This is a genomic window from Bradyrhizobium sp. SZCCHNS3016 (assembly GCF_032484535.1).
Lineage (GTDB): Bacteria > Pseudomonadota > Alphaproteobacteria > Rhizobiales > Xanthobacteraceae > Bradyrhizobium.
Window position 1 is genome coordinate 338,529 of record NZ_JAUETE010000003.1, and the last position, 113,891, is coordinate 452,419.

General features: G+C 65.8%; 103 protein-coding genes and 1 pseudogene (2 of these 104 cut by a window edge). 54 read left to right on the top strand and 50 right to left on the bottom strand.

Annotated elements, in window-relative coordinates; translation table 11 throughout:
• The 10 genes from glpD to QW881_RS09105 form a co-directional block, all read left to right on the top strand.
• Positions 1–1,120, top strand: the 3' portion of a protein-coding gene (glpD, locus tag QW881_RS09060) for a glycerol-3-phosphate dehydrogenase (RefSeq protein WP_315756981.1). Its footprint begins 434 nt before the window's first position; only the last 1,120 of its 1,554 coding nucleotides appear in the window; its start codon lies beyond the left edge, outside the window; it ends in the stop codon at positions 1,118–1,120.
• Entirely contained in the window at positions 1,117–2,199 is a 1,083-nt protein-coding gene (locus tag QW881_RS09065) for an ABC transporter ATP-binding protein (RefSeq protein ID WP_315756982.1), read from the top strand. Before glpD ends, QW881_RS09065 begins: the two co-directional genes overlap by 4 nt.
• A gap of 12 nt (positions 2,200–2,211) precedes the next feature.
• Positions 2,212–3,294, top strand: a complete 1,083-nt coding sequence (locus tag QW881_RS09070) for an ABC transporter ATP-binding protein (RefSeq protein ID WP_315756983.1) — start codon at positions 2,212–2,214, stop codon at positions 3,292–3,294.
• Positions 3,295–3,297: 3 nt separating this feature from the next.
• Positions 3,298–4,200 carry a sugar ABC transporter permease gene (locus tag QW881_RS09075; RefSeq protein ID WP_315756984.1) on the top strand — a complete coding sequence of 301 codons (903 nt, stop codon included), beginning with the start codon at positions 3,298–3,300 and terminating at the stop codon, positions 4,198–4,200.
• Entirely contained in the window at positions 4,200–5,006 is an 807-nt protein-coding gene (locus QW881_RS09080) for a carbohydrate ABC transporter permease (protein ID WP_315756985.1), read from the top strand. Before QW881_RS09075 ends, QW881_RS09080 begins: the two co-directional genes overlap by 1 nt.
• A 187-nt stretch (positions 5,007–5,193) precedes the next feature.
• A complete protein-coding gene (locus QW881_RS09085; protein ID WP_315756986.1) occupies positions 5,194–5,523 on the top strand; it encodes a DUF2160 domain-containing protein in 330 nt (109 codons plus the stop codon).
• Between the two features lie 123 nt (positions 5,524–5,646).
• Complete coding sequence (locus tag QW881_RS09090; protein ID WP_315757104.1) at positions 5,647–7,389, top strand: ABC transporter substrate-binding protein; 1,743 nt, start codon at positions 5,647–5,649, stop codon at positions 7,387–7,389.
• A 462-nt stretch (positions 7,390–7,851) separates the two neighbouring features.
• Positions 7,852–8,628, top strand: a complete 777-nt coding sequence (gene exbB, locus QW881_RS09095; RefSeq protein ID WP_315756987.1) for a tonB-system energizer ExbB — start codon at positions 7,852–7,854, stop codon at positions 8,626–8,628.
• Positions 8,629–8,631: 3 nt separating this feature from the next.
• On the top strand, positions 8,632–9,057 hold the full coding sequence (gene exbD, locus QW881_RS09100) for a TonB system transport protein ExbD (RefSeq protein ID WP_315756988.1): 426 nt from the start codon (positions 8,632–8,634) through the stop codon (positions 9,055–9,057).
• Positions 9,054–9,992, top strand: coding sequence for a TonB family protein (locus tag QW881_RS09105; RefSeq protein WP_315756989.1), 939 nt, complete (start codon positions 9,054–9,056; stop codon positions 9,990–9,992). Before exbD ends, QW881_RS09105 begins: the two co-directional genes overlap by 4 nt.
• A gap of 76 nt (positions 9,993–10,068) precedes the next feature.
• Here QW881_RS09105 and QW881_RS09110 read toward each other — a convergent pair whose 3' ends face one another.
• The 3 genes from QW881_RS09110 to QW881_RS09120 all read right to left on the bottom strand — a co-directional run bounded on the left by QW881_RS09110 (position 10,069) and on the right by QW881_RS09120 (position 11,644).
• Positions 10,069–10,410, bottom strand: coding sequence for a hypothetical protein (locus QW881_RS09110; RefSeq protein ID WP_315756990.1), 342 nt, complete (start codon positions 10,408–10,410; stop codon positions 10,069–10,071).
• 53 nt (positions 10,411–10,463) lie between these two features.
• The gene (locus QW881_RS09115; protein ID WP_315757105.1) at positions 10,464–11,306 is read right to left on the bottom strand and encodes a hypothetical protein; all 843 of its coding nucleotides are present in this window, start codon (positions 11,304–11,306) and stop codon (positions 10,464–10,466) included.
• Between the two features lie 143 nt (positions 11,307–11,449).
• Complete coding sequence (locus tag QW881_RS09120) at positions 11,450–11,644, bottom strand: hypothetical protein (RefSeq protein ID WP_315756991.1); 195 nt, start codon at positions 11,642–11,644, stop codon at positions 11,450–11,452.
• Positions 11,645–12,414: 770 nt separating this feature from the next.
• Between QW881_RS09120 and QW881_RS09125 the strand changes: the two genes are divergently transcribed.
• On the top strand, positions 12,415–12,771 hold the full coding sequence (locus QW881_RS09125) for an EF-hand domain-containing protein (protein ID WP_315757106.1): 357 nt from the start codon (positions 12,415–12,417) through the stop codon (positions 12,769–12,771).
• Between the two features lie 127 nt (positions 12,772–12,898).
• Here QW881_RS09125 and QW881_RS09130 read toward each other — a convergent pair whose 3' ends face one another.
• The gene (locus QW881_RS09130) at positions 12,899–13,534 is read right to left on the bottom strand and encodes a response regulator transcription factor (protein WP_315756992.1); all 636 of its coding nucleotides are present in this window, start codon (positions 13,532–13,534) and stop codon (positions 12,899–12,901) included.
• Positions 13,535–13,846: 312 nt separating this feature from the next.
• On the opposite strand from QW881_RS09130, the gene QW881_RS09135 reads away from it, so the two are divergent.
• The 3 genes from QW881_RS09135 to QW881_RS09145 all read left to right on the top strand — a co-directional run bounded on the left by QW881_RS09135 (position 13,847) and on the right by QW881_RS09145 (position 20,635).
• Positions 13,847–16,240: a TonB-dependent receptor gene (locus tag QW881_RS09135; protein WP_315756993.1), complete on the top strand. Its 2,394-nt coding sequence runs from the start codon at positions 13,847–13,849 to the stop codon at positions 16,238–16,240.
• 446 nt (positions 16,241–16,686) lie between these two features.
• Positions 16,687–19,719: an autotransporter domain-containing protein gene (locus QW881_RS09140; protein WP_315756994.1), complete on the top strand. Its 3,033-nt coding sequence runs from the start codon at positions 16,687–16,689 to the stop codon at positions 19,717–19,719.
• A 499-nt stretch (positions 19,720–20,218) separates the two neighbouring features.
• Complete coding sequence (locus tag QW881_RS09145) at positions 20,219–20,635, top strand: hypothetical protein (RefSeq protein ID WP_315757107.1); 417 nt, start codon at positions 20,219–20,221, stop codon at positions 20,633–20,635.
• A 174-nt stretch (positions 20,636–20,809) separates the two neighbouring features.
• On the opposite strand, the gene QW881_RS09150 is transcribed toward QW881_RS09145, so the two are convergent.
• The 4 genes from QW881_RS09150 to pgm all read right to left on the bottom strand — a co-directional run bounded on the left by QW881_RS09150 (position 20,810) and on the right by pgm (position 26,094).
• Entirely contained in the window at positions 20,810–21,907 is a 1,098-nt protein-coding gene (locus tag QW881_RS09150; protein WP_316158254.1) for an alkene reductase, read from the bottom strand.
• 159 nt (positions 21,908–22,066) lie between these two features.
• The gene (locus QW881_RS09155; protein WP_316158256.1) at positions 22,067–22,570 is read right to left on the bottom strand and encodes a DUF1993 domain-containing protein; all 504 of its coding nucleotides are present in this window, start codon (positions 22,568–22,570) and stop codon (positions 22,067–22,069) included.
• Between the two features lie 437 nt (positions 22,571–23,007).
• Entirely contained in the window at positions 23,008–24,243 is a 1,236-nt protein-coding gene (locus QW881_RS09160) for a lytic murein transglycosylase (RefSeq protein WP_315757108.1), read from the bottom strand.
• 192 nt (positions 24,244–24,435) lie between these two features.
• The gene (gene pgm, locus QW881_RS09165; RefSeq protein WP_315756996.1) at positions 24,436–26,094 is read right to left on the bottom strand and encodes a phosphoglucomutase (alpha-D-glucose-1,6-bisphosphate-dependent); all 1,659 of its coding nucleotides are present in this window, start codon (positions 26,092–26,094) and stop codon (positions 24,436–24,438) included.
• 368 nt (positions 26,095–26,462) lie between these two features.
• On the opposite strand from pgm, the gene QW881_RS09170 reads away from it, so the two are divergent.
• Positions 26,463–27,293, top strand: coding sequence for a hypothetical protein (locus QW881_RS09170; RefSeq protein ID WP_315756997.1), 831 nt, complete (start codon positions 26,463–26,465; stop codon positions 27,291–27,293).
• A gap of 26 nt (positions 27,294–27,319) precedes the next feature.
• Here the strand turns inward: QW881_RS09170 and QW881_RS09175 are convergent, their stop codons facing one another.
• The 3 genes from QW881_RS09175 to QW881_RS09185 form a co-directional block, all read right to left on the bottom strand.
• A complete protein-coding gene (locus QW881_RS09175) occupies positions 27,320–27,859 on the bottom strand; it encodes a hypothetical protein (RefSeq protein WP_315756998.1) in 540 nt (179 codons plus the stop codon).
• A gap of 13 nt (positions 27,860–27,872) precedes the next feature.
• Entirely contained in the window at positions 27,873–29,048 is a 1,176-nt protein-coding gene (locus QW881_RS09180; RefSeq protein WP_315756999.1) for a zinc-dependent alcohol dehydrogenase, read from the bottom strand.
• A 107-nt stretch (positions 29,049–29,155) separates the two neighbouring features.
• A complete protein-coding gene (locus QW881_RS09185) occupies positions 29,156–29,551 on the bottom strand; it encodes a hypothetical protein (RefSeq protein ID WP_315757000.1) in 396 nt (131 codons plus the stop codon).
• Positions 29,552–29,897: 346 nt separating this feature from the next.
• Here QW881_RS09185 and QW881_RS09190 point away from each other — a divergent pair, with 346 nt between their 5' ends.
• Positions 29,898–31,196, top strand: a complete 1,299-nt coding sequence (locus QW881_RS09190) for a TadE/TadG family type IV pilus assembly protein (RefSeq protein ID WP_315757001.1) — start codon at positions 29,898–29,900, stop codon at positions 31,194–31,196.
• Positions 31,197–31,214: 18 nt separating this feature from the next.
• Here QW881_RS09190 and mdoH read toward each other — a convergent pair whose 3' ends face one another.
• The 3 genes from mdoH to QW881_RS09205 all read right to left on the bottom strand — a co-directional run bounded on the left by mdoH (position 31,215) and on the right by QW881_RS09205 (position 35,650).
• Entirely contained in the window at positions 31,215–33,344 is a 2,130-nt protein-coding gene (gene mdoH, locus QW881_RS09195) for a glucans biosynthesis glucosyltransferase MdoH (RefSeq protein ID WP_316158259.1), read from the bottom strand.
• The gene (locus QW881_RS09200; RefSeq protein WP_316158261.1) at positions 33,332–34,828 is read right to left on the bottom strand and encodes a glucan biosynthesis protein G; all 1,497 of its coding nucleotides are present in this window, start codon (positions 34,826–34,828) and stop codon (positions 33,332–33,334) included. Before QW881_RS09200 ends, mdoH begins: the two co-directional genes overlap by 13 nt.
• A gap of 195 nt (positions 34,829–35,023) precedes the next feature.
• The gene (locus QW881_RS09205; RefSeq protein ID WP_316158263.1) at positions 35,024–35,650 is read right to left on the bottom strand and encodes a LysR family transcriptional regulator; all 627 of its coding nucleotides are present in this window, start codon (positions 35,648–35,650) and stop codon (positions 35,024–35,026) included.
• Positions 35,651–35,799: 149 nt separating this feature from the next.
• Between QW881_RS09205 and QW881_RS09210 the strand changes: the two genes are divergently transcribed.
• A complete protein-coding gene (locus tag QW881_RS09210) occupies positions 35,800–36,486 on the top strand; it encodes an L-2-amino-thiazoline-4-carboxylic acid hydrolase (RefSeq protein WP_315757005.1) in 687 nt (228 codons plus the stop codon).
• A 626-nt stretch (positions 36,487–37,112) separates the two neighbouring features.
• A complete protein-coding gene (locus QW881_RS09215) occupies positions 37,113–38,489 on the top strand; it encodes an IS30 family transposase (RefSeq protein WP_315715219.1) in 1,377 nt (458 codons plus the stop codon).
• 425 nt (positions 38,490–38,914) lie between these two features.
• Here QW881_RS09215 and QW881_RS09220 read toward each other — a convergent pair whose 3' ends face one another.
• Positions 38,915–40,363 (bottom strand): short-chain fatty acyl-CoA regulator family protein, encoded by a 1,449-nt coding sequence (locus QW881_RS09220; protein ID WP_315757006.1) that lies wholly within the window; start codon positions 40,361–40,363, stop codon positions 38,915–38,917.
• A gap of 194 nt (positions 40,364–40,557) precedes the next feature.
• Between QW881_RS09220 and QW881_RS09225 the strand changes: the two genes are divergently transcribed.
• Both QW881_RS09225 and QW881_RS09230 read left to right on the top strand, forming a co-directional pair.
• Positions 40,558–40,764, top strand: a complete 207-nt coding sequence (locus tag QW881_RS09225; RefSeq protein WP_315717315.1) for a hypothetical protein — start codon at positions 40,558–40,560, stop codon at positions 40,762–40,764.
• Positions 40,765–41,000: 236 nt separating this feature from the next.
• The gene (locus QW881_RS09230) at positions 41,001–41,549 is read left to right on the top strand and encodes a hypothetical protein (RefSeq protein ID WP_315757007.1); all 549 of its coding nucleotides are present in this window, start codon (positions 41,001–41,003) and stop codon (positions 41,547–41,549) included.
• A gap of 15 nt (positions 41,550–41,564) precedes the next feature.
• Here the strand turns inward: QW881_RS09230 and QW881_RS09235 are convergent, their stop codons facing one another.
• Positions 41,565–42,449: a metallophosphoesterase gene (locus QW881_RS09235; protein ID WP_315757008.1), complete on the bottom strand. Its 885-nt coding sequence runs from the start codon at positions 42,447–42,449 to the stop codon at positions 41,565–41,567.
• A gap of 127 nt (positions 42,450–42,576) precedes the next feature.
• Here QW881_RS09235 and QW881_RS09240 point away from each other — a divergent pair, with 127 nt between their 5' ends.
• From QW881_RS09240 to QW881_RS09250, 3 genes are all read left to right on the top strand, one after another.
• Entirely contained in the window at positions 42,577–43,098 is a 522-nt protein-coding gene (locus QW881_RS09240) for an NUDIX domain-containing protein (RefSeq protein ID WP_315717312.1), read from the top strand.
• Positions 43,099–43,147: 49 nt separating this feature from the next.
• Positions 43,148–44,080 (top strand): glycosyltransferase family 2 protein, encoded by a 933-nt coding sequence (locus QW881_RS09245; protein WP_315757009.1) that lies wholly within the window; start codon positions 43,148–43,150, stop codon positions 44,078–44,080.
• Between the two features lie 78 nt (positions 44,081–44,158).
• On the top strand, positions 44,159–45,331 hold the full coding sequence (locus QW881_RS09250) for a M20 aminoacylase family protein (protein WP_315757010.1): 1,173 nt from the start codon (positions 44,159–44,161) through the stop codon (positions 45,329–45,331).
• A gap of 16 nt (positions 45,332–45,347) precedes the next feature.
• Here the strand turns inward: QW881_RS09250 and QW881_RS09255 are convergent, their stop codons facing one another.
• The 4 genes from QW881_RS09255 to QW881_RS09270 form a co-directional block, all read right to left on the bottom strand.
• Positions 45,348–46,409, bottom strand: a complete 1,062-nt coding sequence (locus QW881_RS09255) for an AraC family transcriptional regulator (protein ID WP_315757011.1) — start codon at positions 46,407–46,409, stop codon at positions 45,348–45,350.
• Between the two features lie 149 nt (positions 46,410–46,558).
• Positions 46,559–47,965: an ethanolamine permease gene (eat, locus tag QW881_RS09260; protein ID WP_315757012.1), complete on the bottom strand. Its 1,407-nt coding sequence runs from the start codon at positions 47,963–47,965 to the stop codon at positions 46,559–46,561.
• Positions 47,958–48,719 carry an ethanolamine ammonia-lyase subunit EutC gene (gene eutC, locus QW881_RS09265; protein WP_315757109.1) on the bottom strand — a complete coding sequence of 254 codons (762 nt, stop codon included), beginning with the start codon at positions 48,717–48,719 and terminating at the stop codon, positions 47,958–47,960. Before eutC ends, eat begins: the two co-directional genes overlap by 8 nt.
• A 17-nt stretch (positions 48,720–48,736) precedes the next feature.
• Entirely contained in the window at positions 48,737–50,137 is a 1,401-nt protein-coding gene (locus QW881_RS09270) for an ethanolamine ammonia-lyase subunit EutB (protein ID WP_315757013.1), read from the bottom strand.
• Positions 50,138–50,385: 248 nt separating this feature from the next.
• Here QW881_RS09270 and QW881_RS09275 point away from each other — a divergent pair, with 248 nt between their 5' ends.
• The gene (locus QW881_RS09275) at positions 50,386–50,898 is read left to right on the top strand and encodes an N-acetyltransferase (RefSeq protein WP_315757014.1); all 513 of its coding nucleotides are present in this window, start codon (positions 50,386–50,388) and stop codon (positions 50,896–50,898) included.
• Between the two features lie 134 nt (positions 50,899–51,032).
• On the opposite strand, the gene QW881_RS09280 is transcribed toward QW881_RS09275, so the two are convergent.
• The 6 genes from QW881_RS09280 to QW881_RS09305 all read right to left on the bottom strand — a co-directional run bounded on the left by QW881_RS09280 (position 51,033) and on the right by QW881_RS09305 (position 61,067).
• On the bottom strand, positions 51,033–53,354 hold the full coding sequence (locus QW881_RS09280) for a TonB-dependent receptor (RefSeq protein WP_315757015.1): 2,322 nt from the start codon (positions 53,352–53,354) through the stop codon (positions 51,033–51,035).
• A 162-nt stretch (positions 53,355–53,516) separates the two neighbouring features.
• Positions 53,517–53,888, bottom strand: coding sequence for a DUF2946 family protein (locus tag QW881_RS09285; protein ID WP_315757016.1), 372 nt, complete (start codon positions 53,886–53,888; stop codon positions 53,517–53,519).
• A 199-nt stretch (positions 53,889–54,087) separates the two neighbouring features.
• Positions 54,088–56,151: a hypothetical protein gene (locus QW881_RS09290; protein WP_315738360.1), complete on the bottom strand. Its 2,064-nt coding sequence runs from the start codon at positions 56,149–56,151 to the stop codon at positions 54,088–54,090.
• Positions 56,152–56,293: 142 nt separating this feature from the next.
• Positions 56,294–59,116 carry a DUF4159 domain-containing protein gene (locus QW881_RS09295; RefSeq protein ID WP_315757017.1) on the bottom strand — a complete coding sequence of 941 codons (2,823 nt, stop codon included), beginning with the start codon at positions 59,114–59,116 and terminating at the stop codon, positions 56,294–56,296.
• Positions 59,113–60,069, bottom strand: a complete 957-nt coding sequence (locus tag QW881_RS09300; protein WP_315757018.1) for a DUF58 domain-containing protein — start codon at positions 60,067–60,069, stop codon at positions 59,113–59,115. The genes QW881_RS09295 and QW881_RS09300 overlap by 4 nt, the downstream gene beginning before the upstream one ends.
• Positions 60,069–61,067 carry a MoxR family ATPase gene (locus QW881_RS09305; protein ID WP_315738357.1) on the bottom strand — a complete coding sequence of 333 codons (999 nt, stop codon included), beginning with the start codon at positions 61,065–61,067 and terminating at the stop codon, positions 60,069–60,071. Before QW881_RS09305 ends, QW881_RS09300 begins: the two co-directional genes overlap by 1 nt.
• Before the next feature lie 263 nt (positions 61,068–61,330).
• On the opposite strand from QW881_RS09305, the gene QW881_RS09310 reads away from it, so the two are divergent.
• From QW881_RS09310 to QW881_RS09330, 5 genes are read left to right on the top strand one after another with little or no spacing between them, the layout of a single operon-like run.
• On the top strand, positions 61,331–61,933 hold the full coding sequence (locus tag QW881_RS09310) for a DUF1285 domain-containing protein (RefSeq protein WP_315757019.1): 603 nt from the start codon (positions 61,331–61,333) through the stop codon (positions 61,931–61,933).
• Between the two features lie 8 nt (positions 61,934–61,941).
• Complete coding sequence (locus QW881_RS09315; RefSeq protein ID WP_409998999.1) at positions 61,942–62,601, top strand: CoA pyrophosphatase; 660 nt, start codon at positions 61,942–61,944, stop codon at positions 62,599–62,601.
• Positions 62,598–62,861 (top strand): DUF6111 family protein, encoded by a 264-nt coding sequence (locus tag QW881_RS09320; protein WP_315757021.1) that lies wholly within the window; start codon positions 62,598–62,600, stop codon positions 62,859–62,861. Before QW881_RS09315 ends, QW881_RS09320 begins: the two co-directional genes overlap by 4 nt.
• Positions 62,858–64,108: a CCA tRNA nucleotidyltransferase gene (locus tag QW881_RS09325; RefSeq protein WP_315757022.1), complete on the top strand. Its 1,251-nt coding sequence runs from the start codon at positions 62,858–62,860 to the stop codon at positions 64,106–64,108. The genes QW881_RS09320 and QW881_RS09325 overlap by 4 nt, the downstream gene beginning before the upstream one ends.
• The gene (locus tag QW881_RS09330; RefSeq protein WP_315757023.1) at positions 64,105–64,881 is read left to right on the top strand and encodes a TSUP family transporter; all 777 of its coding nucleotides are present in this window, start codon (positions 64,105–64,107) and stop codon (positions 64,879–64,881) included. The genes QW881_RS09325 and QW881_RS09330 overlap by 4 nt, the downstream gene beginning before the upstream one ends.
• Before the next feature lie 38 nt (positions 64,882–64,919).
• Here QW881_RS09330 and QW881_RS09335 read toward each other — a convergent pair whose 3' ends face one another.
• Positions 64,920–65,819: a LysR family transcriptional regulator gene (locus tag QW881_RS09335; RefSeq protein ID WP_315738715.1), complete on the bottom strand. Its 900-nt coding sequence runs from the start codon at positions 65,817–65,819 to the stop codon at positions 64,920–64,922.
• A 103-nt stretch (positions 65,820–65,922) separates the two neighbouring features.
• On the opposite strand from QW881_RS09335, the gene QW881_RS09340 reads away from it, so the two are divergent.
• Genes QW881_RS09340 through QW881_RS09355 form a run of 4 tightly spaced genes read left to right on the top strand, consistent with a single transcriptional unit; the run spans position 65,923 to position 69,655 of the window.
• Positions 65,923–67,002: a 4-oxalomesaconate tautomerase gene (locus QW881_RS09340; RefSeq protein WP_315757024.1), complete on the top strand. Its 1,080-nt coding sequence runs from the start codon at positions 65,923–65,925 to the stop codon at positions 67,000–67,002.
• Between the two features lie 52 nt (positions 67,003–67,054).
• Complete coding sequence (locus QW881_RS09345) at positions 67,055–68,053, top strand: ABC transporter substrate-binding protein (RefSeq protein ID WP_316158269.1); 999 nt, start codon at positions 67,055–67,057, stop codon at positions 68,051–68,053.
• 14 nt (positions 68,054–68,067) lie between these two features.
• Positions 68,068–68,898 carry an ABC transporter ATP-binding protein gene (locus tag QW881_RS09350; RefSeq protein WP_315776145.1) on the top strand — a complete coding sequence of 277 codons (831 nt, stop codon included), beginning with the start codon at positions 68,068–68,070 and terminating at the stop codon, positions 68,896–68,898.
• Positions 68,882–69,655 carry an ABC transporter permease gene (locus tag QW881_RS09355; RefSeq protein WP_316158272.1) on the top strand — a complete coding sequence of 258 codons (774 nt, stop codon included), beginning with the start codon at positions 68,882–68,884 and terminating at the stop codon, positions 69,653–69,655. The genes QW881_RS09350 and QW881_RS09355 overlap by 17 nt, the downstream gene beginning before the upstream one ends.
• A gap of 60 nt (positions 69,656–69,715) precedes the next feature.
• Here the strand turns inward: QW881_RS09355 and QW881_RS09360 are convergent, their stop codons facing one another.
• The 5 genes from QW881_RS09360 to QW881_RS09380 all read right to left on the bottom strand — a co-directional run bounded on the left by QW881_RS09360 (position 69,716) and on the right by QW881_RS09380 (position 72,955).
• Entirely contained in the window at positions 69,716–70,441 is a 726-nt protein-coding gene (locus QW881_RS09360) for an HAD family hydrolase (RefSeq protein WP_315796842.1), read from the bottom strand.
• 32 nt (positions 70,442–70,473) lie between these two features.
• Positions 70,474–71,361 (bottom strand): oxygen-dependent coproporphyrinogen oxidase, encoded by an 888-nt coding sequence (gene hemF / locus QW881_RS09365; RefSeq protein WP_316158274.1) that lies wholly within the window; start codon positions 71,359–71,361, stop codon positions 70,474–70,476.
• Positions 71,362–71,454: 93 nt separating this feature from the next.
• Positions 71,455–71,823 (bottom strand): 6-carboxytetrahydropterin synthase, encoded by a 369-nt coding sequence (locus QW881_RS09370; protein WP_315738713.1) that lies wholly within the window; start codon positions 71,821–71,823, stop codon positions 71,455–71,457.
• Between the two features lie 17 nt (positions 71,824–71,840).
• Positions 71,841–72,473, bottom strand: a complete 633-nt coding sequence (queE, locus tag QW881_RS09375) for a 7-carboxy-7-deazaguanine synthase (protein ID WP_315757029.1) — start codon at positions 72,471–72,473, stop codon at positions 71,841–71,843.
• Entirely contained in the window at positions 72,470–72,955 is a 486-nt protein-coding gene (locus QW881_RS09380; RefSeq protein WP_315757030.1) for a tRNA (cytidine(34)-2'-O)-methyltransferase, read from the bottom strand. Before QW881_RS09380 ends, queE begins: the two co-directional genes overlap by 4 nt.
• 279 nt (positions 72,956–73,234) lie before the next feature.
• Between QW881_RS09380 and petA the strand changes: the two genes are divergently transcribed.
• The 5 genes from petA (at position 73,235) to QW881_RS09405 (ending at position 78,914) form a co-directional block, all read left to right on the top strand.
• Positions 73,235–73,765, top strand: a complete 531-nt coding sequence (petA, locus tag QW881_RS09385; RefSeq protein WP_315738712.1) for a ubiquinol-cytochrome c reductase iron-sulfur subunit — start codon at positions 73,235–73,237, stop codon at positions 73,763–73,765.
• Between the two features lie 60 nt (positions 73,766–73,825).
• A complete protein-coding gene (locus QW881_RS09390) occupies positions 73,826–75,895 on the top strand; it encodes a cytochrome c1 (RefSeq protein ID WP_315757031.1) in 2,070 nt (689 codons plus the stop codon).
• Positions 75,896–76,023: 128 nt separating this feature from the next.
• Positions 76,024–76,356 (top strand): YnfA family protein, encoded by a 333-nt coding sequence (locus QW881_RS09395; protein ID WP_315757032.1) that lies wholly within the window; start codon positions 76,024–76,026, stop codon positions 76,354–76,356.
• 194 nt (positions 76,357–76,550) lie between these two features.
• Positions 76,551–77,225 (top strand): dienelactone hydrolase family protein, encoded by a 675-nt coding sequence (locus QW881_RS09400; protein WP_315757033.1) that lies wholly within the window; start codon positions 76,551–76,553, stop codon positions 77,223–77,225.
• A 636-nt stretch (positions 77,226–77,861) separates the two neighbouring features.
• The gene (locus tag QW881_RS09405) at positions 77,862–78,914 is read left to right on the top strand and encodes a hypothetical protein (RefSeq protein WP_315757034.1); all 1,053 of its coding nucleotides are present in this window, start codon (positions 77,862–77,864) and stop codon (positions 78,912–78,914) included.
• Between the two features lie 60 nt (positions 78,915–78,974).
• Here QW881_RS09405 and QW881_RS09410 read toward each other — a convergent pair whose 3' ends face one another.
• The gene (locus tag QW881_RS09410; RefSeq protein ID WP_315757035.1) at positions 78,975–79,391 is read right to left on the bottom strand and encodes a 4-oxalocrotonate tautomerase; all 417 of its coding nucleotides are present in this window, start codon (positions 79,389–79,391) and stop codon (positions 78,975–78,977) included.
• A gap of 133 nt (positions 79,392–79,524) precedes the next feature.
• Between QW881_RS09410 and QW881_RS09415 the strand changes: the two genes are divergently transcribed.
• From QW881_RS09415 to QW881_RS09430, 4 genes are all read left to right on the top strand, one after another.
• A complete protein-coding gene (locus QW881_RS09415) occupies positions 79,525–80,097 on the top strand; it encodes a TetR/AcrR family transcriptional regulator (protein WP_316158279.1) in 573 nt (190 codons plus the stop codon).
• A gap of 176 nt (positions 80,098–80,273) precedes the next feature.
• On the top strand, positions 80,274–80,504 hold the full coding sequence (locus tag QW881_RS09420) for a hypothetical protein (RefSeq protein WP_315757037.1): 231 nt from the start codon (positions 80,274–80,276) through the stop codon (positions 80,502–80,504).
• Between the two features lie 695 nt (positions 80,505–81,199).
• Positions 81,200–83,362, top strand: a complete 2,163-nt coding sequence (locus tag QW881_RS09425) for an anthranilate synthase component I (RefSeq protein ID WP_315757038.1) — start codon at positions 81,200–81,202, stop codon at positions 83,360–83,362.
• Between the two features lie 156 nt (positions 83,363–83,518).
• Positions 83,519–84,058, top strand: a complete 540-nt coding sequence (locus QW881_RS09430) for an adenine phosphoribosyltransferase (RefSeq protein WP_315738337.1) — start codon at positions 83,519–83,521, stop codon at positions 84,056–84,058.
• A 16-nt stretch (positions 84,059–84,074) separates the two neighbouring features.
• On the opposite strand, the gene QW881_RS09435 is transcribed toward QW881_RS09430, so the two are convergent.
• From QW881_RS09435 to QW881_RS09475, 9 genes are all read right to left on the bottom strand, one after another.
• Positions 84,075–84,743, bottom strand: coding sequence for a hypothetical protein (locus QW881_RS09435; RefSeq protein ID WP_315738336.1), 669 nt, complete (start codon positions 84,741–84,743; stop codon positions 84,075–84,077).
• Between the two features lie 56 nt (positions 84,744–84,799).
• Complete coding sequence (locus tag QW881_RS09440; protein ID WP_009025709.1) at positions 84,800–85,561, bottom strand: hypothetical protein; 762 nt, start codon at positions 85,559–85,561, stop codon at positions 84,800–84,802.
• 263 nt (positions 85,562–85,824) lie between these two features.
• Positions 85,825–87,021 carry a M48 family metallopeptidase gene (locus QW881_RS09445; protein WP_315757039.1) on the bottom strand — a complete coding sequence of 399 codons (1,197 nt, stop codon included), beginning with the start codon at positions 87,019–87,021 and terminating at the stop codon, positions 85,825–85,827.
• 33 nt (positions 87,022–87,054) lie between these two features.
• Positions 87,055–87,612 carry a LemA family protein gene (locus QW881_RS09450; protein ID WP_315717271.1) on the bottom strand — a complete coding sequence of 186 codons (558 nt, stop codon included), beginning with the start codon at positions 87,610–87,612 and terminating at the stop codon, positions 87,055–87,057.
• Positions 87,613–87,801: 189 nt separating this feature from the next.
• The gene (locus tag QW881_RS09455; RefSeq protein ID WP_315717270.1) at positions 87,802–88,230 is read right to left on the bottom strand and encodes a hypothetical protein; all 429 of its coding nucleotides are present in this window, start codon (positions 88,228–88,230) and stop codon (positions 87,802–87,804) included.
• A 119-nt stretch (positions 88,231–88,349) separates the two neighbouring features.
• Positions 88,350–89,363, bottom strand: a complete 1,014-nt coding sequence (locus tag QW881_RS09460) for a small ribosomal subunit Rsm22 family protein (RefSeq protein ID WP_315757040.1) — start codon at positions 89,361–89,363, stop codon at positions 88,350–88,352.
• Positions 89,364–89,426: 63 nt separating this feature from the next.
• A complete protein-coding gene (locus tag QW881_RS09465; protein ID WP_315757041.1) occupies positions 89,427–92,891 on the bottom strand; it encodes a chromosome segregation SMC family protein in 3,465 nt (1,154 codons plus the stop codon).
• A 243-nt stretch (positions 92,892–93,134) separates the two neighbouring features.
• The gene (locus QW881_RS09470) at positions 93,135–93,791 is read right to left on the bottom strand and encodes a DsbA family protein (RefSeq protein ID WP_315757042.1); all 657 of its coding nucleotides are present in this window, start codon (positions 93,789–93,791) and stop codon (positions 93,135–93,137) included.
• A 118-nt stretch (positions 93,792–93,909) separates the two neighbouring features.
• On the bottom strand, positions 93,910–94,389 hold the full coding sequence (locus QW881_RS09475) for a DUF721 domain-containing protein (protein WP_315757043.1): 480 nt from the start codon (positions 94,387–94,389) through the stop codon (positions 93,910–93,912).
• Between the two features lie 125 nt (positions 94,390–94,514).
• Here QW881_RS09475 and mutY point away from each other — a divergent pair, with 125 nt between their 5' ends.
• On the top strand, positions 94,515–95,618 hold the full coding sequence (gene mutY / locus QW881_RS09480) for an A/G-specific adenine glycosylase (protein WP_315757044.1): 1,104 nt from the start codon (positions 94,515–94,517) through the stop codon (positions 95,616–95,618).
• Between the two features lie 427 nt (positions 95,619–96,045).
• Here mutY and QW881_RS09485 read toward each other — a convergent pair whose 3' ends face one another.
• Together QW881_RS09485 and QW881_RS09490 are read right to left on the bottom strand one after the other, a co-directional pair.
• Positions 96,046–96,315, bottom strand: coding sequence for a DUF2798 domain-containing protein (locus tag QW881_RS09485; protein ID WP_315757111.1), 270 nt, complete (start codon positions 96,313–96,315; stop codon positions 96,046–96,048).
• A 427-nt stretch (positions 96,316–96,742) separates the two neighbouring features.
• Positions 96,743–97,675 (bottom strand): LysR family transcriptional regulator, encoded by a 933-nt coding sequence (locus QW881_RS09490; protein WP_315757045.1) that lies wholly within the window; start codon positions 97,673–97,675, stop codon positions 96,743–96,745.
• A 96-nt stretch (positions 97,676–97,771) separates the two neighbouring features.
• On the opposite strand from QW881_RS09490, the gene QW881_RS09495 reads away from it, so the two are divergent.
• Together QW881_RS09495 and QW881_RS09500 are read left to right on the top strand one after the other, a co-directional pair.
• Positions 97,772–98,197, top strand: a complete 426-nt coding sequence (locus QW881_RS09495) for a nuclear transport factor 2 family protein (RefSeq protein WP_315757046.1) — start codon at positions 97,772–97,774, stop codon at positions 98,195–98,197.
• 34 nt (positions 98,198–98,231) lie between these two features.
• Entirely contained in the window at positions 98,232–98,657 is a 426-nt protein-coding gene (locus QW881_RS09500; RefSeq protein WP_315757047.1) for a nuclear transport factor 2 family protein, read from the top strand.
• A 137-nt stretch (positions 98,658–98,794) separates the two neighbouring features.
• Here QW881_RS09500 and QW881_RS09505 read toward each other — a convergent pair whose 3' ends face one another.
• Complete coding sequence (locus QW881_RS09505; protein ID WP_315757048.1) at positions 98,795–99,598, bottom strand: AraC family transcriptional regulator; 804 nt, start codon at positions 99,596–99,598, stop codon at positions 98,795–98,797.
• 676 nt (positions 99,599–100,274) lie between these two features.
• Here QW881_RS09505 and QW881_RS09510 point away from each other — a divergent pair.
• The 6 genes and pseudogenes from QW881_RS09510 to QW881_RS09535 all read left to right on the top strand — a co-directional run bounded on the left by QW881_RS09510 (position 100,275) and on the right by QW881_RS09535 (position 105,932).
• The gene (locus QW881_RS09510) at positions 100,275–100,712 is read left to right on the top strand and encodes an HIT family protein (RefSeq protein ID WP_315738323.1); all 438 of its coding nucleotides are present in this window, start codon (positions 100,275–100,277) and stop codon (positions 100,710–100,712) included.
• A 327-nt stretch (positions 100,713–101,039) separates the two neighbouring features.
• Positions 101,040–101,852, top strand: coding sequence for an SDR family oxidoreductase (locus QW881_RS09515; protein WP_316158287.1), 813 nt, complete (start codon positions 101,040–101,042; stop codon positions 101,850–101,852).
• Between the two features lie 345 nt (positions 101,853–102,197).
• On the top strand, positions 102,198–102,356 hold the full coding sequence (locus tag QW881_RS09520; protein WP_316158288.1) for a hypothetical protein: 159 nt from the start codon (positions 102,198–102,200) through the stop codon (positions 102,354–102,356).
• 650 nt (positions 102,357–103,006) lie between these two features.
• Positions 103,007–103,627, top strand: a complete 621-nt coding sequence (locus QW881_RS09525; RefSeq protein ID WP_315757112.1) for a glutathione S-transferase family protein — start codon at positions 103,007–103,009, stop codon at positions 103,625–103,627.
• Positions 103,628–103,732: 105 nt separating this feature from the next.
• Positions 103,733–104,485: pseudogene (locus tag QW881_RS09530) on the top strand (hybrid sensor histidine kinase/response regulator); the annotation flags it as partial.
• Between the two features lie 433 nt (positions 104,486–104,918).
• Positions 104,919–105,932 carry a hypothetical protein gene (locus QW881_RS09535; protein WP_315757050.1) on the top strand — a complete coding sequence of 338 codons (1,014 nt, stop codon included), beginning with the start codon at positions 104,919–104,921 and terminating at the stop codon, positions 105,930–105,932.
• A 3-nt stretch (positions 105,933–105,935) separates the two neighbouring features.
• On the opposite strand, the gene QW881_RS09540 is transcribed toward QW881_RS09535, so the two are convergent.
• On the bottom strand, positions 105,936–107,069 hold the full coding sequence (locus tag QW881_RS09540) for a site-specific DNA-methyltransferase (RefSeq protein WP_315717257.1): 1,134 nt from the start codon (positions 107,067–107,069) through the stop codon (positions 105,936–105,938).
• Between the two features lie 384 nt (positions 107,070–107,453).
• On the opposite strand from QW881_RS09540, the gene QW881_RS09545 reads away from it, so the two are divergent.
• Positions 107,454–108,374, top strand: coding sequence for a neutral zinc metallopeptidase (locus QW881_RS09545; RefSeq protein WP_315739946.1), 921 nt, complete (start codon positions 107,454–107,456; stop codon positions 108,372–108,374).
• 12 nt (positions 108,375–108,386) lie between these two features.
• Entirely contained in the window at positions 108,387–108,947 is a 561-nt protein-coding gene (gene moaB / locus QW881_RS09550) for a molybdenum cofactor biosynthesis protein B (RefSeq protein WP_315757051.1), read from the top strand.
• 40 nt (positions 108,948–108,987) lie between these two features.
• On the opposite strand, the gene QW881_RS09555 is transcribed toward moaB, so the two are convergent.
• From QW881_RS09555 to QW881_RS09570, 4 genes are all read right to left on the bottom strand, one after another.
• Entirely contained in the window at positions 108,988–109,401 is a 414-nt protein-coding gene (locus tag QW881_RS09555; protein ID WP_315757052.1) for a hypothetical protein, read from the bottom strand.
• A 136-nt stretch (positions 109,402–109,537) separates the two neighbouring features.
• Positions 109,538–110,467, bottom strand: coding sequence for a bifunctional helix-turn-helix transcriptional regulator/GNAT family N-acetyltransferase (locus QW881_RS09560; protein ID WP_315757053.1), 930 nt, complete (start codon positions 110,465–110,467; stop codon positions 109,538–109,540).
• A gap of 64 nt (positions 110,468–110,531) precedes the next feature.
• Complete coding sequence (locus QW881_RS09565; protein ID WP_315757054.1) at positions 110,532–111,104, bottom strand: glycosyl transferase; 573 nt, start codon at positions 111,102–111,104, stop codon at positions 110,532–110,534.
• A 176-nt stretch (positions 111,105–111,280) separates the two neighbouring features.
• Positions 111,281–113,698 carry a phosphoketolase family protein gene (locus tag QW881_RS09570; RefSeq protein ID WP_315757055.1) on the bottom strand — a complete coding sequence of 806 codons (2,418 nt, stop codon included), beginning with the start codon at positions 113,696–113,698 and terminating at the stop codon, positions 111,281–111,283.
• Between the two features lie 190 nt (positions 113,699–113,888).
• Here QW881_RS09570 and QW881_RS09575 point away from each other — a divergent pair, with 190 nt between their 5' ends.
• Positions 113,889–113,891, top strand: partial view of a PA0069 family radical SAM protein gene (locus tag QW881_RS09575; protein WP_315757056.1) — the 5' portion only. 1,176 nt of this gene lie beyond the right edge of the window; the window shows 3 of its 1,179 coding nt (coding positions 1–3); the start codon lies at positions 113,889–113,891; its stop codon lies off the right edge, out of view.

Here is a 113,891-nt window from a genome sequence, read left to right on the forward strand (position 1 = left end):
GGGCTTCGAGTATTCCGACTGCTTCGTCGACGATGCGCGTCTGGTCGTGCTGACCGCGCGCGATGCCGTCGACCGCGGCGCCGTCATCCGCACCCGCACGCGCGCGATCGAAATCCGGCAGGATGGCAGCCATTGGCTGGTCACCACCGAGAACACGCAGACCGGCGAGCGCGAGACCATCAAGGCGCGCGCGCTGGTCAATGCCGCCGGTCCCTGGGTCGAGCAGGTGCTGGCGATCGGCGCCGGCGTCAATGCGAAAGCGAAAGTGCGGCTGGTGCAGGGGTCGCACATCGTGGTGCGCAAGCTCTATGACCACGACCGCGCCTACATCTTCCAGAACGCCGACGGCCGCATCATCTTCGCCATTCCCTATCAGCAGGATTTCACGCTGATCGGCACCACCGATCGCGACTATCAGGGCGATCCGGCCAAGGTGAAGGCGACCGACGAGGAGATCGCCTATCTCTGCGCCGCGCTCGGCGAATATCTCGCCAAGCCGGTGACGCCGGCCGACGTGGTCTGGAGCTATTCCGGCGTGCGTCCGCTCTATGACGATGGCGCCAGCGAGGCCAAGGCGGCGACCCGCGACTACGTGTTCGAGCTCGATACGCCCGGCGGCTTGCCGCTGCTGTCGATCTATGGCGGCAAGATCACCACCTACCGGCGCCTGTCGGAAGAGGCGCTGGAGCGTCTCGCGCCCTATGTGAAAGGTGGCAAGGCGGAGGAGGGGTGGACCGGCAAGGCGCCGCTGCCCGGCGGCGACATGAAGGTTTCGGCCGTTGCGCCGTTGATTGCGGATCTCCGCAAGACCTATCCGTTCCTGTCGGATGCACATGCGAAGCGGATCGCCCATGCCTATGGCACGCGGGCTGCGGCCATGCTCGCCGGTGCGACATCTTTGGCCGATCTCGGCCAGGATTTCGGTGGCACCTTGACGGAGCGTGAAGTCAGGTACCTGATGACGAACGAGTGGGCGTTGACGGCCGAGGACATCGTGTGGCGTCGATCGAAGCTGGGGTTGCGGATGTCGGCGGCTGAGATCGCCGCGCTCGATGCGTGGATCACAGCCAATCGCGAACGCTCCGCCGTGCCGGCGCGTGAGGCGGGAGGGCGCGCATGAGCGTCACGCTCGATCACGTCTCCCGAATCGTCGACGGCGTGACCACCATTCGCGACGTCTCGCTGACGTTGCAGCGCGGCACGCTGAGCGTGCTGCTCGGGCCAACGCTGTCCGGCAAGACCTCGATCATGCGACTGCTCGCCGGCCTCGACCGGCCGACCACGGGGCGGGTGCTGGTCGACGGCAAGGACGTCACCGGCGCCGACGTGCGGCAGCGCTCGGTCGCAATGGTCTATCAGCAGTTCATCAACTATCCCTCGCTCTCGGTCTATGAGAACATCGCTTCGCCGCTGCGCGTGCAAGGCAAGTCGCGCCAGGAGATCGAGAAGCGCGTGGCGGAAGCCGCCCGGCTGCTGCGGCTCGAGCCCTATCTGAAGCGCACGCCGCTGCAGCTCTCCGGCGGCCAGCAGCAGCGCACGGCGATTGCGCGCGCACTGGTGAAGGGGGCGGACCTCGTGCTGCTGGACGAGCCGCTCGCCAATCTCGACTACAAGCTGCGCGAGGAGCTGCGGACCGAGCTGCCGCGCATCTTCGAGGCATCCGGCGCAATCTTCGTCTATGCTACCACCGAGCCCTCGGAGGCGCTGCTGCTCGGCGGCCGCACCATCTGCATGTGGGAAGGGCAGGCGCTGCAGGCCGGCGACACCGCGGCCGTGTATCGCCGACCCGACACCTTGCGTGTCGGCCAGGTATTCTCGGATCCGCCGATGAACACGGTCGAGATCCAGAAGCGCGGCGAGAGCGTGGAGTATGCCGGCGGGGTCAAGGCGCCGGCGGTCGGCCTCTATGCCGCTCTGCCGGACGGCGCCTATCGCGTCGGCTTTCGCCCGCATCAGCTCGGGCTTGGCAAAGGCGACGGCAGCCACGGCCGCCATGCCTTTCCCGCGACCGTCTCGGTCACCGAGATCACGGGATCGGAGAGCTTCGTGCATCTGACGCGCGGCGATATGAACTGGGTCGCGGTGCTGCACGGCGTCCATGAATACGAGCCCGGCGAGGTCCTCGACGCCGTGCTCGATCCTGCCAATGTGTTCGTGTTCGACGCCGGCGACCGTCTGGTCGCGGCGCCGGCGATCTGAGGGAGATGCCGCATGGCCCGCATTGACCTCGTCGATCTCGCCCACGCCTATAACGGTAACAGCGGCGATATCGAAAGCTACGCGCTGAAACCGGTGACGATGACCTGGCGCCAGGGCGGCGCCTATGCGCTGCTCGGCCCGTCCGGCTGCGGAAAGACCACACTGCTCAACCTGATCTCCGGCATCCTGACGCCCTCGCACGGCAAGATCCTGTTCGACGGCAAGGACATCACCAAAGCCTCGACCCGCGAACGCAACATCGCGCAGGTGTTCCAGTTTCCGGTCATCTACGACACGATGACGGTGGGCGAAAATCTTGCGTTTCCTCTGAAGAACCGCGGCGTGCCAAGGGCCGAGATCGACAAGCGCGTTGCAGAGATCGCGCGTCTGCTCGATCTCACACCGGACCTCAACCGCAAGGCCACGCGCTTGACCGCCGACGCCAAGCAGAAGATCTCGCTCGGCCGCGGTCTGGTTCGCTCCGACGTCGCCGCCGTCTTGTTCGACGAGCCGCTGACCGTGATCGATCCCGAGCTGAAATGGCAGCTGCGCTCCAAGCTGAAGGCGCTGCATCGCGAACTCGACCTGACGATGATCTACGTCACCCACGACCAGACGGAGGCGCTGACCTTCGCCGACACCGTCGTCGTGATGCATGACGGCCGCGTCGTGCAGAGCGGCACGCCGGCCGAGCTGTTCGACAAGCCCGCGCATACGTTCGTGGGCTATTTCATCGGCTCGCCCGGCATGAACATCCTCTCGGCCGAGGTGAAGGGACGTGAAGCCCGCATCGACGGTCACACCCTGACGCTGGCGCGCAGCTACGACGCGCTGCCGGCCGGAGCCAAGATCGAGATCGGCGTCCGTCCGGAATTCGTCGATGTCGCTCAGCCCGGACCCGGCCTGCTCGATGCCAATATCGAGCGCGTCGACGATCTCGGCCGCATCCGCTTCGCGCGCGTCCGTGTCGGCGACGTCAAGTTCGCCGCGCGACTGCCGGCCGGCTTCTCGCCGCAGGGCTCGGCGATCGGGCTGAAGTTCAATCCCGCCTATGTCCACGTCTATGCCGACAGCCGTCTCGTCGAGGGAGCCTGAGTGATGGACAAGACCATCAACAACAAGGCCTGGTTCCTGGTGCTGCCGGTGTTCCTGCTGGTCGCGTTCTCCGCCGTGCTGCCGCTGATGACGGTGGTGAACTATTCGATGCAGGACACGTTCGGCAACAACCAGTTCTTCTGGAACGGTGTCGGCTGGTTCAAGGAGCTGCTCGATCCCTCGACCGATCTCGGCGGCCGCTTCCTCGCCTCGCTCGGGCGCAACCTGATCTTCTCGCTCGCAATCCTGGCCATCGAGGTGCCGCTCGGCATCGTCGTGGCGCTGTCGATGCCGCGGGGCGGATGGACCGTGGCCTTCTGCCTCGTCGTGCTGGCGCTGCCGCTCTTGATTCCGTGGAACGTGGTCGGCACCATCTGGCAGATTTTCGGCCGGCCCGACATCGGCCTGCTTGGCTATGCGTTGACGAGCGTAGGCATCGACTACAATTACGTGTCCAACGATCTCGATGCCTGGGCCACCGTCATCGTGATGGACGTGTGGCACTGGACCAGCCTGGTGGCGCTGCTGTGCTATGCCGGCCTGAAGTCGATCCCCGACGCCTATTATCAGGCTGCGCAGATCGACGGCGCCTCGCGCTGGGCGGTGTTTACCGCAATCCAGCTGCCAAAGATGCATCGCGTGCTGCTGATCGCCGTGCTGCTGCGCTTCATGGACAGCTTCATGATCTACACCGAGCCGTTCGTCGTCACCGGCGGCGGACCGGGCAATTCGACGACCTTCATCTCGATCGAGCTCGTCAAGATCGCGCTCGGCCAGTTCGACCTCGGCAAGGCGGCGGCGCTATCGCTGGTCTACAATCTGATCATCCTCATCGTGTGCTGGGTGTTCTACACCATCATGACCAATGCCGGCGCCGATCGCCGGCCGGTGAAGGGGGGCGCGTGATGAACACCATTCCGGGCCGTCGCATCATCATCTCGCTGTTCCTGGTCTTCCTGCTGTTGCCGATCTACTGGCTCGTCAACATGAGCTTCAAGACCAACAACGAGATCGTCACAACGATGACGCTCTGGCCGCATCAGCCGACGCTGGCCAACTACATGCGCATCTTCACCGACGAGAGCTGGTATTCCGGCTACATCAACTCACTGAAATACGTGATCATCAACACGGTGATCTCGATCCTCGTGGCGCTGCCGGCGGCCTATGCGTTCTCGCGCTACCGCTTCCTCGGCGACAAGCACCTGTTCTTCTGGCTGCTGTCGAACCGCATGGCGCCGGCCGCGGTCTACGCGCTGCCGTTCTTCAATCTGTACTCGGCGATCGGCCTGTTCGATACGCCGTGGGCGGTCGCGCTGGCGCATTGCATCTTCAACATCCCGCTCGCGGTCTGGATCCTCGAAGGCTTCGTCTCGTCGGTGCCGCGCGAGATCGACGAGACGGCGTTCCTCGACGGTTACTCGTTTCCGCGCTTCTTCGTGAAGATCCTGGTGCCGCTGATCGCGAGCGGCATCGGCGTCGCCGCCTTCTTCTGCTTCATGTTCTCCTGGGTCGAACTGCTGCTCGCGCGCACGCTGACCTCCGTCGACGCCAAGCCGATCTCGGCGGTGATGACGCGCACGGTCTCGGCGTCCGGCATGGATTGGGGCCTGCTCGCTGCTGCCGGCGTGCTGACCATCATCCCCGGCGCGCTCGTCATTTGGTTCGTCCGCAACTACATCGCGCGCGGCTTCGCGCTGGGACGGGTGTGATGACGCACGCTTGTTGCCACGGCCTCCGTTCCGCCTCCCCCGCTTGCGGGGGAGGCCGTATCGCATCGTCAGATGCGATACGGGTGGGGGCATCTCTCCTCTCGGGCGCTCCGACGCGCGGCGCCCCCACCCCATCCCTCCCCCGCAAGCGGGGGAGGGGGCCAATTACCGTCTGGAGCTGATAGCCATGAATAGCATCGCATGGATGGCATGGACCTTGCCGACCGCGATCTTCTTCGCTGCGCTCGCCTGCACGCTCGCCGTCATGATCCTGCTCGCCGCGCGCTACCCGGAGGCCGAGCGGGTCGGAGTGCTGCGCATTCCGACCACGCGCGGCGACCGGCTGTTCATCTCGCTGATCTCGGCTGCCGTCATTCATCTTGCATGGATCGGTCTGATCGGCACTGACACGATTGCGACCTTGCCGATCGGCGAGGAAGGGTTTGAGGTTTCGAGCCTGTGGCTCGCGACCGCAATTTCGCTTGCATCAGCCGTTGCGATCTTCCGCACCGTCTGACGCAGGTGAAAAGGGGCAGATCCGGGGGCAACCCGGACCTGGATACGTCTGTCGCTCAAGGAGGAAAGCATGCGACACTTGAAACCTAGGAAGCATCACCTGACCAAGGCGAGCTATCTCGCGATGACCAGCGCTGCTGCGCTGTTCGCCGCCACTATGACGCTGTCCGTGCCGGCACGTGCGGACGACGCCACGATCCAGAAGTGGATCGACAGCGAATTCCAGCCTTCGACCCTGTCGAAGGAAGAGCAGAAGAAGGAGCTCGAGTGGTTCGCCAAGGCCGCCGAGCCCTTCAAGGGCATGGAGATCAACGTCGTCTCCGAGACCATCACCACCCACGAGTACGAGGCCAAGACTCTGGCCAAGGCCTTCAGCGAGATCACCGGCATCAAGCTGAAGCACGACCTGATCCAGGAAGGCGACGTCGTCGAGAAGCTGCAGACCCAGATGCAGTCCGGCAAGAACGTCTATGACGGCTGGATCAACGACTCCGACCTGATCGGCACCCACTTCCGCTACGGCCAGACGATCGCGCTGTCGGACTACATGAAGGGCGAGGGCAAGGACGTCACCGATCCGATGCTCGACGTCAACGACTTCATCGGCAAGTCGTTCACGACCGCGCCGGACGGCAAGCTCTATCAGCTGCCCGACCAGCAGTTCGCCAACCTGTATTGGTTCCGCTACGACTGGTTCACCAACCCGGACTACAAGGCCAAGTTCAAGGCCAAATATGGCTATGAGCTCGGCGTGCCCGTGAACTGGTCGGCCTACGAGGACATCGCCGAGTTCTTCACCAACGACATCAAGGAGATCAACGGCGTCAAGGTCTATGGTCACATGGACTATGGCAAGAAGGATCCCTCGCTCGGCTGGCGCTTCACCGACGCCTGGCTGTCGATGGCCGGCAACGGCGACAAGGGCATCCCGAACGGCCTGCCGGTCGACGAATGGGGCATCCGCATGGAAGGCTGCCGTCCGGTCGGCTCGTCGATCGAGCGCGGCGGCGACACCAACGGCCCGGCGGCCGTCTACTCGATCGCGAAGTATCTCGACTGGATGAAGAAGTATGCGCCGCCGCAGGCGCAGGGCATGACCTTCTCGGAGGCAGGTCCGGTGCCGGCACAGGGCAACATCGCCCAGCAGATCTTCTGGTACACCGCCTTCACGGCCGACATGGTGAAGCCCGGCCTGCCGGTCGTGAACGCGGACGGCACGCCGAAGTGGCGCATGGCGCCGTCGCCGCACGGCTCGTACTGGAAGGAGGGCATGAAGCTCGGCTACCAGGACGCCGGTTCTGCGACGCTCTTGAAGTCGACGCCGCCGGATCGCCGCAAGGCCGCCTGGCTGTATCTGCAGTTCATCGTCTCCAAGTCGGTCAGTCTGAAGAAGAGCCATGTCGGTCTCACCTTCATCCGTGAATCCGACATCTGGGACAAGTCGTTCACCGAGCGCGCGCCGAAGCTCGGCGGCCTGATCGAGTTCTACCGCTCGCCCGCCCGCGTGCAGTGGACCCCGACCGGCAACAACGTGCCCGACTATCCGAAGCTCGCGCAGCTGTGGTGGCAGAACATCGGCGATGCGTCGTCCGGTGCGAAGACCCCGCAGCAGGCGATGGACGCGCTCGCGGCCGCTCAGGACTCCGTCCTCGAGCGTCTGGAGAAGTCCAAGGTCCAGGGCGAGTGCGGTCCGAAGCTGAACAAGAAGGAATCGGCCGAGTTCTGGTTCAACAAGTCGGCCAAGGACGGCAACATCGCTCCGCAGCGCAAGCTCGCGAACGAGAAGCCGAAGGGCGAGACGATCGACTACGACACCCTGATCAAGTCGTGGCCGGCCACCCCGCCGAAGCGCGCCGAGGCGAAGTGATCGCCTGACCACGGTCATCGCCCGGCTTGACCGGGCGATCCAGTCCCCGCGGCGTTCCGGCTCTGGCATGGCCCGCCGGCGTGTCCTGGAGGCCTCGCCTGCGCGGGGCATAACGGTGGAGCACGGGACGAAATGAGACAAAGGCCGGGAGCGATCCCGGCCTTTCTGCTTTGCGTGGAAGTGGTCTCCGTTCCATCCGGGAATTATTCCCGAGTCGCCCAGGACATATTCCACAAGCCAAGTGACTTGAAGCCGACGACGGCAGGCGGCACTCTTTCTTGATCGGCATGGTTGCCATCTTCGCCGTGACTTTGCCCCAACGACACGAAACAACAAGGCCTCGACACGATCCGACACCCTCGAAGCTGGCCACCCGCGTTCGTCCCGAACGTGAGGTGCGCGACACGAGACGGTGTCGGGATCGCGGTCACCAAACGTTCGGGCCACCGAGGGAGTACGGCCATGGATCAGGCGCACATCGCCAATATCGCGAGCACGCTGCCGGAAGCGTTGTCGCCCTGGACCATGTTCATGCAGGCCGACATCGTCGTGAAGGCGGTCATGATCGGTCTGGCGCTAGCCTCAGTCGCAACCTGGACCGTGCTGGTGGTGAAGACGTTCCAGCTCCGCGCGGCGCTGCGCACGTCCCGCAGCGCGCTCGGTATCGCGATGGCCTCGCGCGCGCTGTCGGATGCGACGGGGCGCATTTCCGCCGACGACGGTGTGGTCGGCCGGCTGCTGGCCGTCGCCGATGACGAAATCGACAAGTCGCGTGGCCTCCCCGCCGATGGCATCAAGGAGCGCGTCTCCTGGCAGTTCGAGCGGATCGAGGCGGCGGCGGTGGCGCGCATCGGCCGCGGCATCGGCATTCTCGCCACGGTCGGCGCGGTCGGGCCGTTCGTCGGCCTGTTCGGCACCGTCTGGGGCATCATGAACAGCTTCATCGGCATCTCGCATGCCCATACGACCAATCTCGCAGTGGTCGCACCGGGCATTGCCGAGGCGCTGCTCGCGACCGCCTTCGGCCTTGCCGCCGCGATTCCCGCGGTCGTGATCTACAACCTGTTCGCGCGCGCCACCGGCGGCTATCGCGCCGTCATCGCCGATGCGTCGGTGGCGGTCATGCGCCTGCTCAGCCGCGATCTCGATCGTCAGCACGTGGGGCCCGCCGAGGCCCGGCGCAGCGCCATCCGCGCTGTCGAGGCGCCGATGCTGTCGATCGCCAATCCGGCGGAGTGAGCCATGGCCGTCAAGCTCGCCCGACGCCCCGACGAATTCGAGGAAACGCACGACATCAACGTGACGCCGTTCATCGACGTCATGCTGGTGCTCTTGATCATCTTCATGGTCGCCGCGCCCCTCGCCACCGTCGACATTCCCGTCAACCTGCCGGCCATTTCCGCCGAGCCGCAGCCGCGCGCAGAGACGCCGGTCTTCGTGACGTTCAAGGCCGATCGCTCGCTTGCCGTCGGCGATCAAGGCGTGGCGCAGGCTGATATCGCAGCCTCCCTCGACGCCGCCACCAACTCCGACCATGGCCAGCGCGTGCTGCTGCGCGCCGATCAGACGCTGCCCTATGGCGAGGTGATGGCGCTGATGAACACGCTGCGCCGTGCCGGCTACACTAAGGTGGCGCTCGTCGCCCTGGAAGACCGGGGCGCGCAGTGAGCGTCCTCACGCTCGATCCGTTCGAACACGAGGACCGCCGCGAGCGGATGCTGTGGACCGTTGCTGCGCTGGTCGTCGCCGGGCTGCATGTCGGGCTCGCGGTGGGTTATTTGTTGTTGCGTCCCGCGCCGCAGGGGCGCGCCGAGGCGTCGGCGTTCGACGTCGTGTTTACGCCGGCTGTGGTGAACGAGCCGGCGCCGACGGTCGAGGAAGCGCCGCAGGTCGCGCCGGCGCCCCCGGTCGAGCCGCCGAAGGAAGAGCTGGCCAAGGACGAGCCCGTCGCGCGCCAGGCTGTCGCTGAGCCGCTGCCGCAATCGTCATCCGAGCCTGAGCCGCAGGTCATGGCACAGCCGGAGCCGGTGCCTGAGGTCATTCCCTCGCCGGAGCCCGCTCCGCAGGTCGCGCTCGCGCCCGAGCCGCCGCGTGCCGACGACGTCGTGCTGCCGCCGCCCCCGCCGCCGAAGCCGATCGAGGCGAAGCCGCCAGAGTCGGTCCCGGCACCCGAGCGCGTCGAGCGCAAGCCGGTCGAGAAGGAAACCAAGGCGAAGGTTGAGAAGAAGCCAGCGCCGCCGAAGCCGGTTGCGGCGCTGCCAAGCCGACCGGCCCGTTCGGCCGCTGCCCCGAACGCCGGCGCCGATGGCGAAGGTGCACGGCAAGGCAGGGCCAGCTGGAATAGCCAGTTCATCGCTCATTTCCGGCGCTACAACACCACTGCAAGCGGCGGCCGGGAGGGCGGAATGGTCAGCGTCAGCGCCGTCATCGCGCGCAATGGGCGACTCGTCTCGCGGCGGATCGCCTCGAGCTCCGGCTCTGCGACCGTGGACCGGGCCGCGCTCGAGCTGGTTGATCGCGCCCAGCCCTTCCCGCCGTTTCCGGCCGAGATGACCCAAGCTCAAACGTCGCTGGTCATCCCAATCCGCATTCGGCCGCAATGAGCAAGGAGCTCGCCTCCCTGGCGGGATGGCGAGCCGGCGGCGACGTCTTGCTTGCGAGGTCGAACCGGGCCGTGTGCTATTTGGTGCACTCTGTCAGGTCCGTGTCGCGCACCACGAATTGTGCGCCTTCCTTCAACTCGATGTTCTTGGCGACGCAGGTGCGACCGGCTTTGTCGGCGAGCTTGATGTCGTAGCGGCCGGACTTGACGCCGACCAGCGTCATGCGCTCGTTGTGATCGACCTCGCCCTCGTCGTCGTTCTTGCATTGGTCCGCGCCCCAGGCCTTGGTGCCGGCGGCAGCGAGATACATCTTCACGACGGTCTGGCCGGTGCGGTTGAGGAAGCGCGGGCCGTCCTCGGCTGATGCGGCAGAGCCGACCAGAATGAGAAGCGTGCAGGCGGTGACGAGACGGCGCATGTCGAATGTCCTTTTGCTATGACCGAGGCTGAGAAGGAGACGGCGCGGGCGGATCAGAAATCCTTGCCGATGCTGGTCTTGATCGCGAGGCCGCGCGAGGCGTTGGTCAGTCCGTAGCCGACCCCGAAGCTGAACTCGAAACCCTTGAAGCGAGTGTCGGCGACGGCATAGAGCGTCTGCATCTGCTGATGCCAGGGCAGGATGTAGCCGAATGGACCGAGATTGGAGAAATGCTCGATGCCGACGGTCCACCGGTCGCTGAGTCGTTTGACGAAGCGGATCGAAGGCTCGAAGGCCGAGCCCGCGCCGTCGATGCCGAAGGTCATGTTGGCGTTGAAGATCAGCTGATAGTCGTTGGGCAGGTTGACGCCGATGATCGGCGTGAACATTTGCGCCACCCGCGGCGTCGCCTCCTGCACGAAGCGCGGCGCGCCGGGCTGGCCGGCGCCGGCCTTGTTGGCGACCCACAGGTCCGGCGTCAGGCCGCCCTGCGGCGCCAGGATGGTGCGTGACACGAGGCCGAGGAAGACGGTGCGCTCGAGTCGGTCGCCCTGGATGAAGGTCTGGCGAATGGTGACGCCGCCGGACTGAAATGAATAGCCGGGCACGCCATTGTCCATCACATTGCCCAGCGCCATCGGCACATTGGTGCGGGCAAAGGCGTAAGGCGAGGTCAACGCGATCTCGTACCATTCGGTCGGCGAGTAGCCGATCTCGGTCTCGCCGGTGACCGCACGCTGCGGCACGCGGCGTCCGCCGTTCTGCTGCGGATTGAAGGTCGTCAGATAGCCGAAGCGCTGCTCAATCTGGAAATGTCCGGGCGAGGCGGGGTCATTGCCCTGGATCTCCTCGGCGGCCGCACCGATCGGTGCGAGCAGGATGGCAGCGGCGGCTATGCACGATCGCAATCGTGCTCGTTGTCGTCTTGCGATGCCGTTCGGCTGCATGTCCCCGCGCTCCCTGATCGAGTGAGCTAACGAGTCGGCGCGGCGAAAACATGCGGGCGGCTCGGCTGAAACGTGACGCGATCGGGAAACGATCAGTTGCTGATCGCCGCATTTCTCGACTCACTGCTTTCGCCGGCGGCAATAGGGATGTTTTGGCAAGCCGAACGGGACATTTTGACCGAGACAATATGGCGGCCGATTCGCGAATGAATCTCAGGGCGGCGATGAATGTGGCGTGCTGCAAACACATTGAGGTCATAGAGCGAGGAAAACATGCGTTGCAGCATGTATTGCTGATCGCCGGATCAGCCAGAGAATGGACACGCCCGTGCTTCACACTCCCGGTCATCGTCGCCGCTTGTCCACTCAGCCGATGAAGTTCGGGCTGATGGTCACACTCCTCCTGTCCACGGTGTTGCTGCTGGACGGACGCGCCTTCGCGGAGGAGACGCTGCGGGACCAGCTGGAAGCGTGGTGGAATCAAACCCAGGCCGGCAGGAGCGCGGCCAGGACGACCTGCGTCAGATCCGAGACCGGCTGCACAAGGCACAAAATCGTTCGGTCTCGGAGGGACCGCGAAGCAGCGACCGCCGCGCTCGAAGGCCAGGTGGGGCGAGTCCGACGTGCGTCATCGGGGAGCGATGCCCTGCCCGAAAGGGATGTGGGGCTCAGTTCGGAGATGTCGGTCTCCCAGGCGGCGAAGCCGCGTCACGTCGCCAAGCGCGGACGTCGCGTCGTCAATGCCCGGGCCGAGGCAGGGGGAGGTGTCTCCGATCGGGACATCGGGCCGCGTCGCGACCGTCCGGGGAGATATTTCCTGCATGGACCGAGGTTCTAGTCTCGACGACCTTGCATAGAATTCCCGGACGTCTCGTTCTTGCACTTGCGAAATGGCAGGGCCTCCCATAGGTCAGAACGATGTGCGACGCGTTGCCGGTGAAACCGGCGACGCTCGCATACGTTGTTTTCGTCCCCTTCATCGCCGCCCCTCGGACGGCGGAGACAAAGGATCAATTCGATGAACTGGAAACTGATAATGACGGCCGCCGCCGTCGGCATGGCCGCCATCGTCGGCACGTCGACGATGGCTGTCAGTGCACCGGCTCCCTCTAAGCTGCTGACCTCGATCGACCCCGACAAGGACGGCACCGCCGACATGAGCGAGGTCCGCACGGCCGCTGGGGCGCTGTTCGATCGTCTCGATCGCGACCATGACGGCACGCTCGACGCCAAGGAGCTGCGCGGCCGCGTTTCGGCCAAGGATCTCAAGGCCGCTGATCCCGACAATGACGGCACGCTGACCAAGGACGAGTATCTGGCGCTGGTGGAGGGCCGCTTCAAGGCAGCCGATCCGGACCATGACGGCACGCTCGATTCCAAAGAGCTGAAGTCGGTGGCCAAGCTGCTGAAGTGAGACGTCGATCCGCACTGGACCGACGCGACACGGACATGAGCTCGAGGGCCTGCGACGGGAGACCGTCGCAGGCCCTCGTCTTTCAGGCGGATGCTTGTGGCGGGCCGGCAGGGAAGGCGATTGGCCCTCACATGCTTGGGCGGGACATTTCCACTGCGAGACGAACCAGGTCGGGCAGGCTGCGCGCCCCGAGCTTCTGTCGCAGCCGGTAGGTCAGGTTGATGACGGTCTTGTAGCTGATGCCGAGATGGTCGGCGATCGCCTGATAGGATTTCGCCTGAGCCAGCAGCGCAAGTGCCTGGCGCTCGCGCGGGGTCAATGCCGCGGCCGCCATGCCGTCCGGATCGGCGCGGAGCAGGGCGATGCGGGTGGCGAGCTGCGGGTCGAGATAGGTGCCGCCGGTTCGAACCTGTTCCAATGCCTTTGGCAGCTCGTGCGGCGGGGCGTCCTTCAGCAAATAGCCGCTGGCGCCGGCGTCGATCGCGGAGCGGACGATACGCGGATCGGCGTGCATGCTGAAGACCAGGATTCGGGCGCGGGGATCGTGCGACCGCATCCGCTCGATCAGACTGATGCCGCCGAGTTCCCGTCCCTGTAGACGCAGATCGACGATCGCGACGTCCGGCCGGTCGCGGACATAGGCTTCGTACCCGCTCTCGGCATCGTGTGCCTCGGACAGCGAGCGGATCCCGGCTTCGTTCAGCAGCCAGCGACAAGCCGTGATCACGACCGGGTGGTCGTCGACGAGCAGAACGCGATACATCCGACGAAGGTCTTGCCCCTATGGGCGCTGGTGGCGCCGATGCTTCCTCTATCATGTAGGTTCCCTTGCAAACCAGAACCGGGTGCAGCAGTACGGCCGAGTCTGGGAGATACGTCGGCGAATTGATCGCCACTTTCCGGATCCGGGAAGATTGTCCCTAGAGGCCGAAGAATATTGCCCGTTGCGACGAACTGGCGGGCTGTTTACGAATGTTAACGTTCGTAAACGGGTAAATCGGCCAGTTCTGGTGCGGGTGGGGCTCAGGGGCATGAGCAGACGCCAGAGCCGGTCGACAAGAAACTGGGGGACGTCTTGACCAGACTCTCGGCGCTGAAGAGCGCGCTTCTCGCGACGTGTGCGTTGCTACCTACGGCTATATATGCGCAGGATGCGCTGCCAACCTTCGATGTCGTCAATGTCTCGCCTGTGCAGGGCAGCGAGATCGCGAAGGACAAGATTCCGTCCAACGTGCAGACGATCACCGCGAGGGACCTCGATCACAGTCGGTCGCCGACGCTGCTCGACAGCATCCTGCAATCGGTGCCCGGTGTCTCGCTCAGCGACCAGACCGGCAATCCGTTCCAACGTGACCTGGACTATCGTGGTCAGACCGCCTCACCCGTGCTCGGGACGCCGCAGGGCATCGCCGTCTACCAGAACGGCACCCGCATCAACGAGGCCTTCGGCGACGTCGTCAACTGGGACCTGATCCCGGAAATGGCGATCGCGCGCATGACCCTGATGCCGAACAACCCGCTGTTCGGCCTCAACGCCACCGGCGGCGCGATGTCGATCGAGATGAAGAACGGCTTCACCTATCAAGGCGGCGAAGCCCAGCTGTTCGGCGGCTCGTTCGGCCGGATCCAGTCGGGTGCGCAATACGGCTGGAACAACGGCACCTACTCGGCCTACATCGCGGCGGAGGGCGCCTATGACCGCGGCTGGCGCGACTATTCGTCGGCGTCGCAGGTCCGGCGCATGTATGCCGATTTCGGCGCCCGCGGCGACACGACCGAGTTCCACCTGTCCTTCACCGGCGCCGACAACAAGCTCGGCTCGGTGGCGGCAACGCCGATCGAGATGTTGAACCAGCGCTGGTCCAGCGTCTACACTTGGCCGCAGTCGCTGCGTCTGCAGATGCAGATGGTGCAGGCGAGCCTCAAATGGGCGCCGACCGATACGCTCTCGGTCCAGGCCAACGGCTACTATCGCAATTACAAGTCGTCGCGCGTCGACGGCAACGGCACCGAGGTTGCCGCCTGCGATCCGGCGGGCGCGTTTCCCGGAGAGTTCTGCCTCAGCGATGCCGCCGGCACCGAGTTCCAGATGAACCGCAACGGTCCGACCGCCAACACGCTGGCAGGCGATGCGGCGCTGGGCCAGATCGACCGCAACACGGTCAAGACCGACAGCTATGGTGGCTCGCTGCAGGCGGCCTCGACCACGCAGCTATTCGGTCATGACAACCATTTCGTCGTCGGCGCCAGCGTCGATCACGGCAACACCAACTTTGCGGCGACATCGGAGCTTGGCACCGTCGACAACAACCTGTTCGTCACCGGCCTCGGCGTCTTCGTCGATCAGCCCAATGCCGGTCTCGCGCCGGTCAACCTGAACGCCAAGAACACCTATCTCGGCTTCTATGCGACCAACACGTTCGACATCACCTCCCAATTGTCACTCACGGCGGGCGGGCGCTTCAACTGGGCCCAGATCGACCTGCGCGACCAGACCGGGTTCGCGCCGCTCCTGAACAGCAACAACAACTTCCAGCGCTTCAATCCGGTGGTCGGCCTGACCTACAAGATCACGCCCAACATGACCGCCTATGCCGGCTATTCCGAAGCCAACCGCGCGCCGACCCCGCTCGAGCTCGGCTGCTCCGATCCGGCCAATCCCTGCCTGATCGACAACTTCCTGATCGCCGATCCGCCGCTGAAGCAGGTGGTGTCGCGCACCATCGAAGGTGGTCTGCGTGGCGAGATCTCCGGTGGCCGCTCGGCCTACGCCGCCGATCTGCCGGCCTATCGCAAGGCGCCGGTCAAGGCGGTCGCCGTCGACGACGGCTGGCGGCTCCGCTGGGGCCTCAGCCTGTTCCGCACTGAGAACTCCGACGACATCATCAACGTCGTCGATCCGGCGAATCCCGTGCGCGGCTATTTCAAGAACGCCGGCACGACTCTGCGCCAGGGCGTCGAGGCCAAGCTCGACCTGACCTGGAACCGGTGGACCGCCTACGCCAACTACACCTTCATCGACGCCACCTTCCGCAGCGCCTTCGACGTCAACGATCCATTCCTGGGGGCCGCTGTGGGCGTCGTGTCCGGCAACCACATTCCCGGCATTCCGGCGCATCGCCTGAAGCTCGGCGCCGAATATGCCGTGACCGACGCCTGGAAGGTGGGCGCTAGCGTCAACTATGTCGGCAGCCAGTACCTGCTTCACGACGAGACCAACGTCTATCCGAAGGTCCCGGCCTATTGGGTCGTGAACGTCAACACGTCCTATCAGGTGACCAAGAACGTCGAGGTGTTCGGCCTGATCCAGAACCTGTTCAATCAGCGCTATTATTCGGCAGGAACCGTGTTCGATCCGGCCGGCTTCAACACCGCCGGCGGCGGAACGGCGTTCGCGTTGAACGATCCGCGCAGTATGGTTCCGGGAATGCCGCTCGCGGCCTATGCCGGCATCCGGGCGAAGTTCTGAGCCTCAGGAGCGGACGACCAGCCGCCATAGGCGCATCCGCGCCGCGCCACGGCAGCCCCCCCACCGTGGCAAGAAGGCCGGGAGAAATCCCGGCCTTTTCATTTGTTGATCGGAGCCAGCAGGTGTCGGAACCGGGAGCGCGAGTTCATCTCTGCGCTGTCCTCCACGGTGGAGCGGTCCGCCGTCCTTGTCGTCAAAATTTCAGATCTGGCGGAGGAGTGGTGTTTCAAATGAAGCGGATGATGATGATTAGTCCGGGCGTTGCGGGACTAATTCGGTTGTTAGTTTGATAATGTCCCGTTCGTTCATAGAAAATTTCGCCTTGCTGGTTCCTGCCAACGTTTCGATACAATCGGTCATCAACAAGAAGCCGTGTATTGCGTAACGTGGGGCGTCAGGTGAAGTCAAAGAATAGAAGGCGCAGCGAGGCAGCTGCCGCAAGTTTCGTGTTGTTGTCGACATGGATGGTCGCCGGCGAGGCAAGGGCCGAATGTACGACGCCAGGCGTCACCGTCACCTGCAGCGGGACCATCAGCACGGCAATCACCGTGTACGACGCCGCTGCGGCGACGGCGACGCCCTCGAGCGGCAGCAATTCCTATACGCCGGCAAACCCGGCCTTTCCGGTGACCGGCTACAATCCCAATCCGCCGACGACGATTGTCACGCTGGATTCGATGGCCGTTCGCAATCTCACCACGAACACCCAGGCTGGCCTGGCCGATCGCGGGATGATCGCGGCCAATTTCTCCAATGCCGAGGATCCGGCCGTCAACAACGTCGTCATCAACAACGCCGGCTGGCTCAGTCTCACCACCAGCCAGCTCAGCGCCGGCCGGCTTCACGTCATCGTCGCCGACAGCCAGGTCAACAAGTTCACCGTCAACAACACCGGGACGCTCGCCGCGACCCAGAATTTCTACGGCGCGTTCGATCCCGCCAAGCTGAGCGTTTCCGTCGGTGCGACCGCGACGGGCCGCTACAACGGCACCAACCTCGCCATCATCTCGGCGCTGTATTCCGACGACAACACCAACAGCTTCGTGGTGAACAACCGCGCCGGCGGCACGATCTCGGCGACCGGCAACTATGCCGCCGCCTATTACGGCCGGGCCGACACCACGATCACCAACTCCGGCACCATCGCCAACACCAGCTGGACGGCGGCGAGCCGCTTCTATGATGGGCACTGGGCCATCGGCGCCTTCGCCGGCGCCGAGTTCGATACGATCCCCGGCAGCAATCCGGATTCGCCGCTCTACAAGTTCGACGCCGGCGGCAATGTGACGGTGACCGAAACCAAGGCGCTGACGCTGACCAACACTGCCGGCGGCGTGATCAAAGGCGATATCCTGGCGCTCGACACCAATCCGCTGACCACGGCCGCGGGGCTTGCGGCGGGATCGACCTTCCCGCTGACCGGCAGCGGCTCGAACTCGGGCCCGCGCGACAGCGTCATCAGCAATGCCGGCCTGATCCAGGGCAACCTCTATCTGGGCTCGGGCGAGCACGACATCGCCAACAGCGGCACGATCTTGGGATCGATCTCGGTCGACCAGAGCGCCTCGCGCGGCTCGTTTGCGAAGGCGACCGCAGGCACCGTCGCGGGCACCTATAGCAGCTCCGGCTCGGGCACGGACGTCAACGGCAATGCCTGTCCGACGGCGGGCGCGAACACGACCGATCCGCTCTGCGCCGCCAGCACCACCCAGGCGGCGACGTTTTTCGGCGCGCGCACCTTCAATCTGGTCAACACCGGCGCGCTCGGCGGCGACATCATTATCAACGACCAGGATGGCGCGACCAATACCATCCTGCTGAAGGGCACCGGCTTCAGCGGCAACGTCGTCGCGCAGAACGGCCTCGGCAGCAATTCGCTGACGCTCGACGGCGTGACCAGCCTCGCCAGCATCGTCAATTTCGGCATGCTCGACCTGATGAAGTCGCAGGTCACCATGAGCGGCGGGGCCGGCGTGCAGCTCGTCGATGGCGCGGTGTTGCGCACGACGATCTTCGGGCCGGGCGGCACCGCGGCAGCGCCGTCGACGAAGATCGGCAACATCACCGGCGCGGTGACCTTCGCCGGTGCGGGGACGGTTGCGCCGACGCTTCAGGGCATCGTGCGCAATGGCGACTTCTATCGTGTCGCGACGGCGGTGTCGGCGACGCCGCTCGACGTCGATTTCTCCAGCGCGCTGGTCGGCTTCACTGCCGATACCTCGACGGGGGCTCTGCTGCTGAACGCGTCCGTGCGGTCGCCCGCGACCATTGCCGGCATCTCGCCCAGCAGCCTTGCCGCGCTCAACGGCCTGCTTGGCTACAACGGCAGCAATGCGCAGCTGCAGGCACTCGGCGGCGCGGTGCAGAGCCTCAGCACCGACCGGGAGGTGCGCGGCGCCGGCGATCAGTTGCGTCCGCTCGTCAACGGCGCCCAGGTCCAGGTGCCGCTCAGCACCGCATCGCTGTTCCAGAACCAGATCGACAACCGGCTGACGGCGGCGGCCGCGTCGCCCAATTCGCGTGTCGCCTCGGCGTTCGCCGACGACGCCGATCCGCTCGCCTCGATGCTGATGGCCTTCCATCCGACCAAGGCTCGTCCGACGGTGAAGGCGCCGCTGGCGTCGGCCATCGCGCCCGAGCCGGAGCGCACCGTCTGGGGCAGCCTGATCGGCACCAATGCGTCGCAGCGTGACGTGGCGGGTGTTGCCGGCTACAGCGGCAACACCGGGGGCCTCGTCGCCGGCATCGATCAGCGGATCGACAATGCGTTCCGCGTCGGTGCTGCGTTTGGCTACGCCACCAGCAGCATCGACGATCGGACCGCCGCCGGCGATGCGGTCGGCATGCAGCACTATCAGGGCACGGTGTACGCCGCCTATGTTCAGCCGTCCTGGTACGTCAACGGCTCCGCAGGCATCGCGCTGGTCGACTACACCACCACGCGCCGCGTCAACTTCGCGGGCTTTACCGACACCGTCTCGGGCAGCCACATGGGCTGGCTTACGCTGGTGCGTGGCGAGTTCGGTGTCCCGGTGAAGCTCGGCGAGGCCGTGCTGACGCCGTTCGCCGGCGTGACCTACGGCCGTCTCGATCAGCAGGCCTATACCGAGACCAGCACCGCAGGTGCTGCGCTCGCGATCGCCAGGCAGACCACCAACTCGGTGCGTTCGAACCTCGGCTTCCGTTCGACCGTTCCGCTGCTGGTGACATCGACCTACGGCTTCGGCCTGGAGACGCTGGCGGCGTGGCGGCACGAGTTCGGCAATACCGCGCAGAACGTCACGGCGGCCTTCGCCGGTGGTGGCGCGACCTTCCTCGCCGCCGGCCCGTCGCCCGAGCGCAACCTCGCCGAGCTCGGCGCAGCACTCAAGCTGGTGGCGTTCGGTGAGCGTCAGTCGATCTCGCTGGGCTACAACGCCGTGGTCGGCAGCCAGTATCTCGAGCAGTCGGCGCTGCTGAAGGTGCGCGCGGAGTTCTGAAGCGGCTGCCTCGGGCAGGACCTGCGAAGCACGACGTAGAAGGCCGGGAGCAATCCCGGCCTTGTTGTTGCTTGACCAAAAGCGTGACGTGTCTCCGCTGCCGTGGGGTGGGCAAAGGCGCGCGTGCGACACTGTATGCCACGAGCTCAACTCCACCGCGCGCCGTGCCCACCATTCCTTCCGCTTGCGCGGATGCACGGTGGGCGCGCGACCGCCCTGCGGGCGGCTGCTTTGCCCACCCTACGCAGCTACGAAGCCGGTATGAATCGTCGATGAGTCTGCTCACGATGGATTTTGGGCAATTATCCCGCTGACCTCGTGAACGAGACCACTGCGCGCTTCTGGAATTTGCGAAGCATCGCGATTAGTTGCTGCCGGCCTCCGCCAACTGCGAACTTCCGCCACAGAACCCGACCAGCTATTGTGCATCGTATCGAGCAGCGAGGTGGTGCACGTGAGCCGTAGATCTTCAAGCCTTGTATCGATCATCACCTCATCGATGGATGCCGTTCACCGGCCCCACGTGCCTCCTTGGGTACGAGCGACAATCTCTGTCGTGCTTCTCGCCGGCAGTCTGGGGGCGCATTCTCTGCTGCTTGGCGATGCGGCGGCGCGCGATCTCGATGGGCGTTACGCCAATTCTCCGCTCAAGGGCTGGTTCGAGAGTTTGCGTTCGGGCAAGGGGCCGTGCTGCTCGGATGCGGATGGCACCGCGCTCTCGGACACGGATTGGGACACGAAGGATGGCCGCTACCGTGTTCGCATTGAAGGCCAATGGTGGGTCGTTCCGGAAGAGGCCGTGGTGACCGAGCCCAATCGCGCCGGCCGGACGATGGTATGGCCCGTGTATTATCGCGAGCTGAATACGGGCCTGCGCATCGATGTGCGGTGCTTCCTGCCGGGCAGCATGATATAGGTGGGGATGTGCCGGATCGCAGAAGCGCAGGGTGGGCAAAGGCGCGAAGCGAGATGTCGCGACAGGCGCGGCCTCTCGTGAGCCGTGCCCACCACTCCCTCCGCTCTCGCGGAGGCATGGTGGGCACGCGGCCGCCTTGCGGGCGGCTGCTTTGCCCACCCTACGTGATGGCGATTACTCCGCCGCCTGCGTCGTCTTCAGAGTCGGATAGTCGGTGTAGCCCTTCTCGCCGCCACCATAGAGCGTGGCGCGGTCGAGCTCGTTGAGCGGGGCGTTGGCCTTGAGGCGCTCGACCAGATCCGGGTTGGCGATGAAGGGCCGGCCGAAGGCGATCAGGTCGGCGGCGCCGGCGTCGAGCTGCTTGTTGGCGAGCGCGAGGTCGTAGCCGTTGTTGGCGATATAGGTGCCCTTGAAGCGCTTGCGCAGCGACGCGTAGTCGAACGGCGCGACGTCGCGCGGACCGCCGGTCGCACCCTCGATGACGTGGATGTAGACGAGCTTCAGCGCAGCGAGCCGGTCGACGATGTAGTCGAACAGCGCCTGCGGATTGGAATCGGAGATGTCGTTCGCGGGCGTCACCGGCGACAGCCGGATGCCGGTCTTGTCGGCGCCGATCGCCTCCGAGACGGCCTTGGCGACCTCGAGCATCAGCCGGGCGCGGTTCTCGATCGATCCGCCATAGGCGTCCGTGCGCTTGTTGGCGCCGTCCTTGGCAAACTGGTCGAGCAGATAGCCGTTGGCGCCGTGGATCTCGACGCCGTCGAAGCCGGCCTCGATCGCATTGAGCGCGGCCTGCTTGAACGCCGCGACGATGCCGGGAATCTCACTGAGCTCGAGCGCGCGCGGCGTCGAGACGTCGGTGAAGGTGCCGCCGACGAAGGTCTTGGTCTTGGCAGGAATCGCCGAGGGCGCGACCGGGGCGCCGCCGTTCGGTTGCAGCGAGACATGGGAGATGCGGCCGACGTGCCAGAGCTGGACGAAGATGCGGCCGCCCTTGGCGTGCACCGCGTCGGTCACCTTGCGCCAGCCGGCGATCTGCTCCTTGGAATAGATGCCGGGCGTGTCCTGGTAGCCTTGGCCCTGCTGCGAGACCTGGCTGGCCTCGGAGATCAGCAGGCCGGCGGAGGCGCGCTGGCTGTAATATTCGGCCGTCAGCGGGCCCGGCGCGAGGCCGTCCACGGCGCGGTTGCGGGTCAGCGGCGCCATCACGACGCGATTATCCAGGGTGATCGGACCGAGCTTATGCGGCTCGAACAGTTTGGATGCACTCATCGGGTCTTTCCAGGAGAGAGGAGGGGGTTGTGGTCAATTGTGCATTGCCGCGAACAGCGCAATGCCAGGAGGTATCCGTCCGACGCAAACGAGCTGCGCGATCGGGGCCGCCGCAACAAGCCGTTCGTTGGGTAGCCTGCTGCAGAAAACAAAAGGGGGTCAGGCAACCCCGAGGAAGTCCCGCTTGCCGATTTCGACGCCGTTGTGGCGGAGGATGCCGTGCGCGATCGCGGCGTGGAAATAGAAGTTCGGAAACGAGACGCGGTTAACGAAGTCCTGCCCCTTCAGGGTCAGCGTGGTGTTGGGCCCGCTTGGAAAGGTCACGTCGCGGCTATCGGCCCCTTCGAACTGCGCCGGCTGGAACGTCTTCAGGTAATCGATGGTTCTGGCAAGCCGCTGGCGAAGCTCGGCGAACGTCGTCTCGGTGTCGGGTGTGCTCGGGACCTCGCTGTGGGAAAGCCGGGCGCAGCCTTTGGCGGCGAAGTCGCAGGCGAGCTGGATCTGTTTGGAGAGCGGCAGCATGTCCGGATACAGGCGAGCGCCGAGCAGGACCTCGGGGGCGATCTTTTTGGCTTCGCAATGGGCCTCGGCCTTGCCCAGCAGGCCGGATAGGCTGCCGAGGATCTGGAGGTAGGCCGGCACGGTCGAATCGTAAAAGGACATGATGCTCTCTTTTGGCAGGAGACGTCGCGACGAAAGCGCGCGCCCTCGGAGATGGGGCGGCGTCCAAGAGAATGCAACTGCATCTTTCTGGTTTTGCGGTCGCCGTGCATTCCAGTCGTTCACGCTGAGGTCACGGCGATTGTGGACGCGTCCCCTAGAGGATTTCGCCAAGCCGTGGACGAAATGCCGGATCGAGGTCGTGGAGAACGACGAGCCTGGGTGGCCGAACATCCTCAGGATGAAGATCGGCGCTACAAGCCAAATTGGGCTTCAATTGTCCGTCTGCTCGCGCTTTTGTCCTGAGCGATCGTCTGGCGGTCCAATTCCAAGGTCATAAATTGGAATAGCCAAGAGCGGACGACACGGTCGCATGAAGTCGGACAATAGGTCATCAGCAATTGAGAGACGAGGAGCGTCGCGCGATGATGTCGGCTCACCTACCGTGTCGCTGTCGCTGAAGCCGGCGCCGCCTGCGCCCGCGGTGTGCCGCGCATGCCTACGAGCAGCTCCGCCGTTGGCCAGGAATCGGCCGGCAGTCCCAGCCTCAGCTGCATGGTCTTGACCGCGATACGGCTCTGCTGGCCGAGCACGCCGTCGACCTTGCCGACGTCGAAACCGGCCTTCACCAGGAGCTGCTGCAGCTCCTTGATCTCGTTGAACGGCAGTTGCGCGACCGGGCCGCTGGCTTTGCGCATCGGCGCCGCGCCGGCGATGCGGGTGGCGAGATAGGCCGCGGTGGTCGAATAGATCAGCGAGTTGTTCCATTCGGTGTAGGCCGCGAAATTGGCATAGGCCAGGAATGCCGGGCCGTTGCGGCCCATCGGCAGCAGCACCGAGGCGTCGAGCGCATCGTTCGGCAGCGGCCGGCCGTCGGCATAGGTCACGCCGAGGCCGGCCCATTTGCTGCGCGGCGCCTTGACGGTGAGATCGGCCTGCTCCCAGGGGAAGGTCTGGGGCACGCGGATCTCCTCCAGCCAGGGTTCGCCGCGGCGCCATTTCAGCCCGGTCGCAATGTAGTTGGCGGTCGAGCCGATCACGTCAGGCGCGCTGCGCAGCAGGTCGCGGCGGCCGTCGCCATCGTAATCGACCGCATAGGTGACGTAGTGGGTCGGCAGGAACTGAGTCTGGCCGAGTTCGCCGGCCCAGGAGCCGATCATCTCGGACGGCGTGAGATCGCCGCGGTCGATGACCTTCAACGCGGCGACGGTCTCGTTCTGGAAGCGCTCGCTGCGGCGGCAGTCGTAGGCCAGCGACACCAGCGAGGGCAGCACCGGCAGGTTGCCCATGTTGGCGCCGAAATCGCTCTCCAGGCCCCAGAACGCGGCGATGACCGCCGGCGGCACGCCATACTCCTTCTCGGCGCGCGCGAACGCCGCCGCATGCATTCGGATGTGCTGCTGGCCGTTCTGCATCCGGTAGCTTGCGGCCATGCGGCCGGCGAACTCGGTGAACAGCTGGCCGAACACCCGCTGGCCGCGGTCGCGGTTGACGATGCCCTGGTTGTAGGTGAGGTATGGCGAGGCGGCCGCGATCGCGCTCTGCGACACGCCGTCGGCAATGGCACGCTGCTTCAGCTCGGCGAGAAACCGGTCGAAGCTCTGGCCGCTATGGCAGGCTGCGGCGCGCAAGGAAGGCGCCGACCTCGGACGCGGCGCGGCCGCTTCCGGCGCCATTTGCGCCGCGGCGCTGACAACCAGCATGAACGAGGTTGCGAGCGCGCTAAGGATGACGCGCAAGGCAGTCGAAGAGCTTCGCATCCGGTCTCACCGATGGCTGTCAGGTCGTTGTCCAGCCATCGATATCCGATGCGGGGGGCGGGAGGGAAGGGGGCAGGGGCGAATAGCGAATGGCGAACGGCAAGAACCCTATTCGCTACTCGCCCTTTCACCCACCTTCGCCAGCGCCGCCTGGGCCTCGCTTTGGATCCGCTTGAGATGCTCGGCGTCGCGAAAACTCTCGGCATAGAGCTTGTTGACGTCCTCGGTGCCGGAGGGGCGCGCCGCGAACCAGCCGTAGTCGGTCTCGACCTTGATGCCGCCGAACGACTGGCCGTTGCCCGGAGCCTTCGTATGCACCATGCGGACGGGATCGCCGGCGAGCTCCTTCAGGTTCAGCATTTCCGGCGTCAGCGTCTTCAGCGCCGCCTTTGCCGACGGGCTCGCCGGTACGTCGATGCGCTCATAGACCGGCGCGCCGAGCTCTGCCGTCAGCTCCTTGTAGAGCTCGCTCGGGTCGCGGCCGCGCTTGGCCATGATCTCGGCCGCGAGCAGCCCGAGGATCAGGCCGTCCTTGTCGGTGGTCCACACCGTGCCGTCGCGCTTCAGGAACGACGCGCCCGCGCTCTCCTCGCCGGCGAAGCCGAAGCTGCCGGAGCCGAGGCCCTCGACGAACCATTTGAAGCCGACGGGGGTTTCGACGAGCTTGCGGCCGAGCTTGCGCGCGACGCGGTCGATCATCGAGCTCGATACGATGGTCTTGCCGATCGCGGCGTCGCTTCGCCAATCGGGCCGGTGCGCGAACAGATAGGAGATGGCCGTCGCCAGATAGTGGTTCGGATTCATCAGCCCGCCCGAACGCGTGACGATGCCATGGCGGTCGGCGTCGGTGTCGTTGGCAAACGCGACATCGAAGCGCTCGCGCATGCCGATCAGGCTCGCCATCGCGTAGGGCGAAGAGCAGTCCATGCGGATCTTGCCGTCCCAGTCCGCGGTCATGAAGCGGAAGGTGGGATCGACGAGCTCGTTCACGATGGTGGCATTGAGGCCGTAGCGCTCGATGATCGGCGCCCAATAGGCGATCGCCGCGCCGCCGAGCGGATCGATGCCGATCTTGATTCCGGCCGCCTTGACGGCGTCGAGATCGACGGTGTTGGCGAGATCGGCGACGTAGGGCGTGATGTAGTCGTAAGCGTGCACCGAGTCGCGCTGCTTGGCATGGCTGTAGCTGATGCGCGACACGCCATCGAGGTCGTTGGCGAGATAGACATTGGCCTGCCGCTCGATCTCGGCGGTCGCGTCGGTGTCGGCGGGACCGCCATGCGGCGGATTGTATTTGTAGCCGCCATCCTCCGGCGGATTGTGCGACGGCGTGATGACGACGCCGTCGGCGAGATGCGCCGTGCGGCCCTTGTTGTAGGAGATGATGGCGTGCGAGATCACCGGTGTCGGCGTGTAGCCGCCGTCCTTGTCGACCATCACCTCGACGCCATTGGCGCCGAACACTTCGAGCGCGCTGGCGAGCGCCGGCTCGGCCAGCGCGTGGGTGTCGATGCCGACGAAGAGGGGGCCGTCGAGGCCCTGCTGGCGCCGGTAGTCGCAGAGCGCCTGGCTGGTGGCGAGAATGTGGTTCTCGTTGAAGCCGGTCTTCAACGACGAGCCGCGATGGCCCGACGTGCCGAACGCGACGCGCTGGGTCGGCTGGTGCGGGTCGGGCTTCAGCGCATAATAGGCCGTGATCAGCCGCGGAATGTTGGCGAGCGCGGCATTGGCGATCGGCTTGCCGGCTGCGGGGTCTGTCTTGGCCATGGAGCATCCTTCGCAAGTTCGAGAAACATCTGCGGCGGCGCTTCGTTCCGCCGCGGCGGGCGCAGGGAACGCGGGGCGTCGCGACGAACCTGCCGCAACATGGCGGCGCGCGGTGATCCGATCAACGGAATTCGTGCACGCCCCCCGCGGCGGCGTGAAGCCTATTTGAATATCCGCTGAGGGAATGCCGGGTCCTCGCGGTTGAGGCCGGCCAATGCCGCCGCCTTGTGCGCGCGACATTAACCACGCCTCACTGAGTCCGCGTGCCGGGACCGGCGCTTAAGCCTGAGTTTAACGGATGGCCCCTGAAATAGCAGGCCAAAGCAGAGGCGCGTCCCGTGCGCAGGAGAGTCGTCAGGAGCGGAAAAGTGAGAGCGCTTTGTCTCGGCGCGTTGGCCGTCGTTTCAACCTTGGCCCTGGCCGGCTGCAGCCACCAGGTGACGCCGCAGGTGGCCTCGCCTTGCGTCGATCTGAGCGGAAGGCCCTGCGTGGACGGTCCCGTCGCCGACGAGCCGCCGCAATCATTGGAGCCTGCCAAGACGATCCGTAAGCCTGCAGCCGCGGTCGCGCGCCGCGCGGCCCTGCAGCGCAAGCACGCCCACGCCGCAAAGCGCCGGGTCAAGCCGCAAATCGTCACCGCCAAGACGACTGAAAAGCCGATTGAAAAGGCGATTGATAAACCGATCGAAAAGCCGCTCGCGGCGCCGGCGCGCACGCCGCGGCCCGATCCGATCGCGCCGGCTGACGGTACGTCCGCGCCGGTGATCAAGACCCCCTCCGCCACGACGGACACGCCGAATCCGGCCAAGGTCCAAAACGACGTCATGGTGGCTGCGGTGACGGTGGCCGCCGAGCTGGCCGAGCGAATGACCGCGCTGCGTGTCCCCGAGGGGCCCGGCGACAGTCCTCTTGTCGCTGTGCTGCTGACGCGTCCCACCGTGCGCGGAGTGGCCGATCTCAGCGGCAAGGTGATCGCGATCGACGAGCGCTATGCCAAGTCCAACGCGAAGATCACTGCGGCCATGAATGCGGCCGGTGCGACCGAGGTGCTGCTGCTGGAAGGACAGGCCACCGCGATCACCCGGCTGAACAATGGCGAGGTGAGCGCAGCCGTGGTGGCCCTGGTCTCGCCGGAGGCCGCGGAGGCGTTTCCGAAGATCGCGGGCTTTCGCCGGTTCTCTGTCGTCCTGAAGCCGTAGCTTCAGGACGTTGTTCCACAGACAGGCTAGGTCGCGGCGGTGCTGCGCGCCGGCCGCGGCAACGCCGCGCCCTTTGCGGCGGCGATGCCCTTGGGGAAGCCGCTGCGGTCGCTGTAGAGGCGCTTGCGGCCGCGTCGCGGATCGTGCTGGCTCTTGACGTCCTGGGCGCACATGTAGTCCAGCGCCGTGATGCCTCCGACCATGACCAGTGCCGCCAGCACGCTGCCCACGCGCGGATTGCTCGGCCTGAGCTCACCGGCCAGCGTCATCATGTCGAGCCCATCGCCGGCGACGCGGCTCAGCAGGCCGGCCCGCTTCTCCACCGACAGCGTGAGCACGCCGGCGAACAGCTCGCGCACGCCATAGGCGCGCACCAATCCCTCGCGGCCCTCCATGCCGAGCGCATGGGTGACGCGGTGCGGCGCCAGCAGCTCCAGCGTGCCGAGCGCAATGCTGAACCAGCCGAGCCCGCGGGCCAGTCGATCGGCCGGCGTCAGCGAGCTCGGGCCGGTCGAGATGATCTTGGGGTCGCCCTTCGACCTCACGAGATTCGAGACATGAAACATGCGATGTGATCCCCTATGGCTTCAGCACGACCTTGACGCAGCTGTCCTGCTTGTCGCGGAAGGCGCGATACATCTCGGGCCCCTGTGCGAGCGGAACGGTGTGGGTGATGACGAAGGATGGGTCGATCTGGCCATCCTCGATGCGCTGCAGGAGGTCGTCGGTCCAGCGGTTGACGTGGGTCTGGCCGGTGCGGATCGTCAGGCCCTTGTTCATCAGCGCCCCCATCGGCACCATGTCGGACAGTCCGCTGTAGACGCCGGGGATCGAGACGATGCCGCCGGGACGGCAGACATAGATGATCTCGCGCAGCACGTGCGGCCGGTCGTTCTCGAGCATGAACATCTGCTTGGTGCGATCGATCACGCTGTCGGGCTGCGCCAGGGTGACATGGCTCTCGAAGCCGACGCAATCGATGCACTTCTCCGGGCCGTTGTTGTCGGTCAGCTCGTTCAGTCGCCCGACCACGCTCTCCTTGTCGAAATTGATGGGGATGGCCCCGCCGGCCTCGGCCATCGCCAGCCGCTCCGGAATGCGGTCGATCGCAATCACCTTGGCGGCGCCTAGCAGGATGGCGCTGCGGATCGCCATCTGTCCCACTGGGCCGCAACCCCACACAGCGACCGTATCGCCCGGCTCTATGTCGCATTGCGCGGCCGCTTGCCATCCGGTCGGGAAGATGTCGCTGAGAAACAGCGCCTGCTCGTCCGTCATGCTGTCCGGAACCTTGATATGCGTGGCGTCGGCGAACGGCACGCGCAGATACTCGGCCTGGCCGCCCGGATAGCCGCCGGTGAGATGCGTGTAGCCGAACAGGCCTGCGGTGGTGTGTCCGAACACCTTCTCGGCAAGATGCTTGTTGCGGTTGGTGGTCTCACAGACCGAGAAATTGCCGCGCCGGCACTGCTCGCATTCGCCGCAGATGATGGTGAAGGGCACGACGATGCGGTCGCCCTTCTTGAGCTTGCCGTTGACGCCGGAACCGACCTCGACGACCTCGCCCATGGTCTCGTGGCCCATGATGTCGCCGGGCATCATCGCCGGGATGTAGTTGTGGAACAGATGCAGGTCGGAGCCGCAGATCGCGCAGCTCGTCGCCTTGATGATGGCATCCCTGTCATGCTCGATCTCGGGATCGCTCACCGTGTCGCAGCGAATGTCCTCTTTGCCATGCCAAACCAGCGCCTTCATACAGTCCTCCGGGCAGAACGTTGCGGAGGCAAGTCGAAGGGCGCGGCGATGGTTGCTATCGAAGGCGCAATTTTCGGAGGTGGCGAGGCGTCCGCTCGGAGCCTGGCTCAGGCCGACTTGGCGGCCTTCTTCGCCGTGGCCCTCGCAGGAGCCTTCCTGGCCGCCTTGCCAGCTTGCGGCTTGGCTGCCGCGGCGTCGGCCTTTTTCTCCGGAGGCTTGGACTCCCCCTTCCTGGGCAGCTCCGCGGCGGCGGCCTGGCGCATCGCGCGGGCGTAGCTGTCGGCGACGTTGTCGGCGGAGATCAGGAGCCGTCGGGCGGCGGCATTGGCCTGCTCGACCGCCTCGCGAGCGAGCAGCTTGAAGCGCTCCTTGGCGTCCTTGTCCTTGGCCTTGACGGCCATGCCGTTGAAGCGGTCCTTGCGCTTCTTCGCCGCCGCCAGAATGGCCTTGTTCTGCTGCTTGGCCAGTTGCCGGATCACGGCATCAAGATCGGCATCCGCCATCGTCGTCCCCAACTCCCCCAGAGAATCAGCGCGCCCCGGCGCTGCAAACCGCGCGGACTATGCAATCGGCGCAGCCGCTTTGCAATCGGGGTACCAGAGGAGGGGGGCCGCGCAGACCAGGGGACGGCGGGCGGATGAGACCCGTCCGGCATTCGGTGTTGGGCCCGCCAAAAACACTGTCCGCATGGCAGTCATGTCGCTCTGAGTGGTGCATCGACACCGCCGAAAGCCGCTTACGACAATCGGAAACGCAACGTAACCAATTCTCGGCAATTCCATCAATTCCAATGCAACGGTTGATCCGCAACATTCCCGGCAACATCACCGTATTCGTTGGAGTGTGGCCGTGCTGGCCGGAAATAGATACCTCAGGCTACTGTCGCGGTTCCGTCGCGACCAGAGCGGCAACATCGCGATCATCTTCGCGCTTGCCCTGCTCCCGATCCTCGCCTTCGTCGGCTCGGCGATCGACTATTCGATGGCCGTGCGCGCCAAGGCGAAGCTGTCGGCTTCGATGGACGCCGCGATGCTGGCTGCGACCGGCTACACCGCTATGCGCGGCGCCGCGTCGGACGCCAAGACGGCGGCGACCAACATGTTCAACGGCCAGATGGCGGCGCACAATCTGGCAGCGAACTCGCTGAGCATCGATATCAGCGATAGCGTCACCGCGCGGACCGTGACCGGCAGCGCCACCGTGGTGGTCAAGACGGCCTTCATGCACATGTTCGGCTACCCGACCATGACGGTCTCGGCCTCGTCGTCTGCTTCGGCCTCGTTCCCGACCTACATGGACTTTTACGTTCTGCTCGACAACTCGCCGTCGCAGGGCCTCGGCGCAACCACGGCCGACATGACGACGCTGCAGAATGCGACGTCCGACAAGTGCGCCTTCGCCTGCCACGACACCTATACGTCGAGCTCGAAGAAGACGCTGCAGACCAACAGCTATTATTCCATCGCCAAGAAGAAGGGCGTGACGATGCGCATCGACGTCGTCCGGAGCGCGACGCAGTCGCTCACGGACACGGCGACCGCCAGCCAGGTCGTCAGCAACCAGTACCGCATGGCGGTCTACAGCCTGGGCAGCGACTGCGGCTCGCTCGGCCTGACGACCATCGCCAGCCTGTCCTCGAGCATGTCCTCGGTGAAATCGTCGGTCGGTTCGCTCGACCTGATGACGATCCCCTACAGCGGCTACAACAACGACATGTGCAGCGATTTCGACGGTGCGATGTCCGCGATGAACGGCGTCATCCCGACCCAGGGCGACGGCTCGTCGACGAGCCCGCAGAAGTGGCTGTTCTTCGTCTCCGACGGCGTCGCCGACTATTCCTATCCCACGACCTGCAGCAAGACCGTGCTCTCCGGCGGGCGCTGTCAGGAGCCGCTGAACACCACCACCTGCACCGCCCTGAAGGCGCGCGGCATCAAGATCGCCGTGCTCTACACCACCTATCTCGCGATCACCAACAACAGCTGGTACACGACCTATATCGCGCCATGGCGGGATTCGATCAGCGGCATCATGAAATCGTGCGCCAGCCCGGGCTACTACTACGAGGTCGATTCGAGCGGCAGCATCGGCGCAGCGCTTACCGCGCTGTTCCAGCAGGCGATCGCATCGGCGCATCTGACCAAATAGGGCAAGTCGTCCAGGCGCTCATGCGGGAAGTGCGACGAGCTGCTCCAGCGTCGCGCCATCCCTGAGGACGGCCAGGATCTCACGGCGCGACAGGAAGCGGATCGCCTGCGTGAACGAGCCGGCCCCCGCGATCCGCGCCTTGGCGGTGGCGAGGTCGACGTCGATGTCGCCCGGCTCGCGCCGCTGTGGTGCGGGCAGGGCATCGACATGCTGTCGCCGCAGCTCGGCATTCCGCTGCAGCGCGACCAGCGCGGCCTCGCGGCGGGGCTCGGGTTCATCGGCAAGCTCCCGCGCCCGGATCAGCACGCGCGGCGGCGTCCGGTCCTCGGGCGTCACGAACAGGCCGGCGCCGGCGCTGCGGCCGCCCGTCAGAAGTCCGATCGGAATCGACAGCACGAGGCCGGCGATGACCGGCGACATCCAGGCGAGCAGAGGCAGCGACACCGCATAGGCGCTGGCAGCCATTGCGAGGCCGAAGATGGTGGGCAGCGCGAACTTTCGATAGATCTCCTGCCGGCTCACGCCGCCGTCGCTGCGGCGCTGCACCTGCCAGCCGGCATCACGCCCCATCAGGATCTCGATCACGGCGACCGACTGGAAGATCATCATCGAAGGCGCGATCAGGGCCGCGAGCAGCGTTTCCGCCAGCACGGCGACGCAGAGGCGCAACCCGCCGCCAAAGCCTCGGCGGCGCGTCGGCGTGAACAACGCGACGAGGCACGCGAGCAGCTTCGGCACCATCAGCAGCCCGAGCGTCGCGGCAAAGACCTGGGCCGCAAGCACCGGATCCTGCGCCGGCCAGCTCGGGAACAGCGCAAAGCCCTTCGGGAAGTATTCCGGCCGGACGAAATTGGCCTGCAGCGAAATCAGGATGCCGAGCACGAGGAAGGCGAACCACAGCGGCGCGGTGATGTAGGCGCCGATGCCGATCAACAGGTGCAGCCGCGATACCCAATGCAGGCCGCGCGCCGGCAGCACCGCCAGATGCTGCAGATTGCCCTGGCACCAGCGCCGGTCGCGCGCGGCGTGATCGATCAGCGATGGCGGCACTTCCTCGTAGCTGCCGTCGAGGTCGACCGTCATGTAGATTCCCCAGCCCGCGCGGCGCATCAGCGCGGCCTCGATGAAGTCGTGGCTGAGGATGTGCCCGCCAAATGGCTTGCGGCCGCGCAGCTCGGGCAGGGCGGCGTCCTGCGCGAAGGCTTTGACGCGGATGATCGCGTTGTGACCCCAATAATTGCCTTCGGCGCCGTACCACCAGGCATTGCCGGCGGCGATGACCGGCCCGTAGAGCCGGCCGGCGAACTGCTGAAGGCGAGCGAAGAGACTGGTGCCGTTGACGATCACGGGCAGGGTCTGGATCAGCGCCGCCTGCGGGGCGTGCTCCATCGCATGCGCCAGCCGCACCACGGTCGGGCCGCTCATCAGGCTGTCGGCGTCGAGGATGATCATGTGATCATAAGCCGCGCCGAAGCGCCGCACCCACTCGGCGATGTTGCCCGCCTTGCGGGCGACATTGTCGGCGCGATGCCGGTAGAACACGCGGTCGGTGCCGCAGGCCTCGCGCAGCGCCAGAAACGTGGCTTCCTCGCCGATCCAGATGTCGGGATCGGTGGTGTCGCTGAGCAGGAACCAGTCGAAGCGCTCGGCCTGACCGATCTCGGCGGCGGACTCGATCATGGCCCGCAGCCGCACCATCACCGCATGCGGATCCTCGTTGTAGGTCGGCAGCAGCATCGCCGTGCGGCTTGCGAGATCGGGCAGAGGGCCGTCGACATCGATGGCGATCGTATCGCGACGGCGTGCGAACATCAGGCAGAAGCCGGCCAGCGCCGACACGAAAGCAAACGCGATCCAGGCGAGCAGGATCGAGAACAGCACCAGCACCATGCCTTCCAGCACGGTCACCCCGCCGACCTCGACCACTTCGTACATCTTGTAGCAGCCGGCCAACGTCAATGCGGCCGTGCCGGCGAAGATCAGCGCGCGCCGCAACGCAATGCGTGGTCCGCTCGTGATCGCCTGTTGCGCCGCCGGAACGTGATGCAGCGGCGACGGCTCCATCGCGAGCGGCGCTTCTGCGGGAAGGAAGCCGTTGATCACCGCACGATTAGGCGCGCGCATCTGCCTTGAGGTTACGGCGTCCATCGATAGATCCAGCTCTCGGAGACGAGCTTGTCATTGGCGGTGAGCTCGGCGCGCAGCTCGACCGGTGCGCCATTCACGGCACATTGGAAGCTCAGCCGCCATCCGCCCGTCACGGGGTTGGGCTGTGTGACGATGTTGGTCACCTCCGCTTTGTCGGCGCTGACCACGCCCTTGACCTGGCCCGGATCGAGTTCCTTCAAGGCGTCTCCCTCGAGCTCGAGCACGAACAACCGTCCTTCGCCGTGAACGCCGACGCCGGTGCGAGTGACGCGCGCGAGCGCATGCGGCTTTGGCGCATCCTGGCCCCAATGCAGGCGGTAGGTCATGTTGTGCTCGCCCTTGGCGGCGAGCGGCGCCTTCGGTCGCCAGAATGCGGCGATGTTGTCGTGGATCTCCTGCTTGGTCGGAATCTCGAACAGCACCACCGCGCCTTCACCCCAGTCACCGATCGGCTCGATCCACAGGCTCGGCCGCCGTTCGAAATGCGATTCCAGATCCTGATAGGCGGCGTATTTTCGCTCCCGCTGCATCAAGCCGAAGCCGCGGGGGTTGAGATCGTTGAACACGCTGACCTGCAGGTCTCGCGGATTGCTCAGGGGGCGCCACAACTGCTCGCCCTTGCCGTTGAACATCGCCAGCCCGTCGGAATCGTGCACGGCGGGGCGGAAGTCGTCGACGTCGTTGCGGTCGTTGGGTCCGAAGAAGAACATGCTGGTCATCGGCGCGAGCCCGGCGTGAGCGATCTCGACGCGCGGATACAGCGAGGCCTCGACGTCGAACACGGTCGTCTCGCCGGGACGGATGGTGAACCGGTAGGAGCCGGTGGCGCTCTTGCTGTCGAGCAGCGCGTGCACCACCATCGCGGTGGCGCCGCTCGTCGGCTTCTCCAGCCAGAACGCCTTGAACACCGGAAATTCCTCGCCCTTGGCCTCGCCGGTGTCGATGGACAGCCCCCGCGCGGAGAGCCCGTAGATCTCGCCCTTGGCGACCGCGCGAAAATAGCTCGCGCCAAGAAACACACAGACCTCGTCGTAGTAGTCCGGCCGGTTCATCGGCGCGTGGATGCGGAAACCGGCATAGCCGAGATCGGCGGCCGGGAACGCCGCGACCTGCTGACCGAATGCAAAGTCCTCGGGACGATAGGCCACGGGCTTGGCCTGCCCGTCGGCAATCTCGTAGATGTCGACCCGGTCCTTGTAGATGGACCCGCGGTGGAAGAACTGCGCCTGGAACGGCAGGTTATCGCCGCGCCACAGCGCATGGTCCGGCAGGAAGCGGATCGAGCGATAGGCGTCGTAGTCGAGCTTGGCCAGCGCGTCCGGCAGCTTGTCGTCCGGCGCGGCGAATGGCTTAGCCGCGAGATTGCGCGCGAGGTCGCGGACAGTGGCTGCACTGAACGGCTGCGCCGCTGCCGACGCACTCCGCGCCAGCGATGCGGCGACCGGGATCGCAGCCGCAGATTGAATGAACTGACGGCGATTCAACTTATTCTCGCTTTGCTGCATGGAACTGCGGAGCAACATTTCTGAAGGCGTCGGGTTCCATCGGGAAGCGCGACCTTTCAGCCCGAACAATCGATCGTCGTGTCCGAACGGCACATGAACGACGATCATGACGCCGCTGACCGGTCGTTGCTCGCACGGCTCAATATTGGCAAAGGCGAGGGGGCGGGGGAGGCTTCAACGTCGGACGAGTCCGATCCGACCTGGTTGACGGTCGGTCGGCAAGGCGTCAGCCGATCTGGAACGCAACCATACGCGCAAGTCCGTCACTTCCGGACACTCCGCCGTCCCTTCAGGTGCGATGAGCCAGTCTCCCAAGCCGCTGCTCCCTTCGATCCTGTCGCAGCGATAGCCGGGATGGTTGCTAAGGCCACGGCCGATCAACACGTCGACCTTCCCTTCGACCAACTCATGCAAGCCGGCCGGCTGCACGACCCGCAATCCGATGTCGGGATGTGTGCCGCGGAAATGCTCCAGCGCGAGGCGACGCAAATCGAAGCCGTCGTGGACGCCCAGTTGCAGCAGCACCGCGCATCGGGGTTTGAGCTGCGAGGTCGCATCTGCGATGCGGCGAAAGCCGTCGGAGATCCCGACCAGGTAGGACTTTCCATCCGCCGTCAGGACGAGTTGCTTGTGCAGCCGCTCGAACAGCCGCACCCCGAGGCGCAGTTCGAGGGCCTTCACGTGCTGCCCGATAGCGGCGGGCGTCACATGCAGCTCATGCGCAGCCAGCTTGAAGCTGAGATGTCGCGCCGCAGCTTCGAAGGCTCGGAGCGCGTTCAGGGGAGGGAGGCTGTAGGTCATCGTCAGGCACTCTGGCACGGCAGGTCCGTAGGCCTGCAATAGATTTTCTTTCGCTGAGCCGCAGAAACTCTGCTTTGAGGCGCGCGGATGGTCGCGGGTAGGCTTGCTCAACGTGCTGGCCGGACAGGCCCGGCAATGAAGGAGGTTCGATGTCCGATATCCATCTCTTCTACCAGACGCACATCGGCGCCATGCAGGACGCCATGCGCCAGCGCCTCGACCTTGCCGGTCCCTTCTTGAGCCAGCGGGCTGAGCTGTCTGACATCGATGCAATCAGGGCCGACGTCATGAAGGAGTTCGACGTCGTGCTCCACCAGCTTCCATATGTCGGAGGCGCCGCAAGCCGCATGACCGCGTTCTTCATGCAGCTCATCGGCTTCATGGCCATGAGCCGTGTGCTCCGGCGACACGGCTTGCCATCCGCCGTGATCGGCGACATCGAACGAGAGGTCCACAAGGCGCAGCTGCTCACGGAGCCTGAACCGCAGCGTCTCGAAGCGGGCCGCCGATTCATGTCGTCCGAGAACCGGAGCTTCTTGCGTCAACAGGCGGCGTTGAGTACATCGGAAAGCCATCGGCGCGAATTTCCTGACGACTTCGTCTACGATGTCGTCGAGCCCGGCCCGAGTGACACCTTCGAATTCGGCATCGACTACAAGGCTTGCGGCTTCTGCAAATTCGCCGCTCGTCATGGTGACAAGGACATCCTGCCGAACATCTGCGGGCTGGACGTCGACGCCTATGCGACGCGCGGCGTCCGGCTCGAGCGGACGCAGACGCTGGCCGGTGGCGCAAGCCACTGCAACTTCCGCTTCTCGCGGCTGGCCTCGGATTAGGTCGGTTCATTCTTTGGCAACGCGAGGTTCTTCCAAACGAAAGCTCTCTTAGCGATTGCAGTTCGTAGGGTGGGCAAAGGCGCGCATGCGGCGCTGTCTGCATCTGGCGCTGCTCTCTGCGCGCCGTGCCCACCATTGTGTCTGCGCGCTCGTGACGGAGGGGGTGGACGTATCCGCCCTGCGGTCGGCTGCTTGCCCACCCTGCGGCGCATCGCGAACACTGCGTCGTCAGCTACGCCAAGAGCGGTGTCGCGGGCGGTTGGAAAAAATCGCCGTGGATGCGAAAAAAGGCCTTTCTTTTTTCCAGAAATCGTGATTGTATGGCGCATCCCGTCCCGATCTGAGGGACGTATCGCGATCGTCACGAACGTGGGGGCGGGATGCGATGGGCGTGTCGGGCTGCAGCGCGAGCGATCGCGCCGACGAACAGTCCGATGCGCACGGTCAAGCCGTGTGGTCCTGATCTCCCGGTGCTGAGATCAAGTTCGCGCCGACGATGGCGCTTGCGACAGGGGCAAGACAGCCGGTCCCTGGGGAGAGCACGGAGTAAGCCGTAAAGCCATTGTGCAGGGAGGGCCGGGAGGTGGATTCAATTGGTCGTCGCAACACTCGATGAGGAGGTTGCGATGGGCATTCGAAAGAAACGGTCAACGCGGGGCAAGCTGGGATCATTGGGGCGCCCACCAGTTGCGGGGCGTGCGGAACAGCAGAAATTTTGGCGTGGGATTGCCGCTGGATTGAACAGCGAGAATGCTGCGCTGGCTGCTGGATTATCGGATGCTGTCGGCCCCCGATTATTTCGAAAAGCGGGCGGCGTGGCACCGGCAATGTTCCGACCTTCAGCGAAGCCGCTCTCCGGACGGCACCTCTCCTTTTCTGAGCGCGAAGAGATTGCGCTGCTGAATGCGCAGCGCCATTCTGTACGAGAGATAGCACGGCGCCTCAATCGGTCTCCCTCGACCATCTCCCGTGAACTCGATCGCAATGCAGCCACGCACGGCGGCAAGATGGCCTATCGGGCGACGGCCGCCCAGTGGCATGCAGATCGATCGGCCCGGCGTCCTAAGCCGAGCAAGCTTGCAAGCAACGCCGCCTTGCGCGCTTATGTTGAAGAGCGGCTTGCAGGGTTTGTCGCGCCTCCAGGCGGCGTTCGGCGGAAGGCCGGTCGTGCGGGCTCTAGCCAGGATCAGGGGTGGACGAAAGCGTGGAGTCCCGAGCAGATTGCCCGGCGCTTGCCGATCGACTTCCCGGATGACGAGGCGATGCGCATCAGCCACGAAGCCATTTACCAGGCGCTTTTTGTTCAGGGCCGAGGAGCGCTGAAACGCGAGTTGTCGTCCTGTTTGCGAACGGGACGTGCGCTGCGCGTGCCCCGAGCGCGTACGCGGAAGCGCAGCAAAGGCTTCATATCGCCGGAGATCATGATCAGTGAGCGTCCGGCCGAAGTCGCGGATCGAGCTGTGCCGGGACATTGGGAAGGAGATCTGATCGTCGGCTCCGCCAGCTCGGCAATCGGCACGCTGGTCGAACGCAGCACGCGGTTTACAATGCTCCTACACCTTCCACGGTTGCCGGGGTTTGACGACGGCCCACGTACGAAGGATGGGCCTGCGCTCTCCGGACACGGAGCTGAAGCGGTACGCGATGCGATCACGCGCACCATCGTCACCTTGCCCAAAGAACTCCGCCGCTCGCTAACCTGGGATCAGGGGACCGAAATGGCTCAACACAGTGACCTCAAGATCGATACAGACCTTCAGATCTACTTCTGCGATCCAAGAAGCCCCTGGCAACGTGGCACGAACGAGAACACGAATGGCCTGCTGCGGCAGTACTTCCCGAAAGGTACCGATCTGAGCGTCTACGATGCTGACGAGATCGCCGCCGTGGCCGCAGCGCTCAATTCCCGACCGAGAAAGACGCTAGGATGGAAAACTCCAGCAGAGGCGCTTGACGAGCTGCTGTCACGAATGAAAACACTTGGTGTTGCGACCACCGCTTGAGCCCGCCGGATGTCCCAGCCGAACCTGTGGTTCCTGCCCCGTGCATTTCTTCACGCACGGGGGCCATGGGGGCGGCGCGCTCCCGGTCTTCCCTGCGCCCTCTGTATTCAAGGGGGCCAACTCATAGCAAAGCTCGGGCGCAGATGCGCTGCGAGAGGGTGGACGCATGCGTCTTCGAGCGTTATCGCGACTTTCATATCTCGACGTCGTTGCAAGCGAAGCGATCCAATCCAGGCCTCGGTATGCGACTCTGGATTGCTTCGCGTCGCTCGCAATGACGTGGATAGATGGGGCTAAAAACCCGGTGTCATTCCGGGCGCGCGAAGCGCGAGCCCAGAAACCATCGGGCCGCAGGTGGTGTCGTTGGATGGATTCCTGGTTTGCGCTACGCGCGCCCCGGAATGATGGAGGAGAGAGCCGTGGTCTCAAAGCTCCCTTGCATTGCTGAACGCGAACGAGCTGACGCGGCGCGTGGTCTCATCCAGGATCAGCGTGCGCGTGATCGGCGGCTCGGCGCGCTGGGCGCAGTTCTCCCGCTCGCACAGCCGGCAGTTGACCCCGATCGGGGTGCCCTCGGTCTTCTCCAGATCGATGCCGGCGGCGTAGACGAGGCGCGACGCATGCCTGATCTCGCAGCCGAGCCCGATCGCGAAGCGCGGCTGCGGCAGCGGATGCGGCGCCACCGGGCGGCGCACCATCTGGGCGATCGAGAAATAGCGCGAACCGTCCGGCAGCTCGATGATCTGCTTCAGGAGGCGGTCGGGCGTGTCGAAGGTCGAATGCACGTTCCACAGCGGGCAGGTGCCGCCGAACTTGGAGAACGGGAAGGTGCCCGACGAGAAGCGCTTGGAGACGTTGCCGGCATTGTCGACGCGCAGCATGAAGAACGGGATGCCGCGGGCGTTCGGGCGCGACAGGGTGGTGAGGCGGTGGCAGACCTGCTCGAAGCCGGTGTTGAAGCGCTGCGCCAGCACGTTGATGTCGTAGTTGAGCGCTTCGGCCGCGGCGAGAAACGGGGCGTAGGGCATCATCACGGCGGCGGCGAAGTAGCTCGCCAGCGTCATGCGATACAGCCGCCGCGCGGTGTCGTCGAGCGCACCGGCGCGGCCGATGATGAGCTCGAACTGCGGCAGGCATTCGGCCATGCCGAGCTGCACGGCGAGCTGGAAGGTGCGGCCGGGACCGTCGACCAGCTCGGAGATCAGCAACTGGCGGCGGTGGCGATCGTAGCGGCGCAGGGTCTCGCGCATCACGTCGACCGGCATGACGCGGGTCTGCACCGAATGTTTTTCGCGCAGCCGCGCCGCGAGCGCCGCATAGAGCCCCTCGGCGGCCGGCACGTCGAGCGCGTCGCGCAGGCTTTCGGCCTGCTGCTCGAGCTCGGCGAAATAGTTGCGGTTGGCTTCGATCAGGTCCCGCACCCGCTCGATCGGGTTGGCCTCGAAACGGGCGCCCTCGTTGCGGTCGGCCATCTGCGCCGCCACCAGGGTCTCGCCGCGGCGCGCCTCGGTGTAGGCCGCGTACAGCCGCTGCAGCGCGTGGGTGACGCCGGGGCAGAGCTCGGCAAGATCGCGCAGCTCCTGCTTGGGCAGCTCGATCTGGCGGAACAGCGGGTCGGAGAAGATCTCGTTGAGCTCGGCGAAGAAGCGGTCCTCGTCGGCGCTGGCGAGGTCGCGCAGGTCGAGGTCGTAGGTCTCGGCCAGCCGCAGCAGGATCTGGGCGCTGACCGGGCGCTGGTTGCGCTCGATCAGGTTGACATAGCTCGGCGAGATGCCGAGGCCCTCGGCGAGCTGGGTCTGCGACAGCCCCAATTGCTGGCGGATGCGCCGGAAGCGCGGGCCGACGAACAGCTTTTTTCCGGATTCGCCGGGCATCGCGATCCCCTTCGGGCCGGCCGGCCCGTCTTTGTGACAAAATTTACAAAATGACATTTATGACAAGTGATGATGTTACATGACATCACCATTCGAAAACAAGGGCTCTATACGAAACAGCCGGACTCGCGTTTATCTCCTGTCACGCAATTCGCAATGCACTGTCAAAGTTGTGACGGTTGAAGGAGAGTCTCATGAGCAGCAATTTCTGGGTGATCGGCGGCGAGTTCGGCTCGATGAATTTCCACAAGCTGGTGGAAGGCTCGGCCCAGGTGAAGGGCCCGTTCAAGTCGCGCAAGGAAGCCGAGGATTGCTGGCGCGAGGTGTCCGAGGAGAACCGCCACAAGGCTGGCGTGCGGTTCTCGATCGTCGAGGAACCGCAGCGCGCTCCGGCCGCCTGACGCGGCCGCGCAAGGAATGCATTGCCGGGTATTTCAATAAGCTCAAGGAAGAGCCCAAGGACGGGGCGGTCTCAGCCGGATCACATCGGCGGGGGCCGCCCACGTCCTTTTCGTGGTTACGACGGCGTGCTTATAACCCTTTGAAGATGAAAGGGGATTGCAGAATACTGGGTTACTGCTAGGTTTACACGGTGGGAACCTGGCGAAACCAGGGCCGAACCGTGAAAGCGTGAGCGATGTCCGAGGCCGCCGATAGCAGCGCAGACTCCCGCCCCGTGCGCCTGCGCGAAGCGCTGCGCCAGGCCCGGATCGAGGCCGCAGACCGAACGGGCGTGGTGGTCGACCTGCGCGACGCCGAAGTGGCTCGGCTGGAGATCCTCAACGACGCGCTCGCCCCCCTGTTTGCGGAGATCCCGAGCCAGCTCGATCTGTTCGATCGCGGCATCAGCCAGGGCGAGACGCCGCGGCTGTGGATCGACGTCGTCGCCCATGTCGTGATGGGGCGTGACAAGCGGCAGTATCGCTTTGTGCAGGACACCCGCAACGGCCGCATCGTGCTCGTCGAGTCGCACGACATCGGTGCGATCGTGAAAGCCGTCACCGACTACGTCGCCCGCCGCATGGTCGAGCGCGAGCGTGCCTTCAGCGTCGCCCGGGCTCAGGCGAGGGAGACCAGCGAGGCGCCGCGGCGGCGCGGCGGGTTCTGGCCGTTCGTGCTCGGCTTCGTGCTTGGCGCGCTGTCGCTGTTCGGGGTCGCGTTCTATGCGAGCCTGCAGCAGATCTGAGGACTTGGCCGCGACTCAAAGCAGGCGGACCTCGCGGATTTCGCGCACGCGCAGCGCCTCGTTGACCGCGCGCACGGTCATGTCGCAGCGCCAGTGATTGCCGTCGCTGCTGATGGCAAACATGTTGTAGGCCGCGGCTGGATAGTGGCCATGCGCGATCGAGGAGGCCGAGGGCACGCCGACGACCGGGATCTTGCGCTCCGGGCCATCGATCCAGATAGTCGAATGCACGTGGTCATGGCCGTGCAGGATCAGCTCGACGCCATGGCGCGCGAGCAGCGCGATCAGCTTCTTGGCGTCGGTCAGCCGCTTCATCCGGTGGGCCGAGCGCAGCGGATGATGCACCAGCAGCACGCGGAACAGCTGCTCGTGCGCCAGCGATTCGAGCAGCAGCTCAAGCGCGGCGAGTTGGGCGCTGCCGATCCGTCCCGTCGCCATGAACGGCGCCGAGGGCACGGCCGAGGACAGGCTGATCAGCGCCAGCGGCCCGCGCCGGCGCAGCGAGGGGAACGTTGCCGGTCCCGCGGCATCGCCGCCGAAATAGTCAGCAAAGCTCTCGGCGAAGCGCAGCCGGGTCGAGCGCACATAGGCGTCGTGATTGCCCGGGATCGCGGTGACCCTGTCCGGCGGCCCCACCGTCCGCAGCCAGGCCTGGGCGATGGGGAATTCGGATTCCAGGGCGAAATTGACCAGATCGCCGGTGACGGCGATCTGGTCCGGCATCTGCGTGTGCAGGTCGGAGATCAGCAGATCGAGGATGTCGCGGCGATGGTATTTGTAGCGATTGCGCGTCCAGTTGAGATAGCCGAGCGCGCGCTTGCCGACGAGCTCCGACAGGCGCGGCTTGTGCTGTGGCGCGAGATGCGGGTCGGACAGATGGGCGAGCGTGAAGGCAGCCATTATGCCCCTCGGTGCCGATGGCGGATGCAAGCGCGCCCAGATGTCATCTCGTGCTATCCCTCGTGGTGCCCGGCTCTCATGACAAGCCCTGCCAGCGAGCGCAAGAACAACCAGGACGACGACAGCGATGACGACATATCTGAGCCGGCTGCGGATCCGGCTCGAGCCCGCGCTCCGGCGCGGCTTCCACCTCTATTGGCGCTTCGCCCGCGGCATGACGCTCGGCGTCCGCGGCGTGGTGCTGGATGCCGAGAACCGCGTGTTCCTGGTCCGGCACGGCTATGTCTCGGGTTGGCACCTGCCGGGCGGCGGCGTCGAGGTCGGCGAGACGTTCATCGAGGCGCTGACGCGGGAGCTGTTCGAGGAGGGCCGGATCGCGCTGGAAGGCGAGCCAGAGCTGCACGGCATCTTCCTCAACGGCCACGTCTCGCCGCGCGACCACGTCGCCGTCTTCGTTATCAAAAGGTTCACGCAGGACCGGCCGCCGGAGCCGAACCTCGAGATCGTGGAGACCGGCTTCTTCGCCCGCGACGCGCTGCCGGAGGGAACCACGCTCGGCACGCTGTCCCGCCTGCGCGAGGTGCTAGACGGCGTTAAGATCATTCCCACCTGGCGGCCGGAACAGCACGTTGCCGCCGGATCATTATGAATTTCTGCACCGAATGAGGGCAGTCTCCCGTCCCGTGGGAGAGGGGTCGATGATATCACCTTCGATGCGGATCGCCGTGCTGGTGCCCTGCTACAATGAGGAGGCCGCGGTCGCCACCGTGGTCCGCGATTTCAAGCAGGCGCTGCCGACGGCCACCGTCTACGTCTACGACAACAATTCCAAGGACCGCACCATCGAGGTCGCGCGCGCGGCCGGCGCCGAGGTGCGCTCTGAGCGGCGGCAGGGCAAGGGTCACGTCGTCCGGCGCATGTTCGCCGATGTCGATGCTGACATCTACGTGCTGGTCGATGGTGACGCGACCTATGACGCGCCGAGCGCGCCCGGCATGATCGCGCGTCTCGTGAGCGAGCGGCTCGACATGGTGGTGGGTCTGCGCGTCGACCAGGAGCAGGCCGCCTACCGCATGGGCCATCGCACCGGCAACTGGATGCTGACGAGCTTCCTCGCCGAGGTGTTCGGCCAGGCCTTCAAGGACATCCTGTCCGGCTACCGCGTATTCTCGCGCCGTTTCGTCAAATCCTTCCCGGTGCTCTCCGACGGCTTCGAGATCGAGACCGAGCTGACTGTGCATGCGCTGGAGCTGGCGCTGCCGGTCGCCGAGCTCGCGACGCCATACTACGCGCGGCCCGAAGGGTCCGTCTCCAAGCTCAACACCTGGCGCGACGGCTTCCGCATCCTCGGCACGATCCTGAAGCTCTATCGTTCGGAGAAGCCGCTGCGCTTCTTCAGCGCGATCGGCATCTTCCTCGCGCTGGTCTCGATCGGCTTCGCGATTCCCATCTTCGTCACCTATATCGAGACCGGGCTGGTACCGCGGCTGCCGACCGCCGTGTTGTCGATGGGCCTGATGATCATGGCGCTGCTGTCGGCCTCGTCTGGCCTCGTGCTCGACACCGTCACCCGCGGTCGCCGCGAGATGAAGCTGCTGGCCTATCTGTCACACGCGCCGATCGAGGGGTGATGCAGGCGAAAGCTTGTGTCCGTCCGCCGTTCCGGTCATGGTTCGGGCGTCAACGTCCTGAACGAGAACACCGCCTCCATGCCCATCCTCAACAGCATCGCCGCGCTCGCCGACGACATGGCCGCCTGGCGCCATGATTTCCACGAACATCCGGAATTGATGTACGAGGTCCACCGCACCGCCGGCATCGTCGCCGAGCGCTTGCGCGAATTCGGCTGTGACGAGGTGGTGACCGGCATCGGGCGCACCGGCGTGGTCGGTGTCATCCGCGGCCGTCGGACGAGTTCAGGTCGCACCGTCGGCCTGCGCGCCGACATGGATGCGCTGCCGATCGAGGAAGCCTCGGGGGTGCCCTATGCGTCGAAGACGCCGGGCCTGATGCATGCCTGCGGCCATGACGGCCATACCGCGATGCTGCTGGGTGCCGCCAAGCATCTCGCCGACACGCGCAATTTCGACGGCACCGCGATTGTAATCTTCCAGCCCGCCGAGGAGGGCGGCGCCGGCGGCAAGGCGATGGTCGACGATGGATTGATGACCCGCTGGGGCATCCAGGAGGTCTACGGTCTGCACAATGCGCCGGGCGTGCCCGAAGGCGTCTTCGCGCTGCGGCCGGGCCCGATGCTGGCGTCATCGGACCAGATCGAGATCACCGTCCGCGGCAAGGGCGGTCATGCCGGCGCCGGGGTTCACAAGGCGGTCGACAGCGTGCTGATCGCTGCGCACATCATCACGGCGCTGCAGTCGATCGTGTCGCGCAACGTCGATCCGATCAAGTCAGCGGTCATCTCGATCTGCGTCGTCGAGGCCGGCAAGGCGATGAACGTCATTCCGGAGACCGTCGAATTGAAGGGGACCGTGCGCACGCTGGATCCCGAGGTGCAGGATCTGGTCGAGCGCCGCATTGCCGAGGTCGCCGACGGCATCGCCCGCACCTATGGCGGTGAGGCGACGACGAAATACACGCGGCTCTACCCGATCACGATGAATCATGCGCGCGAGACCGGCGTCGCCGCTGACGTCGCTCGCGACGTTGTCGGCGCGGAGCGGGTGGTCGACAATGCGCCGCCGCTGATGGGGGCCGAGGATTTCGCCTTCATGCTGCAGGCCCGTCCCGGCGCCTTCGTCTTCCTCGGCATGGGCGACGGCAAGGATTGCCACCACCCGGCCTATCGCTTCAACGACAACATTCTCGGCCATGGCGCCTCCTATTGGGTGCGGCTGGTCGAGAAGACGATGCCGGCTGATTGATGCCGGCGGCGTGGCGCTAGCTGCGAGCCGTCGCCTGCAATGACCGTTGGCGCCACTGCCGCGGGCTGCAGCCGCTCCAGCGCGCGAAGGCACGGGAGAACGCGGACGCCTCGGAATAGCCGAGCAGGAAGGCGACGTCGCCTAGCGGCAAATGCGCTTGGCGCAGATAGTGGCGGGCGAGATCGAGCCGGGTCGCCTCGACGAGGTCGGAGAAGGTGGCGCCGAACTCGGCAAGCCGGCGCTGCAACGTCCACGGCGTGGTCGACAGCGCGTCGGCGACCTCCTCGAGATGCAGCGCGCCGGCCGACAGCCGTCGTCTGATCTCGCCGCGGACCAGATCGAGGAACGCCGGCGTGCCGCACGAGCCGGCGACACTGGCAAGATCGGTCGTGAGCCGCTGCAGGCGTGACAGATCGGTCCCTGGCATGGCGCGGTCCAGGCCGCGGTCGCGAAACACCAGCGCATTGGTGCCTTGCGACCATCCGACGTCGGCATCGAAGGCTGCCTCATGATCGCGCCAGGCGGCCGGCCGGGCATGCTCGAACAGCACCATGTCAGGCGCCCAGCCCGATGGCAGGCACGCGCGGAAGACGTTCGCGAACATGCCCATGGTCAATTCGGCATCCTGCCGGCGATCGACGATCGAGCCGTCGAGGATGCGATATTCGAGGCGGAGAAAGCCGTCCTTGCGGGCGAGGCGGGTCTCGGTGGCCTGCTGATGCCAGGGAAACCACAGCGCGAGATGCTCGATCGCCGAACCGAGCGTCGGCGCGGACAGCGCGATCTCGCCGATCAGGCCGAGCATCTGCGGCTGGTAGCGCTGGCCGAACCACAGTCCGAAATTGTCGTTGCCGGTCTCCTGCGCGGCGTCTTCCATCATCGCGACATAGTCGGCGAGGTCGAGCGCGCGGCGGGTCTGGCCCAGGCATTCGGCATCGATGCCCACCCGTTCGAATACCGCTTCCGGACGGCCTCCCGTCAGGGCGATGAAATCAGCGACACCGGTCGCAGCAGCGGCCAGAATGTTCCGGCTGCGGTCGCGCGGATGCTCGCGTTCGGCTGCAAGAGGCTGTGCCATGAAATCCTCGCCTTTGAGGACGTACGCCGTCGGTTGACACCTCGTAGTTATGCAAGTCACGTGCCTGCCGAAGCGGGCTATCGATAAAGCCCTCCGCGCAGGGACGCGGAGGGCTTGCCTCGATCCTGGATCTCGCCGGCCCTGGCGGATCAGTCGGCCATGGCGCGGGCCTCGGTCAAGGCGATGTCGAGCAGATCGTCATTCGCCGCGTTGCCGCGCTTGCCGGCCGTCAGACGATAGAGCAGCAGACCGGCGGCGAACAGCACCACGAAGGCTGCGAACACCTGCAGGTTGAACCAAATCATCGTGAGCAGCGAGAGCGTCGCACACACCAGCGCCACGGCCGGGAGCACCGGATAGAGCGGCGCCTTGAACGGCCTGATAAGATTGGGCTCGGTGGCGCGCAGGCGGAAGAGAGCGGCCATGCTCATGATGTACATCACGAGCGCGCCGAACACGCTCATGGTGACGATGTTCGCCGTCAGCGTCTGTCCGGCGAACTGGATGAGCTCGTCGGAGTAGATCGCGGCGATGCCGATCACGCCGCCGGCCAGGATCGCCCAATGCGGCGTGCGGCAGGTCGGATGCAGTGCGGCGAGCTTGGCCGGCAGGAAGCCGGCGCGCGACAGTGCGAAGATCTGCCGCGAATAGCCCATGATGATGCCGTGGAACGAGGCGATCAGACCGAACAGGCCGATCCACACCAGCATGTGCAGCCAGCCGGAGTTCTCGCCGACCACGATCTTCATCGCCTGCGGCAAGGGATCGTTGATATTGGCGAGCTTCGCCCAGTCGCCGACGCCGCCGGCCATGATCATGGTGCCGAAGGCGAGCACGACGAGCGTCAGGATGCCGGCAATGTAGGCGCGAGGAACGGTCCTCGTCGGATTCCTGGTCTCCTCCGCGGCCATGGCGGCACCTTCGATCGCCAGGAAGAACCAGATCGCGAAGGGGATCGCTGCGACGATGCCGCCGATGCTCGCCAGCGAGAACGAATTCTCACCGGCCCAGCCATTGGCGGTGAAATTGGCGAAGGAAAAGCCGGGCGACACGACGCCCATGAACACCAGGAGTTCGCCAATCGCCAGGACCGTGACGAACAGCTCGAACGTCGCGGCGATCGATACGCCCGCGATGTTGAGGGCCATGAACACCACATAGGCGCCGAGCGCGGCCGTCTTCGGCGACAGCCCCGGAAACTGGACGTTGAGATAGGCGCCGATGGCGAGCGCGATGGCAGGCGGTGCGAACACGAATTCTATCAGTGTCGCAAAGCCGGCGACGAAGCCGCCGAGCGGGCCGAAGGCACGGTAGGAATAGGCGAACGGACCACCGGCATGCGGGATCGCGGTGGTGAGCTCGGTGAAGGAGAAGATGAAGGTCGTATACATCACCGCGATGAAGATCGTGGTGACGAGGAAGCCGAGCGTGCCGGCCTTGTCCCAACCATAGCTCCAGCCGAAATATTCGCCGGAGATGACGAGCCCGACCGCGATGCCCCAGAGATGGAGTCCGGTCAGGCTCTTCGAAAGCGTCGGTTTGGTCTCGTCACTCATGTCCAGTCGCTCCTGTCTGTTTGTGATGGGTGATTTGTGATGACGGTGTGGTCGTCTCGATCGCGGCGTCCGGCGCCGCCTCCTTGAGGCCGATGCCGGTGACGCCGATCCGCAGCGCCTCGCGCGCCAGCCAGGCCAGCTTGTCGGCGGCGCGCTCGGCCGACAGCCCATGGTGATGAATGTTGGAGATGCAGTTGCGCGCGCTGTCGCGCAGGCCAGGGGCAGGGTGCAGTGTCAGATACACACCCAGGGAATCCGCCGCCGACAGACCCGGACGCTCGCCGATCAGGACCGCCACCAGCCGGGCGCGCATTGCGGCGCCGACAGCGTCACCCAGCGCCACGCGCGCCTGCGAAGCCAGCACGATCGGGCCGATGGACAGGCCCGTCAGACGCGCCTCGGTGGCGATCACGACAGCGGCGGCATGGCTTTCGACCGCATCCGCCGACAGCCCGTCGGCAATGATGAAGACGAGATCGTACGGACCGGATGTTAGCCTGGCGGCTTCCTGTGCGGCCAGGCGGCGCCCGAGGTCGGGCCGGCGCAGATAGCTGGCGCGGTCCGGCGCTGCGCTCGCGACCTTGATCACCTCGCGCGGCGCGAGCGCGTCGGCGATGCCGTCGAAATTGACGCGGCCCCAGACAGCATCGCGGGCGAGCGCATGCGCCATCTGGAATGCGAGCTTGGCCTGCGTCGGCAGCCCGTCGCCGGAGCGGCCGAGCGCGACGCGGGCGCGCGTCATCCGGCGTAACATGTCGAACGCATCGTCCCTCACGCGCGCGCTCCATGGCCGATCAGCCGGGCCACGGCCGGCGCGCTGCCGGGCAGCGGCGGCATGCGGCCGCTGCTGTCGAGCAGGCCCATCCGTGCCAGCCAGGCCTCGAACTCCGGCGCCGGGCGGCGTCCGAGCAGATGCCGCAGCCGCATCACGTCGTGATGCGACAGGCTCTGATAGTTGAGCATGATATCGTCGGCGCCGGGCACCGCGATCAGGAAGTTGACGTTGGCCGCCGCAAGCAGCAGCGCCAGATCGTCCATGTCGTCCTGATCGGCCTCGGCATGGTTGGTGTAGCAGACATCGCAGCCCATTGGCACGCCGAGCAGCTTGGCGCAGAAATGATCCTCCAGCCCGGCGCGGATGATCTCCTTCGCGTCGTAGAGGTATTCGGGACCGATGAAGCCGACCACGGTGTTGACCAGCAGCGGCGAGAAGGCGCGCGCCACCGCGTAGGCGCGGGCCTCGACGGTCTGCTGATCGAGGCCGTGATGAGCGTCGGCCGACAGCGCCGCGCCCTGGCCGGTCTCGAAATACATGACGTTGTTGCCGATCGTGCCGCGCTTCAGCGACAAGGCTGCGTCCTGCGCCTCGGCCAGCAGCGCCAGGGTCACGCCGAAGCCGGCATTGGCAGCCTCGGTGCCGGCGATCGACTGGAAGACGAGATCGAGCGGCGCGCCTTTCCCGATCGCCTGGATCGAGGTCGTGACGTGGCTCAGCACGCAGGACTGCGTCGGCACCTCGAATTTGAGCCTGAGATCATCGAGCATCGTGAGCAGGCGGATGCAGGCCTCGACATTGTCGGTCGCGGGATTGATGCCGATCACCGCATCGCCCATGCCGAACAGCAGGCCATCGAGCGTGCCTGCGGCGATCGCCCGGGGATCGTCGGTCGGATCGTTCGGCTGCAGCCGCGACGACAGCCGCCCCTCCAGGCCGATCGTGGAGCGGAAGCGGGTCACGACCCGGCATTTGGCGGCGACAGCGACGAGATCGCCATTGCCGCAGAGCTTGGAGACCGCGGCCACCATCTCCGGCGTCAGGCCCGGCGCGAGGGCGGCCAGCCGGTCAGCGTCCGCCTTCCAGGACATCAGCCATTCGCGCAATTCGCCGACGGTCAGCGACGCGACGGGCGCGAATGCGGCGGCATCGTGGCTGTCGAGGATGAGGCGCGTGACCTCGTCGCTCTCATAGGGAATCAGCGGCTCGTCGAGGAAACGTCGCAGCGGCACGTCAGCGAGCGCCATCCGCGCCGCCACCCGCCGCGCGGCGCTGTCGGCTGCGAGGCCAGCCAGCTCATCGCCGGACCGGCGCGGCGAGGCGCAGGCCAACAGCGTCTTGAGATCATCGAACACATGAGTTTCGCCGCGATGGCGCGACCGGAACGCACCCGTCATCTTCGACCTGCCGCTCGTGCTGCGTCAGAGCGGTCCCAGCGGCCGCGACAGCGACCACAACGCTCATGACCTGGGTCAGGTTAAGCGAGGGCGGCTCCGGAAACTTGACATTTTAGCACAATCTTCGGTCATGCCACGCGGGTGCTCAGAAAATTGGCATTGGCGCCCCCGGGGCGGGCGAATGCTGTCAACGCGCGGACGGCACGCCATGGACCGCGCCGCTCCAGAATGCTATCTCGCCACCCCACATGAGTGACCTGTCCATTACGATCTCCGCCGAAAAGCCTGGCGACGCGCAGGCGATCGAGCGGCTGCATGAGCGCACCTTCGGCCCCGGCCGCTTCGTGCTAAGTGCCTATCGACTGCGCGAGCATGTCGATCATCTGCTCGCGCTGTCGTTCACCGCCCATATCGGCACTTTGCTGGTCGGCTCGGTGCGGCAGCTCCCGATCTGCGTCGGCGACACCAAGGCGCTGATGCTCGGGCCGCTGACGGTCGAGCCGCCGTTCCGCAAGCACGGCATCGGCCGCATGCTGATGGAGCGCTCGATCGCGGACGCGCGGGCGCAGGGCCATCGCTTGATTCTGCTGGTCGGCGACGCCGCCTACTACAGCCGTGTTGGGTTCAAGCCGGTGCCGAAAGGGCGGGCGATCATGCCGGGCCCGGTCGACTACAACCGGCTGCTGGTGAACGAGCTCGTCGACGGCGCGTTCGAGGACGTCGAGGGCGCGATCCGTCCGGACTGGGACTACGCCAGGTAGGTCGTCATTGCGAGCGAAGCGGCGAAGCGAAGCAATCCAGAGCCCCAAGAGAAGTCTGGATTGCTTCGTCGCTTCGCTCCTCGCAATGACGAAGGAAGGGGGTTGTCGCGTTTCACGCCCTTCTGAGCTCGCAATCAGAACTTGAGATTGGCAAAGATCCGCACGCCGATGCCGGGCAGCAGCACCTCATCCTTGGTGTAGGACACGGAGTTGCGGATCTTTTCGTTCAACAGATTGTTGCCGACGAGGCCGACCAGCATCTCGCGCGCGCCGAACATGTTCGGATTGAGCTTGGTCCGGTAGCTGACCTCGGCCTTCAGCAGGTTGTAGCCCGGCGTCGGTGTCTCCGCGATCGGTGCGATGTCGTTCTGGGCGAAGGCGTGCAGCAGGTTGATGCGGGTCAGCCAGTTGGCATCGCGCCAGAACAGGCCGCCGCCGACGCGCATCGGCGGAATCCGCGGCACGTTGGTGCCGTCGGAGAAGGTGGCGCGGACGACGTCGAACTGGTTCTCGATGCCCCAGATGCCGCTGCCGAGCGGAGCGACATCGAACTGGCTCTGGAACTCGAAGCCGCGGAACAGCGCGTTGCGCTGCGAGTAGACCGCCTGGTTCAGCTCGGTGCCGGTGGTGCCGCATGAGGCAAAATCGTCGCCGCACATCACGCCGGTCAGCCGGCGATAGATGAAGTTACTGAACTGCGTGTAGTAGGCCGTGGCTTCGAAGCGGAACGGGCCGGTGGCCTTGCGCAGCCCGGCCTCGACGGTTTTGGCCGTCTCGATGGTCAGGTTCGGATTACCGATGTCGAAGGTTGCGGTCGCATCATGGCCGCCGCGCGAGAACAGCTCGGCTGGCTTCGGTGCGCGCTCGACATATTGCGCGGTCACGCTCGCCACCAGATCGCCCGGCAGGTTCTGCAACAGGCCGACGCTCGCGCTCTTCGGCGTGTACGACGGATTGCGGGCGATGTTGGCTTGCGGCGTGCCGTCCGGCAGATAGTCGACCGGAAAGTTCGGTGTGGAGCCGTTCAGCGCGACGTGCTCGATCCGGCCGGCGACCTGCGCCTTGGTCGAGGGCGAGAAGGCGAACTCATTGAAGACATAGCCGGCGACGCGATTGTTGGTGTTGGGGCCGAACAGGCCGTTGAACACCGAGCCGGGGTTGTCGGGGCTCGGCGCATTCAGCTCCTGGTGCCCGGCCTGCACGCCATAGGCGGTCGTCAGCGTGGCGAAGCGCAGATTGACGGGCATCATCTGCATCTCGACGCGCGCTTCCTGCTCGCGATTGGTGAAGGTCTGGCGCACGCCATCGGTGGTCGGGTCGGTGACGGCTGCAAGGCCGAGCTCATTGTGCCGATAGTCTGTCGCGCCGGCCCAGAATCGGATCGCATCGATCGCCGCGGAGTCCGGGCGATACTCGCCCTTGGCGGTGATCTTGGTCTGGTGTGCGTCGATCCGGGTCCGGCTGTCGGCGCCGTCGATGCCGGGGATGTGGTAGAGCGCATCGGTCTGCTGGATCGCCGCGCCGATGAAGCCGCCGGTGAAGAAGTAGCTGCCGCCGATCGAGGCGCCATCGTTCTGCACGGCGGAGTTCGGCTGCCGGCCGTTCACCGGGCGGGTCTGGTCGAACAGATAGGGGTAGCCCGGAATCGAATAGTCGCCGGTCTTGCGGCCGTAGGCATCGGCATGAAGTGCGAAGTTGCCGCCGCCGGCATCGAGCAGCACGCCGCCCTCGACGCCGCGGTCGACCGAGCTGAACGAGGTGCGCGTTTCCGCGGTGACGCAAGGCGCGCTGCCCGCGGCCGGCGCGCTCGCCGGCAGGCCATAGGTCTGGAACGGCGCGGTCGAACAGGTCGGCAGGGCCTGCGGAATGCGGTTGTTGGTGGCGCTGACGACGCCGCCGATCGAGGTGGAGCCGTAGCGCAGCGCCGCGGGGCCGCGGACGACCTCGATCTGGTCGCTGGTGAGCGGATCGATCGGCACGAAATGATCTTCGCCGAGATCGGACGCACCGCCGCCGCCGATGCCGTTCTCGACGATACCGACGCGGTTGACGTCGAGGCCGCGGATGATCGGCCGGCTCGAGGCGCCCGGCGCGAAGCTCGATCCGGTAATGCCGGGTTTCGAATTGAGAAGGTCGCCGAGCGTGGCGGCGCCGGAGCGGCGAAGCTCCTCGTTCGGCACCACGGTGACGGTTGCGAACTGGTCGGTGACGACAGGCAGCACGCCCTGTTGCGGCGGCGGTGGCGCTGATTGTGCTTCTCGCGCTGGCGTCGGCGCACGGGGCCCGCGCGCGACGCGCGCGGTAGGATTGGGCCGCGGCACCACCGGCTTCCGTGCCCGGATCGGGCTCGGCGCTGTCACGTTGACCTCGGGCAACTCGGCCGCCGGCTTCGGATCGTCAGCGCGCGCGGGCGCACCCAAAACGCACAACATGGCTGCGGCGCTGCAGCCCGACATCAAGGCTCTCGACAACATCCTTCAATTCCTGATCCTGATCAGGCGTCCCACGTCTTTCGTTGCTGGCGGGATGCGCCTGCCGTCGGCTTGCGACGGACCCATTCCTGCACGCTGCCGCCGTGCGCGTGAGCGCAACCGTGGCGGCGTTTCGAGCGGTTCAGATCAGGCGATGGGAGGAGCGCGCGGCTGGAAGGCGGTGTCGACGACGACAGCCGCGACAGTGGCGGTGATCGCATCGGGCAGACGAAATGCGACCGCTTCAGGAGGCGTCAGAACGGGCGTCGGTGACAGCAGGATCGATTGCGCCATCGCCATGACGGCGCAGATGGCGCAGCCATCAGCGGAGGGCTGCTGGTCGGGGTCCTGGCTTGCGGGAGAGGAGCCGGTAAGGGCCTGTGCGGTCGTGATACGACTGCCGTCCAGGCTCTGCGTGGAGAGCCAATGAACATGGCCGAACGCGAGCGCGAATTGCAGCACCAGCGCCAACAGCGCGAGCCGCGAGACATCTTTGATGTTCGCGCGAAACCAGCTCATCGCCAGCTCTGGCTCATGTGATCTGGCTCATGTGAATAGGCTACCCCGTTCGGCTGAGAGGCTCAGCCTTTGTTACAATGTAACATCGCAGAGGCGCCTCTTAGCTGTCAATCAGAGCGCCGCGGCAACGGATGAAATCCCCGTCGCTGTGCCCTTCGCGCCACGTCGCGCGCCGCCGTGGTGCGCGTGTGTCTTCGTGTCAGCGTCCCTCGCGCACCCAGGTCGCGGCGAGCGCGCCGAGCAGCAGCAGCAGGCCGATCACGCCGGCGAACATCGGCAGCACGCCGACGCCCTTGACCACGCTGGCGTCGCGCATCCGCACGCCCATCCAGCCGTCGCCGCTGAACAAGGTCGACGACCTGACGGGGACGATGCGCGGCAAGTCGATGCCGGATCCGTCGGCGATGCGGCGGGCGTCGCCGCCGGTCGCCTGTGCCAGCGGCTTCAGGGTTTCGGTGGTCGAGGTGACCTCGGAGAATTCCTTCGGATTGGTCGGGCCGACATTGATCAGCGCCTTCAGAGTGCCGTCGGTCGCCTGCCACAGGCCGAGCTCGTTGGCGGGCAGGGTCGCACGCCATTCGCCGGGATCACCCTGGCTCAGAGTGAGCTCGCGCGTGGTGCCGGACGGCGAGGTCACGGTCACCGGCGGGACGGTGTCGCCCATGGTCTGGCGGATGACGGCGAGATCCTTGCCTTGAATCTGCAGCCGCAGCGCTTCCTCGTCGAGATCGGGCTGCTGCATCAGCCAGTGCGACATGCGCCGGAGCAGGTCGAGATGCGGGCCGCCGCCTTCATAGCCGCGCGCCCACAGCCAGATGTGGTCGGACAGCAGCAAGGCGACGCGGCCGGCGCCGAAGCGCGACAGCAGCAAGAGCGGCTTGCCGTCGGCGCCGGTCATGACCGGCGGACTGACCGCATTGCGCGTCTCGACCGTGCGGAAGAAGCGGCTCCAGCGCGGCGGCTCGGAGCCCGAGCCCTCGAGGCCGCGCGTAACCGGATGGCGTTTGCCGGCGTCAGATAGATGCGCATAGAAGGGCTTCTCGGTGACGCCGACCGGCTCGGCGGGCAGCACCGAATCGAGCGGTGTGCGCCAGATGCTGGTGTTGGAGGCGTAGTCCGGCCCGGCCGAGACCAGCACCGCGCCGCCATTGCGCACGTAGCGCGCGATGTTGTCGAAATAGGCGATCGGCAACACGCCCTGCCGGGCGTAGCGGTCGAAGATGATCAATTGGAATTCGTTGATCTTCTGCTGGAACAGCTCGCGGGTCGGAAACGCGATCAGCGACAGCTCGTTGATCGGGGTGCCGTCCTGCTTCTCCGGCGGCCGCAGGATCGTGAAGTGGACGAGATCGATGCTGGCGTCCGACTTCAACAGGTTGCGCCAGGTGCGTTCGCCCGAATGCGGCTCGCCCGACACCAGCAGCACGCGCAGCTTGTCGCGGACGCCATCGATCGAGACCACGGCGCGGTTGTTGACGAGGGTCAGCTCGTTGTCGAGCGGCGATGCCTCGATCTCGACGATGTTCTGGCCTTCGTGCTTGATGTCGACGTCGACATTGGCGGCTTGGCCGCTGGTCAAGGTGCGCTCGCTGATGACCTCGCCGTCGCGCCGGATCACGACCTTGGCGCTGGCGCCGCTGACGCCCTGGTCGTCGAGCCGGAAGCTGATCGTCTGCGGCTGGCCGACGATGCCGAAGCGAGGGGCGGCGGTGATCGCGACGCGGCGGTCACGTTCGGCCTTCTGGCCCGTGATCAGGGCCTGCAGCGGAGCCTGGAAGCCGAGCGCGGCGACGTTGCCGGGAATGTCGTGCACGCGGCCATCCGTGATTAGGAAGGCGCCCGCGACCCGATCGACAGGGACGTCCGACAGCGCCGAGGTCAGCGCGCTGAACAGATGCGTGCCGTCGGTCTCGCCGTCGGCCTGGCCGGCATCGACGACGCGGACCTCGAGGCCCTTGATCTTCTTCAAGCTGTCGACCAGCGACTCCTGGGCCGCCTGGGTCTGCTTGTTGCGGTCACCGAAATTCTGGCTCGGGCTCTTGTCGACCACGACGGCGGCGACCGAGCTCAGCGGCTCTCGGTCCTCGCGCGTGAACTGCGGATTGGCCAGCGCGAGCGCGATCAAGGCGAGCGCGGTGACGCGGATCCAGGCCGAGCGCGAGCGGCCGAGCAACAGGAGCGCGGCGATGACGACGATCGCGCCGATCGCGAGCCACAGCACGACCGTTGGGACCAGAGGCGTGAATGCGATGCCGTAATTCATGAGGCAAACTCGCTGGCTTCGTCATGGCCGGGCTTGTCCCGGCCATCCACGTCATTCCCTCGGAAAAGAGGGGCGTGGATGCCCGGCTCAAGGCCGGGCGTGACGACGGATGTTTTGGCGCGGCTGCGCGTGGCTATTGTCATCACTGCCCAAGCCGTTCGATCAGCGCCGGCGCGTGCACCTGGTCGGCCTTGTAGTTGCCGGTCAGCGTGTACATCACGATGTTGACGCCGGCGCGGAAGGCGAATTCGCGCTGTCGCGGCTCGCCGGGAACCATCGGCAGCATGGCCTGGCCGTCGGGGCGGATGGCCCAGGCGCCGGCGAGGTCGTTGGAGGTGATGATGATCGGTGAGACGCCGTCGCCGCCGCGCGCCGGACGCGAGGCGCTGTCCTCGTCCTCGTCTTTCGGCAGCGCCTCGACCCAGGTCTGGCCCGCGGTGAAGCGACCGGGGAAGTCGCGCAGCAGGTAGAACGTCTTGGTCAGCACGTGCTCGCGCGGCACCGGCTCGAGCTCGGGCACGTCGAGCGAGGAGAGAATCTCGCGCAGCGACTGCATGCCCGGGGTCTGCTGCGCGCCGTTGTCGCCGGGCGGCGCCTCGACCGCATCCCGGGTGTCGAAGATGACCGTGCCGCCCTGTTTCATGTAGGCGTCGATCTTGTTGATCGCGTCCTGCGGCGGCTTCGGCGTGCCCGGCACGATCGGCCAGTAGATCAGCGGGAAGAAGGCGAGCTCGTCATGCGCGGGATCGATGCCGACGGGGTCGCCGGCCTCCAGCGCCGTGCGCTGGGCCAGGAACAAGGTCAGTCCGGTCAGGCCGGCCTTGACGATGGAATCGACGTCGGCATTGCCGGTCACGACATAGGCAAGCCGCGTCTGCGACACCGCGCGCATGGCGAAATCGTCGCTGGCGGCGTCGGCGCGCGCGGCCGTCGGCATCGCGACCGCGAGCAGGGCGCCCGTTGCGAGAATCGCCAGAGCGACTGCCGCGGGTGCCGCACGCCGCCGCCGTGTGAGCGAGGCCAGCACACCGCCGAGCAGCGCCACGATGACGGCATCGATCAGGAACAGCAGCAGCGCAGTCGAGAGCAGGATGCCCCGGAGATCGCGCGGCTCCGCCGTGGTGTAGCTGGCACGCTTGGCGCGCAGCGTCGACGTGTCGAGCTGCAGAATGCGATCGGCGGGGCTGAGCGTGTTCACTGCGGTGGGTCCCTCGGCTGGGCCATAGAATCCGGGTGGATGATCCAGCGAAGCCCGGTCGTTGAAATCGGCCGGCAGCGGCTTGGCGGTCGAAGGCGGCGGTCCGAAGGCGCCGAAGCCGTCGAGGATGTGCAGCGGCGCCAGCGTGGCCTTGGCGGTCTCACCCGCGGGACCAGGGCCCGGCGTCGAGGTGTAGCCGGACATGTCGACGATGCGGCGGAGCATCTCGACCATGGCGCCGGACATCGGCAGATCGGACCAGCGCATGTCGGCGCTGACGTGGAACAGCGCGATCAGGCCCTTGCCGCGATGCTCGCCGGTGACGAGCGGCGTGCCGTCCTCCAGCGAGGCCCAGCTCTTGGTCGCCAGCACGGCGTCGGGCTCGGCGAGGACCTGGCGATTGACCGTCACGTCCTTCGGGACGGTGATGCCGGCGAACGGGCCGTCGGCAGCGAACGCGGCTAGATGTTGCGGCTTCTCCCAGGTCAGGCTGCCGCCCAGGGTGCGGCCGCCGCGGCGCAGCTTGACCGGCACGAGATCGTCGTCGCCCTGCGCCAGGCGCGGGCCGGCGAAGCGCACCAGCACGCCGCCATTCTCGATCCAGCCGTTGAGACGGTCGCGCAGCTCCGGCGACAGCGTGCCGACGTCGGCCATCACGATCATCGGCACCTTCTGGTCGAGGAACTGCGTGATGATCTGCTGCGGCGCGCCGCGATCACCGAGCCGGAGATCGGCGAACGGCGCCAGCGCGCGGGTCAGATAGAAGGTCGGTGCGAGCAGCGGCTGGGCGGTGTCGCTGGTCGAACCCGAGACGATGCCGACGGCGCGGCGGCGCCAGCGCTTGTCGAGCAGTTGCACGGCGCCGGCCGAGCGCTCGCCCGCAATCTCGAGCCGGGTGATGTCGTTGCGCAGCTCGACCGGCAGATCGAAGCTCGCTTCGGCGTCGTGCGCGCCGGCGGCAAAGCTGAATGGCGCCTCGCCGAGCGGCGAGCCCTTGGCATCGAGCGCGCGCACGATGCCGCCCGGGACGGAGAGATCCGCGCGCAGCACCTTCACCGTCATCTTGGCTGCGGCGTTCTCGGCGCCGGCGAGCGCCAGCGGCGAGGTCGTGCCGCCCTCGAACACGGTCAGGCTGCGGTCGCCGATCGTCTTGGCAAGACCCGTCACGAACTCGCTGCCGCGGCCGGGATCGACGCCGTCGGAGAACCACATGATCTCGGCATCGCCGGTCGCTTTCAGGAAGCGATCGAGCTGCGGCAGCGCATCGGCGCGCTCGGTCGTGTAGGCCTTGGGCGCGATCTGGCGCAGCGCGACGCGCGCCGCGCCGGCTGGCATCAAGGTGAGGTCGCGTGCGGGCTCCGATAGCGGCATCAGCGCGACGCCGCGGCGGTCGGCATCGGCATTGGCGATGATCTCGTCGGCGGCCCTGATGCGCGTGTCCCAGCTTGCGGCTGCGCTCCAGCTGTCGTCGAGCAAAAGCACAAGCGGCGCCTTGCTGCCGACGGCCTCGGTGCGCGGATTCCAGATCGGGCCGGCCGCAGCGAAGATCACCAGCGCCGCCGCGATCAGCCGCAGCAGGGTGAGCCACCAGGGCGAGCGCGACGGCGTCTCTTCCTTGGGCGTGATGTCGAACAACAGCCGGGTCGGCGGAAACTCGATGCGGCGCGGCCGCGGCGGCATCACCCGCAGCAGCCACCACAGCACCGGCAGGCTGATGAGCCCGGTCAGCAGCAAGGGTTCGGCGAACGACAGCGGTAGGCCCATCATGCGCCGAGCCCTCCGGGGCCCGCGCCCACTTTGACGCTGCCGCGCGCGCTACCTTTGGCCGTGGTCATGCCGGCATGCAGGAACAGCAGCAGCTCGGCGGCCGAGCGGCTGGTGGTGTGGGTGGTGAACAGCCAGTCGAGCTTGCCGGTCTCGGCGCGGATCTGGTCGCGATGCAGTGCCACGCGGGCGACGTAGTCCTGCGCCCAGCTCTCGGCGCGGCCGGCCGTGATCACCTCGCCGCCTTCCGGCTCGACGAACTCGACGCGGCCGGAATAGGGGAAGGTCTCCTCGGCGGGATCGACGACCTGGACCATCGTGCCGTGCGCGCCCGACGCGGACAGGCCGGCGAGCATGGCGCTGATCTCGGAGATCGGCGACCAGAAATCCGACAGCACGACGATCTCGGCGAGCGCGGACGGCACGAAGGAGGGCGGCAGGCTCGGCCTGATCGTCTCATCATGCAGCATCGCCTGCGCAATGCGGTCGATCACGTTGCGGCTCCCGGTCGGATTGATCAGGCCGGGAATGCCGACGCGTTCGCCGCCGGCCACCAGCAGCTCGGCCAGGGCAAAGGTCACGATCAGCGCGCGCTCGAGCTTGCTGTCGCGCGCGCCCTTCGACGCGAAGGCCATCGACGGCGAGCGGTCCGGCCAGATCCACACGGTGTGCGCGGCCTCCCATTCCTGCTCACGGACGTAGAGATGATCGTCGCGCGCGGAGCGGCGCCAGTCGACGCGCTGCGACGGCTCGCCGGAGACGAAGCGGCGGTACTGCCAGAAGCTTTCGCCGGAGCCGGCGCGGCGACGGCCATGCAGACCATGGATCACGTTGGCGGCGATCTGGCGCGCTTCCAGCACCAGCCGCGGCAGCGACGACGCCAGCGTCCGGCTTTCGCCATCGGCACGCCGGATTGCGAGAATCTCCGTGTCGGCGTGCCCTGTCGCTGCGGCCATCAGCCAATCCGGCTCTTCAGTTGCCGGATCACGTCCGGAATGGTGCGTCCCTCGGCGCGGGCCGGGAAGGTGAGCGCCATGCGGTGCTTGAGCACGGGCTCGGCGAGATCGAGCACGTCGTCGATCGAGGGAGCGAGGCGGCCGTCGAGCAACGCGCGGGCGCGCACCGCGAGCATCAATGATTGACTGGCGCGCGGACCCGGGCCCCAGGCGATCAGCTTGCCGGCGTCGCCGGCCTCCGGGCCGGGGCGGGCGGACCGCACCAGCGACAGGATCGCCTCGACCACGGAATCGCCGACCGGCAGCCGGCGCACCAGCCGCTGCGCAGCGATCAGCGCGTCTGCGGTCATCGCGGCCTTGGCGCCGCTCTCTTCGGCTCCCGTGGTCTCGAACAGGATGCGGCGCTCGGCGTCGCGATCGGGATAGTCGACGTCGATCTCCATCAGGAAGCGGTCGAGCTGGGCCTCGGGAAGCGGATAGGTTCCTTCCTGCTCCAGCGGATTCTGGGTCGCGAGCACATGGAAGGGCTTCGGCAGGTCATGACGGGCGCCTGCAACCGTGATGTGCTGCTCCTGCATGGCTTGCAGCAGTGCCGACTGCGTGCGCGGGCTGGCGCGGTTGATCTCATCCGCCATCAGCAGTTGCGCGAACACCGGGCCGGCGATGAAGCGGAACGAGCGCTTGCCGCCGGCGCTCTCGTCGAGCACCTCGGCGCCGAGAATGTCCGACGGCATCAGGTCCGGCGTGAACTGGATGCGCTTGGCATCGAGGCCGAGCGTCACGCCCAAGGTCTCGACCAGCTTGGTCTTGGCGAGGCCGGGGACGCCGATCAGCAGCGCGTGGCCACCGGACAGGATGGTCACCAGCGTGTTTTCGACCACGCGGTCCTGGCCGAAGATGACGCTGGAGATCGCATCCTTTGCCGCTCGGATCTGGCCGGAGACCTGTTCGGCCGACCGGACGATCGCATCCTCGAGCTTCTCGGCACTCTCAGCCATTCCCGCGCTCCTTCTGCCCCGCATCTTGAACTTTCGGACGGACGTTCCGCTCCAGTTTGCCGGGACACGGATGCCAACCTATGCGAAGGCGCTGTATTCGTTGAGTTAAACTATCCCCATATTATCGGCATTACGGGGTATTGACGGCATCACGTTATGGCGACCTTACATGACCTGCAGGGCCGCCAGGAACTTTTGCACAGACGACGGCGATGGAATCCTGCACCAATCGTGCCAAGGTGGACGCAAACTCAAGGCAAACCATGGCGAAGCAAGGGCAGACCACCGACAACGGACTCGATCGGCTGACGTCGGCGGCAACGCAGGCTGGCACATCCGCAAAAGGACTGCCGCCGGTGCATTTGTGGAATCCGCCATTCTGCGGCGATCTCGACATGCGAATCGCCGGTGATGGTAGCTGGTACTACATGGGCACGCCAATCGGGCGGCCTGCGCTGGTGCGGCTGTTCTCGACGATCCTCAAGCGCGAGGGTGATCGCTATTTCCTGGTCACGCCGGTGGAGAAGGTCGGCATCCGCGTCGATGATGCCCCCTTCACGGCCGTAGAAATGCGGACGGAGAGCGATGCGCGCGGGCCGCTGCTGCATTTCCGCACCAATGTCGACGACTGGGTCGCGTGCGATGCCGAGCACCGGCTGCGCTTCGAGCCTGGCGAGAGCGGCGGCCTGACGCCCTATCTGCATGTGCGAGCCGATCTCTGGGCCAAGGTGACGCGGGCGCTGTACTACGAGCTTGTTGACATGGGTGAGGAGCGGATGATCGATGGTCGTGTGATGTTCGGCGTGGGGTCGGGCGGCGCGTTCTTCCCCATGGCCGACGCAGAAGAGGTGAGGGCGGCGCTTTGAACCAGCCCATGGTGAGGAACAGGACCGCTGAACTCAGTTCGGCCGATTTCTTCGCGCGGGGCCGCGCGCGGCTGCGCTTCGACGTTCCGCAGGCCCTGCTCGATCCGGACGTCATTCCGGCCAGTGGAGATTCCGGCACCGACCGCATGCTCGAGATCATCTCCCGCGAGCAGCCGATCCGCCCCGCGGCGGTGCTGATCCCGGTGGTCGACCACCCCGAGCCGACGGTCCTTTTGACCCAGCGCTCGCCGAACCTCTCGAGCCATGCCGGACAGATCGCCTTTCCCGGCGGCAAGATCGACGTCGCCGATGCCTCGCCGCTCGATGCCGCTCTGCGCGAAGCCGAAGAGGAGATCGGGCTCGACCGCAGCTTCGTCGACCCGATCGGCTATCTCGACGTCTACGGCACCGCCTTCGGCTTCCGCATCCTGCCCACGGTGGCGCGGGTGCGGCCGGGATTCACGCTCAGGATCAACGAGGGCGAGGTCGACGACGCCTTCGAGGTGCCGCTGGCCTTCCTGATGGACCCCGCCAATCACCAGCTGCATTCCAAGGAGTTTCGCGGCATGGAGCGCTCATATTACGCGATGCCGTTCGCCGAGCGCTACATATGGGGCGCGACAGCGGGCATCCTTCGGGTGTTGTACGAGCGGATCTGCCGGCCATGATCCGTGGCGTGTTGACGGAAATCGGAATTTTCCTCATTCCTTTTGCGGTTTATGTGTTGTTCTTGCTCGCGACCAAATCGGGGCTGTTGGTGCCGGCCAACTGGCCCCTTCATCTGACCACAAAATTGACGGTGGCGGCGCTGGTGTTGGTGATTGCAAGTCTGGTCCTGCTCGCCGAGTTCTCCGGCGCGCCGCCGCGTTCGACCTATATCCCCGCTCATGTCGAGAACGGCAGGCTCGTTCCAGGGGTCGAGAAATGATCGGCGCGCGGGTGCTGCATGCGCCCTGGCTCTCGTCTGGTCCCGCCGCGCGCGTGCTCGCGCTGCTCAATTGCGACGGCGAGGAGGCGCGGGTGGTCGGCGGCGCCGTGCGCAATGCGCTGCTCGGCATCGCCATTGGCGACATCGACATCGCGACCACGGCGCTGCCGGCGGAGGTGCTCCGGCGCGCCAAGGCGGCGTCGATCAAGAGCGTGCCGACCGGCATCGACCATGGCACCGTGACCCTCGTGCTCGAGGGGCATCCATTCGAGGTCACGACCCTGCGCGAGGACACCGAGACCTTCGGCCGCAAGGCCAAGGTCGAGTTCGGCCGCGACTGGGTCGGCGACGCGCACCGGCGCGACTTCACCATCAATGCGCTGTCCGTCGGGCCGGACGGCGTGGTGCATGATCACGTCGGTGGTCTCGCCGACATCGCCCAACGCCGCGTGCGCTTCATCGGCGATCCCGCCCAGCGCATCGCCGAGGATTATCTGCGCATCCTGCGCTTCTTCCGCATCCATTCGGCATTCGGCCACGGCGTCCCCGACCGCGAGGGCTATCTGGCCTGCATCGCCGGCCGCGCCGGCCTCGCCGCATTGTCCGCCGAGCGGGTGCGCATCGAGATGCTGAAACTGCTCGTCACCGACGGCGCGGTCGGCGCGGTCACGGCGATGGCGGATGGCGGGTTGCTGACGGCGATCCTCGGCGGCGTCGCCTATCTCGGTCCGTTCGCCGCGATGATCGGCATCGAGCGCGAACTGGAGCTTTCGCCGAGCGCGGTCCGCCGTCTCGCGGCGCTCGCGGTCGCCGTGACCGAGGATGCGCGTCGTCTCGGCGTCAGACTGAAGCTCTCCAATGCCGAGACCAAGGCGCTCGACGGCATGGGCCATCGCTGGTGGCGGTTCGCTTCCGCCGACGAGGCGCGAGTCCGACGTCTGCTGTATCGTCTCGGCGAGACCGTCTATCGCGACCGCCTGATGCTCGGCTGGGCGCGGGCGTGCGATCGCGACGACCGGCGCTGGCGCGAGCGTGCGCTGTTGCCGCAGCGCTTCACGCCGCCGAAATTGCCGTTGAAGGCGGCCGATTTCATCGCGCGCGGGGTTGCGGAAGGGCCGCTTCTCGGTCATGTGCTCACCCTCGCAGAGGATGCTTGGTTAGCTGCGGACTTTCCGCTCGACGAGGCATCGCTGAACGCGATCGCCGATCAGGCGGCGGCGCGTGTCAACCGCGACGGACGTTCATGAATTTTCTGGCAGGCTTTGCCGACATCTCGCTCCTGCAACTCCTGCTCGTCGCTTCCGTCGCTCTATTCGCTTCGATCATCGGTGGTCTTGCCGGCTACGGCACCGGCGCTCTCATGCCGCTCGTGCTGGTGCCGATGGTCGGCGCCGAACCCGTCGTGCCGATCATCGCGATCTCGGCGATCCTCACCAACCTCAGCCGCGTCGTCGCCTACATCAGCCACGCCGACCGTACGCGCGCCGTGATTGTCATCGCGGCAGCCGCGCTCACGACGGCGCTCGGCGCCTACGGCTACACGCGACTGACCAATGCCGGCGCGGCGTTCGTGATCGGCACCATGCTGATCATGAGCGTCCCGCTGCGGCGGATCCTGCGCAAGCGCGAGGTCAGGATCGGAAATGGCGGGCTTGCCGCCGGAGCAGTCGGTTATGGCGTGCTGGTTGGCGGCACCTCCGGCTCCGGCGTGATCCTGCTGTCGCTGCTGATGGCGGCGGGCCTGGAAGGCGCCGCGGTCATAGCCACCGACGCGATGATCTCGGTGGCGACGGGCGTCATCAAGATCTCGGTGTTTGGTTTGGCCGGCGTGGTCACGGCGCAGGTGCTGGCCTTCGCGCTCCTGATCGGCGCGGTCGCGGTGCCGGGCGCGTTCCTCGCCAAGGCCTTCGTCGCCCGCATGCCGGTGCACATCCACGCCGCCATCCTCGACGCCGCCGTGATCACCGGCGGCGGCGTGATGATCGCGTCGGCGCTGCGGCACCTGCTGCCGGCAGGATAGCCCTTCGGCGTCAGGCTACCTGCTGTGCTGCTCGGCCTCTACGTCCGCCCCCAGCGGCCGATCAGCATCTTCAGGAAACGCTCCGCCGCAGGCGACATCGTGCCGGTTCTGCGGCGCACGACGCCGATGGTGCGTGAGATCTCGGGATTGAGGATGGGGCGCGTGACGAGGAAGGGATGATCGCTCTGCGGTGTCGCCATCTTCGGAAGAACCGAGATGCCAAGCCCAGCCTCGACGAGTCCAAGCGACGTGGAGAGATGCGTCACCTCGTAGAACCAGCGCAGCTTGATCGCTGATTTGGCGAGCGCGGCATCGAGCAGGGTCCGGTTGCCGCTGGACCGGTGTACGGTGATCAGAGGGTAGGGCTCGAGATCGCCCCAGCCGACCGTAGCCATCGCGGCGAGCGGGTGATCCTTGCGCGCGGCGAGCACGAAGGGATCCTCGACCAGACGGTCGAAGATCAGCTCGGGGTCCGATGCTCCCATCAGGTTGATGCCGAACTCGACCTCGCCACGCTCGACGGCCTGCAGCCCATCGGTGGCAGGCAGGTCGAGAATGCGAAAGCGGATGTTGGGATATTGATCGTTGAACTCGCGGATGACCGACGGCAGGAAGTAGAACGCCGCGGTCGGCAGGCAGGCGATAGTGACGAGGCCTCCGCGATTGAGGCCGCTGTCGCGCACAGCAAACAGCGAGCCGTCGAACTCCTCGATCATGCGCCGCACGAGCGGCACCAGCTCGGCGCCGAGCGCCGTCAGCGCGACGTGACGCGTCGTGCGCTCCAGGAGCGGCGCGCCGATCGCGCCCTCCAGCTTCTGGATGCGCCGGCTCAATGCCGGCTGCGAGAGGTTCAGGGCCTCGGCGGCCCGATGAAAGCTCTCCAGATCCGAGACGCTCAGGAAGGCCCGGAGGTCTAGGATCTCACAATTGATGTTAATCATGCATCAATACCGCAATTCTTTGCATTTCAAAGATCGATCTCAGCTCAGTATACGCAACAGTAACGTAGATTGATACGAAATTGACATAACTGAGGCCGGCATGAACGATCTGATCTCGATACCGTGCGTCCTGATGCGAGGCGGAACGTCGAAGGGGCCCTTTTTCCTGGCGTCGGACCTGCCGAGCGATCCGGCCCGGCGAGATGAGATTCTGCTCTCGGTCATGGGCTCCGGTCATCCGCTGCAGATCGACGGCATCGGCGGCGGCAATCCGGTCACGAGCAAGGTCGCCATCGTCGGGCCGGCCAGCGTGCCCGGCGCCGACGTGGATTATCTGTTCGCGCAGGTGCGGATCGATCAGCAACTGGTCGATACCTCGCCCAATTGCGGCAACATGCTTGCCGCGGTCGGACCTTTCGCCATCGAGGCGGGGCTGGTGCCGGCGAAAGGTCCGGCGACGCTGGTCCGCATCCACAACGTCAATACGCGCCAACTGATCGAGGCCGAGGTGCCGACCCCCAACGGCAAAGTGTCGTATCTCGGCGACGCGTCGATCGACGGTGTCCCAGGGCGAGCGGCGCCGATTGCGCTCACCTTTCTCGATGCGGCCAACCGGATGGACGAGATGTTTCCGACCGGCGAGGCCAATGAGACGATCGACGATGTCGACGTCACGCTGATCGACTGCGCGATGCCGATGATGATCGTGCGTGCGGAGGATCTCGGCGTGACCGGTTATGAGAGCGCCGCCACGTTGAGTGCGAACACGGCGCTGCTGGAGCGGCTCGAGCGGCTGCGCGTGGCGGCCGGCGGGCGCATGGGACTCGGCGACGTCCGCGACCGTGTCATTCCCAAGCCGGTGCTGCTCGCCCCCGCGGTGCACGGCGGCCACGTGTCGGCCCGCTATTTCATGCCGCACGATTGCCACCCGTCGCTTGCCACCACCGGCGCCGTCGGCATCGCCACCTCGCTGATCGTGGCGGACACGGTGAGCGCGCGTCTCGCTGGGCTGCAGGTCGCGCCTGCGGTGATCGGCATCGAGCACCCGATGGGCCATATCGACGTCAAGCTGCAGGAGCGCGATGGCCGGATCGTGGCTGGGATTTTGCGGACCGCCCGCAGGCTGTTCGAAGGCTGCGTGTTCGCAAAGCCCGCGACACGGATGGTACACGCCGCCTGAGCGCACGCGGCGTCCGGACTCAATCGACATCGATAACAAGGGAGGAAGTCACATGCGTCGTCTCATGCTCGCCATCACTGCGGCTGTCGCAATCTGCGGCTCGGCCGCCGCCGAGCCCGTGCGCATCAGCGTCGGCTCGTACAATCTGAACAACCTGCCGTTTCCGGTCGCGGTGGGCCTTGGCCTGTTCCAGAAGGAAGGGCTCGACATCACCGTGGAGAATTTCGCCTCCGGCGGCTCCAAGACGCTGCAGGCGCTGGTCGCCGGATCGACCGATGTCGCCGTCGGCTTCTACGACCACACCATCCAGATGCAGTCGCAGAACAAGTCGGTCGTCGGCTTCGTGCTGCTGTCGCGCAATTCCGGTCTGGTGCTGGCCGGTGGCAAGGCTGCGACGTTCGACCCGGCCAGGCCGGAGACCATCAAGGGCGCCAAGATCGGCATCACCGCCCCCGGCTCATCCTCGGACTTCTTCGTCCGCTATTATCTCAAGCAGAACAAGATCCCCGCCGAGAGCGTGTATCTGATCGGCGTCGGATCAGGGGCCGCTGCCGTGGCCGCGCTGGAGCAGGGCAAGATCGATCTGCTGGTGAACTACGATCCGGCCGCGACCTATGTCGAGCAGAAGGGGATCGGCAAGATCCTGATCGATGCGCGAAGCGACGAGGGCGCCAAGCAGGTCTATGGCGGCATCTATCCGACCTCCGTGCTCTACGCGACACAGCAGTACATCGCCAAGAACCCGGGCACGGTCCAGAAGATCACCAACGGCATGGTCAAGGCGCTGCGCTGGATCGCCACGCACAGTGCCGAGGAGATCGTCGCGGTGCTGCCGAACGATTTCATCTCCGGCGAGAAGCAGACCTATACGAAAGCGGTCGAGAAGGCCAAGGCGATCTTCTCCAGGGATGGTCAGTTCGACGAGACCGACGTGCAGACGCCGCTGCTCGTCCTCAAGAGCTTCAACGACAAGGTGGATGCGACGTCGATCGACCTCGCCAAGACCTACACCAACGCCTTCGCCGTGAAGGCGCAGAGCGTCTCGAACTGATCGGGAGGGAAACAATGGCACTCGCCGTCGTCAAGGACCTGGACCCGATGGTCCAGTCCCGCAGCGCCAGGAACATGGTGGAGATCAATCAGGTCACCATGTCCTTCGGCAACTACACCGCCGTCAGGGACGTGAACCTCACGGTCGCCGATGGCGAGTTTCTCGCCATTGCCGGTCCGACCGGCTGCGGCAAGAGCACCATCCTCAACGCGATCGCAGGCCTCTTGAAGCCGAGCGTAGGCAGCATCGCCATCGATGGCCAGCCGGTGCGCGGCGTCCAGGGCAACATCGGCTATCTGTTCCAGCAGGATGCCTTGCTGCCGTGGAAGACCGCGATCGAGAATGTCGAGCTCGGCCCGCTGTTCCGCGGCGTGTCGGCCCGTGAGCGCCATGAGCGCGCAATGGCCTGGCTCGTCAAGGTCGGGCTGAGGGGCTTCGAGCACCGCTATCCGCACCAGCTCTCCGGCGGCCAGCGCAAGCGCGTGCAGATGGCCCAGGCGCTCATCCATGGGCCGAAGGTCATCCTGATGGACGAGCCGTTCTCGGCGCTCGACATCCACACCCGCCATCTGATGCAGAACGAGCTGCTGCGGCTGTGGCAGGAGGAGAAGCGCGCGGTGGTCATGATCACCCACGATCTCGAGGAGGCCATCGCGCTGGGGGATCGCGTCGTCGTTCTGGCCTCGGGACCGGCCTCGCGGGTCATCGACAGCTTCCCAGTCGACCTGGAGCGGCCGCGCGACGTGGCCGAGATCAAGCTCGATCCGCGCTTCACCGATCTCTATCGCAACATCTGGGCCTCGCTGCGCGGGGAAGTGGAGAAAAGCTATGCCCGCCATGACTGAACGCCTCATCCAGCTCGCGCTGCTGATCGTCATCGTCGGCGGCTGGCAGGTCGGCGTCACCTACGGCGTCATCGATCCGTTCTTCTTCCCGGCGCCGCTGGCGGTGCTCAAGCAGGTGTTTGCCTGGCTGTCGGCGCAGAGCTTCTACGCGCATGTCTCGACGACGCTGACCGAGACGATCCTCGGCTACATCATCGGCACCGGACTCGGCGTCACCGCCGGCGTCTGGCTCGGCCTCAACCATTCCGCGGCGCGCATCCTCGATCCCTTCATCAAGGCGCTCAACGCCGTGCCGCGCGTGGTGCTGGCGCCGATCTTCGTGCTATGGCTCGGCCTTGGCCTGTGGTCGAAGGTGGCGCTTGCGGTGACCCTGGTGTTCTTCGTCACCTTCTTCAATGCGCTGCAGGGCGTGCGCGAGGTCAACCCGGTGGTGCTGGCGAATGCCCGCATCCTCGGCGCCCGGCGCTCGGAGCTGCTGCGCCACGTCTACTTCCCAGCGGCCGCGAGCTGGATTCTCTCGTCGCTGCGAACCTCGGTCGGCTTTGCGGTGGTCGGCGCCATCATCGGCGAATATCTCGGCTCGTCCGCCGGGCTCGGCCATCTGATCGCACAGGCCGAAGGCAATTTCGATGCGGTCGGCGTGTTCGCCGGCATCTTCATCCTGGCGATCTTCGTGCTGTGCATCGACGCGCTGCTCGACCTCGTGGAGAGCCGCCTGATCAAATGGCGCCCCAACGTCGCCGAGCGTCCGGCATGATCCGGATACGACAGAGCGCCGGTCCTGACGGGCCGGCGCTCTGGCATCGATCATCAGGCTTCAGGCCGGCACGAGCTCGGTCAGCGAGCGGATGATGCGGTCGGGCTTGACGTCGGTGCCTTCCGGCAGGCCGTCGCCATGGACGTCGATCCAGATCGAATAGATGCCGAGCCGCTGTGGCGCCACAATCTCCCATTCGAGATTGTCGCCGATCATCCAGGTGTCTTCGGGGCCGACGCCGAGCCGCTCCATCGCGTGCCAATAGGCGCGCTCCTCGGGTTTGCCGAAGCCGTGCTCGCCCTCGATCTGGATGTGGTCGAAGCGGTGCGCCAGCGCGAAGCGCTCGATCTTGGCGCGCTGCTGGCCGGCCTCGCCGTTGGTCACGAGCGCCAGCCTGACGCCGCGCGCCTTGAATGCGTCGATCGCCTCATGCGCGCCGGGAAAGATGAACATCTGCTCGTCGCGATAGGCGGTGAAGCGGTCGGCGATGCGGATCGCAAGCTCGGTCGGCAGCGCCGGGCCTGCGGCGGTCAACGCCGCGAAGCCGCCCTTGACCACCTCCTGGCGGGCCTGGATCAGCTTCATCCGCCATTCGGCGCCGGCGACCGACCAGAAGCTGCGCGCCGAGGAGAGGATCGCGGCCGCCACCTCCTGCGAGGTATGCGGCGCCAGCTCGTCGGCGAATTCGGTGGCGACGATGTTCCACGCGATCTCGGGCCGGCCATAGGCCGACAGGATGGTGTCGTCCATGTCGATCAGCATGGCGCGGGGCAGGGGAGCGGTCATCTCCTGGGTACGCGGCGGCGGGGCTGAAGGTTTCAGGGCCATTTCACTTCGGGCGGCATCGAGGACAGGATCGAGTCGACATTGCCGCCGGTTTTCAGCCCAAATGTGGTGCCACGGTCATAAAGCAGGTTGAATTCGACATAGCGGCCGCGCCGGATCAACTGCTCCTCGCGGTCCGCGTCGGTCCAAGGCGCGCCGGAATTACGGCGGACCAACTCCGGATAGACCTTCAGGAAGGCGCGGCCAACATCCTGGGTGAAGGCGAGATCGGCCTCCCAGTCGCCGGAATCGTGATGGTCGTAGAAGATGCCGCCGATGCCGCGCGGCTCCTTGCGATGGGGCAGGTAGAAGTATTCGTCGCACCAGCGCTTGTACTTGTCGTACGACGCGACCGCCGCATGCGCATCGCAGGCGCTCTTCATCGCGGCGTGGAAGGCGAGCGTATCCGGGTCTTCCTGAGAGCGGCGGCGGTCGAGCACCGGCGTCAGGTCGGCGCCGCCGCCGAACCAGGCCTTGGTGGTCACGACGAAGCGGGTGTTCATGTGCACCGCCGGCACGTGCGGCGACCGCAGATGCGCGATCAGCGAGATGCCCGAGGCCCAGAACCGCGGATCCTCGGCGGCGCCCGGGATCTGGCTGCGGAATTCGGGCGCGAACTCGCCATGCACGGTGGAGCAGTGCACGCCGATCTTCTCGAACAGCCGGCCGTGCATCATGCTCATGACACCGCCGCCGCCCGGACCGCCGGCATGATCGGTGCGCTCCCATGGCGTGCGCACGAAGCGGCTGGCCTGACGTGGATAGAGGGCGGCCGGCGCCTCGTCCTCGAGCCGCTCGAACGCCGCGCAGATCTGGTCGCGCAGGCTCTCGAACCAGGCGCGGGCGCGGGCCTTGCGATCCTCGATGGCGGCAGTGGTCATGGCAGTTTTCCCCGGCGCGCGTTTCTTTCACCCTCCCTTGGAGGGGAGGGTGGGACCGCTCATATCGCTACACCTGGCTACTACCATAAGCGATCAGCCCTGCGGGCCAAAATAGGTGCAGGTCTCGCGGCAGCTGTCGCGGTGGACGCTGACCTTGGTGACATGGCCGATGGAGCGGACGCGCTCATAGATGAAGCGCGACAGGTTTTCGAGCGTCGGCAGCCCGATCGCCTCGATCTTGTTCAGGAACTTGTGGTCGAGCATGGCCTGGATCTCGCTCAAGCGCTGCGTCAGCACGCCGAAATCCACCACCATGCCGGTCTCGGGATTGGTCGCATCGCCGCGCACCGTCACCTCGGCGCGGAAGGAATGGCCGTGGATCTCCTGGCTGGCTTCGCCGAGCGTCGTAATCGGCAGCGTATGCGCGGCCTCGAAGGTGAACGACTTGGTCAATTCCCACATCGTGTCAGTCACAATCCCTATCTGATGCCGATCATCTTGTGCGTCTGCAGGCTGAGCCGCCATTGCGGATGATGCTGGCAGTATTGAATCGCGCGCGCCGTGTTCGCGGCCGCGTCGGGCCCGTCCATCGGCTGCAGCGAGAAACGCTCGAAGGCGAGGCCTTCGAACCGCTCCGGCCCGGCGCCGTCCTGCGGATAGACCAGCTTCAGCTCATGGCCCTGCCGCAGCTTCAGTTCGGCGCCCGCCTTCGGGCTGACGCAGATCCAGTCGATGCCGTCGGGAGGAATGAGCGTGCCGTTGGTCTCGATCCCGACCGCGAAGCCGCGGGCGTGGAGCGCCGTGATCAGGTCGGCATCGACCTGCAGCAGCGGCTCGCCGCCGGTGAGGATCGTATAGCGGTCGGCGGCACCGCCTGTCCATTGCCCGGCAATCGCCTCGGCGAGACCGGCGGCGCTTTCGTAACGCGCGCCCAGCGTGCCGTCGGTGCCGACGAAATCGGTGTCACAGAACCGGCACGTCGCGGTTGCGCGGTCGGCCTCGCGTCCGCTCCACAGGTTGCAGCCGGCGAAGCGGCAGAACACCGCGGCGCGCCCCGCCTGGGCGCCTTCGCCCTGCAGGGTCATGAAGATTTCCTTCACCGCGTAGCTCACCCTTCGGCTCCTTGTGCAGATTGCAATTGGACGAATTGTCCGGTCTGGCGCAGCGCCTCGCCGGCGGCCATCGCCGCCGCCATCGCCACGTTCAGCGAGCGCAGCCCGGGCTGCAGCGGAATCCGCAGCCGCGCATCGGCGACCTCCGCCACGGCCTCCGGCACGCCGGCGCTCTCGCGCCCGAGCAGCAGGATGTCGTCCGCGCCGTAGCTGAAGTCGAGATAGCAGATCGCGGCCTTGGTCGTCAGCAGCAGCAGGCGATGGCCCGCCGCCGCCCGCCAGGCCTCGAACGCGTGCCATGAGTCGTGGCGCCGCCAATTCAACTGGTCCAGATAGTCCATGCCGGCGCGGCGGAACTGCCGGTCCGACACGGGAAAGCCGGCCGGCTCGATGATGTGGGCCGCGAGCCCGAGGCAGGCGCACAGCCGCAGGATCGTTCCGGTGTTCTGCGGAATGTCGGGTTGATAGAGCGCGATCTGCATGCGAATTGGTCTTAAGACTGAGGCGGAAAGTCCGCTTCCTGCGCGGGAATTGGTGCATGGCGTGCTGCAGGGCCGATAGCGGGCTTGCGCTCGTATCGCAAGGGTGCCAATAGAACGATTCTGGACGGCTTGTTCCCCAGGGGCGGTGGAGCGAGCCGTTTTCTGCCGCCGCGGGGGACGCGGGCGCCGGCAGGATCTCCCGGTCACGTGATCTCCAACGCCGAGATCCAAGACGTCGAGCGGGGCGGTTCCACCGGCTGCAACGAAGAAAGGGTTGGAATCGTGACAGCGTCTACTGCGGATCATCCGACACGCCGGGATTTTCTTTTCGTCGCCACGGGCGCGACCGCAGCGGTCGGTGGTGTGGCCGCCCTGTGGCCCTTCATCTCCCAGATGAATCCCGATGCCTCGACCATCGCGGCCGGCGCGCCGATCGAGGTCGACCTCTCTCCGGTCGCCGAAGGTCAGGACATCAAGGTGTTCTGGCGCGGCAAGCCGATCTACATCTCCCACCGCACCAAGAAGCAGGTCGAGGAGGTCCGTAAGGTTCCCGTGTCGAGCCTGATCGATCCGGCGACCGACCAGTCCCGCACCAAGGACGGCCACGAGCAGTGGCTGGTCGTAATCGGCATCTGCACCCATCTCGGCTGCATCCCGATCGCCCATGAAGGCAACTACGACGGCTTCTTCTGCCCGTGCCACGGCTCCCAGTACGATGCTTCCGGCCGCGTGCGCCAGGGGCCGGCGCCGCTCAACCTTCCCGTCCCGCCCTATCAGTTCGTTTCCGACACCAAGATCCAGATCGGCTGAGCGGACGTTCGTCTTCAGCTCACGCTCGATCGTGCAAGATAATTTCTTCAGGAACGCATCATGAGTGGACCTTCTGACTACCAGCCGAGCCACCCCGCCTTGAAGTGGCTCGAGCAAAGACTTCCGATCATCGGCCTGGTCCACTCGTCCTTCGTTGCCTATCCGACGCCGCGGAACCTGAACTATTGGTGGACGTTCGGCGCCATCCTCTCGATGATGCTGGGTGTCCAGATCGTCACCGGCGTCATCCTGGCGATGCACTACACGCCGCATGCCGACCTGGCCTTCAAGTCGGTCGAACTGATCGTGCGCGACGTGAACTACGGCTGGCTGCTGCGCAACATGCATGCCTGCGGCGCGTCGATGTTCTTCCTCGCCGTCTACATCCACATGTTCCGCGGCCTCTATTACGGGTCATACAAGGCGCCGCGCGAGGTGCTCTGGATCCTCGGCGTCATCATCTATCTCTTGATGATGGCGACGGGCTTCATGGGCTACGTGCTGCCGTGGGGCCAGATGAGCTTCTGGGGCGCCACCGTCATCACCAATTTGTTCTCGGCCGTGCCGTATTTCGGCGAGAGCATCGTGACGCTGCTGTGGGGCGGCTATTCGGTCGGCAACCCGACCCTGAACCGCTTCTTCGCGCTTCACTACCTGCTGCCGTTCCTGATCGCCGGCGTGGTCGTGCTGCACGTCTGGGCGCTGCACGTCACCGGCCAGAACAACCCGGCTGGCGTCGAGCCGAAGACCGAGAAGGACATGGTGCCGTTCACGCCCTACGCCACCATCAAGGACTTCTTCGGCGCCACCTGCTTCCTGATCTTCTATTCCTGGTTCATCTTCTACATGCCGAACTATCTCGGCGAGGCCGACAACTACATCCCGGCCAACCCGGCGGTGACGCCGGCGCATATCGTGCCCGAATGGTACTACCTGCCGTTCTACGCCATCCTGCGCTCGATCCCGAACAAGCTCGCCGGCGTCGTGGCGATGTTCGCGGCGATCATCGTGCTGGTGTTCCTGCCCTGGCTCGACTCGGCCAAGACCCGCTCCAACAAGTACCGTCCGCTCGGCAAGCAGTTCTTCTGGATCTTCGTCGTCGTCTGCATCGGCCTCGGCTATCTCGGCGCGCAGCCGCCGGAGGGCGTCTATGTCGTGCTCGGCCGCATCCTGACGGTGCTGTACTTCGCCTACTTCCTGATTGCGCTGCCGCTGCTCGCCCGCATCGAGAAGCCGCGGCCGCTGCCGAACTCGATCGCCGACGACGTGCTGGCGAAGTCCGGCCGCGCCGCGCCGATGGTCTCGACCGTGATCGCGCTGGTCGCCGCGGTGTCGCTGCTCGCCGGCAGCATGGGCGACGCCCGTGCCAGCGAAGGCCAGGAGAACCCGCCGTCGGCGAGCTGGTCGTTCGCCGGTCCGTTCGGTACCTTCGATCGCGGCGCCGTGCAGCGCGGCCTCAAGGTCTACAAGGAGGTCTGCTCGAACTGCCATTCGCTGCAATACGTGGCGTTCCGCAACCTCGCCGAGCCCGGTGGCCCCGGCTACTCGCCGGCGCAGGCCGCCGCCTTCGCGGCCGAGTACAAGATCAAGGACGGTCCCAACGACGCCGGCGACATGTTCGAGCGTCCGGGCCGGCCGGCCGACTACTTCCCGTCGCCGTTCCCGAACGAACAGGCCGCACGGGCCGCCAATGGCGGTGCGGCCCCGCCGGACCTGTCGCTGATGGCCAAGGCGCGCTCGTACAAGCGCGGCTTCCCCTGGTTCCTGATCGACTTCTTCACCCAGTTCCAGGAGCAGGGCCCGAACTACATCAACGCGCTGCTGCAGGGCTATGAAGAAACCCCGCCGCACGGCGTCACCATCCCGGAGGGCTCGTACTACAACAAGTACTTCCCCGGGCATGCGATCAAGATGCCGCCGCCGCTGTCCGACGGCCAGGTGACGTTCGACGACGGCTCGCCGGCCACCGTGAAGCAGTATGCCCACGACGTCGCGACCTTCCTGATGTGGACCGCCGAGCCGCACATGGAAGCGCGCAAGCGCCTCGGCTACCAGGTGTTCATCTTCCTGATCATCTTCGCCGGCCTGATGTACTTCACCAAGAAGCGGGTCTGGGCCGCCGCGCATTGAGCGGTGATCGGAAACCTCTGATGAAAACGAAAAGCCCCTCCGGGGGCTTTTTTGTTGTCCCTGTGTTAGTTGGGCTCGGGCCGGGGGAGGCCTTTTCCGCAGCGCAGCCGGGAAAACGGAGTTCGCCCATGCCGTCACTTCTCGCCTTCGCCGGCGCCGCCGTGCTGGAGATCGGCGGCTGCTTCGCGTTCTGGGCTTGGCTGCGGCTCGGGCAGTCGTCGCTATGGCTGTTGCCCGGCATGGCCGCGCTCGCCGGCTTCGCGACACTTCTCACCGTGGCCGACAGCCCGCTCGCCGGCCGCGCCTACGCCGCCTATGGCGGCATCTATATCACTGCGGCGCTGCTATGGGGCTGGCTGGTCGAGGGCCATCGTCCCGATCCGTGGGACGCCGCCGGCGCCCTGATCTGCCTCGCCGGCATGGCTGTGATCCTGTTCGCGCCGCGCGCGATGCCGGTTTAGCGCCCGCAGCCCGGATGAGCGCAGCGACATCCTGGATCGCAACAGTGCCGGCGAGGACCCCGGATGTCGCTGCGCTCATCCGGGCTACGGAATCCTCTCACGTTGAAGCGAAGCCGGTCGCCTCCCGTCGCGCCCCGACCGGATTTGCGGTAAACCGCGCTCCTGAGCTTCGAACAGAGAATGCGGAGGAACACATGGGCACACTCATCAGCTTCAAACGTCCTGACGGCCAGGAGGCCAAGGGCTATCTCGCCAAGGCTGCGCAGGCCGATGCGCCGGGCGTCGTCGTCATCCAGGAATGGTGGGGCCTGCAGGACCAGATCAAGGGGATGTGCGATCGTTTCGCGCTCGCCGGCTTCAACGCGCTGGCGCCCGATCTCTACAAGGGCACGGTGGTGCCCTATCACGACACGGATGCGGCGGGCCGGGAGATGAACTCGCTCGACTTCATGGACGCGACCACGCAGACCGTGCGCGGGGCCGCGCAATATCTGGCGCGCAACGGCGCCAAGGTCGGCCTCACCGGCTTCTGCCTCGGCGGCGCGGTGACGATCATCGGCGCGAGCAAGATCGACGAGCTCGCCGCCGGCGTCGTGTTCTACGGCATTCCGCCTGAGCAGGCGGCGAAGCCGGCCGACGTCAAGATCCCGCTGCAGGCCCACTTTGCCAACAAGGATGATTGGTGCACGCCGGCGCTGGTGGACGGCTTCGAGAAGGCGATGAAGGCCGCCGGCAAGTCGCTCGAGCTCTATCGCTACGATGCCGAGCATGCCTTCGTGAACGAGCAGCGCATGACCGTGCACGATCGCAGGGCCGCCGAGCTCGCCTGGGGCCGCGCCACGGCGTTTTTCCACAAGCACCTCGGCTGAGCTGAGGGCTGGCGCGTCGGTTCCAAACCGCGCCGTGCGGACTCAAACCGCGCGGGCGGTCTTGGTTTCGGCCGAGGGCGCTTCGGCCTCACCAAGAGTCGGAGCGTCGTCTGAAGGAGCCAAGGGGTCAGCGCTGGTCACCGCGTCGGCGGAGCGCCGTCGACGCTTCGTCCGCTTCGCCTGCGCTTCGAGGAAGCAATCGAGCAGCGTCGGCTGCTTCGGGAGCGCATGCGACACTGAGGGCTGTTTGCCGCGGGCCATGTTAACCAAGGTAATTCAATATGGTTAACCAATCATTGCCACACTATTGCAGCTAGACAACAGTGTTGCCCTCGCGCACAGCCAAGTTATGTAACTTTTTTGGGGTTGCGACAATCATTGGTCGATACCCGAGGCGGTGTGCACGCGCGCAACATGAGGTTGTGAGGGACCACACAGCCGCCGGCTGCAGCTTTTCGTCGCTTGGCGCCGTCACGTTTCCGCGAATCACCGGGATCCTGCGGAGATCTGAGCATTGATCGTGTTCGCAGTGCGTCGCTTCGTTCGATGGTCGAATTCGCCGTGTCTCGCCGTCGGTTGCGTCGCCGAATCAATCTGAGGTAGCGTTCTCCGGTCCCTCTGCTGATGGAGAAAGCCGTGCGTGTGGCCTTTGCGCTGGCTGGGCTGGGCGGCTTGAACGCCCATGGCGCCGGCTTCCTCGACACCGCCCGCGCCTGGGGCGTCACGCCGGATCTCGTCACCGCGACGTCCGGCCAGATCCTGGTGCTGTCGGCGTGGCTTCAGGGTCTCGATCTGCGCAACGAGCTGATGTCCTCCGACCGCCTCAGAGATCCGGCGTCGCAGCTGCGCACAGTGCTGTTCGGCTATCCCGGCGTGTTTCGTCCCGCCTATGCCGAGGCGCTGGCGCGCTTCGTCTCCTGGCCGGATTGGCGCGACGGCCCGTTCAACGCCCTCGCCGACCGGCTGTGGCCGGCGCAGCAATATGTCCCGGTGCGCAGCGAGGCTGACTTCGCGCACGCGGCGGAGACGCTCAATGCCACGCCGATCGGCGTCGTGTTCAACACCTATGATCCCGAGGCGGGCACGGGCTATCTCTATGGCAACGAGGCGGCGCGGGCGCTGCTGCCGGCGGAGAAGTCGGTTCCCAACGCCCATGCCGTCAAGGCGCGGCAATCGGCGGCCAAGCGCGACCTGCGCTACGCCTCCGAGGTGCTGGCCGAGCGCGCCATCCGCCCGATCACGCCGGAGGCGGTCAAGGCCGCGCTGTGGCTGTCGCTCTACGGCTTCACCAAGCTGCCCCAGGGACAGATGGACGGCGCCTATCACCGCGCCAGCATCATCTCCGAGCTGCACGGTTTCGACCGCGTCTTTGCCGTCCGCCCGCTCGCCCAGGGATGGCAGGGCCAGGCGCCGGCCAACTGGTTCGAGGTGCAGGACTGGACCACCGAGATGTGGTTCTCGGTCGGCTACAAGGCCGAGGTCGATGCGCTCAAGCGCATCAACGACCTGATCGCGAGCGGCGTGATCACCGATCCGAAATACAAGACCGTGGAGCTGGTCGAGATCCAGCCGGAGACGCCGGCCGGCTACTTCAACTACTTCGTCGAGCGCGGCGAGGTGTATGAGAATGCCGTGGTGGCGACGGAGATGAAGTTCGCTGAGCTCGGGCTGGTGAAGCCGGGGACGTGAGCGGTCGGCATTCATCACGGCCGCCGCCGCGCAATGCGGTAGCGGCCGTGATGACCGTGGTCAGCCTGCGGTGATGGCCCCCACAAGCGCGTCGTTGGTCATCGGCCTGCCGTCGAGATTCCAGGTGCCGTCGACGGCGTGGACGCCGTTGGACCAGATCCGGTCCCTGGCAAGCGCCCCGCCGGAGAGGTCATGCAGAATGTCGGTGGCTTCGCCGAAGAATGCCGTCTGGACCTCGTGACTGGCGAGCGCGAATGACGGCGTCTTAGTCTCGATCCAGGCACCATCGACCGGCGTGCCGCCGGCGAAGGTATGGCCCTTCGGCAGGATGTTCAGATGGGCCGTGACGTTCGCCCCCATGATCCTGTTGCCCGCCAGACCATGGTGTCTCAGGAACGATTCCGTGATCCGCGCAACGGCGATCGGCGCCTTGTCGGCGGCGATGACGCCTTCGGTGAGTGTGAGACTGATCGGCATGACTCCTCCTGTGCTCGCCCTGTGGCGGTTGTCCCGGGGAACGGCGGTCATTATATAACGACCGTGATCCACTAATAGAATAACGATCGTTATGAGTCAATCATGAAATAACGATCGCTATGGAAAGCGCCAGATGCGGTACCACGCCGAGCACAAGCAGGAAGCAAAGACGAAGTTGTTGGAGGCCGCGGGGCGCGGCTTTCGCCGGCTTGGCTATGGCGGGATCGGCGTCGACGGCCTCGCCAAGGAAGCCGGGGTCACGTCCGGCGCGTTCTACGGTCACTTCAAGTCGAAGGATGCCGCGTTCGAAGCCGCCGCGTTGGCCGGGCTGGACGAGCTCAGGACGGGGATCGCGAGTCTTCAGCAGCAGATGGGAGCGCGCTGGGTCGAGTCGTTCATCGCGTTCTACCTCGGCGAACGTCTCCATTGCATTCTGGACTCAAGCTGCGGACTGCAGAGCCTGACGCCGGACGTGACGCGCGCAAGCGAGGAAACGAAGGCCGCCTATGGCGCCGCGCTCGAAAAGGTCGCGCAGCAGATCGCAAAAGGGTTGCAGGGGAGCACCGATGAAGCTCGGCTGCAAAAGGCCTGGTCGCTGATGGCGATCCTCTCGGGAGGGGTGACGATGGCGCGCAGCGTCGGCTCACGCGAAGCCCGCGATGCCATCGCCTCCCACCTCAAGCAAGCCGCGCTGGCGCTTCTGTAGAGCAACTGCCGCGCGAGCACTCGGCTGCGCAAGCTGGGATCGACCTCCCGCCCCGACGACGTCGGGCTCGCCTCCCGCGAGGGGGAGGGGAGCGCACCGCCATCGTGGCGGCCTGTCGAAGCCAACAACGTTTCGATATTTGCTAACATGGCCCATCAGATGATCCTGGATCCCGCATGAGCACCGAGCCGATCACGTTCGTCGACAAGTCGTCCGGCGACGACGCATGCGTGCTGGTTCGCGTCGTCGGCAGCAGCGTTGGATTGTTGCTGTCGTTGAGGACGGACGGCGACATCGAGGTGTTCATGGAGGCCGCGGAGCTCGATCGTGTTATTGGTGCGCTTGAGCAGGCTCGCTCGGTGATTGGTGGTGAGCGCAGCACCTTGACTCCGCCGACCACGGATTAGTGGACGCAAATCGCCAAGAGAATCCGCGATGGCCGGCTCGCTCCTTCATGTCGTCTTCAACATGTCCGCCGTGGGCGCGTTGCGCGCCGCGCTCCGGCAGGCTGGCCGCAACGAAGGTGTGCTTCATGACTCGGGCAATCGTGTCGCGAGAATGCAGACCCATGTTCAGTCGTCATCCTGTCTCGGATTGCGCTGTCGGCTCGCCGATGCAGGCGCGATGATTGACGCGAGTACGCTGCCCACCCTCCCCTGGAGGGGGAGGGTCGCTCGCACGCGAAGCGTGCGAGCGGGGTGGGGTGTGCCACCGGCGACGGTCCATGCGGAGAGATCACCCCACCCCGCCTCACGTTTCGCTTCGCTCTCCGTGAGACGACCCTCCCCCTCCAGGGGAGGGTGGCAGTCGGGCCGGCACTTCGCGCGGTGCTCGAAAGCCGAGGGTTCTGAGCGGGAATGATAAGCATGCCACCTCCGCCAACCCCGACTGTGGCCCCGCCGCCCTTGACCCCGGCCGTCCCTCGTGGTCAGTTCCGCCTCATGAGCACCCTTGTCCGCCCAGCCCGTCTCTGGTGGCGCACCTTGTAAGAGGTGGCCGGTGCGATTTGTCTGACATCCAATCGCTTAGGGGCCGCCACGCAGCGGCGGCTTCCGGTTGGTCCTGTGTGGCGTTTCCTCGGTAAATTCCGTAAGAGGACCCCATGAACAGGACCGTTTTCGCCCTTCCGGCCCGCAGCGACTACCGCACCCATGGCGGGCTCGCGATCACGCGCGCCGTCGAGCAGTTCTCCGGCAATGCGAGCCGGCTCGACGATCTGATCGACCTGCTCGACCGCCGCCGCGGCGTGGTGCTGTCCTCGGGCACGACCGTGCCCGGCCGCTACGAGAGCTTCGATCTCGGCTTTGCCGATCCGCCGCTGGTGCTCGAGACCAAGGGCATCACCTTCACCCTGCAGGCGCTGAATCGTCGCGGCGAGGTGCTGATCGCGTTCCTCAAGGACACGCTGCGCGAGCCCTGCGTGGTCATCACCGAGGCCTCGCCTGCGCGGCTCGCCGGGCACATCGTCCGCGGGCCTGCCCCGGTCGAGGAGGACCAGCGCACCCGCCGCGCCAGCGTGATGTCGCTGGTCCGGGCGATGGTCGCCGCGCTCTCGGCCAATGACGATCCGCTGCTCGGTCTGTTCGGCGCCTTCGCCTATGACCTCGTGTTCCAGATCGAGGACCTCCAGCAGAAGCGGCCGCGCGAGAAGGACCAGCGCGACATCGTGCTCTACGTGCCGGATCGCCTGCTGGCCTATGACCGCGCCACCGGCCGCGGCGTCGTTCTTTCCTATGATTTTTCCTGGAACGGCCAGTCGACGGCAGGCCTGCCGCGCGACACCGACGCCAGCGTCTATCTCAAGGAGCCGCGCCAGGGTTTTGCCGATCACGCGCCCGGCGAGTACCAGGCGACGGTCGAGAAGGCCCGCGCGGCGTTTGCCCGCGGCGACCTGTTCGAGGCGGTGCCCGGCCAATTGTTTGCCGAGCCCTGTGAGCGCTCGCCGGCGGAAGTGTTCCAGCGTCTCTGCCGGATCAATCCGTCGCCCTATGGCGCGCTGATGAATCTCGGCGACGGCGAGTTCCTCGTCTCGGCCTCACCCGAGATGTTCGTCCGTTCCGACGGCCGTCGCGTCGAGACCTGTCCGATCTCCGGCACCATCGCCCGCGGTCGCGACGCGATCGGTGATGCCGAGCAGATCCGCCAGCTGCTGAACTCGGAAAAGGACGAGTTCGAGCTCAACATGTGCACCGACGTCGACCGCAACGACAAGGCGCGCATCTGCGTGCCCGGCACCATCAAGGTGCTGGCGCGCCGGCAGATCGAGACCTACTCCAAGCTGTTCCACACCGTCGATCACGTCGAGGGTATGCTGCGGCCGGGCTTCGACGCGCTCGACGCGTTCCTGACGCACGCCTGGGCGGTGACCGTGACCGGCGCGCCGAAGCTGTGGGCGATGCAGTTCGTCGAGGACAATGAGCGCTCGCCGCGGCGCTGGTATGCCGGCGCCATCGGCGCGGTGAATTTCGATGGCTCGATCAACACCGGCCTCACCATCCGCACCATCCGCATGAAGGACGGGCTCGCCGAGGTCCGCGTCGGCGCTACCTGCCTGTTCGATTCCGACCCCGCGGCAGAGGATCGCGAGTGCCAGGTCAAGGCGGCGGCGCTGTTCCAGGCGCTGCGTGGCGATCCGCCGAAGCCGCTGTCCTCGACCGCGCCGGACGCCACCGGCTCCGGCAAGAACGTGCTCTTGATCGACCACGACGATTCGTTCGTGCACATGCTGGCGGACTATTTCCGCCAGGTCGGCGCCAACGTCACCGTGGTGCGTTACGTCCATGCCTTGAAGATGCTGGCCGAGCGCAGCTGGGATCTCATCGTGCTGTCGCCCGGACCGGGCCGCCCCGAGGACTTCAAGATCTCGACGACGATCGATGCGGCGCTCGCGAAGAAGCTGCCGATCTTCGGCGTGTGCCTCGGCGTGCAGGCGATGGGCGAATATTTTGGCGGTCAGCTCGGCCAGCTCGCCCAACCGGCGCATGGCAGGCCGTCGCGGGTCCAGGTGCGCGGCGGACGCCTGATGCAGGGGTTGCCGAACGAGATCGTCATCGGCCGCTACCATTCGCTGTTCGTCGAGCGCGACAGCATGCCGGAGGTGCTGACCGTCACGGCGGCAACCGAGGACGGCGTGGCGATGGCGATCGAGCACAAGACGCTGCCGGTCGGCGGCGTGCAGTTCCACCCGGAGTCGCTGATGTCGCTCGGCGATGCCGTGGGTTTGAGGATCGTGGAGAATGCGTTCCGGCTCAATCAGCCGGGGTGAAAGGTGGTTGCCGTCATCGCGAGGAGCGTCAGCGACGAAGCGATCCAGAGTTGTTTTCGCGGTGCTGGATTGCTTCCGCCTTCGCCCGAGCGGGCTTCGGCGGACACGTCGCTTCGCTCGCAATGACGGCACATAAACAGAGTGGATGAGAGCACGATGACGTTCGATCTGGACATCAAGAATACGGTCCGCACCATTCCGGACTATCCGAAGCCGGGCATCCTGTTCCGGGATATCACGACGCTGCTGGCGGACGCGCGCGCGTTCCGTCGCGCGGTGGACGAGCTGGTGCATCCCTGGGCCGGCTCCAAGATCGACAAGGTCGCCGGCATCGAGGCGCGCGGCTTCATCCTCGGTGGCGCGGTGGCGCATCAGCTCTCGGCCGGCTTCGTGCCGATCCGCAAGAAGGGCAAGCTGCCGCACAAGACGGTCAGCATGTCCTATGCGCTGGAATACGGCACCGACGAGATGGAGATGCATGTCGACGCGGTCGAGCCCGGCGAGCGCGTGATCCTGGTCGACGACCTCATCGCCACCGGCGGCACGGCCGAGGGCGCGGTGAAGCTGCTCCGCCAGATCGGCGCCACCGTGGTGGCGGCCTGCTTCATCATCGACCTGCCGGATCTCGGCGGCGCCGCCAAGCTGCGCGCGCTCGACGTGCCCGTGCGCACGCTGATCTCCTTCGAGGGGCACTGAGGAACGCGCGGCGGCGTCAGGACCGCTGCATCAGGAGCTCGTTCTCGATCTCGCGCAGCGCATAGTAGTTGCGCCGGATCCATTGATAGAGCTCGGTGGACGGGTCCTTCTCCTGGCGCAGGTAGCCGGTAAAGGAGAACGAGAAGCGCTCGATATAGGTCCTCAGGAACGCGGGCAGGGCGGCAATGCGCAGATGCTTGCCGCGGCTGTAGAGGTCGGGGAGCTCCTCGCGCAGGACGTGGTCGTTTTCGACCACGATCAGCTGCGGTCGCGGGATCTGTCGCCGCAGGGCGTCGTAGGCGCGCATCGACACCCGGTCGCCCTCGGCGCAGTACAGAACGATCGGGACCACGTTCCGTCGTGAGGCCTCCTTCAAAAAGCCGATCTCCTCGGACATCTTGAAGAACTCGTCGAACGAGTAGTAGCCGAGGTCGATCACCTTGGCGATGCCGTCGTTGAGGATGACGCGATCCATCAATTGGATCTTGCCGTAGGTGTCCTCGATCGTCGCGGTCTCGGTGATCTGCGGCAGGAAGTCGAGCAGCGACGGCTCGCGCAAGGTGACGTCGAAGGCGAGCACCTGGCCGTTCTTGAGCAGCAGGAACTCGCTCAGCACCCGCGCAAGCAGCGTCTTCCCGGACTGCGGCCGGGGCGAGCAGACGATGTAGACGGGCGTTGCGGGCATCAGACCTATATCAGGTCAAATGCGGTTGCGATAAAGTCCCATCCTTCACGGGGCTGCTATTTTTCCCCGGCCGGCCGCGGCGCCGCCGCCTTGGTCGAGCCGACGATGTCGGTCAGCTTTATGCGGTCGTACTCGCTCCAGACATTGGCGAGCCAATGCCGGACATAGCCGCGCAGCACGAAGGAGTAGTTGGCGGCCTCGTCGCGCGGACCCTTGTTGGCGACGAATTTCAGGAACGGCACCGAGGCGACCTCGACCTGCTCGAACGCCATCTCGTTGAGCTTGGGGATGGTCAGCTCGGTCGCATCCTTGATGCGGTGGAAGTAGGAATTGTAGGTCGACTGGTCCCACTCGAAGAAGCTGGTGTTGTTGATGAAGTTCTTCACCAGGAAGTACTTCGCGCCGATCATGTAGCTTGCCGTCTCCGCGATCTCGTCCAGCGAGGCGATCGACGAGCCCAGGATGTGGAACACCGCGAAGGTGATCTGGCCGGAGCGCGCGGCGTCGAGGAAGCCGATGTCGCGCAGTGCCGCGAGCGTCGGCGACATCAGGCCGGCGCGGACGTCGATCACGGTCACCGAGGGCGCCACCGCGCTCAACGTGTCGAAGATCTTCATCTGGTCCGGCGTCGAATTCATGTCGACGATCTCGGTGATCTCCGGGTGGAAGCGCTTCAGGGTGCCGCGCGGATGCTCGGTGTCGAACGCCCGGGTCGGGACGTTGTTGGCGCTGAAATAATCGAGCAACGTCCGTGACACCGTGGTCTTGCCGACCCCGCCCTTGTCCGCACCCACCACAACCACTGCCGGTTTCGCCATGGAAAGTCCTTCAGCCCTGAGGCCGGCCAGGGGGCCGGCGCTTTGCATTCTGCTTTGGGCGCGAACATGGCAGAAACGCTGGAGAATTCAAATTCATTGCAGCACGGGACCGGGGAAATTTGCGCCTTCGCGGCAACAGGCCGGAGCAATCGGACCCGTTCCAGCCGAAACGTCCGGTTCGCGCCGAAACACTTGAGAGCGAATGCCCGGATGATTGCGCGCTGCGCGCGATCGGGGCTCGAACAGCGCCGCAGCGGCTGGCCCTAATGCCGGCCCCATGGGCCTGCAGCGGGTGTCGTCCAGGGGCCTTCCGGGGCGGCTTGCCCGCTGCCGGGCGACTTACCCCCTCCATCGGCATCGCCCCATGGGCCGGCCGGGGGCAGCGGCGGTGGCGCAGTGCCGTCGGCTGGCTCGTCACCGGTATCGGTATCTCTCCCGTCGGACGGCAGCACCAGCGGGCCCGGATCATGGCCGCCGGCGAACTTGATCAGCGCCTGGACGCGGGAGTCGACCGAGGGATGGGTGGCGAACAAATCGGCAAAGCCCTCGCGCGGATTGTCGACGCACAATTCCATGACGGCGGAGGTGGCGCCCGGCAGTTCGCCCCGCCCTTCGATCTTGCGCAGGGCGCTGATCATGGCGTCCGGATTCTTGGTCAGCTCGACAGACCCGGCATCGGCAAGGTATTCGCGGGTGCGCGACAGCGCCAGCTTGACCACCTGGGACAGCAGCCAGGCCACCACGATCAGCACCACAGCGATGATCACGACGATGATGGCCCCGCCGCCGGAGCCCTTGCGGTCGGAGTCGGACGAGGAGGACGACGACGACGAGCGGCCCCAGCCGCCGCCCCAGCTCATGTTGGTGAACAGGCGGAAGAACAATTCACCGAAGAAGCCGACCACCCCGGCGATGATCACGGCCACGACCATCAGTTGCACGTCGCCGTTGCGGATATGGGTGAGCTCGTGGCCCAGCACCGCCTCGATCTCCTGGTCGTCGAGCGCGTTCAGAAGACCGCTCGTGACGGTGACGGCGTATTGCCGCGGATTCAGGCCGGTGGCGAAGGCGTTCAGTGCCGGGCTGTCCATGACCTTCAGCTGCGGCATGGTGATGCCGCGCGAGATGCAGAGATTCTCGAGCAGATTGTAGAGCCGCGGCTGCTCCTGGCGGGTCACGGCCGTCCCGCCGGTCACGGCGTCGATCATCTTCTGATGGAAAAAATAGGCGATGACGATCCAGGCCGCGGCGCCGATCGTCGCCCAGGGCAACGCCTTGATCAGGTCGCGCGTAGCGGCGTGCATGTAATAGGCGACGCTGCCATTGCCGTTGATCATGACCTCGGCGATCAGCGCGCCGGCGAACACCAGCACGTAGATCAGCAGGAACAGGCCGCCGAGCAGCAGCACCGAACGGGTCTTGTTCGATGCGATGTGGGTGTAGAGACCGTAGGCGGCCATGGCGTCGGGCCCTTCAGCGCGGAGGGCGCGGGATCAGAACTTGACGCTGGGCGCGGCCTCGACCTCGGTCCGGCTGGCGCCGAGATCGAAGAATTCCTTGCGAGTGAAGCCGAAGGTGCCGGCGAACAGCGCCGCCGGCATCTGCTGGATGCCGGTATTGTATTCCTGCACAGCGTTGTTGAAGAAGCGCCGGCTGGCGGCGATCTTGTTCTCGATGTCGGAGAGCTCGCCGGCGAGCTGCTGGAAGTTGGCGTTGGCCTTGAGGTCCGGATAGGCCTCGGACAGCGCGATCAGGCGGCCGAGTGCGCCGGAAAGCTGGCCTTCGGCGGCCGAGACCTGGGCCGGGCCCTGCGCCGACATCGCCGCATTCCGAGCCTTGATGACCTCGTCGAGGGTGCCGCGCTCATGCGCCGCGTAGCCCTTCACGGTCTCGACCAGATTCGGGATCAGGTCGTGGCGCAGCTTGAGCTGGACGTCGATGTCGGCAAAGGCCTGGCCGACCCGCTGGCTGAGGGCGACCAGCCGGTTGTAGGCGCCAAGGGCGAACAGTACGAGGATGACGATGATGCCGAGGACGATCCAGCCGGACATGACGGGCTCCGAGGGAGAGGGCAGGAGGACGAGGCGGCCGACACGCGACGGCGCCGCCGGTCCGCAGGTGGACCGGCGTGCATTGGTCGCATCAGGGGGGATGCCCGTTCAAGCCGCTCGAGGCTGACCGGTCCGTTCGATGGGCGCCCAGGCGACCGAATGGGTGCCGGAGGCGGTGATGCGCAGGGCTCAATAGGGACGGGCGACCCGCCATTGCTGCGTGGGATCGTTGCCCTTGATATCGCCGGGGGCGCTGTCGAGCTGCGAGGTGTAGAGCGGACGGTAGCGGTAGGCCCACATCTTCTTGCCGTCGCTGCGGGTGATGACGGTGAAGTCGCCGCTGGCGGTCGCGTTGTCGGGTGCGATCAGCGGCGGCCGCTTCTCGGCACAGGCACCGTCGCAGGTCGACTTGTTCCCGGTGTTGTCGCGCTCGGTGTAGTACAGCGTCATCCCCTTGGGATCGACCAGGACGGGGCCGTTCTTGCCGACGATGGCCTTGGCCGGCGGGCCTTCCTGCTTCGGCGGGGGCGGTGCCGAGGATCCACCACCGTGGCCGTTTGCCAGGGCCGTTCCTGCCGAAGCCAGCAGCGCGGCGGTGATCATCATCGTCCTGAACATCGAAACGCGTTCCCTAGTGAGCAGCGCCTTCAGCGCCCCGTTGCAGCTCACCGTAGCAAGCGCGGATTTCTCGCCGGTTTCGCGAAATCGCGAAAATGAGAGACGAATACGACCCACCGTTAACCATGGGCCGCCGGCCGAGGTATCTGCGAACCTGGCGGCTCCACGCCGTCACCCCAGTCCCAGCGCCGCGCGGTGGCAAAGGCGGGCTTGTCGCGCCGCGAAACGCTGACGACCCTGGCGGCACCATCCGCCTGGCACAGCTTCGCGGTTGCCCCGACCTTGGTGACCGCCGGCGGCGCCAGCACGCGTGCGGCGGGCCGATGCGTCGCGGGCTTGCGGGTGAGGGCAATGAAGCTGAACTTCTCGTCCTCGAAAGGAACGTCCGCGCCCTTGAGCTCGCGATGCGCCCGCGAGCGCGCCAACCGCTGGGCGAAGTGGCACCAATCCGGTGCGATCAGTGGACACGCCGCGGCGTGCGGGCAGGGGGCGGCGACGTGGGCTCCGGACGCGATCAGGCGGTCGCGCGCCGCGATGATGCGCTGATAGCCGGCGGGCGTGCCGGGTTCGACGATCAGGAGCGTATCGCCGGTCCTCGTCCACAGCGCATCGACGGTCGCAGAGCGCTCGGCGTCGGTGAACTCGCCGATCACGTAGCTGGCGGTGACGAGATCGGCACTTCCGGCACGATCGAGCAGCGCCCGCGCCGGTCCCAGCGTATAGGTAAGGTTGCGGAGGCGCATCGCCTCGTCAGCGAGCGCCAACGCCAGCGTGCGCAAGGCGGGATTGGCGTCGATGGCGTCGAACGATGCTAGCGACGAAAAGGCTTCCGCTGCTGCGAAAGTCGCGGTGCCCGGACCGGCGCCGACATCGAGCAGCGAGGCCGGGGCGAAGTCCGGGCTCGCCTGCATCACGGCATTCAGGCTGGCCACCACCGCTGCATACGTCGCCGGCATCCGCACGACGGCATAGGCGATCGCGTCGGCTTCGCTCGTGATCGTCCCCGAATTGCCGCCGCTGCGATAGGAATCCGAGATGCGGGTCGCGCGAGCGGCGGCATCCTGCCGCGACTGCCCGTGCAGCCTGGCTTCGAGGGAGGCCTTCAGCGCGGCAGGCAGATCGGGAGAGATCATTGGTCCTCTCCGCGCGTCAGTCCGGGCGCCGCGCAGGCGGCGATCCGGAATGACGGAGCAAGATCACGCCACCTGCTGATCGAGGATCTTCACGGCCTCGTCGAGTGCGACCGAGACGAGCTGCGACACGCCGCGCTCGGCCATGGTGACGCCGAACAGCCGGTTCATGCGCGCCATGGTGATCGGGTTGTGGGTGATGATGATGAAGCGGGTCTCGGTCGATCCCTTCATCTCGTGCAGCAGGTTGCAGAAGCGTTCGACGTTGTGGTCGTCGAGCGGTGCGTCGACCTCGTCCAGCACGCAGATCGGCGAGGGGTTGGTGAGGAACACGGCGAAGATCAGCGCCATCGCCGTCAGCGCCTGCTCACCGCCCGACAGCAGCGACAGCGTCTGCGGCTTCTTGCCCGGCGGCTTGGCGATGATCTCGAGGCCCGCCTCGAGCGGATCGTCGCTCTCGATCAGGTGCAGCGCCGCTTCGCCGCCGCCGAACAGCTCGGTGAACAGCCGCTTGAAGTGGTCGTTGACGGTCTCGAACGAGGATTGCAGGCGCTCGCGCGCCTCCTTGTTGAGGCTCTGGATGCCCTGGCGCAGCCGCTTGATGGCCTCGACCAGATCGTCGCGCTCGGTGGTCAGCGCGGTGTGCGAGCCCTCGACCTCGGTGAGCTCCTCTTCGGCGCGCAGATTCACGGCGCCAAGCCGCTCGCGGTCGCGCCGCAGCTTCTCCAGGCTCTCTTCGATCTCGTGCAGCGGCGGCAGTTGCGTGTCCGGGCCGATCTCGGCCATGGCGGCCACCGCTTGCGGCTCGCATTCGAGCATGTCGTGGATCTCGCGCTCGACGTCGCCGACGCGGCGCTTGGCGCTTTCGAGCCGCTCCTCGGCGCGGGCCGCGGCCTCGCGCGACTTCGACAGGGCTTCCAGCGACGCTTTGGCGGCACGGTCGGTGTCGCCCATCGCGGTCTCGGCTTCGGCCAGCGCGTCGGCGGCGACCTGGCGCTCGCCTTCGGCAATGGCGAGCTCGTCGATCAGTGCGCTGCGCTTCTCGGCGAAGATCTCCGGCGCGTTTTCGAGCTCGGCGCGTTCGTCCTTCACCTCGGCAATGCGCGCCTCGATGGTGGCGATCTGCGAGCCGGCGCCGCGGATGCGGTTGAACCAGTCGTTGCGCTCGTTGATGATTGCCTGCACGCGGCGGTCGGCGAGCTCGGCCTCGCGGGCGAGCGCCTGCGCCTCGGCGCGGACCTGCGCGGCGGCCCGCCGCTTGGTCTCGATGTCGGCCCGCACGGCTGTGAGCCGGCCGTCGGCCTCGGTGGTCGCCGGCAGCTCCTCGATCGCCTCGAGCGCATTCTGGTGCAGCTCGGCGATCTCGGCGCGGTCATGGGCGAGGCGGGTCGAGGCTTCGACCAGCGCCGATTTGCGCGCCGAATGGCGGTTGATCTCGCGCTCGGCATTGGCGTGGCGCTCACGCGCGGAGTTCACCTCGCGCTGGGCGGCGCGCCAGGCTTCGCGCGCGGCGCTCTCGGCGGCGGTCGCGGCCCGCACCTCGGCCTCGGCGCTCTCGAGCGCCTGGCGCTTGTTCGTCGCATCGATGCGCGCCTGCTCCAGCTCGGCCTCGATGTCGATCAGGCGGGCGCGCTCGGCCAGACGCCGTGCCGCGCCGGTTGGCGCATGTGCCGCGGCGATGAAGCCGTCCCAGCGCCAGACGTCGCCTTCCGGCGACACCAGCCGCTGGCCGGTCCGCAGCTGCGACACCAGCTGCGCGCCGCGATCGCGCGACACCACGCCGATCTGCGCCAGACGGCGCGACAGCTCCGGCGGCGCCTGGACATAGGCCGCGAGCGGCTCGACGCCGTCCGGCAGCGTGGGGTCGGTGATCTCGGCACCGGCCACCGTCCAGTGCATCGGCGCGGACGCATCGACCGGCGCATCGAGATCGTCGCCGAGCACGGCGCCGAGCGCCTTCTCATAGCCCTTGGCGACGGTGACGCCGTCGATGATCGGCGGCCACAGGTTCTTGGTCTCGCTGTTGACCATCTTGGAGATGGTGCGCGCCTCGGTCTCGAGCCGCTGCGCGCGCTTCTCGGCCTCGGCGAGCGGGGCGCGCGAGGCTTCGAGCTTCTGCCGTGCATTGGCCTGCGCCGACTCGTTGGTCTGCACGGCGGCCTCGGCCTGCGCCTCGGCTTCCTCGGCCGCTTCGAGCGAGGCGGCGAGCGTGTCGAGATCGCCGAGATGGGCGGTCTCCTGCGCCAGCCGCTCCTCATCGGCGCGGACATTGGCGATGTCCTGGTCGAGCCGGGCGAGACGATCGCGGTGGCTGCGAACGTTGGCTTCGAGCTGGTTGCGGCGGGCGGTGAGGTCCGCAAGCTGCGTCGTCAGCTCGGTGAACTGGCGCTCGGTCTCGGCCAGCAGCGCCTCGGCCTCGGCGACGCGCTCGTCGACGCCGCTGCGCATCTCGACGCGCGCCTTGATCTCTTCCTTCAGCTCCGCGTCTTCGGTTTCCAGCCGCTGCAGGGCGACCTGCGCGTCCTGGTTCTGCTGCTGCTCGCGGGCGACGTCGGCGGTGAGCTGCATCAGGCGGCGATCGAGCTCGCCGGCGCGCTCCTTGGCGCGCAGCTCCTCGCGGTCGAGCAGGTCGCGGGCGTTCTTCAGCCGCTGCATCGTCGCCGCGGCGCGGGCCTCGGCTTCGCGCAGCGCCGGCAGATGCGAGGCGCGGATGGCCTGGATGCGGGCCGATTCGGCCTGCTCGCGGGTCCGCTCCGCCATCTCGCGCACGGCGACGTCGTGCACATGCGCGGCGTCGTTGAGATCGGCATGCGCGCCCATCCAGCGCATATGATAGAGCGTGGCTTCCGCCTTGCGCACCTTGGCCGCGACCTCGCGGTAGCGGATCGCCTGCCGCGCCTGCTTGCGCAGGCCTTCCATCTGGCCGGAGAGCTGGCCGATGACGTCCTCGACGCGCAGCAGATTTGTCTCGGCCGCCTTCAATCGCAGCTCGGCCTCGTGGCGGCGCGCATGCAGGCCGGCGACGCCGGCGGCGTCTTCGAGCACGCGGCGGCGCTGCTCAGGTTTCGCTTGAATGATTTCGCCGATCTTGCCCTGGTGGACGAGCGCCGGGGAGCGCGCGCCGGTGGCGGCGTCGGCGAACAGGATCTGCACGTCGCGGGCGCGCACGTCGCGGCCGTTGATGCGATACACCGAGCCGGCCTCGCGCTCGATGCGGCGCGAGATTTCGAGAATGTCGCGGTCGTTCACGGCCGCCGGCGCGGTGCGATCGCTGTTGTCGATCGTCATCACCACTTCGGCGTGGTTGCGCGACGGCCGCGTGTTCGAGCCGGAGAAGATCACCGCGTCCATGTCGGCGGCGCGCAGCGATTTGTGCGAGGTCTCACCCATCGCCCAGCGCAGCGCTTCGACCAGATTCGACTTGCCGCAGCCGTTCGGACCGACGACGCCGGTGAGGCCGGGTTCGATCACGAAGTCAGTCGGTTCGACGAACGTCTTGAAACCGTGAAGACGAAGACGGGTGAGTTTCATGCACAGATTCTCTGTTGGCGGGAGACGAATCTCCCAGCCCCGACAATACCATGGAAGGCAATGTCAATGTGGACTGAGTCGCCCTGGCGCCTCATTCTGAGGGCGGGACAATGGCGAGGGCTGGTCCCCAGGGCAACCCGCCGGCCCTGCTTTTCCAAGGCTTTCTCGTGGCGAACGGCCCACGAAACAGAAGCGGCCCCATTGAGGGGCCGCGCTGTGTCTTTGAGGACTCAGTGATTCGAATCAGCTCTTCAGAAGCGGGTTGATCTTCTTCTGAAACTCCTCGATCGAAGCCTCGCCCTTGATCTTCTCGCCGTTGATGAAGAAGGTCGGCGTCGAATCCACTTTAAGAATGTCGCTCGCGTATTTCTGGTCGGCGGCGATCTTGTCGAGCAGCGCCTGGTCCTTCAGGCAGCCCTCGACCTGCTGCTGGCTGAGGCCGGCCTGCTTGCCGATCCGCGTCAGCGTCTCGGTGGTGTTCTTCACCACCCAGTCGTTCTGCGAGCGGAACAGCATGTCGGTGACGGCGAAATACTTCTGCGCGTCGCCATTGGCGATGCAGCGCGTCAGCATCGAGCCGGCGGCGGCTTTGATGTCGAGCGGGAACTCGCGGAAGATGTAGCGCACCTTGCCGGTATCGATGTACTCGGCCTTCAGCTTCGGGAACACGGTCGCATTGAACGCCGCGCAATGCGGGCAGGTCATCGAGGCATATTCGGTGATGGTGACGGCCGCGTCCGCCGGCCCGATCGCCATGTCCGGCAGCGACACCGGCTTGGCGACATCGGCGGCGCTCTGGGCCATGGCGTCCGAGATCAGCCGCAGCGGGGACAGGCCCGCCAGAGCGGCGAGGCCGGTCAGCGACAAGGCTGCGGTGAAGGCGCGGCGGGTGATGATCAAGGCTCTGCTCCGGAATGGGCGCATCTTGCGCCTGAAACACTCATAACTCGGCTTTTCGCTAGCTTGAAACCCAGCTTGAGGCAATGCCGGGCCGCGAACCGGGATCAAACGCCGAGCGTCAATTTCGCTTGATGGCGGCGCCCAGGCGGGCCAGGGCGTCGCGCAGGGCGTCGTCCTCGATGGCGGTCAGGGTCTGCGCGACTTTCGCCACCGTCTTCGGATCGGGCGGCACCGGACGGCGCTTCACGGGCGGCCGCAACAGCGGGCCCTGGCGCAGCGCCAGCTTGCCGACGGCGTGCCAACCGAAGAAGCGGTTGACGCGCTCCAGGATCACGTCCGACGAATGCTGGATCTCCAGCGCCATCGGCCCCTCGACGCGCAGGATCAAGGTCGCCGGCTCCTGCGGCTGGCCCTCGACCGGCCGCGGCCATTGCATCTTCAGCGGCTGGGCATGGTCGGCGATGTCGCGGCCGGCGATCTCCGGCCAGCGCGTGACCAGCTCGCGCGCGGCAAACCCCTGCTTGGCATAGGCGGCCGACAGCACGTCGCCCATCATGAGCGACAATGGCTTTGCGGTGAGGCGGCCGGGCTTTGCCATCGATGCAGGCTTCTCATGGTCTGCCGCCCGTCCGAGCCGCCGGGGCTCGAAGAAAGCCGTGGATGCCGCAGACGAGACTGCGGTCCAGCGGGCGACGATGGCTCCTGACGTACTAGATTAAGCCAATGGTGTCATCAGCCCTTCCTTCCAAGCGCAAGAGCCGATCAGAGAATCGCGCCTCCGCCGAGCGTCCCGTGCAACTGCTCGCCTGGTACGACCGCCACCGGCGGCGGCTGCCGTGGCGCGCGCCGGCCGGGCAGCGCTCCGATCCCTATCGCGTCTGGCTGTCCGAGATCATGCTGCAGCAGACCACGGTGAAAGCCGTCGGGCCGTATTTCGAGAAGTTCCTGGCGCGCTGGCCGGATGTCATGGCGCTCGGCAGCGCCGATCTCGACGACGTGCTCAGGATGTGGGCCGGCCTCGGCTATTATTCGCGGGCGCGCAACCTTCATGCCTGCGCCGTCACCGTGCTGCGCGCGCATGGCGGCGTGTTCCCGGACACCGAGGAGGGGCTGCGCGCGCTGCCCGGCATCGGCCCGTACACCGCCGCCGCCATCGCGGCGATCGCGTTCGACCGCCTGACCATGCCGGTCGATGGCAATATCGAGCGCGTGGTGTCGCGGCTGTTTGCGGTGGAGGAGGCACTGCCGCAGGCCAAACCGCAGATCCAGGCGCTCGCCGCCACCTTGCTCGGGCCGTCCCGTGCCGGCGACAGCGCGCAAGCGCTGATGGATCTCGGCGCGACCATCTGCACGCCGAAGAAGCCGGCCTGCTCACTCTGTCCGCTGAACGAGAATTGCGCGGCGCGTGAGCGCGGCGACCAGGACACGTTTCCGCGCAAGGCCGCCAAGAAGTCCGGTACGCTCAGGCGCGGCGCCGCTTTCGTCGTCGTCAGAGGTGACGAGGTGCTGGTGCAATCGCGCCCCGCGAAGGGCCTGCTCGGCGGCATGACCGAGGTTCCCGGCTCGGAATGGCTGGCCGGGCAGGACGACGCCGACGCGCTCGCGCAAGCGCCGGAGCTGGCGAGTGCGAAGCGCTGGCACCGCAAGCTCGGTGTCGTCACCCACGTCTTCACGCATTTTCCGCTGGAGCTCGTGGTCTACACGGCGAAGGTGCCGGCCCGGACACGCGCGCCGGACGGCATGCGCTGGGTGCCGATCGCAACCCTCGACGGCGAGGCGCTGCCCAACGTCATGCGCAAGGTCGTCGCGCATGGGCTGGGGCAGTGAGGGGCGCTGAGCGTGTAGTTTGTAGGGTGGACAAAGGCGCGCCACGCTGCTGATGAGTTCAGCGAGATGTTACCCGCGCCGTGCCCACCATCGCGACAGCGAGTGCGCAGCGAGACGGTGGGCACGCTGCCGCCTTCGGCGGCTGCTTTGCCCACCCTACGGCCGCGCTATCAATATGCTCCATTGTCGTCCCGGCGAAAGCCGGGACCCATACCCACAGGGAGTGGTTTGAGGCACACCGGTCATTGGCATTCTGCCCATCACGACGGCCGCGGCGTATAGGTCGGATCGGCGCCGCGCCGCGCTGGTGCGCGCCGCGGCTTGTCCGGGACGACAGCGGTGGATGAGGCGGATTCACGGCTCAAACAGCGGCTTGCATGATACCCGTTGAAGCGGGGCCGCAGTTCGGCGGCCCCGCTTGCTCCGGTCAATTTGGTTTGGGCGTCTCCACCACGAGCGCCACGATCCGCCGCACCAGCGGCAGGACAGCGAGCAGCGTGGGGAACGCGACCAGCCAGGAGATGCCCCACGCTGCTGGCCAGGTCGCGATGAACGCCGGCGTCGGTCCAAGACTCTTCAGCGTGGCGATCGCCGACACGACGAATGTCATCAGCACCGAGAGTGTCAGTGGCATGACGACGGCCGCATAGCGCGCGGGCAGTTTTCTGCGCGCGCGCCGTTCACCAGATGGATTCATGATTGCAGTTCCGGATTTCGATCGGTCGATCACGGGCAACGCATCCTGCATTCCTCCGGATCGAGCCGATCCGTTGAATGCGTTGCCTGACGTGAGACGCTTACGGTGCGCATCAGCGCAGCAGGCGTCTGATAGCCTGACAACAAGGCGGACGCCGGCCAAAAATCTGAACGAGCCGGAATTCATGCCGCTGCTGCGCTAGCCGGTTTGGAGGGTAGGGTGGGCAAAGGCGCGCATCACCGTATTCACCGCAGACTGCGCTCGATCGCGCGCCGTGCCCACCATCTGACTCGGAGTACGCAGCACCGCGGTGGGCACGCTGCCGCCCTGCCGGGCGGCTGCTTTGCCCACCCTGCGCGACCTCAACTGTATCAACGCATTTTGCTGTTGGCGGCCTGACAGAGCACGACGCGCGGGCGCCGGATGCTCACGTCGGTTTCGTCGCACGTCCTGGCGCGCCGCCGAGTTCGCGGCCCGTTTCCAGCATCAGCGTGCGCAGCCAGATCGACCCCGGCTCGACCTGCGCCCTGGTCGGATAGAACATGTATTGTTCGTCGATGCCAGGATCGAGCGGCGGCGCGACGGTCGACAGCGACAAGGCCTGCGCCAGCGCCGCGATCAGGCGGCGCGGCACGAAGGCGACGAGATCGGTGCGCGCGGCGACATGCAGCGCCTCGATATAGCTCGGCACGACCAGCGCGATCCGCCGCTCCCAGCCCTTGCTGCGCAGCCAGCCGTCGATCAGGTCCTCGCTCTGGCCGCGCAGCACCACCGCGACATGCCGGGCGGCCAGGAAGGCGTCTCGCCGGCTCAGTCGCCTGCCGACCGGGTGACCGCGCCGCACCGCCAGCGCATCGCTGTCGGTGTAGAGCAACTGGCGATGGAGGCCCTTGAAGGCGTTGCCGATCGAGATCACCATGTCGATGGTGCGGGCGAACTCGGCGTGGAAGATCGCAGGGCCTCGCCAAGGCACGACGTCGATGCGGAGGTTGGGCGCGGCGCGCGTCACCTTGGCCATCAACGACGGCATCAGCAGCTCGACCGCGAGATCAGGCATCATCAGGCGAAATTGGCGTTCGCTCCGTGCAGCGTCGAACGCGTCGGGCGTGAACAGGCCGCGCACCTGATCCAGCGCCTGGGCGAGCGGAGCCTGCAGCGCAAGGGCGCGCGGGGTCAGCTCCATCCGCGCGCCGGTGCGTACCAGCAGGGGATCGCCGAGCAAGTCGCGCAGGCGCTGCAGCGCGTGGCTGGTGGCCGGCTGGGACAGTCCGATCCGCAGCGCAGCCCGGCTGACGCTGCTCTCGCGGAGCAGCGCGTCGAGCGCCACCAGCAGATTGAGGTCGAGCGCGGCCAAATTCATGAGCCGAATTGATATCATATCCGATATCGATTGGAAGAATGCGCCGCCACCCGTCATGCTTCGCCCTGTCGCAAAGGAGATCGGGAGACAGATGTCATGACCGCCAGCGCCAACAAGCGATTGATGCAAGAGCTGCTCACCAAGGCCGCCGCCGGCGACCGCGCGGCCTATGTCGCGTCCATCGCCGACGACGTTACGATGGTGATCACGGGACAATATTCGTGGTCGCAGACGATCAACGGCAAGGAGGCGCTGCTGCGCAATCTCCATGGCCATCTCAACAGCCTGCTGGCGGAGGGACGCCGCGCCATTCCGCTGCGCTTCATCGCGGATGACGACCTCGTCGTGGTCGAGGCCAAGGGCGAGATGCGCACCAGGGCCGGACGGCCCTACAACAACGACTACTGCCTGATCTATCGGCTGCACGAGGGGCGCATCGTCGAGATCCGTGAATACTGCGACTCGGCGCTGACGGAAGCGGTGCTGGGACCGTTTCCGGCTGCGCTCAGGCAGACGGGTTGATGCGACGATGCCTGAATTCAAGGAGGGTTTGCCGATGAGCGCCGTAGAAGCCACGGGTCATGACAACAAGCGGATCGTGCAGCATGTGTTCGACGAGCTGGCGAAGAGCAATGCGCAGCCGCTGCTCGCGCATCTTGCGGATGATTTCCGCTTCGTCATCATGGGCAGCGGATCCTGGTCGCGCAGCTATGACGGCAAGGCGACCGTTCTCGCCGAGTTGTTCGCGCCGCTGCGGGCGCGGCTCGGCCGCATCACCACCATCCCGATCCGGCTAACGGCCGAGGATGACCGCGTCGTGGTCGAGGCGCGTGGCCGCAATACGACGAGCGACGGCAAGGTTTACAACAACAGCTATTGCAACGTCCTTCGCCTGGAGAACGGCCGTATCCTGGAATGGATCGAATATTGCGACACGCTGCTGATCGAGACCGCACTCGGTCCGCCGCCGACGACGTCATGAGACAATTACGGTGACATCTCTGGACTGCACCCCTCAAGTGAGACACAGATAATTTCTGCGACAGGCATTTCGAGGATGACCTGTGGCAGCAAGAGGGAAGAACCGTCAGTTTCCGGCGCCCATCGCGGCCATCGTAGTTATTCGATCAACTGAATCCGGACCCTAGACGGAGCGTCCTTGAGCACGCTGGCGGCAGTAGCGCCAAAGGTTGCCTTGAAGGCGTGGCTGAAATGGCTGGAGCTCGAAAAGCCTGCATCGAGCGCCGCCGACGTGATAGAATCACCATTTCCCACACGCTCCACAGCGTGCCGGAAACGAATCCAAATCCTAAACGTCCTAAGTGGCACCCCAATCTCTTGGACGAACAGATGCTGCAGGCGACCAGGGGAAAGGTCGACTCGCCGGGCCAGTTCCTGGATCGAGTGATTGCGGGCGATGTCAGCCCTTATGATAGCTACGACACGTTCAACCCGCGCATCGAACCGTGGTGGGCGCGGTTCGATTCCCAATGCCTGTTCAGCAGCGAAATCGAAATCGTCGAAGCGTAGCTTATCACCTATCTGATGCAGCGCGTAGAGATTCCGCACAGCGACGATAAGCGAACTTTCGATGTCAGGGTCCAGTGAGCTTAGGCCACATCTCTGACGGGGCGAGAGGCGCCGATAGTAAGGATCGTCAGGGTCGTTGTATATCACGGCGACCGGCGCCCCGCTTAGATCAAGGGTATGCGCCAAGCCTGCGGGGACGATGGCGGTAAGGCAGGCCAGGCTCTCCCCGGCCATTGTGGTGCCGATCCGCAGAGGGGCCTGAAGCGCCACCAGGCAGACCGATATTGGATGCCGGTGCAGCGGCAGCGTACCCAGACGCCCGATGAACATCATTCGTTGAGGCCAGAGGCACAACAAAGCTCTCTCGTCGAAATTGGTAGCCGATTCTGGCAAGCGGCCATTCCTCCACACGTCTATGCTTCGAGAAGGTCACGCCGACGGCATCCAGCGACCTTGGCGCGCAAGCTCTTGTACCCGGCGTCCATAGCGGAAAGATTTGTTTGGGGAAATAATGTCGAACGCTTTCTTGATTGCGAATATTGAGTTGTGGCGGCTTCTTCCGGTGGGCGGCATCTGGAAATGCCGCCGCATGGTTGCGTCGCCCGAAGTGCGGGCGCCTGTTTACGCCGACCCCTGCCAACGCAGCGCCAATGTATTCACTTGTCCGCTTGGTTCTTGCAGAATTCGCGCGGCCGAGCTGACCACCGGGCGTCAGCGTGATCGCCGTCAGCACGCGATCACCTTCCTCGCGATGGCTGGTAGCTTTCAACGATCACCCGAACAGCCGAATCTGAAGGCCTGTCACACGAGGAGTTCAAGCGGGCTACGCGATATAGCCCACTTGCAACAAGCGCCCGGTCAGCCTCAGCCGGACTAAGAGACGACAGTCCATGTCACGGGCGCAGCGCCCGGCACACGAGACCCCTCAGCGATTGAGCCGCCGTGCCGGGGACCGCACGTCCTCGGCCGATGGAGCCCGGGCCGCCAAAACTAGGGAAGCACTGCGCCGTCACCCAAAACGCCCCACCGCACCGCGGTTTCTAGCCTCGCCCATACTCCGGAGCACCAGATGACCCTCGCCGCCCCCTACGACCCCGACAACATCTTTGGCCGAATCCTTCGCGGCGAAGTCCCCGCCGCCAAGGTCTGGGAGGACGATCACGTCCTCGCGTTCATGGACGCCTTTCCCCAGTCCGAAGGGCACGTACTGGTGATCTCGAAGACCTCGACCTCGCGCACCCTGCTGGACGTGGAGCCGGACGTGCTCGTTCGGCTGGTCGCAGCCACCCGACGCACCGCCCGGGCAGTGGTCAAGGCGCTGGCACCCGAGGGTTTCCTGATCGTTCAGTTGAACGGCGCGGCCAGCGGTCAGACCGTCTTCCACCTGCATTTCCATATCATACCTCGCTGGGCGGACGTTCCGATGAAGGGCCACGGACAGGCGCCGATGGGCAAACCAGAAACCCTGCTCGCCCTCGCCGACCGCATCGCCACTGCGCTTGATTGACCGCAGCCCGGCATGCGGTCTGCTGCCGCTCAAATAGCAATCGGAAAAGCTCCGATGTGACTGCACGAAAACGATGTAGCCATGCCTTGCGGCGAACGCGCCGTCGCCCTGCGGGGGTATCACCGGAGGCTTCAACCGCTGGCGGAGTTTGTACGAAGTCCTGCTCAGCAACTGCACCTAGGAAGCTCAGCAAGGTCGACAAAATGAAAATAGGTGATTCTGAGGCAACGGCGGTCAGTGGGCAGCACTCGACCGCGCGATTGGACGAAGCTGGGGCTCGTCCTTTCTCCCGGCTTCCCGAAGTGGATTCTGGCTTAGGACTCTCATATGTTCCATTCACGTAGCATTGTCATCACCGGGGGGGCGACGGGCCTAGGCTTTGCGATAGCGAACGCGCTTACCCCCCAAGGTGCTCGGCTGACGCTCCTCTCGCGGCGAACCGATAATCTGGATATCGCGGTTCATGAACTTCGTCGGCGACACGCCGGCGCCGATATCGAGGTTCAGTCCGTCGATGTTGGCGATCCGATTGCAACGTCTCAGGCTATCGAGGAGGTTGCTCGGCGCCGTGGAGGGATCGACATGCTGTTCAACAATGCAGGTGTGATGCGCGAGGGGCGGTTCGAGACCCTCACCGACAATGACTTCCAGGCCGTGATGCAAACCAATTTCTTTGGTCCGGTAAATGTCACCAGGGCTGCTTTACCCCATCTACGCGCCGCTGGCGGGCGGTTGATCAACATAGCATCGATCGCTGGTCTGACCGGAATCTTCGGTTTCACCGCCTATGGATCTGCGAAACACGCCTTGGTCGGCTTCACCGAATGCCTGCACTACGAACTGCTGCGCCAAGGTATCAAGGTTCACCTCGTCTGCCCAGCGGAGTTCGAGACGCCTATGGTGGCGGAGCTTGATTCCTATCGGACACCGGAGAACCGGCGACATACGCTGACCATCCCGAGAACTCCCTTGGAAATCGTGGTTGCGGACACATTGCGGGGAATCCGGCGCGACCGGTATTTCATCGTTCCGGGTGGCCGCGCCCGGCTGGCCGTCCTCGGCTTGCGACTCGTACCATCGATTGTGCGTAGACTTGGCGAGCGCATTGTTGGGAAACTCGAGCGGAAGCACCCGGTGTGAGTTCATCGTCATACCGGCGATCGGCCGCGAGGCAATCCGTCGGAGGATGAACATGAATATGGTGACGCCTTCCGCGAGCGTATGAGGTCAGGCTTAAAGACTTCCGCTGCGTCACCAGATAGGACAAACCCGCCAGCGCGTGGACTGGTTGGAGCGAAGCGATACCATTGTTGTCTCGTAGACCAATTGATGGGTTTCGCGTTGCTCCACCCATCCCGCGAGCTAATCGACAGCATGCCGCGAAACTAAAGCGAAGTCACGCCCCACGCTTTGTCGGTGGCAGTAGCGCGCCGGGCGGCGGATTCCAGTATTTCGTTGAGTATTACGGTATTACGGTGACGCTGCATGAAACTTGTCGTGGCGCGCTGCCCCGACGAGACGGCTGCATACCGGTCGGCGCTGATCGCATCGACGGCGCAGCATGCGCCGACATTGCACGTCATTCCGATCCGTCGCTCCGTTCCGTTCCAGGACGCGTCTTCCGTTTTTCGGAATTTGTCTTGACTCCGACCCCAAATCAATGGCTATATCCGCACCGTTCCGTCCCGGCAGGAGGGGCGTACGCGTCGTCACGACACGCGGGGCGGGATGCGGTGGCTGCGACGGCGTCGTCAGGACGAGCGACGTCGGCCGGCCTCGTGCAGTGCTGCGGCGGCTTGCCGGCGTGGCGCGGGTGCGGGGCCTTTCGCGGACGTTGAAATCGTGTGGTCCTGGCATCCCGATGCTGATGTCAACTCGCGTTGAGGCTTCGCTTCGCGTGGGGATGGTGGCCAGAAAGCCCGGCGCACCAGGGAGATCACGTATAAGACGTAAAGCCCATCGCGCAGGGAATGCCGGATGACCGGCTGGACCTGTGGTGACTGCCGCCTGCTTTCTTTTCTGCAGGCGGGCCATGGGTTGCGGCCAGCACCCGGCATTCCCTGCGCCCTCCTCTTTGCGAGGGTCCCTCTCGGCAACACCTCGGGCGCTGCGCGCCGCGAGAGGTGAGCCCGTGTCCTTCATCGGGATGTCTGTCGTCGCATCGCCATCGATCGGCATGGGTCGAGCACGCGGCCCGCAGAATGCAGATCGCCCATGACGTCGCACGCGGGGGCCAGGGGTGGACGGTCTGGATGGGTGCAGATAGGGTCGGATATCATCTGTCAGGGATCACCATGCTCAAGCTCTATGTCGCGCCGGGCACCTGCGCGCTCGCTTCACATATCGCGCTGGCCGAGACGGGCGCCGACTACGTCGCCGAGAAGCTCAGCTTCAAGACCAACCAGCAGAACAGCCCGGACTATCTCGCGATCAATCCCAAGGGGCGCGTGCCGGCGCTGGTGACGGAGCAGGGCGTCCTGACCGAGACGCCGGCGATGCTCGCCTATGTCGCGCAGCGCTTTCCCGAGTCGCGGCTTGCGCCGCTCGACGACGTCTTCGCCTTTGCCGAGGTGCAGTCCTTCAACAGCTATCTCTGCTCGACGGTCCACATCGCCCACGCGCACAAGATGCGGGGCTATCGCTGGGCCACCGAAGAGTCCTCCTTCGCCGACATGAAGAAGAAGGTGCCGGAAACGATGAGCGCCTGCTTCGCGCTGATCGAGCAGAAGATGCTGCGCGGCCCGTGGGTGATGGGCGAGCGGTACACGATCTGCGATCCCTATCTTTTCACGATCGCGCAATGGCTCGAAGGCGACGGCGTCGACATCAACGCCTTCCCGAAGGTCGCCGCTCATTTCAAGCGCATGGCTGAACGACCGGCGGTGAAGAAGGCGCTCGCCGAGGTGGCGGGCTGACGGCCATCCTTGAAGCCATGGCGTCGGAACAGCGCCCGCAGTATGGCGCATCGGGAGAGCGGAAAAAATAGCCGCGCGAAGCCGGAACCCAGCTCCGGCCATCGACGTTGCAGGAGGCCGTGGCCGGACGTCGCGCTCGACCCCAAGGCGTTCGGGACGCTCGCGCTCGTCGTGCATGAGATGATGACGAACTCGGCGAAATACGGCGCGCTGGCCGACTCCACCGGGCAGGTTCAGGTGGCGTGGCGACTGGATCCCGGCGCAAGCCTCGTCATCGATTGGAAGGAGAGCGGCGGACCTCCGGTGCAGCCGCCGACGCGCCGCGGCTTCGGCACCACCATCATCGAGCGGTCGGTGCCATTCGATCTCAAGGGCGACGCCGAGATTCGCTTCGATCTGCTCGGCGTTCAGGCCCGCTTCATGATTCCCGCCAATTTCGTCCAGCTGGTTCCGGCGCCGACCGGCGCGGTCCCACGTCCCGAGCGGAAGCAGGAGCCGACGCCGCGTCTCTCAGGCGCCGCGCTGATCGTCGAGGACAATTTGATCATCGCGATGGGCGCCGAAGTGATTCTGCTCGAGCTCGGTGCGCGGCAAGTCGACACGGCGGCTTCGGTCGGTCAGGCGCTGAAGGCGATCGAGCGCGCGGTGCCGGGCTTCGCGCTGCTCGACATCAACCTCGGCGCGGAGAGCAGCCTGCCGGTCGGGCACCGGCTGAAGGAGCTCGGCGTGCCCTTCATGTTCGCCACCGGCTATGGCGAGCGCGCGCCGATTCCGCCCGAGCTGTCCGACGCGCCGATCATTCAGAAGCCGTACACGCGCGAGCTGGTCGAGAAGGCGTTGACGAAGATGATGAAGTGAGCGGGGCGCGGCGTGTGGTCGATGTGCGCGTCATGTTCGCGACGGCCATGGCGAGCGTACGTGGATGAAGCGGCGAGTTTGTCCGACGCCGTCGTACACGCGTGGGACCGTCGAGAGTCATTGACTTAGATCAAGTGAGGCGCACGCGCATCAATGTCTGGACTACGCCTTGCGGTGATTGGCATTCAGGATTTCAGTCTTGGGTTTTCTCACATCCGCGTGTTGTCTCGAATGGCACAGCACGCGTGACGTCGTCGTATCAACGCGAATTCCCACTGTTGCTGCGACAAAACAGCCTAAAAATATTAGAACGCATCCAAAGGACACCGCTGTTCTAACATTGTTTCGACAAATGGAACCTCCGCAGCCTTATTCCGAACGAAGTCATCGCCGAAACGGCGCAGCGGGGGCGCGTTGAATCGTCGGAGGTGTGATGACGAATCGAACGACGAGTTTGTTGCCGCGCGTTGCTGTCGCCGTGCTGGCGGGAGCGGCTGCGGCGACAATCGAGTTTACACCGGCATCGGCTGCTGACGAATGCCTTGCAAAGCCTGCGGGAACGCCGGCGGGGAAGCACTGGTTCTATCGCATCGATCGCGCGACGAAGAAGCAGTGCTGGTATCTGCGCGACGACGATCGCGAGGCGAAGGGCGCGTCGCTCGTCACGCGCAAGCTCGCCTCGCAGAAGGAACGGGCTCAGCTCTCGTCGACCGCGGCCAATGCACGTGCCGAGATCCAATCGTCGTCCAAGGACGCCGCCGATGAGGTGAAGGTCGTGTCCTCGACACCGACCGCCGCGCCGTCTGTGCCGGCGACGTCTGCGTTTCCGTCGGTTGCCGCATTTCCGGCCGCGCCGGCGCCCGTCGCGTCAGCGCCGGCGGCGCCCGACCCGGTCGGCGCGGCCGTGAACGAATCTGCTGTTGCGACGCGTTGGCCCGACCAGTCCGGCACGCTGCCGGCAGCGGCTGAGCCCGCCGCGCCCCGCGCGTCCTACACGCTCGCGGCCGCCAGTGACACCAGCGCCGCGGAAGCGGCTGCTCCCGCGACGCCGGCGCTGGCCGCTGCGGATGCGTCGCCGGCCGTGACGCTCGGCATGTCGGGGGATGATGCGTCCAGGACGCGGATGTTTGCTTTCCTCGGCGCAGTCGCGATTGCGGGCTTCTCGATTAGCGTGCTGTTTGCGCGCGCCCGGGGCAGGCGGCAGCTTCGCATCGAGCCGGTGGCCGCCCGGCGCGTCACGCGTTGGCCGGCGGAGCCCGAGCTCGATCGCATGCACCTGCCGCCGGTGGACAGCTACTATCCGGCCCTGGCGGGACGCAGGGGTAAATCGTCGCAGTCCACCGCGCAGGTCTCGGTCGTGCCGCGCGACGACGTTCGCTACCACGAGCAGTACGAGGTCGAAGACCTGCTGGCGCGCTATTCCGGACAGGAGCGCCGGAATTCGTGAGCGTCAGGCGGCGGACATCTCGGAGCGGATCTCGGCGCGCAACTCGTCGATCAGCCTGAGGCCGCCCTTGGTCTCGACGTGCCAGAAGGTCCAGCCGTTACAGGCAGGCAGACCTTGCGCCACCGCGCCGATGCGGTGGATCGAACCGACCTTGTCACCCAGCATGATGGCCCCATCGGCGCGCACCAGCGCGCCGTGGCGGCGCTTGGAGTCGACGAGCTTGGTGCCGGGCGCGATCATGCCGCGTTCGATCAGCTCCGAGAAGGCGACGCGCGGCGCTTCGCGCGCCGTCATGAACGGTGCGAGCGTTGCCTCCGGCAGCGGCTCGACCGCGGCGATGCGCCGCTCTGCCGCCTTCGCATAGACCTTGTCGCGCTCGAAGCCGATGTAGCGGCGGCCGAGGCGTTTTGCCACGGCTCCGGTCGTGCCGGTGCCGTTGAAAGGATCGATCACCAGATCGCCGGGTTTCGAGGATGACAGCAGCACCCGCGCCAGCAGGCCTTCCGGCTTCTGCGTCGGATGGATCTTCTTGCCGTCGCCGTCCTTCAGCCGTTCCTCGCCCGTGCACAGCGGAATCAGCCAGTCCGAGCGCGCCTGGACGTCCTCGTTGGCGGCCTTCAGCACTTCGTAGTTGAACGTGTAGCCCTTCGCCTTCTCGTCCCGCGCGGCCCAGATCATGGTCTCGTGCGCGTTGGTGAAGCGGCGGCCGCGGAAGTTCGGCATCGGGTTGGACTTGCGCCAGACGATGTCGTTGAGGATCCAGAAGCCGAGATCCTGCATGATCGCGCCGACGCGGAAGATGTTGTGATAGGAGCCGATCACCCAGATCGTCGCGCTCGGCTTCATCAGGCGGCGCGCGGCGAGCAGCCAGGCGCGCGTGAAGTCGTCATAGGCGGAGAACGAGGAGAACTTGTCCCAATCGTCGTCGACCGCATCGACCTGCGATTCATCGGGACGCTTGAGCTCGCCCTTGAGCTGCAGATTGTAAGGAGGATCTGCAAACACCAGGTCGACCGATGCGCCTGGCAGTTTCGACATCTCGGCGACGCAGTCGCCGACGATGATTCGCTGCTCTTCGAGGGTCTGAAATTTAGTGCGGGGCGCCCTTGCAGACGCCCCGCGACGCGACTCTACCATGACTCAAGAACTCTGACTCAGGCGACGCTGTCGGCGACGCGGGACCTAACAACCGACTGCCCACACATTGACCCGGCAAAGTAAAAATGGACTTAACCCGGAAAATTATTCGCATCGATGCGCACGCTTTCATCACGCGCACCAGCGACGAATTCCGTTCGTCGATGCACGATGGTCTCTGCGCAAGACGCCGATTGCGATGGGTTTTTCGCGCCGGTCGCGCGCGAGCGCAGCCGATCGAGGTTCGGCGCGGGCCGGTTTTTTTGGCTGCGCTAGGCAAAATTTGCCGGCCGGGTTATTGATTAACACAGTGGAAATTTTACCTGTCTGCCGCGTTAGGCATTTCGTGCAGAGCCGCGCGAGAATCGTGAGGAAAGGCCGCCCATGCGTTACGATGATTTCCGTCGCAGCGACGACATCGACGACCGTCGCGACGAAGGCGGCGGGATGGGCGGTGGTATGGGTCTGCCGATCGGCGGCGGCGGTCTCGGCATCGGCACCATCATCGTGCTCGGCCTGATCGGCTACGCCTTCGGCATCGATCCGCGCATCCTGATCGGCGGCGCCGAGATGCTGAGTCATGGCGGCGCGCCGACCCAGCAGGCGGACCGGCGCTCGCCGGGCCGGACGGGCGCACCCAAGGACGAGATGGGCGACATGATCTCCGGTGTGCTCGGCGAGATCGACGACCGCTGGAGCGAGATCTTCCAGGCCAGCGGCCAGAATTATACCGGGCCCAAGATCGTGCTGTTTCGCAACAGCACCAATGGCGGCCGCTGCGGCATGGCGCAGTCGGCGATGGGACCGTTCTACTGTCCGCCGGACCGGCAGATCTTCCTCGACACCAACTTCTTCCGCGAGGTCGAGACGCGCTTCCGGGGCTGCTCGGGCAGCGCCTGCAAGTTCACCGCGGCCTACATCATTGCGCACGAGGCCGGGCACCACATCCAGAACCTGCTCGGCATCCTGCCGCGCGTGACGCGGATGCAGCAGCAGTCGGACAACAAGGCCGAAGCCAACGCGCTGCAGGTCAAGGTCGAGCTGCAGGCCGACTGCCTGTCCGGGGTCTGGGTCAATCGCGAGGCCAAGAAGCGCCCGGGCTTCCTCGAGGAGGGCGACATCGACGCCGCGTTGACGACGGCCTCGGCGATCGGCGACGACACCTTGCAGCGGAAGGCGACCGGACGCGTGGTGCCGGATTCGTTCACCCATGGCTCCGCCGCGCAGCGCAAGCGCTGGTTCATGATCGGCTACCAGCAGGGCACGGTGCAGGCCTGCAATACGTTCAGCGCCAGTTCGCTGTAGGGAGACGCGATAATGGCGATCGACGAGAGCAAGAGCTTCATTCCCCTCAACATCGCCGTGCTGACGGTGTCCGACACGCGTTCGCTTGCCGACGACAAGTCCGGTACCACCCTGAGTGACCGCCTGACCGCTGCCGGCCATAGGCTCGCGGCGCGCGAGATCGTCACCGACGACGTCGAGAAGATCCGCGCGGTGGTGAAGTCGTGGATCGCCGATCCCGGCGTCGACGTCGTCATCACCACCGGCGGCACCGGCTTCACCGGCCGCGACGTCACGCCGGAAGCGATCGAGCCGCTGTTCGAGAAGCGCATGGACGGCTTCTCGATCGCTTTCCACATGCTGAGCCACGCCAAGATCGGGACGTCGACGATCCAGAGCCGGGCCACGGCCGGCGTCGCCGGCGCGACCTACATCTTCTGCCTGCCGGGATCACCGGGCGCCTGCCGCGACGGCTGGGACGGCATCCTTGCCGCCCAGCTCGACTACCGCACGCGGCCCTGCAACTTCGTCGAGATCATGCCGCGGCTCGACGAGCATCTGCGCCGGCCCAAGGCGCAGGGCGCGACGGCGTAGGGCCCCGGCACGACGACGCGCCGCGCGTCCATCGCACGCCTCACTTCGTTGGTACGATCTCGAAAGCGCCGCCGCCTTCGATCGCCGCGCCGATGAGGCCGCCCATCATGCTGGCGGCGAAATTCTGTCCGCGCGGTCCCACGACCATTCGATAGGTCTTGCCGGGCACGGCGGTGAAACGAATGTTCGACGAGCCCGGCGAGGACCATGTCGATACGGTGATCGTCGTGGCGCCCGGCGCAATCGGGCCGCTGTAGCTCTCGCCGCGGCCAAGGCTCGCCACCTTGGCGCCGTTGATCTCGATCGCCGCGGGCGCCGCCAGATAGAGGAAATCGGCCGTGCGCGTAATCGCGACCGTTGCGCGTCCTTTGGGCGCGGCGTGAGCCGCCGTCCCAGCCGCGACCCCCAACAAGCCTGCCAGCGCGGCAAGCGCCGCAAGCTTCGATCGCACCATCGATTCCATCACTGCTGATACCCGCCCCGTTTGGCGGGATACTACCGACGCGCGGGAACTTCGCAATCGGCATGCGCAACGTGTTGTGGGGGTGATCTCGGCCTACCGGCGGTTGCTGCAACCCGGGCGGCGCGGGCTACAGCTCGAGCCGCCATGTCTCGCCCGTCAGCGGGACGCCGAACATGGCGTGCGGCTCCTCGGCGATCTTGCGAAACCCGGCGCGGGCATAGATGTCGCGCGCGGCGGTGAGAATGCTTTGCGTCCACAGCTCGATCGTCCTGTAGTTCTTCTCGCCGGCGAAGCGGATGCATTGTTCGGTCAGGGCCCGGCCGACGCCGAGACCGCGGGCCTTCTTCTCGACCAGCAGCAGCCGCAGCTTGGCGGCCTCGTCGCTGCCCTTGACCAGGAAGATCGAGCCGACCGGCTCACCCGCAAGCTCGGCGATCCAGCAGTGCTCGCGCGCCGGGTCGTAGCTCCTGATGAACTGCGCGCCGATCTCGGCGACCAACGCCTCGAACGAGACGTCCCAGCCATATTCCTCGGCGTAGACGGCGCCGTGCCGTGAAACCACCCAGCCGATGTCGCCCGGGCGATGGCTGCGCAGCAGCACCGGGGAGCGGCCAGGCTGCTGCGGCTCCAGGGCGGTCTCGATCGTCGTCATTGCACCGACCAGCCGGTCGCGCACGGATGGCGCCAGCGGCGCCAGCATGGCCGCGATCTCCTTCTGCGAGCTGCGGTCGAGCCTGGCATAGGCCTGTCGTCCCTTGGCGGTGAGCCCGAGTTGCTGCTGCCTGCGATCGGTCGGCAATGGCGTGCGGGTGATCAGGCCCTGCTCGTCGAAGCTCTGGACGATGCGGCTGAGATAGCCGGCATCGAGGCCGAGCGAGAGACCGATCTCCTTGGCCGAGATGGCGTCGTACTGCGCCAGCTCATAGAGCACACGCGCTTCGGCCAGCGAGAACGGACTGTCGAGCAGATGCTGGTCCAGCGCGCCGAGCTTCCTCGTGTAGAAGCGGTTGAACGCGCGAACGGTGGCGACCTGGCCGTCGGATGGGGCAGGAATCATGTGGCACCTCCAATACTTGCCATTGTCAATCAATTGATTGACTTTGGCAAGTATTATCCCGATGCTAGACCATGACAATCCGGCTGCGCAGCATGGTCCGCGAGGAGCGGCCGAGCTGACGCAACAGGCGCGTCTCGGCACGCTTTCGATCGGGCTGGTAGCCGCCGACCTGCCGGTAATGATCGCGGGCGATCAGCAGGCCCTGGTCGCCGAGCGGTCCGACCAGGGCCCGAGCGACCGATCGCATCCGCTCGCGCAGGCTGATCACAGCGTAAGGAGACCTGGCGTAACGGAAAACGCCGGCGCGGGGCTGGCCGGCGGCGGCGACGCTCTGGACGAACTGCCTGGTTTCGTCGATCCAGCCGGGATCGAGCATCGCGCCGGCGGGCAGAAACATCAGCCAGGGCGCCCGCGCGTTCGCGGCCCCTGCCGCGAGTGCCGCGGCCTGGGAGCCCTCGAACTTCATGAAGTGGCAGCCGGCGACGTCCGCGACACGCTCGATCACGCTGGAATCGGGCGAGCGATCGACCAACAGCACCTCGGTGACGACACCGGCCGCGGCGCCTGGCACCAGCGCGGACAGGGTGGCCACGGCGGTCTGCTCGACACCCTCGGTCGGGATGATCACGCTCAGCATGAACCTGGCATCGTTATCTGTCGCGCCTCCAGCATGACTGTTATCATTTTGTCATAGCCAAATCAGCCCGCTGCGCTGCGGAATTTTGCAGCAAGTAGCCGGCCGCGCACCTTAGGGCAACGCCGAACGATTGCTATTTCAAGGTGCTGCGTTGCTGGAGCTCGCGCTTGGCTGGTTCAGTCGCCCGCCTGTGTCGGCGTGGTGCCGCCGGCGCTGTTCGGCCAGACCCAGTCGCGGATCGCCGGCATGTCCTCGCCATGCGCCCGGATGTAGCGGGTATGCTCGATCAGCGCATCGCGAAATTTCTGCTTCACGTGGGCCGCCGACACGCTGAGGCCCGGCACGCGTTCGATCGCCTCGATGGCGAGGTGGAAACGGTCGAGCTCGTTGAGGACGACCATGTCGAACGGCGTCGTCGTGGTGCCTTCCTCGATGAAGCCGCGCACATGCATGCCGGCATGGTTGGTGCGGCTATAGGTGAGGCGATGGATCAGATACGGATAGCCGTGATAGGCGAAGATCACTGGCTTGTTGGCGGTGAACAGGCTGTCGAAGTCGCGGTCGCTGAGGCCATGCGGATGGTCCTGCTTCGGCTGCAGGGTCATGAGATCGACGACGTTGACGACGCGGATCTTCAGGTCGGGCAATTCCTTGCGCAGGAGGTCGACGGCTGCGAGCGTTTCCAGGGTCGGGACGTCTCCGGCGCAGGCCATCACCACGTCGGGCTCTTCGTCGGCGGGCTCGGTGCCGGCCCAAGACCAGATGCCGATGCCGGCGTCGCAATGCGTCGCCGCCTCCTGCATCGACAGCCATTGCGGTGCGGGCTGCTTGCCGGCAACGATGACGTTGATGCGGTCGTAGGTGCGCAGGCAGTGGTCCGCGATCCACAACAGCGTGTTGGCGTCCGGTGGGAAGTAGATGCGGACGATATCCGCCTTCTTGTTGGCGACGAGGTCGACGAAGCCGGGGTCCTGATGGCTGAAGCCGTTATGGTCCTGCCGCCAGACATGCGAGGTCAAGAGATAGTTCAGCGACGCGATCGGGCGCCGCCACGGCAGCTCGCGTGACACCTTCAGCCATTTGGCATGCTGGTTGAACATCGAATCGACGATGTGGATGAAGGCCTCGTAGCAGGAGAACAGGCCATGGCGGCCGGTGAGCAGATAGCCTTCGAGCCAGCCCTGGCAGAGATGCTCGCTCAGCACCTCCATGACGCGGCCGTCATGCGCCAGATGGACGTCATAGGACTCGATGCCCTCCATCCACACGCGCTCGGTGACCTCGAACACCGCATCGAGCCGGTTCGACGCCGTTTCGTCGGGACCCATGATGCGGAAGTTTCGGGTCTTCGCATTCAGCGTGATCACGTCGCGCAGGAACTTGCCGAGCTCGCGCGTCGCTTCAGCGATGGTCTGGCCTGGTGAGGACACCTCGATCGCGAAAGCTTGATAGTCCGGCAGCTTGAGCTCGCGCTTGAGCAGACCGCCATTGGCATGCGGATTGGCGCCCATGCGTCGCTGCCCTTTCGGCGCCAGCGCCTGCAATTCCGGCCTGAGACGGCCATGGGCGTCGAACAGCGTCTCCGGCTCGTAGCTCTTCAGCCAGGCTTCGAGCAGCGCGAGATGCTCCGGCTTGCTGCGGGGGGTGGCAATCGGCACCTGATGGGCGCGCCAGAAGCCTTCGACCTTGAGGCCGTCGACCTCCTTCGGCCCGGTCCAGCCCTTCGGGCTGCGCAACACGATCATCGGCCAGCGCGGCCGTTGGATCGTTGCATCCGGCTGACGCGCATTCTGCTGGATGGAGCGGATGCTCGCGAGCGCAACATCGAGCGCGTCCGCCATCTGCCGATGCATCGCCTTCGGCTCCGCGCCTTCGACGAACAGCGGCTCGTATCCGTAACCTTCAAACAGGCATTTGATCTCGGCATCGCCCATGCGGCCGAGCACGGTGGGATTGGCGATCTTGTAGCCGTTGAGATGCAGGATCGGCAGCACCGCGCCGTCATGGGCCGGGTTCAGGAACTTGTTCGAATGCCAGGACGCGGCGAGAGGGCCGGTCTCGGCCTCGCCGTCGCCGACCACGCAAGCCACGATCAAATCGGGATTGTCGAACGCCGCACCATAGGCGTGGACCAGCGCGTAGCCGAGTTCACCGCCTTCATGGATCGAGCCCGGCGTCTCAGGCGCGGCATGGCTCGGGATGCCGCCGGGGAAGGAGAACTGCCGGAACAGCTTGCGCAGGCCATCGGCATCGCGCGTGATCTCCGGATAGATCTCGCTGTAGGTGCCTTCGAGATAGGTGTTGGCGACCATGCCCGGACCGCCATGGCCGGGGCCGCAGATGTAGATGACGCTGAGATCCTGCGCCTCGATGGCGCGGTTGAGATGGGCATAGATGAAGTTCAGGCCGGGCGTCGTCCCCCAGTGGCCGAGCAGGCGCGGCTTGATGTGCTCCGGTTTCAGCGGCTCGTGCAGCAGCGGATTGTCCAGCAGATAGATCTGCCCCACCGAGAGATAATTCGCCGCCCGCCAGTAGCGATCGAGCAGGTCAAGATCATCGGCCGGGGTGGTCTGTTGGGGAGAAGTGATCTGCATGGGACCTCGCTTGCCTTCCGCTTCGCGCCTGCGGGATACTGTATGAGAGTGACGCCGCACCGTCCTGTTCCAGCGCACCTGCAGGATAGAACGGGAATGTGATGGCTGGCCTTGCGCCCGTGCAGAGCATGCGTGCGCTTTTGTTCTATTTTGTTCTTGTAATGTTCTGTTTGCGTGCTATGTCTTGGCCATG

Excerpts from the sequence above, each read along its gene's own strand:
- exbD (WP_315756988.1), top strand. The coding sequence starts at position 8,632 with ATGGCCGTCAAGCTCGCCCGACGCCCCGACGAATTCGAGGAAACGCAC.
- QW881_RS09270 (WP_315757013.1), bottom strand. The coding sequence starts at position 50,137 with ATGACGGGTGCGTTCCGGTCGCGCCATCGCGGCGAAACTCATGTGTTC.
- QW881_RS09285 (WP_315757016.1), bottom strand. The coding sequence starts at position 53,888 with ATGAGCTGGTTTCGCGCGAACATCAAAGATGTCTCGCGGCTCGCGCTG.
- QW881_RS09295 (WP_315757017.1), bottom strand. The coding sequence starts at position 59,116 with ATGATGGGCCTACCGCTGTCGTTCGCCGAACCCTTGCTGCTGACCGGG.
- QW881_RS09485 (WP_315757111.1), bottom strand. The coding sequence starts at position 96,315 with ATGAATCCATCTGGTGAACGGCGCGCGCGCAGAAAACTGCCCGCGCGC.
- QW881_RS09570 (WP_315757055.1), bottom strand. The coding sequence starts at position 113,698 with ATGCAGATCACTTCTCCCCAACAGACCACCCCGGCCGATGATCTTGAC.
- QW881_RS09355 (WP_316158272.1), top strand. The coding sequence starts at position 68,882 with ATGCCCGCCATGACTGAACGCCTCATCCAGCTCGCGCTGCTGATCGTC.
- QW881_RS09540 (WP_315717257.1), bottom strand. The coding sequence starts at position 107,069 with ATGGTAGAGTCGCGTCGCGGGGCGTCTGCAAGGGCGCCCCGCACTAAA.
- QW881_RS09275 (WP_315757014.1), top strand. The coding sequence starts at position 50,386 with ATGAGTGACCTGTCCATTACGATCTCCGCCGAAAAGCCTGGCGACGCG.
- QW881_RS09220 (WP_315757006.1), bottom strand. The coding sequence starts at position 40,363 with ATGCCCGGCGAATCCGGAAAAAAGCTGTTCGTCGGCCCGCGCTTCCGG.
- QW881_RS09455 (WP_315717270.1), bottom strand. The coding sequence starts at position 88,230 with ATGTTCAGGACGATGATGATCACCGCCGCGCTGCTGGCTTCGGCAGGA.
- QW881_RS09440 (WP_009025709.1), bottom strand. The coding sequence starts at position 85,561 with ATGGCGAAACCGGCAGTGGTTGTGGTGGGTGCGGACAAGGGCGGGGTC.
- QW881_RS09360 (WP_315796842.1), bottom strand. The coding sequence starts at position 70,441 with ATGACCGCTCCCCTGCCCCGCGCCATGCTGATCGACATGGACGACACC.
- QW881_RS09125 (WP_315757106.1), top strand. The coding sequence starts at position 12,415 with ATGGCCGCCATCGTCGGCACGTCGACGATGGCTGTCAGTGCACCGGCT.
- eutC (WP_315757109.1), bottom strand. The coding sequence starts at position 48,719 with ATGTTACGCCGGATGACGCGCGCCCGCGTCGCGCTCGGCCGCTCCGGC.
- QW881_RS09435 (WP_315738336.1), bottom strand. The coding sequence starts at position 84,743 with ATGCCCGCAACGCCCGTCTACATCGTCTGCTCGCCCCGGCCGCAGTCC.
- QW881_RS09230 (WP_315757007.1), top strand. The coding sequence starts at position 41,001 with ATGTCCGAGGCCGCCGATAGCAGCGCAGACTCCCGCCCCGTGCGCCTG.
- QW881_RS09425 (WP_315757038.1), top strand. The coding sequence starts at position 81,200 with ATGAACAGGACCGTTTTCGCCCTTCCGGCCCGCAGCGACTACCGCACC.
- QW881_RS09110 (WP_315756990.1), bottom strand. The coding sequence starts at position 10,410 with ATGCGCCGTCTCGTCACCGCCTGCACGCTTCTCATTCTGGTCGGCTCT.
- QW881_RS09245 (WP_315757009.1), top strand. The coding sequence starts at position 43,148 with ATGATATCACCTTCGATGCGGATCGCCGTGCTGGTGCCCTGCTACAAT.
- hemF (WP_316158274.1), bottom strand. The coding sequence starts at position 71,361 with ATGACCACTGCCGCCATCGAGGATCGCAAGGCCCGCGCCCGCGCCTGG.
- QW881_RS09420 (WP_315757037.1), top strand. The coding sequence starts at position 80,274 with ATGAGCACCGAGCCGATCACGTTCGTCGACAAGTCGTCCGGCGACGAC.
- QW881_RS09340 (WP_315757024.1), top strand. The coding sequence starts at position 65,923 with ATGAACGATCTGATCTCGATACCGTGCGTCCTGATGCGAGGCGGAACG.
- QW881_RS09390 (WP_315757031.1), top strand. The coding sequence starts at position 73,826 with ATGAGTGGACCTTCTGACTACCAGCCGAGCCACCCCGCCTTGAAGTGG.
- QW881_RS09325 (WP_315757022.1), top strand. The coding sequence starts at position 62,858 with ATGATCGGCGCGCGGGTGCTGCATGCGCCCTGGCTCTCGTCTGGTCCC.
- QW881_RS09535 (WP_315757050.1), top strand. The coding sequence starts at position 104,919 with ATGACGAATCGAACGACGAGTTTGTTGCCGCGCGTTGCTGTCGCCGTG.
- QW881_RS09350 (WP_315776145.1), top strand. The coding sequence starts at position 68,068 with ATGGCACTCGCCGTCGTCAAGGACCTGGACCCGATGGTCCAGTCCCGC.
- QW881_RS09280 (WP_315757015.1), bottom strand. The coding sequence starts at position 53,354 with ATGTCGGGCTGCAGCGCCGCAGCCATGTTGTGCGTTTTGGGTGCGCCC.
- QW881_RS09315 (WP_409998999.1), top strand. The coding sequence starts at position 61,942 with ATGGTGAGGAACAGGACCGCTGAACTCAGTTCGGCCGATTTCTTCGCG.
- QW881_RS09240 (WP_315717312.1), top strand. The coding sequence starts at position 42,577 with ATGACGACATATCTGAGCCGGCTGCGGATCCGGCTCGAGCCCGCGCTC.
- QW881_RS09395 (WP_315757032.1), top strand. The coding sequence starts at position 76,024 with ATGCCGTCACTTCTCGCCTTCGCCGGCGCCGCCGTGCTGGAGATCGGC.
- QW881_RS09520 (WP_316158288.1), top strand. The coding sequence starts at position 102,198 with ATGAAACTTGTCGTGGCGCGCTGCCCCGACGAGACGGCTGCATACCGG.
- QW881_RS09330 (WP_315757023.1), top strand. The coding sequence starts at position 64,105 with ATGAATTTTCTGGCAGGCTTTGCCGACATCTCGCTCCTGCAACTCCTG.
- QW881_RS09565 (WP_315757054.1), bottom strand. The coding sequence starts at position 111,104 with ATGCTGAGCGTGATCATCCCGACCGAGGGTGTCGAGCAGACCGCCGTG.
- QW881_RS09515 (WP_316158287.1), top strand. The coding sequence starts at position 101,040 with ATGTTCCATTCACGTAGCATTGTCATCACCGGGGGGGCGACGGGCCTA.
- QW881_RS09145 (WP_315757107.1), top strand. The coding sequence starts at position 20,219 with ATGGATGCCGTTCACCGGCCCCACGTGCCTCCTTGGGTACGAGCGACA.
- QW881_RS09090 (WP_315757104.1), top strand. The coding sequence starts at position 5,647 with ATGACCAGCGCTGCTGCGCTGTTCGCCGCCACTATGACGCTGTCCGTG.
- QW881_RS09495 (WP_315757046.1), top strand. The coding sequence starts at position 97,772 with ATGACCGCCAGCGCCAACAAGCGATTGATGCAAGAGCTGCTCACCAAG.
- QW881_RS09415 (WP_316158279.1), top strand. The coding sequence starts at position 79,525 with ATGCGGTACCACGCCGAGCACAAGCAGGAAGCAAAGACGAAGTTGTTG.
- QW881_RS09160 (WP_315757108.1), bottom strand. The coding sequence starts at position 24,243 with ATGGCGCCGGAAGCGGCCGCGCCGCGTCCGAGGTCGGCGCCTTCCTTG.
- QW881_RS09490 (WP_315757045.1), bottom strand. The coding sequence starts at position 97,675 with ATGAATTTGGCCGCGCTCGACCTCAATCTGCTGGTGGCGCTCGACGCG.
- pgm (WP_315756996.1), bottom strand. The coding sequence starts at position 26,094 with ATGGCCAAGACAGACCCCGCAGCCGGCAAGCCGATCGCCAATGCCGCG.
- QW881_RS09345 (WP_316158269.1), top strand. The coding sequence starts at position 67,055 with ATGCGTCGTCTCATGCTCGCCATCACTGCGGCTGTCGCAATCTGCGGC.
- QW881_RS09225 (WP_315717315.1), top strand. The coding sequence starts at position 40,558 with ATGAGCAGCAATTTCTGGGTGATCGGCGGCGAGTTCGGCTCGATGAAT.
- QW881_RS09210 (WP_315757005.1), top strand. The coding sequence starts at position 35,800 with ATGTCCGATATCCATCTCTTCTACCAGACGCACATCGGCGCCATGCAG.
- QW881_RS09370 (WP_315738713.1), bottom strand. The coding sequence starts at position 71,823 with ATGTGGGAATTGACCAAGTCGTTCACCTTCGAGGCCGCGCATACGCTG.
- QW881_RS09510 (WP_315738323.1), top strand. The coding sequence starts at position 100,275 with ATGACCCTCGCCGCCCCCTACGACCCCGACAACATCTTTGGCCGAATC.
- QW881_RS09130 (WP_315756992.1), bottom strand. The coding sequence starts at position 13,534 with ATGTATCGCGTTCTGCTCGTCGACGACCACCCGGTCGTGATCACGGCT.
- QW881_RS09075 (WP_315756984.1), top strand. The coding sequence starts at position 3,298 with ATGGACAAGACCATCAACAACAAGGCCTGGTTCCTGGTGCTGCCGGTG.
- QW881_RS09255 (WP_315757011.1), bottom strand. The coding sequence starts at position 46,409 with ATGGCACAGCCTCTTGCAGCCGAACGCGAGCATCCGCGCGACCGCAGC.
- QW881_RS09410 (WP_315757035.1), bottom strand. The coding sequence starts at position 79,391 with ATGCCGATCAGTCTCACACTCACCGAAGGCGTCATCGCCGCCGACAAG.
- QW881_RS09300 (WP_315757018.1), bottom strand. The coding sequence starts at position 60,069 with ATGGCCGCAGCGACAGGGCACGCCGACACGGAGATTCTCGCAATCCGG.
- QW881_RS09305 (WP_315738357.1), bottom strand. The coding sequence starts at position 61,067 with ATGGCTGAGAGTGCCGAGAAGCTCGAGGATGCGATCGTCCGGTCGGCC.
- QW881_RS09560 (WP_315757053.1), bottom strand. The coding sequence starts at position 110,467 with ATGATTCCTGCCCCATCCGACGGCCAGGTCGCCACCGTTCGCGCGTTC.
- QW881_RS09500 (WP_315757047.1), top strand. The coding sequence starts at position 98,232 with ATGAGCGCCGTAGAAGCCACGGGTCATGACAACAAGCGGATCGTGCAG.
- mutY (WP_315757044.1), top strand. The coding sequence starts at position 94,515 with ATGGTGTCATCAGCCCTTCCTTCCAAGCGCAAGAGCCGATCAGAGAAT.
- QW881_RS09250 (WP_315757010.1), top strand. The coding sequence starts at position 44,159 with ATGCCCATCCTCAACAGCATCGCCGCGCTCGCCGACGACATGGCCGCC.
- QW881_RS09205 (WP_316158263.1), bottom strand. The coding sequence starts at position 35,650 with ATGACCTACAGCCTCCCTCCCCTGAACGCGCTCCGAGCCTTCGAAGCT.
- QW881_RS09150 (WP_316158254.1), bottom strand. The coding sequence starts at position 21,907 with ATGAGTGCATCCAAACTGTTCGAGCCGCATAAGCTCGGTCCGATCACC.
- QW881_RS09185 (WP_315757000.1), bottom strand. The coding sequence starts at position 29,551 with ATGGCGGATGCCGATCTTGATGCCGTGATCCGGCAACTGGCCAAGCAG.
- QW881_RS09065 (WP_315756982.1), top strand. The coding sequence starts at position 1,117 with ATGAGCGTCACGCTCGATCACGTCTCCCGAATCGTCGACGGCGTGACC.
- QW881_RS09445 (WP_315757039.1), bottom strand. The coding sequence starts at position 87,021 with ATGGCCGCCTACGGTCTCTACACCCACATCGCATCGAACAAGACCCGT.
- QW881_RS09155 (WP_316158256.1), bottom strand. The coding sequence starts at position 22,570 with ATGTCCTTTTACGATTCGACCGTGCCGGCCTACCTCCAGATCCTCGGC.
- QW881_RS09465 (WP_315757041.1), bottom strand. The coding sequence starts at position 92,891 with ATGAAACTCACCCGTCTTCGTCTTCACGGTTTCAAGACGTTCGTCGAA.
- QW881_RS09235 (WP_315757008.1), bottom strand. The coding sequence starts at position 42,449 with ATGGCTGCCTTCACGCTCGCCCATCTGTCCGACCCGCATCTCGCGCCA.
- QW881_RS09085 (WP_315756986.1), top strand. The coding sequence starts at position 5,194 with ATGAATAGCATCGCATGGATGGCATGGACCTTGCCGACCGCGATCTTC.
- QW881_RS09400 (WP_315757033.1), top strand. The coding sequence starts at position 76,551 with ATGGGCACACTCATCAGCTTCAAACGTCCTGACGGCCAGGAGGCCAAG.
- QW881_RS09290 (WP_315738360.1), bottom strand. The coding sequence starts at position 56,151 with ATGAATTACGGCATCGCATTCACGCCTCTGGTCCCAACGGTCGTGCTG.
- mdoH (WP_316158259.1), bottom strand. The coding sequence starts at position 33,344 with ATGGACGCCGTAACCTCAAGGCAGATGCGCGCGCCTAATCGTGCGGTG.
- QW881_RS09430 (WP_315738337.1), top strand. The coding sequence starts at position 83,519 with ATGACGTTCGATCTGGACATCAAGAATACGGTCCGCACCATTCCGGAC.
- QW881_RS09525 (WP_315757112.1), top strand. The coding sequence starts at position 103,007 with ATGCTCAAGCTCTATGTCGCGCCGGGCACCTGCGCGCTCGCTTCACAT.
- QW881_RS09310 (WP_315757019.1), top strand. The coding sequence starts at position 61,331 with ATGGCGAAGCAAGGGCAGACCACCGACAACGGACTCGATCGGCTGACG.
- QW881_RS09475 (WP_315757043.1), bottom strand. The coding sequence starts at position 94,389 with ATGGCAAAGCCCGGCCGCCTCACCGCAAAGCCATTGTCGCTCATGATG.
- QW881_RS09080 (WP_315756985.1), top strand. The coding sequence starts at position 4,200 with ATGAACACCATTCCGGGCCGTCGCATCATCATCTCGCTGTTCCTGGTC.
- QW881_RS09215 (WP_315715219.1), top strand. The coding sequence starts at position 37,113 with ATGGGCATTCGAAAGAAACGGTCAACGCGGGGCAAGCTGGGATCATTG.
- moaB (WP_315757051.1), top strand. The coding sequence starts at position 108,387 with ATGGCGATCGACGAGAGCAAGAGCTTCATTCCCCTCAACATCGCCGTG.
- QW881_RS09460 (WP_315757040.1), bottom strand. The coding sequence starts at position 89,363 with ATGATCTCTCCCGATCTGCCTGCCGCGCTGAAGGCCTCCCTCGAAGCC.
- QW881_RS09320 (WP_315757021.1), top strand. The coding sequence starts at position 62,598 with ATGATCCGTGGCGTGTTGACGGAAATCGGAATTTTCCTCATTCCTTTT.
- QW881_RS09555 (WP_315757052.1), bottom strand. The coding sequence starts at position 109,401 with ATGGTGCGATCGAAGCTTGCGGCGCTTGCCGCGCTGGCAGGCTTGTTG.
- QW881_RS09450 (WP_315717271.1), bottom strand. The coding sequence starts at position 87,612 with ATGTCCGGCTGGATCGTCCTCGGCATCATCGTCATCCTCGTACTGTTC.
- QW881_RS09380 (WP_315757030.1), bottom strand. The coding sequence starts at position 72,955 with ATGCAGATCGCGCTCTATCAACCCGACATTCCGCAGAACACCGGAACG.
- QW881_RS09180 (WP_315756999.1), bottom strand. The coding sequence starts at position 29,048 with ATGAAGGCGCTGGTTTGGCATGGCAAAGAGGACATTCGCTGCGACACG.
- eat (WP_315757012.1), bottom strand. The coding sequence starts at position 47,965 with ATGAGTGACGAGACCAAACCGACGCTTTCGAAGAGCCTGACCGGACTC.
- QW881_RS09545 (WP_315739946.1), top strand. The coding sequence starts at position 107,454 with ATGCGTTACGATGATTTCCGTCGCAGCGACGACATCGACGACCGTCGC.
- QW881_RS09120 (WP_315756991.1), bottom strand. The coding sequence starts at position 11,644 with ATGCTGCAACGCATGTTTTCCTCGCTCTATGACCTCAATGTGTTTGCA.
- QW881_RS09175 (WP_315756998.1), bottom strand. The coding sequence starts at position 27,859 with ATGTTTCATGTCTCGAATCTCGTGAGGTCGAAGGGCGACCCCAAGATC.
- QW881_RS09070 (WP_315756983.1), top strand. The coding sequence starts at position 2,212 with ATGGCCCGCATTGACCTCGTCGATCTCGCCCACGCCTATAACGGTAAC.
- exbB (WP_315756987.1), top strand. The coding sequence starts at position 7,852 with ATGGATCAGGCGCACATCGCCAATATCGCGAGCACGCTGCCGGAAGCG.